This window comes from Bifidobacterium sp. ESL0745, assembly GCF_029433335.1.
Classification (GTDB): Bacteria; Actinomycetota; Actinomycetes; order Actinomycetales; family Bifidobacteriaceae; genus Bifidobacterium.
On sequence record NZ_JAQTHX010000001.1, the window covers coordinates 1,153,426 to 1,268,768 of the forward strand.

The window sequence follows — 115,343 nt, forward strand, 5'->3', positions numbered from 1 at the left end:
AAGGTGCGCTCGGGCTGGTCGCCGGTTTTGGCATACGCAGCTGCGCTTTCGGCCGCTTCTTCGGCCTTTTTGGATTCATTTGAGTTATAAGGATTATTCATTTGTGAGCCTGCATAGTCTCCGCCCCTAAAATCGGCAGAGTTTTCTAAATTATTTTTATGAGTACGACGCTTCGGCACAATAGCCTTTCAAAAGATTGAAGCCGACCTGTCTCTCATACGTGCGGACCCCGGCTTCTCAATGGACAATTCACTATATCAGATCCGCCCCACAACCTTGCTAAATGGAATTCATCAAACCCTCATCCGACACCATACGAGGTGACGGCACGCCGGATACTATCGTTGGAACGCAAAGTACGGGAATTTCCAAAGGACATCATCATGCAGCAACCCATCACGACCTCACCGGCGTTCCTGCGCCAACCCAGCGGACCAGCCACGCGGGACGATCTGGCATGCGCGCAGGATCTCAGGGATACGCTCGAAGCCTATGCCGACCGTTGCGTAGGCATGGCCGCAAACATGATCGGCGAACACAAACGAATCATCGTGTTCAACGACGAACTCACCGACCGCATAATGACGATGTTCAATCCGGAAATCATCGAAAAAGACAGCCCCTATCAAACCGAGGAAGGTTGCCTTTCCTTGAAATCCAGAAGGGAAACGACACGCTTTGAAACGATTCGGGTCCGTTATCAGGACAGAAGATTCAAGGAGCACACTGCCAATTTCAGCGGTTGGACGGCGCAGATCATCCAGCACGAAATCGACCATTGCAACGGCGTGCTCATCTAGGATTCAGCCGCCGGACGAAACCTCAACGCCGGTATCGGCAATATCGGTACCGCCGTTCAGTTCGATTCGACGATGGCATCGCTCGGCGGCGCCTGCTTCTTATGGCGCGGGCTGGGCTGCTTGACCGGCGGGACGTCCGTATAGGGGTGGCCCATGGTGGCCGTGGAAGTATAGAAGCTTTTGGCGGTGCCATTGGGATTGACATTGGGCAACGGTGAGCTCGGTGCGTTTTGAGCACCGTCGGCATGGCCGGTTTCGCCGCGACGATAACGATCCATCATTTGCTTTTGTAGGTCGGCGGCGCTTGGTGGCGTCCACGAAAGCGCATTGGCACCGGCCTCAATGGTTTCACGGATTGATTCGGCCGAACCGCCGGAACTGGCGACCACGGGAATCTCCGGGTAACGATCTTTGACACGGGCGACCACCTCGGCGGTGTTCTTGCCCGCGGCGACGTTGATGATCTTGGCTCCCGCCTCGATCTTGCGCTGCACCTTATCGTCCCATTGCACCACCGTCGCCATCACGGGGACATGCACGGTCATGGCGACTTCGCGAACGATCTCGACCTCGCTGGGAGCATTCAACACAACGCCGGCGACGCCCTGCATTTCGGCAAAAACGGCCAATTCAAGTACGCGGGTGCCGGTGGTGGTGCCTCCCCCGACACCGACGAACACCGGAGCCTGTGCCACGGAAAGCACGGCCTGATTGATGACCGGCTGTCCGGTGAACGGATAGACAGCGAGAATGGCGTCGGCGTTGGTGTTGTGGATCACGGCGGCGTCGGTGGTATAGGCGAACGAGCGCAGGCGCCTGCCTTGCAGCAGCAGTCCCGAAGATTGCTCAATCTCCGCCGGAACCCGGGCGTCAGCCGAGCTCAGCGGATTTTCAATAGGCAAAGCCTCGGGCAGATTCGCCTGAAAGTTGGTCATTTCCTGTCCCATCGTGCCGCTCCCTTCACGGGTTTACCAGTACTTCTCAATCCGCCAATCACGTCCGTCAAGTCTAAAACACCATAATCGTATGACGCAACAATACACAGGTTGAAACGAGCACATTACCAGACCCAACATATCACCGCCACCATTTGTTCCCAAGTGAGCGTCATTTCTTTTTGAACATCCCGAAACCGGCATTAAACCGAGCGCAAAGATTCCTTTCAAACGTCTACTCGATATGCCAAAATTGGCTTGACTCCGCGGGTCACGCAAATCCCGCCGGACCTTTGAAACGCAATGAGACAAAGCACACACAAGAACGAAGGAACGAATACTTGGCTGAATTCATTTTCCAGATGATCAATGCTCGCAAGGCCTATGGCGACCGTGTGATCCTTGACGACGTGACCCTGAGCTTTTTGCCGGGCGCGAAAATCGGCGTCGTCGGTCCCAACGGCATGGGCAAGTCCACTCTTTTGAAGATCATGGCCGGACAGGAAACCGTCTCCAATGGCGAGGCGAAGCTGACCCCGGGCTATTCCGTAGGCATTCTGCAGCAGGAACCGCCGCTGGACGAGGACAAAACCGTCGGTGAGAACATCAAGGCGGCTTTCGGCGACATCACCGAAAAGGTCGACCGATTCAACAAGATCGGCGAAGAGATGGCCGACCCCAATGCCGACTACGACGCGCTGATGGCCGAGATGGGCAAGCTGCAGGAAGAAATTGACGCAGCCAACGGCTGGGACATCGACTCGCAGCTCGAACAGGCGATGGATGCCCTGCAGTGCCCCGACCCCGACACGCCTGTCAAGGTCTGCTCGGGCGGCGAGCGCCGTCGCGTGGCCCTGTGCAAGCTGCTGCTTGAAGCCCCAGACCTGCTGCTGCTGGATGAGCCGACCAACCACCTCGATGCCGAATCGATTCTGTGGCTCGAGCAGTTCCTGCATTCCTACAAGGGTGCCGTCATCGCCGTCACCCACGACCGCTACTTCATGGACAACGTGGCCGAATGGATCTGCGAGGTCGACCGCGGCCACCTTTACCCCTACAAGGGCAACTACTCCACGTATCTGGAGACCAAAGAAAAGCGTATGGAAATCCAAGGCGCCAAGGACGCCAAGCTCGCCAAGAGACTCAAGAACGAAATCGCGTGGGTCAAGAGCTCGCCCAAGGCACGTCAGGCCAAGAACAAGGCACGTCTGGCCCGCTACGACGAAATGGAGAACGAGGCGCGCAACTCCAAGAAGCTGGACTTCTCCGAAATCGTCATCCCGCCAGGGCCGCGTCTGGGTTCGCAGGTGCTGGAGGCCGAGCATATCCGCAAGGCGTTCGGCGAGCGCGTACTGATCGACGACCTCTCCTTCACCTTGCCTCGTAACGGCATCGTCGGCATCATCGGCCCCAACGGCGTCGGCAAATCCACCCTGTTCAAGACCATCGTCGGCAAGGAGCCGTTGACCAGCGGCAAGCTCGACATTGGTGAGACCGTCAAGATCTCGTACGTCGACCAGAACCGCGAGGGCCTCGACCCGAACAAGAACCTCTGGGAAGCGGTTTCCGACGGCAACGACTTCATTGAGGTCGCCGGCGTCGAAGTGCCGACCCGCGCCTACGTGGCCAGCTTCGGCTTCAAGGGCAGCGACCAGCAGAAGCTCACCGGCATGCTTTCCGGCGGCGAACGCAACCGCCTGAACCTTGCGTTGACCCTGAAGCAGGGCGGCAATCTGTTGCTGCTCGATGAGCCCACAAACGACCTTGACGTCGAAACGTTGGAATCGCTGGAGAACGCGCTGATCGAATTCCCCGGCTGCGCCGTGGTCATCTCCCACGACCGCTGGTTCCTCGACCGCATCGCCACGCATATCCTCGCGTGGGAGGGCGACGATGACAACCCGGCCAAGTGGCACTGGTTCGAAGGCAACTTCCAGGCGTATCAGGAAGACAAGGTCAAGCGCCTTGGCGAGGAGGCCTCCCGCCCCCATCGCATCCACCGCAAGCTCACGCGCTAGACAACTTCAACTGCCTCGCATTTACTGACGTGGTGGGGGTGGGGTATGCGATGTCCGACACGCTCCGGGCCGCTCAGGCCAAGTCTTTACGGTCTGACATCGCATACCCCACCCCCACCACTCAACTTTGCCAATGTTAAAGACAATATAAATTAATGAGTTGATTCCGTTGAGTATAGATGGCGGGGATATGCGATGCTGTGGCATAAAGCTTGGCCTACCGGCCTGGAGGGTGCCTCAGCATTGTATATCCCCGCCATCTATACGTCATGAAAACATCAATCCGAGAGGCCGGAGAGAAATAATAAATAAATAGGCAGGTTCAGATGGTGGCGAAATTCGGGCGGAAAGTTGGGCGGCGCGGATAGACTCGCATAAGCGTTAATCCGACAGAAACGAGGAATGACATGGCGGAAGTCAAGGTGAACGACCCGGCGCAGCAGGCGGTTGAGGCACTTGAACTCAAACCCGGAGAAAAGCAAGACGGACGCACCGTCTTCCACGACGCCACGAACCTCTACTACCCCACCGAACGCATCTACGGTGGGCAGATGACCGCACAGGCCATCGTTGCCGCTGCCGACACCGCAGACGACGATAAGGTCGCCAATTCCATCCACGCCACGTTCATCAAGGTCGGCAAGCTCGACGAAGAGACCCGCTACGAGGTCGAATCGCTGCGTGACGGCCGCTCATTCTCCACCCGCCGCGTCGACGCCAAACAGGGTGCCGAGCTCCTGTTCACCGCTACGGTAAGCCTACAGAAGGCCGGCCAGTCCGGGGTGGAATTCAACGACGATATGCCCAAAAACCTGCCGGACCCCGAAACACTTACGAGCGCCCAGGATCTGATGAAACCTTACGCTGATCAGTCGAGTTTCGCCAAATACTATGCCTCACAATCGCCGTTCGACATCCGCCACATCGGCTCGACCGTCATGCTCGCTCCTGACAAGGAGAGCGCCGACAAGGATTCGGGCAAGCAGCTGGTGTGGATGCGCATGGCCAGCCCGGTCAAGGCCTCGCAGAACGCCTACCGTGCGTTGCTGGCTCTCGAATGCGACCAGGTGATGATGGAGCCGGATCTGCGCCGTGCGGGCCTGAGCATTTCGACGCCCGGCATCTTCTACGCTTCGATCGACCACTCGATGTGGTGGTATGACGATATCGACATGAACGAATGGCATCTCTACGTTCAGGACGCCCCCGTCGCCGGCCACGGCCGCGCTCTGGGCATCGCCAAGGTCTATTCGGCAGACGGTAGGCTCCTGGCCGCGATGACGCAGGAAGCCACCATCCGCGTGCCGGAAAAGAAAGATGACAAGAAGAAGTAAAAGTCCGAGTTATCGATTAAAAGATCAGATAAAACCTGCTGCACTGTAAAAGCAAATCGCACCCCGATTGTCGAACAGCTTTCACTGTTTATCAATCGGGGTGCGATTTATTTAGGGAACAAGGCCTTTTGGATTTCTTTTACCGATCTTTAAAACCTTTACACCCTCGAAAATCAAATCCCAAAGATGGGGCGCAATAGCTCAATCCTTCTTCTGCTTTGGAATTTTGACGAAAAGCACCGTGACCGCGACGCAGGCCGCCATAGCGGCAAGGAAGAAGAACGCCGGAGTGAAGGAGCCACCGGCCAGCTTCACCAAGTAGCCAATGGTCATTGGGGCCACAAAACCTCCAAGCGTGCCGCCCGTGTTGACAATGCCGATGGCGGAGCCGATGACGCGGGCATCCATGATCTTATGGGGCCAGGTGAAAATACTGGTGAACACCAGCGTGCTGAACATGCTAAGGAAAATCATCAGAATGATGGAAACCACAAGATTCTTGGAAAGCACGAATGCGACAATCAGCGCTGCCACAATCAGAACCGATCCGATGGTGGCCGGACGCTCCTTATGCAGGAAGAACTTGGAAAGGAGTTTCCCTGAGAAAATCGTTGCTACAGTGCCAAATATCGAGTTGAATGCCAAGATGTATCCAGCCTGTCCGACCGTGAGGTGGAAGGTCTTGGTGATGTAGGAAGGCATCCAGGACATATTGCCATACAAAACGATGTTGATCAGGAACATCGCGATGAACAGGACGATGACGTTGCGGTTCGTAATCACCGTGCTGAATTTCGGCTTGTCGTCGGCCTCGGCCTGAGTCTGGACAGCGGCCTGCGCGGGCTTGTCGTCTTTTTTACCATCCGAAACGAAAATCCAAATCAGCAGGAATGCCACGAGATAGAGGCTACCCAGCACGGCGTAGGCGATGCGCCAATTGTGATTGATGAGCTGGGCTCCCAGCGTATAGGCGAGGATGCCTCCGATGCCGCTGGTGGAAAGAATCAGCGATTGGACGAACGTACGCCTTTCCTGAGGGAAGTTTTCGGCGATCGCCTTGGAACAGCTCGGCGGGTAGCCGCCATGTCCGAGACCGGCGCCAAAACGGATGACGATAAAGAGCGCAAGACCACTGACAATGCCAAAGAGATACGAGAAGATCGCGATGATGATCATGGAGGCCATCAGGACCCGTTTGGCGCCGAACCTGTCGGCCAACCAACCACAGGGAATCTGCATAATCGAATAGGCAAGGAAGAACATGGACATAATAAGGCCAGTCTGACCGGTGTCCAGATGGAACTGGGAAGAAATCGGGATAATCGCCGCCGAAATCATGCTCTTATCCATATAGACCACGGAATAGCCAGTCATCAATGCCGCAATCAGCATGACTCCCGCGCCCTTTGAACCGGTTTTCACCTTTTGAGTGCTAGAAGATCCTGTACCTTTAGATTCTGTCATACACCCTCCTTCGAAATCAACATAGCAATTTGTTATCTACCGCAATGCCATAAAACAAAAAACGTCGAAAACAACAGGATTGGCAGAAGATAATTCTTCTTTAACTACTGATTATTTTCGGTTCTCTCTTCTCGTGCCCAACGGTATGAAGATAACGTTACAACGTCGATTCAAAGATTCTGGGATTTTGACCACATTCGTAATCAAATTTTAATATTGCGGAAGCATAAGATCAGAGTCAACGGGATAAGTGAAGCCACCGACACTTTCGAGAAGCTTTCGTGCAAAGCCCAAAGCGAGCAAAATCGATTGGATACCGTCAACACCTGCAATTTCGTTGTTATCCACAGCGTACATCCGAAATATCACAATCGAAAATCGACTACGACAAATCCTCGAAGTTCGCGTTGTTCTTGCCCATCGATCCGGCAGCGAGCTTGCGTTGGCGTTCACGACGTTTGGCGGCTTTGATCTTCGGATTTTCCGCACCTTCGTCAGGCGGCAACTGGCAGAGCCATTCGCCGACAATGCCAACGACCATATCGGCGATGCAGATGAGCGTAGTCACCACGCATTGGATAATCACACTTTGATAATAGGGAACGCCCCAATGGGTCAGGCACAGCAGCAATTGCGCCAGATACCAGCCGGCAAGTCCTGCTCCGGCGATGCCCAATGCTTTGCAAAGCACCAACGTATACACGGCTTTGGTCGGGTCGATCCAGCTTTTGCGTTTGGCGGGGTCGGTGGTGGCGTATTGATGCACCTGCAGCGCCAAGGCCAGAACAACGACACCGAGGAGCACCAGCACGAACGAAACGAACCACGGGGCGCCGATCAGGGAGAGACCGCTCATCTCATCGGATTTGAACAGCATCGCCCCGAAAAGCAGGCCGATCAGCGCCGCTATTACGTAATACCACCAGGGGGTCCGTCGTGCACTCATCGCGTCTCCCCCAGTATCCAGCGGTCATCGACCTTGCCGACGCGGGCGGCATCCGGCGCCATCGCCAAGAGGAATGAGACCGGATCCCCATCAAGCCGCGCATCGGGATCCATGTCAAGCCACGGGGCGAGGATTTCGGCCTGCGTCTTGGCTTCCGCCAACGGCAATTCCATCGCACGGGCGATGTTTCCCACGATATTTTCAGCGCCTTGATTCGTGCCATTGTCTGCAGCATTTCCAACAGCATCATCAACAGTATTGTCAGCCACACCTTGAGTTACGTTCTGCAGGCCCATCGTCTCGCCTTCGACATCGACCAATCGCAACGTGATGGCACCTTCATGTGAGGCAGTTAGGGAATCAAGCAAAGCAACGATGGCCTGCGGCTTCAGTTTGGTAGTCAGCTGGATGACAGCAGCGCTTGCATCGGAGCTGTCGACGCCCATGACGTGATACAACGGCGAAATGCCCTCGACCTGGTTGCCCGGCACCGCATCCAACGAGACGATCACAGAACGGAAACGCTTCTCGGCGTCGTCCATCTTGCTGCGCATGGCGATGATGGCACGACGAGGGACGGCATAGACGTCGTCGGTGGCGTCCTGCTCTTCGACCCGCTTCCTATCGGCTTCATTCCTGCGTTGCCGATCGGCAATCGCCGCACCGGCCAACGAAGCCTTCGTGGGAGCGGCGCTGCCGCCCGCTTCCCCGTTTGCATTATCTTTTCCACCGTCATCGGCTGTCGGGCCAAGGCCGACCGGGACATCAGCAAACCTGAGAGCGCCTACGATAACGCTTTCGGCGACTTCGGTTCCGTAGCCGTTACCGGTTTCAGCATTTTTCCGGTTGCCGGCCTCAACATTAAGCCCGTCATCGAGATAAAGCGTGACCTCGGCATGCACCCTGCCGCCTTTGATGGCTTGGAGCACCCGCTGCCAGACCTCGGCCCCGGACGCGACATCCTCGCTCAAAGTCTCATCGTAGGAGAGCGAAAGCCGTGCTTGGACGCCGAGGGGCGTGCCATCAGCTGTCACGCCCCTCGACTCTTGCGAATCGTCGATCAATGGATTCGACATGTCACTCACTGGATTCTTCCGGCTTCATGCCGACCGAGCGCTTGAGCGATTCGGGAATCGGCACCGGCGGGATGTCGGAATCCGGCCGAGCCGCATCGGAAAGCCAAAGCTTGCGTTCCGGGGCCTTCTTCAGATTGGCGAAGATGACCTTCAGCTCCTTTTCGTTCAGGGTTTCCTTGACCAAGAGCTGACGCACCAGCTCATCGAGCACATCGCGGTTGTCGGTGATGATCTGCCAGGCCTCGGTGTGTGCGGTCTCGATCATGCCGTGAACCTCTTCGTCGATGATGTCCTGCGTACGCTCGGAGTAATCATGGATGAAGTTGTTGGCGGAATCCTCACCATGCTCGGAATCACCCCACTTGACGGCTCCGAGCTTGGAGGACAGGCCGAATTCGATGACCATCTTACGGGCGATCTGCGTGGCCTTCTCGATGTCGTTGGAAGCGCCGGTGGTCGGGTCATGGAAAACGACCTCTTCGGCGGTGCGGCCGCCCATGGCATAGGCCATCTGATCCAAGAGCTCGTTACGGGACTGGGAGTAGCGGTCCTGCGTGGGCATCACAGCGGTATAGCCCAAGGCACGGCCTCGCGGCAGAATCGTCACCTTGGTCACCGGGTCGGTATTGTGCAGTGCGGCGGCGACCAGCGCGTGGCCGCCCTCGTGGTAGGCGGTGTTGCGCATCTCGTCGAGGGCCATGCCGCGCGACTGGCGCTTCGGACCGGACTGGACACGGTCGATGGCCTCGTCGATGGCGCGGTTGTCGATCAGTTGGGCTCCCACACGGGCGCAGAGCAATGCAGCCTCGTTCAGCACATTGGCCAGGTCGGCACCAGTGAAGCCAGGCGTCCGCACGGCCACGGTGTGCAAATCGACATCGGGGACGAACGGCTTGCCTTTGGCGTGCACCTTGAGGATTTCCTCGCGGCCTTCCAGGTCCGGGGCCTCGACGGCCACCTGACGGTCGAAACGACCGGGACGCAACAGCGCCTCGTCCAAAACGTCAGGGCGGTTGGTGGCGGCAATGATGATGAGGTTGGTGTCGTTGTCGAAACCATCCATCTCGACCAGCAGCTGGTTCAGGGTCTGCTCGCGCTCGTCGTGTCCGCCGCTCATGCCGGAGCCACGCTTGCGGCCGACGGCGTCGATCTCATCGATGAAGATGATGGCCGGCGCGTTCTTCTTGGCCTCGTCGAAGAGGTCACGTACACGGGAGGCACCAAGACCGACGAACATCTCGACGAAGTCGGAACCTGCCATGGAGTAGAACGGTACGCCCGCCTCGCCTGCGACGGCTCGCGCGAGCAGCGTCTTACCGGTTCCAGGAGGGCCATAAAGCAGCACGCCGCGCGGAATCCGGGCACCGAGCGCCTTGTATTTGGAAGGATCCTTCAAAAAGTCCTTGATCTCCTCGACTTCGGCCACGGCGGCTTCCTCGCCGGCCACGTCGGAGAACTTGGTGGTCGGGGTCTGCCCGTCCAGAAGCTTGCCGTTGTCCTTCTTGCCACCCATGCCGAGCATGCCGTTCATGCCACCGCTCATCCGACTGAACAGCCACCAGCAGAGCACCAGAAGGATGATAAAGGGCAACAGCGTGGAAATCAGATAGCCCCACACCGAATCGGACTGCATGTCTGAGGTCCAGCCATTCTTCGGATCGGCCTTCTTGACGGCCTTGAGTACTTCCGGCCCTTCGGCAAGCGTGTAGTAAAACTGCACGTCGCGGCCGTAATTGTGGTTGGACTTTGTGTTGGGATCGACCTTGTTGAAGTCCTGGTCAAGCTTCAGCTTCACCATCTGCTTGTTGTCGATGATCTGGATACGGTTGGCCTCGCCCTGTTGGATGAGCTCCATACCGTTCTTCGTATCAATGGTCTGCGTCCCCGTCGAACTGAACAGCTGGAATCCGGCAAATACCAGCAAAACCAACACCACAATCCAGAGAACCGGCGATTGCCAGAACGGCCGCTTCTCATTGGGGTTGCTATCACCCTTGTTGTTGTTATGGCGGTTGTTACCATTGTTGCCGTTGTTGGAATTGTTGCCCCGATTGAACGGGTTGAAAGGATTGTTGTTATTGTTGTTGGATCCGTTCGGGTTGCCCATCGGCCCCATGGGATTACGAGGATTCTGAGGATAGCTCATGCTGCTTCTCCTTGATAGACGGACGGCTTCAGAACTGCGATGGAATCAAGATTGCGGAAATGTTCCTTATAGTCAAGGCCGAAGCCGACAACGAATTCATCGGGAACTTCGTAGCCTTTATATTTCAAGGGCACATCGACCTCACGGCGGGATGGTTTCTCGAGCAGCGCAAACACCTCGACGCTTGCCGCCCCCCGGCCCTTGAGCTCACGGACAAGCCAGTCAAGCGTATAGCCGGAATCGATGATGTCCTCGACAATCAGGACATTACGCCCTTTGACATCGCAGGAAAGATCTTGACGGACGGTGATTTTCCCGCTGCTTTCGAGCCCTTCGCCATAACTGGACAGGCTCATGAAATCCATCTGCACATTGATGCTCAAAGCCTGTGAAAATGCCGCAAGTGTGTTGACAGCCCCCTTGAGTACGGCGACCAGCAAGAGATCCTTGCCTGCATAATCCTTGCTCACTTGCGCCGCCACTTCTTTGATCTTGCGTTCGATTTGTGCTTTTGACACCAATTCATGGTCGATCTGATCTTGTACATCCGCAATTTGCATATCATCCATTTTTACACACGCGAATGACGTGTTTCTGCCTATTGACTGAATATCCGCTGGGAAGTGAGAGCGCACCCTGACCGTGCCAACACGTGACTAGTGCATCGATGGACAGAACGTGCCCGGAATTGAACGCTATTCCTAGCTGTGCGAGCACCCGAGCGATGACTCTGCGGCGAATCGCCGGATGGGCAACAGCCAGCGGTTTTACTTGCAAAACCGCCACTTCCCCGCTTTCTATAGCAGTCGTATTATCGAGATCACCGCTCGTATCAGCTACAACCGGATTGCTTGATTTGGATATTTGTAAATCGTTTATGTTTGATGAAGCGTTTGTCTGCACGGGTGCAGTACTATCACCGATTCGATCAGCTAAAAGTGAAGAGGCAACATCGCCGTTCCAGGAAACGACTGCACGATACAGGTTTTCGCTTGTCTCTTCCAGAAAATCCTTGTCGGTGCGGGCAGTGGCCGAAGCCTTAGCGAGATGCGCCGAAAAATCGCCGCCAAAAAACGACGATAGATATGGCATCAGCGTGTGCCGCACCCGCGAACGGAGCGGGTAGCCTTGAGGCAACAGTTCGTTTGCCGGTACCGAATCCCCGTTCGTCGGATCATCCCACCATTCGATCGAAAGCTCCTGGCAGATACGGGTGGTCTGCCCGCGCGTAATATCAAGGAATGGACGAGTGAACCGGACACCTTCCCTTTCAAAATCGGAAGGCATGCCCGCGAGCGCATCGATACCGCCCGAACGCATCAGGTCCATGATCACGGTTTCGGCCTGATCATCGCGGGTATGCGCCAGCAACACCACACAGTCAGCGATGCCGCGGGCGGTTTGGGCCAACGCCGCATAACGCGCTTCTCGTGCCACTTCCTCTTCGCTTCGTCCGTTTTCGCGGCCTTCAACGCTAATCGTGCGTACCAGAACGGGGTCCAATCCCAAATTCTTGCAACGGTTTGCTGCTTCCTGCACGACTTGGTCGGAACCAGGCTGAAGCCGGTGGTCGACAATAACCGCACCGCAATGAAGCCCCAACATCCCACAGACGATGTGACTCACCGCTGCGAGCGCCATCGAATCTCGTCCGCCCGAACACGCCACCAGAACCGTGGGCGCATCATCGTCGGGGCGATGCCGACCGTGTTCGGCAAAACGTGAACTTTGCCGTTCAAGTCCGGAACGGGCAAGTGCGTTGCGCACGTCGCCAATCGCCTGCTTGATGGTCGCCGAATATGCCATCGTCTCAGAGCCCCGCCAGTGCCGAGATCAGCGTATCAATGGCTTTTCTCGCTGCCCAGTAGTCCTGCGGCTTGTTGACTACCACAGCGAAGGCAAGCACGCCACCGTTCTTGCGTGAGACATTGCCGGCCATCGAGGTGACTTCGTCCAAGGAACCGGTTTTGACGCGCAACAGACCGGCCGCGCTTGGGTCTTTCAGACGGCTTTTTGCCGTACCCACAAAGCCGGGAACCGACAAGCCTTCTCCAGCCGCAGCTCCCGGACCGGAATGCAGATTATGGGTCTGGATCTCCACAAGCGTCTTTACCTCAAGCGCCGACCCTTCGGAAAGCCCGGAGCAATCAGCCATGTGCAGATTCGTCGTCTCGACACCAAGCTTGTCAAGCTCGTTTTTGACGGCTTTGGTGGCCCCTTCCGGACTGTTGCCAGCACCCGTTTTCAACGCCAGGAGCCTTCCGAACTCTTCGATCAGGGTGTTGTCGGAATGGCGCAGGGTGAAGGCCATGACTTCGTTCAACGTGGCGGACTCGACCGTTGCGATGCGCTTGACACCACCTGAGGCTTCTTTGGCGGAGACGTCAGCGTTGACGGCGATGCCCCGTTGCCCCAGCAGCGAGGCAAAAACGACCGCTGCATCATGCGCCGGCGTCACCGACATCTCGGGATAGGCGGTGTACTGATCGGGGTCGTGCGCCGTACCTTTCCATTGCCGCCCGCCGTCTATGGCCATGGAGGCGACACCGGTGAAATTGGTGTTGCCTTCGTTGTGGGAAGCGACATTCGCCGGAGACCGAACCGCCCCGAAAAGCGTGTCGTCATATTGCAGATGAACCTGGCCGATGTTCTGCTTTTTAAGTGTGGCGACGGTTTGGTCGGCAAGTGTGGCAAGACCGGCACGGCCGTTGATGTGGTTGGGGTCGTTTGCCCCGGTACCTAGCAACATGTCGCCATCGGATTTGAGCGTCAACGTGGCCTCGGTGCTCTGACCGGTTTTTGTGGCGGCGGGCAAAGGCTCCAGCAACGCGTCGGTGTGGAAGGTCGATCCCATATCCAGCGTCGACGAAGAGGCAAGAGCGGTGAGAGTCTTCATGGTCGAGGCCGGCTCGCGGGGTGTGTCCGGATTGCGGGAATCGACGATCTTGCCGTCCGCGTCCGCGATGGCCAATGAGAAGTCGCCGCCTACTCCGGGGGTCGCGGCGAAGGCGTCGATGATCGCGTTCACTGCGTTTTTGTCGATTGGCTTACTGAGTTCGGCCGGCCCGGCGATGGCTTTCGCATCACGGACGGAACCGGAAAGCACCGACCCTGTTTTTGCGACGGGGGCAACTGTCAACGGCCCCGGCACCAGGCCGTTGACATCGGCAACAATGTAGCCGGCAGCCAACAGCAATGTCACCAGCGCCGAAATAGCGATGCGCCAAGCTCTATCGCGCTCGATATGCTTGAGCCGGCGCGCGTGCGCCCCATGACCGGAATGGATTTTCGCTGTACTCACAACCGCTCCTCACAACCTGTACAAACCCGGACCTGACCCAAACCTAGCCCTTATGCTCAATGGGTTTCCACTGGGCCTTCGAGAAGATGGCCTGGAAGGAAATCGGAATATAGCTGGCCATATAGATCGGGAAGCTCAACACATAGGCCAGCAGTTCCTTGTTGGTGGCACCGACCTGGTCACGTTCGGCAAAAATCGTGAGCGCGGCAAGCACCATCATACCAAGCAAGCCGAGCACACCACCGACCAGCCAACTCAACAGTGAGTTGAGCTGGCTCGCCCACGAAACGAAGCCGAAGGCCGCGAACAAGATACCAAACACCACACGCAAGGCACCCAGCACCGTGAAGGGACAAATCAGCATCGTGAAATCGACTGCGGAAAAATCGCGTTCCTTGATGGCTCGCTTGATCAGCTGAGGGCCATAATACCGGAAGACCTGCAAAAAGCCTTTGCTCCAACGAAGTCGTTGTCGCCAACTCTGGCCGAACGTATCAGGCTGCTCGTCATAGAGGATGGCGGTGCCACAATAGCCGATGCGGTCGCCGTGCAGGACGGAATCCATCGTGAATTCGAGGTCTTCGGTCAAAAGATGGAATTTCCAGCCCTTGTTGCGTTGCATCACCTCGCGGGAGAACATGAAGCCGGTGCCGCCGACATGGCAGCTGGAGCCGAAAAGCATACGCGAGTTGTTGAGGAAGCGGGATTCGCGGATGAACCACAGGGCCGAACCCGAAGAGACCCAGTTGTCGGAAAGGTTGGTGGAGTTGCGGTAGCTCGTGAGAATCTTGAAACCGGATTGGAAAGCCTTGTTCATTTCCTCGATATAGTGCTTGTCAAGCCGGTTGTCGGCGTCGAAGACGAAGAAGGCGTCGTAGTCGTCGGCGACTTCCCTTTCCCTCATCGCGTCAAGCAGATAGGTCAATGCGTACCCCTTGCCGATCTGCTGCGTATTGTGCCGCTCGACGACGTTGCAACCCATGTTCCGCACCACTTCGGCGGTTTTGTCGGTGCAGTTGTCGGCCACCAGCCAGATGTCGACAAGTTTTGAGGGGTAGGTCTGCGCGCGAATCGAATTGATGAGATTCGGCACGACGGTTTCCTCGTTGCGCGCCGAGATGAGAACCGCATACCGCTTGTCCATCGGCGCCGCCGGAAACGTGATGTGGTGGTGAAAAAGCGAAGCGACGATGCAGACCGCCTGATATCCAAGGCTCACCGCACCCAGAATGAACATCAGGATGTCAAGGATGTTGAGCAATACCATTTCAGTGCCACCTGCTCCTTGGGTTATCACTTGCCCCGTCGGCCGTTCTATCACGGTCCACTTTACCTTGGGTTCCGCCCTTGAGTCCGGTTCCGGATTCCCGGCCGTTGGCAGCATGACCTTTCCCGACATTCTCCTGCTTCGGTTGCAGCGCGTCGGAATCGTTCTCCTCGCTGCCTTTCAGCCCACTTCGTTGCGGCGCGGTGCCATCCAGCACCCCTTTGGGAATGGCGATGGTCGCTGATTCATCGAGGTCATGGCCCGTGGAGACTACATTCGAATCGGAGGACATCCGGTAGAACTCATCGCGCAGGTTGCGCAGCTCGTCATCTGTGGGGACCCTTGCGCTTGAGCCTTTGGCGGCGCGGGGCATGTGCTGCGCCACAGGCTGCACCACATGCTCGTTGAACGCCTCGGCCCCGGCGACGACCTTGGATTTCTTGACCGGCACCGGATCACTCATCAGCGGCGAGTCGACCAGCTCGTACCTCTTGGTGTACACCTTGAAGAGCGCCTGCAGGCTTGCAGTGATCGGCAGGGCGAGGAAAGCTCCGAGAGCCCCGAAGACGGCACCAAGCACCAATACAGAAAGGAAGGCGATGGCCGGATTCAGGTCCATCGTGCGCTGGGAAACCTTCGGCGAGATGATGAGGTTTTCGATCTGCTGATAGATGACGATGAAGACAACCACGGCCACCCCATAGAGGAAACCGCGCGAGCTCCAAGCGAAGATGACCGGAAGCGCACCGCCGATATACGTGCCGATCGTCGGGACGAACTGCGAGACGATGCCGCAGAACAACGCCAACGGCAACCAGTTGGGCACCTTGATGATCATGAGGAATATCGAAGTGAAGAAAGCATTGAACGCGGCAAGAATCGTACGCGAGAACAGGAAGCCGGAGATCTGGTCCTGCACGATGGTCCAAGCCAGCAGAAAACGGCGTTGCGCGCTCGGACCAAGCCATTGGCACAGGCTCCTGCGCATTTTGGGGCCGGCGGCAGAAACGTAATACGTAACCATGACGATGGTCAGGATGTTGATGATGGCGCTTACGAGCCCCATAGTGGTGCTCAGCGCCTGACCGGCGAAATCGGTGACCCAGGAGGTCTGTAGGTTCTTGGCGATTTCGCTGCCCAAGTTGGATATTTCGGGAAGCTTGAAGTCGGTGTATTGCGCGACAAGATGCTGCGCCTGCGCGTAGAGGTCGGGAATGCCCTTGATCATCGAAATCAACTGTTGGACAAACATGTTGCCGAACAACCCAAGCAAGGCAAGCACGACGACGACCAATCCGACCAGGGTGGCGGCGGATGCGGCCCCGCGCTTCCATCCATGTCGCACCAGGCGCACGACCAGCGGCTCCATCGCCAACGCGACGAAAATGGAAATGATGACGTCAAGGACGATGAAGGAGACCTTGCTCCACGACCTGAAGATGAAAATGCAGACAAAAACGGCTATGGCGGTGTACAGCAGCGCCCGCCCCCACCAATCCGGCGGTCTTCTCGAATCGCCCTTCTGGGGAAACACCGATGCGAAATCTATCTTCTGGCTCTCGTTGTTGCCGTCTTCCTGCCCACGTTCCTTCATGATTTCCAATCCTACCTCGCCCCATGTGTAGGCAACTAGGCATATCCTCGTATATCATGGTCAATGTTTCTATTGTGATACCTGCGTACAACGAACAGGATCGTATCGTCAGCTGCCTGGCGAATGCCGTCTGTCAATCCGTTGCACCCTACGAGGTCATCATCGTCGACAACAGGTCGAACGATCGAACCTGCGAACTGGTCGAACGATTCATTGCCAATCATCCTGATTCCATGGTGAAATTGGTCCATCAGGACAAAGAGCAGGGGCTTATCCCCACCCGCAATTTCGGCTTTTCAGTGGCCAAAGGCGACGTGTTCGGCCGTATCGACGCGGACTGCATGCTCAAACCGGACTGGGTCGAAGTCGTCACCGACATCTTCGATAATGATCCCAATGCCATGGGCGCCACCGGACCGGCCGTCTATTACGATATGCCCGCCAAACGATTGGGACTTGAAGGCGACAACAAGGTACGCAAGGTCACCTATCGCGCCGACAACGACAAGGTGCTGCTCTTCGGCTCCAACATGGCGGTGCGCGCCAGCGCTTGGGAGAAGATCAAAGACAAGGTGTGCCGCGACAAGCAGGACATCATGCACGAGGACATCGACATCTCCCTGCATCTGCTCGACCAGGGACTCAAAACCGTCTATTGCGAGCATATGATCACCGGGGTTTCCGCCCGTCGTATGGATACGTCGTTCTCTTCGTTTCGCAAGTACATGCAGCGTTTCCAGAACACCTTTGATGCCCACCCAAACCATTCCAGGGTTCACGATACCGAGCGCACGCTTTATGCGCTCTATCCCGCGCTGCGGGCCTTCTACCCCGTCTACCAGAAATATTTGAGCCACCGTGATGTCAATCCGGCCGAACGCATCTGGAGCAGGGAACAGCACAGCATGAACACCGCGAGCCGCAACCGCGGCGGCAGAAGAACTAAAAACAGATCAATCGGCGAGCACTGATTCGTTGCAGGCTTTCAGAATGACGGCCGTTTATGGACTTGCTTCATGGCTCTTTCCCTTTATGCAAAACATTGTGTTCTAAAAGTTTGCGAACCGCAATTCCGTGAACGCTAACGACCTTTGATGCGAGTTTATCGCGAAATCATAATATAATGACTTTTGTCACAATATTAATCGCTCAAAGAAAAGAGCTCATCATGACAAAAGTCGCAATGGTAACTGGTGCGGCCCAAGGCATCGGCGAGGCAATCGCCAAACGACTGGCCAATGACGGCTTCGCCGTGGCTGTGGCTGATCTCAACGAGACCAAAGCCCAGGAAGTGGCCGATGACATCGAGAAAGCGGGCGGCAAAGCTGTCGCCATTGGACTCGACGTTTCCGACCAGAAGGCGTTCTCCGATGCCGTCAACACCGTGGCCGACAAACTCGGCGGCTTCGATGTAATCGTCAACAACGCAGGTCTCGGACCCACCACCCCAATCGAATCCATCACCCCGGAGCTGTTCGATAAGGTCGTCCATGTCAACGTGGCTGGCACCATCTGGGGTATTCAGGCCGCGGTGCGCAAGTTCCGCGAGAACAAGACCAAGGGCAAGATTATCAACGCCACCAGCCAGGCCGGTGTGGTCGGCAACCCGAACCTGATGCTGTATTCCTCCACCAAGTTCGCCATCCGCGGCATCACCCAGGTCGCAGCTCGCGATCTGGCCGCCGAAGGAATCACCGCCAACGCCTATGCGCCTGGCATCGTCAAGACCCCGATGATGATGGATATCGCCCACAATGTCGGCAAGAACGCCGGCAAGAGCGATGAGTGGGGCATGTCCACCTTCTCCAAGGACATCGCTCTCGGCCGCCTTTCCGAGCCTGAAGACGTCGCTGCGGCGGTCTCCTTCCTCGCCGGACCCGATTCCGACTATGTCACCGGCCAGACGCTGCTGGTCGACGGCGGCATGCAGTTCCAGTGATTCGGGTTTTCCCAACTGAAAATCAATCGTAACGATGTGGATGTCGACTTGATTGCACGGCATCCACATCGTTTTTTACTGTTGGTGTTCATCGTTGAACACTGCCGGCAGTGGCCGTGATTTATCAGATGGCATTCAGCGATTTTCTTGGCCGCTGACCTTCTTGATAGAGTAAAGAACCTTTTATTTGCAAGGCAATGCCGAACATCCGCAATTCCGGCCCGTCGTGCTACAATGTATAACCTATTTGGCGGAATAATCTGCCAGGAATTTGACGGATGTCGCAAGACCGGCAACGCTATTACGCTGAGACGTAAGGGTGTTCGAACAGGCACGAAGATGTCTCTTGAATAATGCCGTTTGTTCGCTGCCGTTGACCAGAATAAAACAGTCTTCGGCAACGGCAATATGTAATAAAGAAGGAACGCAGAAACTCATGGGAACGCAACTGACGATGTGGGGCTGGCAGGCCCTTTATCTTTTCGAGGCGCTGGTTCTGTCAACCGCCATCGGCCTTGAACGTCAGGCCAAGCACAAGGATGCAGGCACACGCACCCATGCCTTGGTGGGTGTCGGATCGGCCCTGTTCGTCATCATCAGCAAATACGGTTTTATCGACATGCTCACGGCTTCGCCCAATGTCAGAGTGGATGTGGCACGTGTGGCCGCACAGATTGTCTCTGGCATCGGCTTTATCGGCGCCGGTGTCGTCTTCACGCAACGCTCGCACGTGCGAGGACTCACCACAGCCGCCTCCATCTGGATGACTGCGGCTATCGGTTCAGCTTGCGGTGCCGGGCTTTTTGTGCCGGCACTGGTATGCACGATTCTCTATTTTATGGCCGTCATGCTCCTGCCATTCCTCACCAGAATCATCGCCCCGGACTACAGCGACGACGACATCCTGCGACTGCGCTACAGCGATGGCCACGGCATCCTGCGTTCAATCCTTTCCGTCTGCGCACAGCATGGGGTTTCCGTAGAAGGCTTTTCTACCAGAAAATCAAAAAATCAGGATAACGATGACCCCGGAAGCCAAAGCCATGTGGTTGCCGCAGACCTTGAAGTGCGTGGACGCGATAGCAAGGAACTGATCAACGACTTGAGCGACATTGACGGCGTGATCTCTGTCACAAGAATCAATAATAACGATTGACGTGAGGTGAATTACCACGAACCTTGCCCCAAAAGCGGAAGACTACGGAATCTCGCCATGATTTAATATCGGCCATCATGCTATATTAGGTACGTTCGTCTCATTACTGAACATTTTCGAGAGGTCGGGTGGGTATGCCAAATCGACAGGAACTCCTGTTGCGCGATGATTTGAAGCGCGTGGTGCAAACGATGCACTCGGAAGAGGATCATGTCACTCCGTATCGCGAAGATTATCGCCACCTGCTCGACAACCATGGCAAGATGATTCGTGCCTCACTGGTATTGCTTTTCTCCTACGTCGTGCAGAACGACAAACCCGCACATGCAAGCGATAAGGTCGTCACCGGCGCCGCCGCCATCGAAATGCTGCACCTGGCTACTCTGGTCCATGACGACGTGCTCGACAACGCTTCCGTACGCCGCAACAAGCCGACGATCCAGACAGTACGTGGCAACAAGGCCGCCATCTACCTGGGCGACCTCATTCTCTCCCGTTATATGGAGATCACCGCAACCATCGCCCCTGACACGGCATTCATCGCCGAACAGGCACATACCGTCAACGAAATCGTCTCCGGCGACCTGCTGCAGGAGTCCGCACGGCACAATATCGGCACCAGCAAGGAATACTACGAGCGTGCGATCACCGGCAAGACAGCGGCGCTGTTCCGTCTGGCGGCCACCACCGGCATCAAGCTGACCACTGATTCCTACTCGACCCAGACACTTGAGCAGGCGGCAGAATTCGGCGAACATCTAGGCATCGCCTTCCAGATCTTGGATGATGTGGAGGATTTTGACGTCGCCCATGACACCGGCAAGCCGAAACTGGAAGACATTCGCGACGGCATCTATACCCTGCCCGTCATTCTGGCGATCGAGGCCGACCCAACGTTTGCACATATCGTCAAACTCGATGACCCGCTCAAGGTGCTCGACTATTTCAAAGCACATCCGCAATTCATCGACAACGCCAAAGACGAGGCACGCGAACACCTTCAAGCCGCCAAAGCCGTAATCACCGATAAGGTCTATCCGCCGATCAACGCCGGCACCGTCACAGCACTGGTCGATGTCATCGATAAGTTCATCGCAACGTTGTAAGCCCCATTTTCGTTTCGTTCCGTTTCATTATCGTTCGCGTTATTTATCGTTCACGTTATCAGGTGGCTTTCGGACGGACATACGATATCCAACATTCAAACCATTTTAAAACAGTGGCGGGTGAACGTGCCTAAAACGCATTCATCCCTCACTTCGTATTTCCCACTGCTTCCGCTTCCGTCATTGATTATGAGACCGGGAGTTTCAGCGCGCCGCTTCCAACTCACCTATATCGAGGCGATAGAGTTCACGGAAACGCTCATTGGTACGGTAAAGCTCTGTCGGTGCGCCCTGCATGGCGATCTTGCCGTTGTCGAGGAAGATGACTTTGTCGGATTCTTCCAGACCCTGCAGATGGTGGGTTACCCAAAGCATCGTGCGGTTTCCGGCGGCCGAGAAAATCATCGACATCAGCTCGCGCTCGGTGATCGGGTCGAGGCCGATGGTCGGCTCATCCAAAAGGATCACCGGGGTGTCCTTCAAAACGATACGCGCGAGGGCGATACGTTGGCGTTGCCCGCCGGAGAAGCGCTGTCCCGCCTCGTCGACGGAAGTGTCGATGCCATAGGGAAGCGCATTAACCGTTTCGTCAAGCTGCACGGCCTTAAGTGCCGCCCACACATCCTCGTCGGTGGCATCCGGTGCGCCCAGACGCACGTTTTCGGCGATGGTGGAGTTGAAAAGAAATGCCTGCTGGTTGAGGTAACCGAAGATACGCGCTCGTTCGTCCTGCAACGCGGCGACCGGAATGCCGTTGATGGCGATGCTTCCTTTTTGCGGAGTCAGATCGCCGAGCAGAAGTTGGAGAATGGTGGTCTTGCCCTCTCCGCTGGGACCCAGCAACGCGACTTTTTGCCCAGCTTTGATATGCAGGGTGAAATCGTCGAGTAGCGTGGGCTGGCCAGGACCATAGGCGAAGGTAACGTGGTCAAAATCGATGGTATCGACAGGACCGTTGAGCTTTTGCTGGGTAACCGGCTCTTGCTGGCGTGCCTCGACGCGATTGGTCAGGTCGTTCAGGTGTTCCAGAGAATCGCTGTACAGCGGTATCTCGGCAGTGGCCTGCGCCACGTTGATGAAGCAATCGACCAGCGGGAAGACCGCGAGCACGATGGACGCCGACCAATCGGCGATGGACTTGGAGCCGGTCATCGTGATTCCCGCACCCACCATCAGTCCGATGGCGATGACACCGAAAATGAGCTGGATGGCGAAATTGCGCCAGCGTTCAAAGGTCTTCTGCTGGTCCTTGCTCTCCTGAATGCTCCGGTATTCGTCGGCGCCGATGGAGACAAATTCCTTGTCTTTATGGGTGATGACCCAGTCGCTCAGGCCAAGGTAGCTTTCGGTGACCTTGGTGTATTCCTGCGCCTGCTGTTGCTTTTCCAGCGCGAAATGGCCGGTTGAGAAGCTCAGCGAGACCAGCGGAATAAGAATCAGGACCAACGCCAGCATCAGGAAAAGCAACAGCGAGGAAACCCAGGAGAAGACGCCCATGACGATGGTGACGACGATCCAAAGGATATAGGCCACCACGGTGGGGAAAATGGTGCGCAGGTAGAAGTTCTCGAGGTGGTCAAGATCGTCGGCCAAAAGGCTCAGCACACTACCGGTGCGCTCGTGCTCGTTAAGGAAGGCCGCGTCTTTGGAAAGGGTGCGATAGAGCTGCACACGCAGCTTGGAGATGACGTGAAGCACCCAGTCGTGGCTTTTAAGCTGCTCGACATATTTGAATACCGGTCGGCCTATGCCGAACGCACGGGTCAGCACGATCGGCACGTAGACCATGAGGATGTTGTATGGCATGCGCGCCGAACGGTTGATGAGATAGCCAGCGGTGAACATCAGGGCCGCGGCGCAGATGAAGGTCATCGAGCCCAGGAAGAAGATCAGAGTGAGGGTGCGCTTGTTCTCCTTCAGATACGGCCAGAACCAGTGGTCGTTGTCCCAGATCCTGAGGTAGTCGCGCAGTTTTGGCTTGCTCTTCGGCAAAGGCGATGACACAGTGGCCACAGCGGTCTCGTTCTCGTCGCTGCCCGCTTTGTCATTCTGGCTGTCCGCAACTTTCGCGTCGTGCAAGACTTCCGTGTCGTTCACAGCTTTCATACCAGCCATGGTTTTCGTACCGGTTGAAGCTTTTGCGTTGCCGTTATCGTTGGTATCAGTCGGGTTCATGGTGGCCTTTGCTGCTGGATTCGAGTTCAGATTGTTTTGCGATTCAGCTAAGGTACTGGTCAATCTGGTTGCCTCCCATCTCGCTGATGAGGTGATCAAGCGGGCCACTTGCTCCGATAAGGTCGTTCGGCGTTCCCGATTCGACCACTTTGCCTTGGTCGAGCACCAGCACCTGATCGACATTGGCCAGCCAGTGCAGACGGTGCGTGGCGAGGATAACCAGATGGTTCTCCATGATTGGCAGCAGCGTCTTTTTCAGGTCGTATTCGGTTTCGATATCGAGGTGTGCGGTGGGCTCATCGAACAGCAGCACCTCGCGCGATTTGTCGAGAAGTACCCGGGCAAGAGCGATGCGCTGTGCCTGACCGCCGCTGATGCCTCGGTTGCCCTCCCCTATCTGGGTGTCGAGCCCGTCGACAAGCTCGGCCAGCCATTCGTCAAGACCGGCTTCATGGACGGCTGCTTTGACATCCTCATCACTGGCGTCGCCCATATAGAAACGGATGTTGTCGGCGATGGAACCGCTGAAGATATACGGGGTCTGCGGAATATAGCTGATATGGCGCTGCCACGCCTCGACATTGAAACTGTCGAGTTTGTGGCCGTCGAGTTCGATGGAACCGGCATGCGGAGCATTGAATCCGGCAAGCAGATTGACCAATGTCGATTTGCCGGCACCCGATCTGCCGATGATGGCGATTTTGCTGTAGCCTTTGAAGTCCATCGAAACGTGATGCAAAGCGTCGGATTGGATTGGCGACGGGACGATGGCGGCTTCTATATCGGTATCGGTGCTGCCATTGGCACGGTTGCCATCGTTGACATCGGAATCAACAGGCATATTCGAAGCAATAGAAACGGTCGATTCTGAGCCTTCCTTTTGCCCGTTGGCCGCCACTTTTCTTGCGCGGCCGTGGCGGTTCTTGGACTTGGAACTGTGCGAGCCTTCGGACTTGGTATCGTCCTCCCCCTCACGCTGCTGCTCGACCGCATTCATAGCTACGTTATGACTCGCTACGGTTCCGGCATCATTGCCGTCCTGTGGCTTGCTGCCGGCAGGATATGCGAAGTCGACGTCCTCAATCCTGAGTTCACTGTCGGCGTTCCAACCGTCCCATTTAGTTTCGGTGTCCTGCGGCGTCTCCGGGCTGTCGATGAAACTCATGATGTCATGCAGAGCGTTTTTGCCATCGAGCGTGGCATGGTAGTTGTCGCCGAACTGGCGCACCGGCAGGAAGTAATCAGGAGCCATGATCAGCGCGAACATGGCCGGGAACAGTGGCATGGTGCCGTTGACCAGTCTCAGGCCAAGGAAGACGGCCATGATGGCGATACCGAGTGTGGTGAACCAATCCAGCGCGAAAGTCGAAGTCATGGCCACCTTGAGCACGTCGACGGTGCGTTTGCGGAATCGCTCGCTGACGCTGTAGATCTCGCCTTCGTATCCCTTGTCGACGCCGAGCATCTTCAGGGTCGGCAGCCCCAGGATGCTGTCAACGAATTTGGTATTGAGAATATTGAATTGTGCATACTGCTTGTTGGAACGGTCGCGGGCGGCAAGCCCCAGGATGACCATGAAGAAGATGATCAGCGGGTACATCAAGAGAAGAATCAGACCGCTGACCCAGTCCTGCCACCAGACGGCAATCAGGATGACCAGCGAAATCAGCATCATGTCGGTCATCTTTGGCAAAAGAATCTCGATGTAGCTTTTGACCTGGTCAAGGCCATCGATCAGCATCGTCACCGTCGAACCGGTGCCGCGCGAAGCCAACGCCTGCGGGCCGAGATGGAAGATCTTTTCCTGTAATTGGGGGCGGATCTGACCGGCTACGTATTTGCCGTATTTGCTGGAAATACGTTGCTTGGCCACATCGCACAAATGACGCAACGCATAAAAAGCAAGAAATTCAATCGCCGGACCGACCAATGTGGAAACTGCATGCAGCTTCCAGATTTCCACCAGTCCGCGAGCCAAGCCGTGAGCCTGCCCGACAATGCACAGCGCCTGCACCAAGGAAAGCAACGCAAGAAGCCCCATGCGCTGTCGCACCCCGTCGAATCTGAATAGACTTTTATCGATCACGACCAGTCCCAACTACTAACGAATAATTCTAAAACATAAAGAAAACCCGATACCCCCGCTACACCAATGAATATTGTTGCACATTCACTGCCGCAGAACAGGAGCATCGGGCATTGATCTAACTTTCAATCGAAAGAACGAACATCAGTCCGTCAGTTATTGGCCAAAGCCGCCTTGATGGCCTCCGGCGAATTGTCCGTAATCAAACGCTTGCGCTGGATGTAATAGGACCAGCTGAAGTAAATCAGGACAATCGGCAGCAGGCAGCACAGCACGATGGTCATGATCTCCAGCGTGTACTGCGAAGACGAGGCCGCCGCCACGGTCATACTCTTGGACGGATCGGTGGCGATCATCACATGCGGGAAAAGCCCGTTGAAGATGAAGGCGATGATACCGGCAAGGGTAATGCCGGAAGCAAGGAAGGCGAAACCTCCGCGCTTCTTGTAAGCCGCGATATGGCCACAGATCGTCGCAGCCAGAATGACCACGGTGATCAGCAGGGTGGACTTGGTACGACGCTGATAGAAATCAGTAAAGACGAACGCCAAAATCACGAACACCACAAGCGCCGGATAGGCGATCCAGTAGGCCTTCTTGGTGGTGTTGAGCATTCTTTCGGATGTCGTCTTGTCGAGCTTCAGGCTCAGGAAGTGAACGCCATGGATAAAGCTGAAGAACACGACAGCCACGCCACCGACTACGGAGAGCCAGTTGACCACGTCGAAGAATCCGGCGTGGACGTTACCCTGCGCATCCATCGGGACGCCCTGGATGACGCTGGTAAGCATCATGCCCAGGCCGAACGGCGCGATGACGCTGCCGGCGAAGTTGGCCCACTGCCATACGCTGCGCTCGCGGTCGGTTTGCGCATGTACCGAGAACTCGAAGGAAACACCACGAAGGATGAGGCCGACAAGGACGATGAACAGCAGCAGATAGTAGCCGGAGAACAGGCTTGCATACCACATCGGGAATGACGCGAACATCGCGCCGCCACCAGTGATGAGCCAGACCTCGTTGCCGTCCCAGTGCGGACCGACCGCACGCATATACAGCGCACGCTCGTCTCCGTTGTGGGCCAGGACACGGGTGGCCATGCCGACACCGAAATCGATGCCTTCAAGGAAGAGGAAGATGGCGAAGACCAATGCAATGACAAAGAACCACAGCAATTGCAGGAAATTGTCACCATCAATCAATGGTTTAGCAAGAAACGTGGTCATGCCAACGCCACCTTTCTATTGGCTGCGTGGGCACCGACGTGTGCAGCCTTTGGTTCCGGCTCAGTTTCGGTACCTGCAGGGTCCGGCTCCGGACCTTGACGAAGCGTACGACGCGAGTAGAAGATCATCACGCCGCCCATGAGGCAGAAGAGCAGGAAGTACACGATGTTGGTGAATAGCAGGCTCGGCACCGTAGCTGTCGGGGAGACGGCATCGGCGATGGTCTGCAGGCCGTAGACGATCCACGGATAGCGGCCAAGCTCGGTGATGAGCCAGCCACCTGTGGTGCCGATGAACGGCAGATAGGTGCAGACACCCAGCACCCAGAGCTTCCAGCGACTGTCCGCCAAAGTGTTCTTGGACTTGCGGGTGAACCACAGCGTGCAAATGGCAAGAATCAACACGGCGAAACCGACGGCGGCCATGAAGCGGAAACTCCAGAACAGCACGTTGGTGGGGACATAGTAATCCGAGATCTCAGGATGGGCGATGCCGTTCTTGATGATCTTGCCGCCTTCACCCTTGAACTGCTCGTTCAAGGTGTTCATACCCAAAATGGTTCCGCCATAAAGCTTGTGGAACGCAAGCAGGGAAAGCATACCAGGAATCTCAATGCCGGCGGACTTGTGGGCGCCTTCATTGATAAGGCCGACGACCATCCATGGTGCCGGGCTCTTCAAATCCTCGTAGATGCCTTCAGTGGCAGCGAACTTCATCGGCTGATCCTTGATGATCTCAAGGGTCTGCAAGTCGCCGGTGATGATGACGAGAATGGAGCCGATCAGCGCGATGATGGCGCCGACGCGGATCGAGCGGGTGAAGAATACCCGATCGGCATTCTTGTGCATGAAGCCGAAAGCGCTCATACCGACCACGACCATGCCGCCGAGCATCAATGCACCGGTGGCCACGTGCGGGAACTCACGCCAAAGCTGAGGATTGCCGATGACCGCGGCGAAATTCGTCATCTCAGCATGTCCTGTTTTCTTGTTGATGCCGTATCCGACAGGATTCTGCATGAAGCTGTTGGCCGCAAGAATCCAGATGGCGGAAACGGTGGAGCCCAACCAGGTCAGCCAGATGAAGACCACATGCAGACCCGGCTTGAACCGGTTCCATGTGAACATCCACACACCGACGAACGTGGATTCCATGAAGAACGCCAGAAGGGCCTCAATGGCCAACGGCGCACCGAAAATGTCGCCCATGAAACGCGAGTAGTTCGACCAGTTCATACCGAACTGGAATTCCTGGATGATGCCGGTCACAATACCGACGGCGAAGCTTAGAAGGAAAATCTTCCCCCAGAACTGGGCCATGCGTTTATAAATGTATTTCCTCTTCGCTACATATAACGTTTCCATTACGGCCACTGTAAACGATAGACCGATAGTCAACGGGACGAAGAAGAAATGGAAGACCGTCGTCATCGCGAACTGGAATCGCGACAACCCTAATATGGTCATTTTTATCCTTTCTTCCCAACTATTCCCCACTCAAAAAAGCACGGAATCAATCGCTTTCCAGCATAGTACGAATATTGGTCAACTCAAAGACTGCACGGTCTGCAACAAACTTTTTGGCGATGGCCGCAAGCCAGCCCTTCAAATTCCAATGTCCAAAGAAGTCAATCGATGCAACCCCTGCAGTCGGTCCTAACGAGCAGACGGTTCCAAGAGCCTTGAAAACGAATTTTTCGGTAGGCTGACCTTTCAACAGTGCAACGATGTTGTTTGCGGCGCAATCGGCCTGGGCAATCGATATCTGCGCGGTGGTTGGGAAGAGACGGCCATTGCCGGGGTTGTTGACGCCGGAGACATCACCGATAAGGAATTGGTCGGGCCGACCATTGACACGCAAATCATCGGCGACAACCACACGGTTACGCTTCTGGTCATAGCCGGAATCCGCGATGACGTGGCTGCCATGCACACCGGTAGTCCAAATAATCGTATTCGCGGGGAATTGCGTACCATTGCTGACAACGGCATTCGGCATCACTTCGGTGATCGGCGTTGAAACGTGGAAAATCACGCCCTTCTTCTCAAGGTATTTGACGGCCCAACCCGCCAGATCCTGATTGAACATACCCAGGATCTTCGGACCCGCTTCAACACATTCGACCTTGACCAGATTCTCCGGGAACCCGTATTCCTTGGCCATTTTTGGCATACGGTGGACGAGCTCGCCCAAGTATTCGATGGACGTGAAGCCAGCGCCGCAGACCACGATATGCAAATCGTTTTCGTCATGGCTGGTCTTGTAGCGCTTGAGCGTATCTTCAAGATGCTTGCGCGCGGCGAGGGCCGTGTTGATATCAACGATCGGCCATCCATTTTCCTCGACTCCGGGGATGCCGAAGGTCTCGGATTCGAAACCCAAGGAGTTGACCAGATAATCGTACCCAATCGGATCGGAGTTCTTGAGCTCGACCTGCTTGGCATCCTGATCGACTTTGGTCACCTCGTCGATGATTACGTGAACGTTTTTCTTATTCGCGAATGCCTGGGTAATGTCAAAGGTAATATCTGACGGTTCCTTCGTCCCCGCAGCCACTTCGTGTAGCTGGGTTGTCTGATAGTGGTATGGATTCTTATTGACCAGGACAATCTCTGCGTCGAGATCTGCACCAGCCAGTTTCTTGACAGCGCGCATACCGCCATAGCCCGCCCCAATAACGAGAATTCTCTTCATTCCGACCACTTTTCCTTATACCATAAACACGAACAATGGCCTTTTCACAATTCGAGCCATCATTACCAACACCTTCAACAATAGATGACAAGCTGAACAAAAAACGATTAAAATCAAGAAAAAAATTATTAAAGGAAGAAAATTAGATGATTTTATGGTTCATTTCACATCAAGGAAGAAACCCAAGCCGAATGGACCCATTTTGTACCATTGCATGATGAGACCGTCGTATTAGCAGACAATTGGTGAATCGACGAAAATTCAAACCAAAAAATACAAAAATGAGACGTATCGAAAGATTGCACCTTCGATACGCCTCAAGATTTTCATCTGGTCCAAAGCAAATGTTCAATCACATCCGTGCCCCATAAAACATACGGTTACGTAACGCAAAAACCTGCACGCACCGGCATCCCTGCCACAAAGACCGATGCCGGCACTGCGGCCGTTATACCCCCAAGGATGTTATCAGCCGCAGCTACGAAAGTATCTTATCTTGTCTTGTTCAGCTATCAATACTTTAGAAAGACAATTGGTGTTCCGGGTGTCCAATACACTACAGTTTTTGGATAATTATCAGTTGGCCAAATCGGTTCAGCAATAAATACACCAGTTCCAGCAGCAGTAGCTTGACGAAGTTGCTCCTGGATATCGACTATCTGTTCGTAACTGAACCCGTTAAGATCCTTACCGCCACAATGGATATACCAATTGTCCATACTTCCGTCCCCTTGCTATACGTATTGCCATCATTATCCCACGAAACTGGTACCACCGCCGCCCGAAGCATGAAATATCAAAATAAAGCAAATCTTAAGACTGAAGTTTGAAACCCTAGAAAAAGTACTTCCCAAGAGAGCCGAACTCTTGTGTTTATGAAAAGACCAGACCTGAAAACCGCTGGAAACATTGGTGTTTCAGATTTTCAGGCAACTTCGAAGACGTCATGTGACCGCATTTTGACCACATACCTGAGCAAAATATCATTCATGGTACTGCGTACCGAGTCCAGATCCTCATCGAACAGATCGCTGTATACGTCCAAGGTCATGCTGGCGCTCGCGTACCCCAACTGCCTTTGGACGGTCGACGTTCGCGCACGACCTGACCGTCAGGCTCATGACTGTGACGCTACCAATGAATTCGCCGTAATTTCTACTTGATTCCTCTTCCTCTACTCGCTTTCAAACGTTAAGCTCGCCCATAATTCACTTTTGCTCGTCCATTGCCACCCCTGTTCTGTTGAAATGAAGCATAACTATCTGGGGCAGTTGGCGGTCTGGTATGAGGCGAGGTTGACATGATATGCGCTCGATTCCGCAGCTCTGCTTTAGAATAGTGTGAGGAACAATTTTATTGAATCTTTAAAATCCATTTTCATCAGCCTTGCCGCGTTGTACCCTAACGGGCATATTTTTCGTCATTTAATATAGCTGCTGTTGACTTATGTGGGCACAAATCACGCCGGAAGAATCCGCCGGGCTTTGGACGGTATCTCCGTGAAGCCAAGCACTTTGACCCCATATCTCGCGAACCCAGTCAACGCCTTTTGGTTCGCTTTACCGCTTCTATCATCAGCAAACACACACAAGACCGCATTCTTGCGTTCTTTCGTATCATGCACATCATTCCACGCAAACATGATTGTGGCAACGGCGGTCTCATCTAGCCGGTTCGGTGCTTGGGCGAAAGTGGTGGGCAACTCCCTGCTCTTTTGGAACAGGAAGCTGAAGTTGTGTAGATAAAGAGACTTACCCTGAATGTTGATATCCTTCATATAAAAGATGCCTTGCTCGGTAAGAGTTTCCGCTACATCTTCCACAAAATACGAAGCAGTACGCTTGGTTATGACTTCCATGAGCGAATCCACATGGATGAGCGCCTGTATATAACGGTTCATGGCATCGCCTGAACGCTCGGGACTCGCCACCATAACTATGGATCCATCGTGATACATTGCCCCGAACTGTCTGGCTATGTCACCCAAACGTTCTTCCCGTTTACCTCGCAGACTGGAACCCATCGTCTCCATGCTGTTGAGCGTATACCCATCATCGTCAAACAGCAGATCGCTATCCTTGACACGCGCATAGAACTGGAAATGACCGCCGCTGTGGTCAAGGAATGGCACGGTTATCTCACGCCACGCATTGACTTTCCGCAACGCTGAATTTTCATGAATCCAGTCGGCATATTCGTCGACAAGCAGGTCGCTCATAGTAGCATTGCATCCTGCATAGAAGCGTCTTGACAACATTAAACCGCTTGAGCAGTAACATGGTATCGTCTATAAAACTGGGTGATTCGATATCAATTGGCTCGGCGAAACGATCATCAAACCCACTGCGGTAGATATGAAGATGTGTGCTCTTGATGACTCTGCTATCAGGGTTGGTATGCGGCTGACTGGGATTAACGCAAAGTCTCATGAGCACGATATCTCCTCCTGATACCCTAGCGTTGATTGAATGTCTTTCAATATCTATTCTGCCACGATACAGGTCTATGCGGAACTGGTCATCGTCGTTTTCCTGCGCCTTGACATCAAACCCCTTGTGCCGTTCATTTCCGGCCGGCATAGTGAACTCGTCGACAAGGGCCTCTTTCTCAGCTCGAGAAGAAGCCGACGGGCTTCAGCTTCATCTAAATCAATCGTCATGTTGCCTCCCTCGATCATTTTCCTAATCACTTGGCCATTTACTCAGAAGCAGGATTAGTAGTTAACGGCGGTTTACTGCTTGCTCATGCGGATGGTCGACGTGGTACCGAGAGCGGACTGTTCATAGGTGAGCTGCTTGCCATCGTAGGTGAACTTCTTCGTCGCATCCTGCGAAGCCATGATTGACGTCTTCATGGTCTCGGTATCACCGTTGCTAGTCCACGAATAGGTGCCGGCCTTGGTCGGTGCAGTAAACGTGCCCTTCCAATACAAGCTCTGCCGGTCGGGCTTTACCCAATTAATCTCGATGGAATCGGCAGTAATTGTGGCCTCCATCAGTTCATCTTTGGAACTCGAGTTCGTTTGCTTCCAAGTGCCCGTGAGATCTGCGGGTTTCGGTGTCGGCTTCGTCTGCGAGGACGATGCGCTATCGCCTGCGTTGTTTTGTGGCGACTGTCCACAGGCAGCGAATCCTATAAGCATCACCAGAGAGGCCGCAACCGCTGCTGTCTTCTTCAGTTTCATAATCCGACCCTTTCCAAACTACATATATCTGAAACTAATAGGTGATCCAGGCGTCCAGTAATCAGTAATAGAACAGCCCGCCCCACCTAGTTCTTTACCACTGATAAATACCCCTGTACCTTCAGAAGTCGCCCTTGTAAGTTGCTTCTTAATCTCGGCAATCTCAACACTGTTAAAAGGGCCGATGATCAATCCATTAAATTTAATGTAACATCTCATGTTTTTGCCTCTCTACTCCGAACGGCGAGCACAACACCATTATCGCACTTTCTACAAAGGAATTATCCGATATCGTATTTACAAGTAAAAAAGAAAAACACGATCAAAAACTCGAAAAACTGCATATTTTTGACAGGAGCTGCCATAATCCCAGTGGTGGATTAAGACAGTCAGTAGGGATGAGCTATTCCACGAGAAAGATAGCGCTCCGCAGCTACTTATCTATTTACTTTTACACAAACAACAGAAAATAATCGAAACACAAAAATATCAATCAGAAATAAATGGAGAAACAGCATTATCGGAAACCCCAGAAAAAGTACCCCCCAAGAGAGTCGAACTCTTGTTGTCAGATTGAAAGTCTGGTGTCCTAACCGTTAGACGAGGGGGGCTAACAACCTACTTAGTTTAAAATACGAACTCGATTCAAGCAAGTACCGGCGTGTTGACCGCACAATAGCGAGCCATTGACCATCTGACGGCATCAACCGACAATCAAACTGACAGTGACATTATGGGGCAATTACTCCAGTAAATCCCCGCAGCCAGTTCGGCAAAGTCACATTCACTCAGCCGATGATGCTCCAGCAGGCGACAATTCCGATACGTTCGATCGACAATTACCTTCGCTCAGCAATCACGATACGTTCGGTTGGCGGTTAACCTTTCATCAAACAATCATCGAGCCTCATAGGTGAAGTCGTGAATCACGCGCCCTGCAGCGAGTCCCTTCTTCTCAAAGTTGGTGAGCACCCTGCCCTCATATCGCTGAGATTCCTTGAAGTCGGCGTGCGGCAGCGACGAAGCCCTATCCGCAGTCCCCTTGCCCACATGCTGCGTCGGCAACGAAACGCTGAACGTACCGATATTGGCGAAATCCTCGCGCCCATCCATCACCTCGTGGACATGCAGGGCATAATCCTCAATATCGGTGGCAATCCGCCACACCTTCCCCATACCCAGCGCCTTATGCACGTCATCGGCGAGCGCCGGTTGGACGATACGCCGTTTGTGGTGCCGCATTTTGGGCCAGGGATCAGGGAAGAACGTCCACACCTCTTCGACCACACCCGGCTCACACACCTTGAACAGTTCCGGCGCATTGACCTGGGCAATACGCAGGTTGGCAAGACCAAGCTTGCCCGCGCGCAGCATCGTATGCGCCACGCCGGGATCGTAGACCTCTACGGCAAGGAAATTGGTTTCGGGATGTTCCTGGGCTGCGGCAACGACGTTCTCGCCCTGCCCGGTGCCGATTTCGATGACCAAAGGATGGTCGTTATCCCAGGTCTCAGCCACAAAATCGTGATCGAACACAAATCCGGGCTTGATATCAAGCGAGCCCCCGCCCGCATTGACATCAAGCAGGAAATCCGGCGAATATTGCTGCCATGCCCGCTTGAGCCGATCGTCAAGACGTCCCGTCCGCCGGACATACGAGAGCACATGATGGATTTTTTTCTTGTCTTCCTGCATGGATTTCAAGTCTAGCCGATGGCGAACCCGTAAATTCAGCTTCCCCGCGTAGACTGTGCGCTATGCACGACAACGATTTCAATGCAAACGCTCAGCAAGACCAGCGCAATCAGCAGAGCCAACAAACGCCGTCTAATCCACAAGAGACCAGTAATACGGCTTTCCCCTACCAGACACCGCAATATACGCAGGCAAACCAGAACCCTTCCTACACCCAGAACACCGTTTGGCAACAATCCGGAAACCCACGGAGCAACGGCTGCCAGAGCCCGCAAGCAGGCCAGCCTCCGTACCAATACGGATACGGATACGGAAACGGGCCGGCATCCGATTATCAGGCATACGGTCCCATTCCTCCGACGGGCCCTCAGGGCTATTACTATGTTCCGGCTCCCAACCAGAAATGGAACACGCTTTGCATCGTCGGATTTATACTCTCATTCCTGATGCCGCTGATCGGCCTGGTAATCTCCGCAGTCGCGCTTGTACAGATCAATCGCAGTAGAGAGAAAAGCAAAGGGATGGCCATCGCCGGAATCGCCATTGGCGCTGTGATGACATTGCTGGAGATCGTCGTGGTCATCGCCCTCGTTTCGATCTTCCATTCTGCGTTGAACAACACGGGCTACGATTACCATGGTTGCGTTGGCTCCGATTGCAATTCAAATCCGTTCGATGACGACGGGGATGACCCGGACGAGGACAATCAGGACACCGGCTATACCTATTATCATTACGACTTTGAGCAAGTGCGACACGCTGAAACCGTTCCAGAGTTGCGTCTCGCCGAATTCTGAGTAATATTAACACTCGGCTGCTTGATGAAAGCAAGCCACGGCTCCGTAGCTCAGTTGGTTAGAGCGCCGCCCTGTCACGGCGGAGGTCACCAGTTCAAGTCTGGCCGGAGTCGCTCGAATGGTCTTAAGCCCGGTTCGCCGGGTTTTTGATTTATTCATGGCTCTGTAGCTCAGTTGGTAGAGCGAACGACTGAAAATCGTTAGGTCAGCGGATCGATGCCGCTCGGAGCCACCACTCAGGTCTCGAAACCAAGTAATCGCAACGGTTTCGAGGCTTTTCCATTTCTTCACCGATAAGCGGATTACGGGGATACCGGCCAAACCCAGCATTTACCCAGCAGATTCAGGTTATAGAAGCGGAAGCGTTAAGATCCCGACACGAATCGCTTCATGCCAGGATCTTAACGCTAGTATCGAAGGCTCGGAACTCAGAGCTGCTTGGCCACCCAATCGACGATGTAGGGGGCGACGCCGTCAATCTGGTCGATGGCAATGTCGAAATCGCGTGGACCGCCGTACCAAGGGTCGACCAGGTCGATATCGCTTTCGTGGCCGGGCGCGGGCTTGGGCAGATTCGGATCGAAGCTGCGGTAAAGGTGCACTTCCGGCTTCTTGTCGGCCGGCAGAAGACGCAGGAGTCCCCTTTCGTGCGACCATGTCATCGGCAGGAACAGGTCGCTCTGCTCGATCTCCTCGGATGTGATGCGGTGCGCGAAATGATGTTTGGGAATCTCATAGCCGCGTTGGCGCAACACACGCACGGCACGTGGGTCGATCGGATGGCTGTATTCCTCGTCGCTGACGCCACTGGACATCACCCGCACCTTGTCCCCCAGCCCGCGTTCCTCGAAATTGGCGCGCAGAATGATCTCGGCCATCGGGGAACGGCAGATATTGCCGGTGCAGACGGTCATGACGGTGTAAGGATGATTGGACATAACTAAAGCAACTTTCCTCTGCAAAAACGGATGATGTTCGATACAGCCATCATAACGAACAGGCTGTAACGGGCTCAATCCGACAGACCACACATCATTTGTTGTCTACGAATATCTACAAACGTAGATGCAACATCGTAAGGACCATTCGTATGTGGATCTATCGTCAGACCCGATATCGATATTATCGGTCAATATTGCCGGTCAAAGGCAAAAGAAACAGGCACTATCATCATAACGTAGCCGTTTGCCGTAACCTATCGGAATCGGACATATCAGTATCAATGCAAATGTGAAAGGTACAGGAACAATCGTCGTAGCATAGTCGTTTACACGTGATTCTCAGAGACAATTGCCAATTCCGGCACAAATACAAAGAACGCAGACACAGCCACAACGGTGGCCATATCTGCGTCAATTATTCAACGCGAATAACGAATCAGGAATTCTTCTTATACGTGACGAAACGATAGGCTTCGACGGCACCTTCGGGTTTGCGCGGCGATGCCCATTGCCCTTCGCTCTCGACGCTCCAGGCCCTGTCGCGCACCAACTCGCCCATATCAGGCGCATAGGTATCAGCGTCGAAACGGCCACGAATATAGGTGACGTAGGCCTTGTTGGCGAACGGCATAATAGCGCGGAACAGCTGCGCTCCCCCGATCACCCAGATTTCGCTGCGATCCAGCCCATCGTCGGGAATGGCCTCCTGACGCGCGAAATCAAGCGCCGCTTCAATGTCGTTGGCGGTGGTCGCACCTGCTGCATGCCAGTTCGGATCGTGCGAAACGACGATATTGTCACGGTTGGGCAACGGACGGTATTTCGGATCAAGCGAATCCCAAGTCTTGCGACCCATGATGACCGGATGGGAAACGGTCAATTCCTTGAAATGCTTCATATCTTCGGCGAGATGCCACGGTATCCCGCCATTGAACCCCAGCGCATCGGGACGCCCCTGCATATCCTCTGCACACGCCCAGATGAGATTCACCGAGAACGTCTTGACGACATCGTCCCCCCAGTCCTCAGTGGTTTTTTGCCCGGCAAGTCCGGGCTCGGGTTCGTGATAGCCGGTACGGCTACTGTCATGCTCCATTTCATATACTCCTTGAATCAGGCAATGTATCCAGTCTAACCAACGGTTGAGACGCGATTTCGCGCCGGTTGAAACCGCATCTCAAGCCAGGAAGCCATTCCGGACCGCAACCAGCACAGACCCTGTTGGCACAAGTCCGCAATACCATTTCAGACCGCAACCGGTGCCTTGATGGCCGGATGATGCTGATAATTGACGATTTTGAAGTCCTCGTACTGGTAGTCGAAAATCGAATCGGCCTTGCGGATCTCAATTTGCGGGTACGGATACGGGTCGCGTGAAAGCTGGGTCAAAACCTGGTCGATGTGGTTGTCGTAAACATGGCAATCGCCACCGGTCCAGACGAACTCCCCCGGCTCAAGGCCGGTCTGCTGAGCCATCATCAAGGTCAAAAGCGAATAGGACGCTATGTTGAAGGGCACCCCGAGGAACATGTCGCAGGAGCGCTGATAAAGCTGGCAGGAAAGCTTGCCATCGGCCACATAGAACTGGAAAAGCGCGTGGCAGGGCGGCAGCGCCATCTGCTCGACTTCGGCCGGGTTCCATGCAGTGACGATCATACGACGGGAATCGGGATGGGTCTTGATGAGATTCAACACGTTGGAGATCTGGTCGATGGTGCGGTTCGGGTCATCCTTGGTCGGTGCCGGCCAGCTGCGCCACTGCACGCCGTAGACCGGGCCCAAATCGCCGTTCTCGTCGGCCCACTCGTCCCAAATGTGCACGTTGTGCCCCTGCAGCCAGCGCACATTGCTCGACCCCTTGAGGAACCACAGCAGTTCGTAGGCGATGCCCTTGAAATAAACCGTCTTGGTGGTCAGCAAGGGAAAACTTTTGGAAAGATCGAAACGCATTTGCCTGCCGAACAGGGAAATCGTGCCCGTGCCGGTACGATCGGTCTTGAGCGTTCCTTGCGTCAGGATATCACGTACCAGATCCTCATAAGGCATGGGAATATCGGTCTTTGGACGCGCGGGAATCTTATGACGAATTTCTTCAAGTTGTTCTTGGTTCAGCATAGTTATTCATTCTAGCAACCTGGGGCGGCCTTACGCTTGCAACAAAGTGATCTGTCTCCATCAAAAATGCCGGGAAGCCATCAATGGCATCCTATTCCCAACGCCAGGCCACATTATGCCAGAAAACGGCCACTAACGAATAATTCGCCCTATTCACGCTCTCATCAAAGTCCTATATTTCTTCATCTTGGCGCACCAAGTTATATAAAATCACTAAGAATTACAACAATTCTCATAAAAATGGGGCTCTTGGCGCACCAAGCAACCCTAAATCGATAAAAATGCCAGCAATTCTTGCAAAAATGAGGCTCTTGGCGCACCAAGAACCCCTAAAAAGATGAAAATGGGGTCAATTCTTCGATAAAATGGGGCTCTTGGCGCACCAAGAGGGTTGAAAAACAGCAATTTAGGAGTTTATTCCTCGAAACCGGGAAAGCGACGCTCCTTATTTGATGTTTTGCACGCTCGACCGGACTTAGCTATACATTGGTAGGGACACGCCTTGAAACAAACAAGGCACAACCGCGAGGAGATAATTATGGCAAAGAAACTGTGGGTGGAGCGTAACAAGGACGGTTCCTGGGACGCGTTCAGCGACGACGGCGCTCACATCAAGTTCGGGCACGGCAAGGGTCTGTTCAACCCCGGCGACCTGATGAAGGTGGCGTTGGCGGGTTGCGGCGCACTTTCCAGCCAGATGACCATCGAGAATTCGCTGGGCGAAGGCAAAGGTGCGAAAATCACCGTCGACGGCGATTACGACCGTGAGGCCGATGGCTACACCTCCTTCCGCGAACAGGTGGTCATTGACGCGCAGAGCGCCGGCATTCATGGCGAGGACGTCGAAAAGCTGAAGGACCGCGTGGAAAAGCACATCGAGAAGTCCTGCACGGTGATGCACACCTATGAGGTCGCCACCCCGGTGACGATGGATGTCAAGGTGCTCACCAAGTAGGCCATCGCTTTATCAATAGTAAAAGGGCGGTGTCGATCATCCATAAGGAGATCGGCACCGCCCTTTTATACGTATTCGGGCAATCAGTCCTTGTGCTGCGGATCGATGGAGGATTCGATTGCCTCGGCGGCCGAGCTGTCGGCGGTTTTGACCGATACCTGCTGTACGCCTTCGATGCCTTCGATGGCACCATCGGAACGGGATTTTTCGGCTTCGACATATTTGCGCGGCACCACGTAGACCGGTCCCGCAGCATGCTGGATAAGGCCCTGGCTAGTGGAACCGACCAGCAGACCGGTGAACCCGCCCTTACCACGCGAACCGACCACGACGATGTCATGGTCATAACTCGCCTTGGTCAAGGCGCTTACCGCGGATTCAGGAACGATGGTCTTGGTGATCTTCAAATCAGGATGCGCCTTACGGATCGGGGCAAGCATTGATTCAAGGTCTTCCATATAGGAATCATAGACACCGTCCTCGTCGCTGACGCCTTGCAAGCCGGGCACCGCGTCAATGACGTCAAGCTCGGCACCGCGGTCGGCCGAAAGATCGGCGGCGATCTGCAACGCCTTCAAGCCCCACTGGCTGGCATCGATGCCGACAGCCACACGCTTGATGGTGTTGTTCAGATGCATGGTCTTGCCGTCATCGTCGGTGTACGGCACCACGATGATCGGGCAATAGGCATAGGCAGGCAGCGAGGAGCTGGTGGTTCCCAACAGACGTTCGGCCAATCCGCCCTTGCCGCGGTTGCCGATGACGATCAGATTGTAATTACGCGAAAGCTCGACGAAAACGGACGAAGGATCGCCGGTGACAATCAATGTCTGCGCTTCGACGCCCTGCTCATCGGCAATGGCCTTGGCCTTGGAAAGAATCTCCTGCGCGTCAATGTGGGCCGCGTTGTCGTCACCCATTGAAGTATAGGTGGAATCGAACGAAACTGCCGCATAGCTCGGCAGCGAATAGGCACAGACAATCTGCAGCATCAATCCCGCGTGCTTGGCGTAATTCGCCGCCCACCAAGTTGCCTTGTAGCTGGCTTGCGATCCATCGACACCTACCAGAATAGCCTTATCGTTTACCATGACTACCTCCTTGACATACGTGACACCGTTAAAGCGGTTCTGTTAAAAGAATACCAGTCTTGGGTTAAAACACCATCATTCTTCGCCGAATATCGAAAATGCGCCTCAAATGAGGCGCATTCCTACCAGAAAATTCGACAAATAAACCATACTTGTCAAACTTACCTATTCTAAAAACATGCCGGTCAGAGAACTCGGCGAATGGCATAGCCACTCTTGAACACATCGACAACACGTGAGCATGAGGTGAGCTTCCCAGGATTGAGAGCGTTGATCACTTGACCGTTGCCGATATAAATCGCAGCGTGACCGGAGCTGGCGAGGATGTCGCCCGGCATCGCCTGTGACAAATCCGGAACGGCGCGACCTGCCGTGGCCTGATCGCCAGAAGTACGAGGCAACGCGATTCCCATTTGACCGAATACATACTGCACGAAGCCGGAGCAATCCCATCCCGCCGGCGTATTGCCACCACGCAGGTAAGGGACTTTTCCATCGAACTGCATTGCAAAGCTGACCAGAGCTGAGGCGGATTCGCCATTCGGAGGCGTTACGGAAACTGCCTGTGGCTGACTTGAAGACTGGTTATTGGAATTCGTCGCCGGGGCTTGAGCCAGCGGAGCGCGAGCCTGAGACCTCGACGCCGCGGCTGCATTGGCAGCCGCCGTAGCGGCGGCTTCGGCGGCACGCTGTTGGGCGACCACTGCGTCCTTTTCGGCCTGTGACTGCGTTTGCGGCACATCCAGCGATTCGATACCACCCCAATCCGACTTGGCATCAACATCGGTGGAGGTCGACTCTTTGAGCAAATCCTTACGTACGACGTTCACCTTGCGGAACGAACGGGAGGAAGTAACCGGCTCGTTGTCTTCATTGGCGGCGAACGCGGAGGGAGACAATGCGCAGAACGCTGAGGCACTAAGAGCGAGAGCTGCTAGAGACGCACAAATCTTCGAAGCTTTTAACATGCCTTCATGTTATCAGATAGCTGTAACATCTACGAGGCGACAAAACCGCAATCTTTGATGGAATAACGCTTGTTCGCACTCATATTCAGCCGGTTGATAGAAGCTTGAAACAAAGGCAAATACGGCATCTTTTACAAGGAACATTCACCACACAACGGCGGGCAAGGCCCACCTGAAATCCAGCGACATATTTGCGCTGACATCGTAATCTGAGAAATAACCTCAGTAATGAATGATCTGATGCTGCGAAACCTGATCGGCCGTGAACGTCCTGGAGAATGTCTTCCCCTGCAAAGTCACCCCGCACTCGGAGGTGACAACGGAACCGTCAGGATTGACCTTTTCAATGATGGCGACATGGCCACAAGTCGGGTTGGAACCGTCCTGGCCAGGAGCGAAAACCATGATATCGCCGGTATGGCGCGCCGTGCGGTCAACCCAATAGCCCATGGAACGCGCAGAAGCCGCCCACTGAGCACCGTTGCCCATCTGCGAACCAGCAGGAAGGCCAAGCTGATGCCGGCGCACATACACCCACCAGGTGCACTGGCTGAAATCATAATTATTGCCCGCATCCCCTGTGGCGTGATTCGGATTGAAACCAGAGGGAAGCGACGAGTAATCCTGATCCATAAGACTTGCGATCTGTGGATTGCCGGCAGTCGACTTCGACATTGCAGAGATATCCAACGAAGTATTGGACGCTCCAAGACTCCACGTGCCATCGTCACTGTTCTGGGGAAGCGGGGTACGGTCTTCTGAACGGGACGCCGCACTGACTGGCCTCAGTGTAGAGGTCGTAGTGGTTTCGGCAGAAGCGGTAAAACTGGGACGACTGGGGTTTCCGGCCATTGCTGCCGTGGCGGTGGCGCCCACCAAAGCGGCCAGAGAAGCCGAGACCACCGCCGCGTGGTGGTGATTCTCACTTTCCCTTGCCAGACGAATGGAACGACGGGTTTCAGGCACAATCTCGTTGAGCTTGTCCATGACTTCAGGGCTCAGGCCGACCATGGCCCCATTGGTGTCCACTGCCTGGGCCTGTCGCACTGCCTTGAGCGAATGCGTTCCCTCGGAAGGAGAAAAAAGCGACGAAACGCTGACAGCACGTCTCGTTCCTCTTTGTGCCCTGTGCGCACCGTGAACCATAAACCAACTCCTTGCGGACAATTTTCAGTGATGCCAGATGCCCGACGAACGTTATCGGTACAACACCGTATCAATAGCGCAGCGCAACGTGCATCTGCCACCCCATGAATTCTGCTACCAGAATACTTCATTCCATGATTTTTTTACAGCCGTTCTGACCACTGTCGTCTCAAAACGGCAATATGTACTCGATTTATCGGCGTGTCACATTTTCTTCACATAAAAGACAAAAACATAGAGGCTGAAAACTTCCTATTTTGAGAACTGAGGCAATACTCCTCAAACCACTTACGAAACCGATAAAACGCTTGAGAAAAACAAGACTCATATCTGCGAGGAAGCCATGATAAACGTACCGATCTCACTGTAGGAATCCATGTGAACCGATCCGTCGGAAGCAGGAACAAAAACCGCCTCACCCTGCTGTAGAACCCTTGATTCCCGTGAACTGGTGACTCTGACCGTGCCCTCGATGCACACCACGATTCTCGGACCGAAATGCCGGGCGGTGAAGGCGACCTTGGTCATCAACCTGCCGTAACGAAGCGACAGGCGTTCGACGATTGGCCACGGGCGCTGAGCCGTGCCGACCCGGCCATAACTGAGCATGAATTCGTCAATCTTCGGCCGATAGACAAGCCTATTGCCCAGCATCGTGCCCAAGTCCCCCATCCAATTGACACTCGGGTCGATAGGCGAGGATGAAGTGCAGTCAAGGCTGCGCAGGAAGTCGGGAATATCCTTGTGCTTGACCGTCATCCCGGCACGCAGCACGTTGTCGGAATTGTTCATGATCTCGACCCCGGTGCCATGGATATAGGCGTGGGGCGTGCCGGCAGGAATGAAAACCGACTCCCCTTGCTGCAGCGAAACCGGATTCATCATCAGCAACGCAAGGACGCTGGGGTCGCCGGGAAACGCCTGTTCGGCCGCCAACGCAAACCGGAAGGCAAGAAGCGAGCGTTCATCACGAATCTGCGTCGCGGCGTTTTCAAGGGCTTTACGCAGGCCGGAGGCACTTTTGGCACTCACGGCAGTGTGGAATGCGCGGAAAATCCGTTTCTGGGATGGCTGCCACACCGCCGAAGCCACTGGCATCATCGCGTCCACATCGGCAAAATCACGGGTTTCCTCCGACGACGCTGCACCGAACACCCCGCGCATGCCATGCAGACCATATAGTCCGTGATGCGATTGCGGGGTAAGCACTTCGACCATACGCTGTGCGATCGGGTGATCGACCAGTGTGAGATTGGAAAGCATGAACGCCGGTGTCGCAAACCCCACGGAAGCCTCAAATGGCTGCAATGCCACAACCATCTCGTTCTTTGCAACCCCATCCTTAAAACAACGTTCAGGGGCATCAATCGGAACATGGTCGATATTCTCCGCGTTGAAACCGGCACGCGCCTGAAAATCGACGGGATGGACCTGAAGAGAAAGCGGGATCCTTGCGGAAATGACTTTTAAGAGGTAAGGCAGAACGGGACCGAATTTATTCGAGCAACGTACGCCAAGCATGCCTTCCGGGTCGTTACGAATGAGGTCGGTCAGCGGCATGGCAACGGTTTGCTGACAGTTTTGCGCGGTTTCGGGCTCTGGCAGACCGTCCGAAAGCGGACTGTGCGATTGCGACGACGTGGCATGTCTTGGTGACCGGACTGGCAATCTTTGCGGATTCACGTCAATGGATGAAGGCCATTGGGTATGGCCGCTGAACCACATCTCGGCGATAGGACCATCGCCGGGGTACGGACGGGCAGCGGTCGCGCCTAGCAGCGATACAGGATCAGTACGCAATTGCGAAGCGAACATGTTCTGCAAATGGGTATAGGACCCCCAGGCATACCGTTTGACGACCGGGTGAATCGAATACACTTGAAAGCTCCTTGTAATTTTACGCTTCCCCTATGTTCTCATAGCTCTTCTACCAGTCCAGAAATCGGAATCAGCGTAAAGCCGCCCCAAGGTTAGCCCCAGAGACTAAAATAAAATATATGAAGTTTACCCCGATCATCAACCCTGATGTCTGTAAGCCTGCGCCCAAGCCTGTCCAGGTTGATCTGCGCAAAACCTTCCTGATCGTCACCAGTTGGTGGCTCATCGCCCTTCTTGTCAGCGTTATATTGTTCGCCTGTGGATTCCACGTGCTCGAAGCCATAATCCTGTGCTCCGCGGGAGTCATCATCGGCGCGTTGATGCTGATCTGGGAACATTTCGACCGCTGGGATTATCGCCGTCTCGGCGCCAACTGATTCCAACCGGCTGCCATCGCATCTATCCGTCAAGCTTTTCCCGACGTCATTTACCAACAAAACCAGAACACAACGCATAACCTGCACATCCAACAACTACGAAAGAGGTTCATATGCGCGTTATCTACAACGAAGAGCTGAAGGCGGTGGCCGACGATCTCGAGCGTATGGCCAACGGGGTCTGTGCGGCTATCCACGGGGCAGGGAAAGCGCTGATGAACGAGGATATGGCCACCGCGAAATCGGTGATTGACGGCGATGCCGACATCGACGCATTGGAAAAGCAGATCCTTGACCAATGCGTGAAGCTGCTGGCCCAGCAGAACCCGGTCGCCACGGACCTGCGCGTGGTCGTGGCCACGCTGCGACTTGCTTCCACCATCGAGCGAATGGGCGATCTTGCACAACATATCGCACAGACGGCCTATCGGGCACGCCCAGGCTCTGCGCTGCCGAATGACGAGAAAACGCGGCAGATCTTCGGTAAGATGCGGCAACTGCTTGACATCACCGCCGACAGGCTGCCGGAAATGCTTGCCGACCGCGACACGACACTTGCCCAGCAGGTCATCGCTGATGACAACAAGCTCGACGAGTTGCATCAGGAATCCTTCGAGCTGGTGCTTGACGACTCGTGGAAAGGCACCAAACAACAGCTCATCGACGTGGTGCTGACCGCGCGCTTCATGGAGCGGCTTGGCGATCACGCCGTCTCCACAGCCCGTCAGGTAGTCTATATCGTCTCCGGCTTCGATCCGAGCAAGGAACCCCGCAATCTCGACGAAGATTGATTTTCGTCTAATGGGAATTTCCTACGCATAGTTCCGGCGACAGGCGTCTGCCTGTACCTCTAACTGGTCAATCGTGCCCCATGACGTGTTTTACCGCGGCGCGTTTTAACAGCAAAAACAAACGGAAAGAGACAGGGATGGCCGTTTAGAGGCAGTAACAGCCGACATTGGAAGTTTCCTTCAGCCGCTTCTGACAACATAAAAGGGCGGTTCATGCGACTTAATATCGCATGAACCGCCCTTTTTAAAAAATCAGTGGCTTACTTCTTGGCTTGGCCCTGTGCAGCCACGGCGGCAGCGCCGGCAGCGGCAGCTTCGGGGTCGAGGTACTCGCCACGAGGCTTGATCGGCTTCATGTTCTCGTCAAGCTCGTAAACCAGCGGTATGGCCGTCGGAATATTGACCTTGGAGATCTCTTCGTCGCTCAGCCCGTCAAGCATCTTGACGATGGCTCGCAGGGAGTTGCCATGCGCGGCGATCAGGACGGTCTTGCCGCTCTTGAGCTCAGGAACAATGTCGGATTCCCAATAGGGGGTGACGCGCGCGACGACGTTGGCCAGAGCCTCGGTCTCGGGCACCGGATCGCCGGCGTAACGCGGATCGTGGTTCTGCGAGAACTTGTCGTCGGGATCGATTTCCGGCGGCGGGGTACCGTAGGAACGACGCCAAATCATGAACTTCTCGTCGCCGTACTTCTCACGGATTTCGGACTTGTTCTTGCCTTGGAGGGCGCCATAATGACGCTCGTTGAGCCTCCAGCTACGCTTGACCGGAATCCAGAGGCGATCGGCCTCATCCAGCGCGTAGTTGGCGGTGTTGATGGCGCGACGCAGCAGCGAAGTGAAGACGATGTCGGGAAGGACATTCTTCTCCTTGAGGAGCTGACCGCCATGCTTGGCTTCTTCGACGCCCTGCTCGGTGAGCGGAACATCGACCCAGCCGGTGAACTGGTTTGTTTTATTCCATGCGCTCTGGCCGTGCCGGAGCAATACTAATCTATAAGACATAGTTCAATTTTAGTTGATGAATGCGACTATGGTGCAATAAAGCTGTGAGCGTTCACAATACCTCGCGCTCAAATAAAAACCACGAAACCGGACCAGTGAACGCTCACAGGGTCAGGGCAATTTCCACAACAATGAAGACTATCGAGAATAACAAAACTGTCATGCTGCACATCGGCAGCGCCTTGACGAAATTGCCAGCGTTCACGCTTTTGACCAAGCCCGTTGCCGCTTTGATGCACACCAACGCAACGAGAATCGCGACAATCGCCCACACAAGGCCGGCAACACTGAAGTTGCGGAAGAGCAACACAACAGGAACGCACGCGCCGATGACCGTGAGCACCAACGGGACCAGGTAGGTCACGAACAACACCGTCTGTGCGTTCTTGCGGCCAAGGCGCACGCCGAGCGTCATCTTGCCGCTGACCTTGTCCTCATCGACGTCGCGGAGATTGTTGACCATCAAAATGGCGCAGGAGAAGAGGCCGCAGAGCACCGCGCCCAAAACACCTTCGGCGTTGACACGGCCGGTCAGCACATATTGCGTGCCGAGCACCGCAACCAGGCCGAAGAAGATGAAGACGCCGACTTCACCGAAACCGGCATATCCGTAAGGATGTTTGCCGCCGACATAGAACCATCCGGCCAGCAGGCACAGCACACCAAGGGCGATGAGCCACCAATGCCCGGTGATGATGGTGATAATCAGACCGGCGACACAGGCGACGAAGGCGTTGACCCCGGCCGCCGCCAGCACCTGGCCGGGCTTGACACGACCGGAAACAGTGAGACGCTGCGGTTTGGCCGTCTTGACTTCCGCGTCACCTCGGCCCTCGTCCGTGCCACGGATGCCGTCGGAATAGTCGTTGGCGAAATTCGCGGCAATCTGGATGAACAGCGCAACCACTACACACAGCAGCGCAAGCAAAGCGAACTTCCCCCATGGCATGTTGGCCGCCGGAGCACTCAAGCCACTCGGTTCCGCCACACAGGCCTGGAGTTCTTTTGGAGCAGCGGCGCATCCTGCCGGCTGCGATTTCAACAGACGATACCCCGCAGCGACACCGACTAATACAGGCGCGATGGATGCCGGCAACGTTTTCGGACGTAACCCGTTGACCCACAAATCCAAGTTCTTCAAAATGAATCCAACTCCCTTACAGGCAAACTCAGAGACAAACCGGCGTTTTGCGACGGTACAATTGCTTAAACCATGTAAAACTATAGCAGGATTGACGACCGTGTTTTTTATACAAAAGTTGCCGACCTGAAAAAGGCCAGCAACTTGCTGACATCAATCGATGTATTAAATAGACAGCATCAAACGGCTATCACTTGACGAATTATCCAATCCGGAACCAACTGGACCATAACCGTGAGTAAGCAGACAATCGACAAACCATGACGATACGAGCCTGCTTTTCTGCGCTGTCCGGTTCTAGTTGAGCGGTTTGACCAGCGGGAAGGTGATGGTCTCGCGGATGGTGGCACCGGTGAGCGCGATCAGCAGGCGGTCGATGCCCATGCCCATACCTCCGGCAGGCGGCATGCCGACGCCCAGCGCCTCGAGGAAGTCCTCGTCGATATCCATCGCCTCAACGTCGCCCGCGAGCGCGTCTTTGGCTTGGTCAACCAGGCGCTGACGCTGCACCACCGGGTCGTTGAGCTCGGAGTAGCCGGTGGCCAGCTCAAAGCCGCGCACGTAAAGGTCCCACTTCTCCACCACGCCCTTCTTGCTGCGGTGCGCCTTGACCAGCGGACTGGTCTCGACCGGGAAATCGCGCACAAACGTCGGGACTTCGGCACCCAGACCGGCCTCATAGAAGTGCTCCCAAAGATGCTCGACAAGCTTGCCGTGGTTCTCGACCTCGTCGCGCTCAACGCCAAGCTTGTCGGCGATGGCACCCAAGTGCTCCACAGACGTTTCCGGCGTGATTTCCTCGCCGAGCGATTCGGAAAGCGACTCGTACATCGAAATCTGCTTCCACTCGCCGCCGAAGTCGTATTCGCTGCCGTTGAGCAGCGTGACCTTGGTGGAGCCGAACGCGTCGATGGCGGACTGCTGGATGAGCTTCTTGGTCAGGGCCGCGATGGTGTCGTAGTTGCCGTAGGCCTGATAGGCCTCAAGCATCGTGAATTCGGGAGCGTGCGTGCCGTCGACGCCCTCGTTGCGGAAGTCGCGGTTGATCTCGAAAACGCGCTCGATGCCACCGACCAGGCAGCGCTTGAGGAAGAGTTCCGGCGCGATGCGCAGGTAGAGGTCGATGTCGAAGGCGTTCATGTGGGTGACGAACGGACGGGCGGCCGCTCCCCCGTGCACCGTCTGGAGCATAGGGGTTTCGACTTCGAGGAAGTCGTCTTTGGCAAATGTATTACGTAGCGAGGTGACGACCTTGGAGCGGCGACGGACCATATCACGGATCTTTTCATCGGCGATCATGCCGATATAGGGCTTGCGGGTGCGGGTGTCTTCCGTAAGCTCCTTGTGCAGCGCAGGCAACGGTTGCAAGGCCTTGGCAGCAATCTTCCATTCGCTGGCGAAAACGGAAAGCTCACCGGTCTTGGAGGCGATGACGCGTCCCTTTAGGTAAAGATGGTCGCCCAAATCGACGAACTGCTTAAACGCCTTCAGCGAGTCCGCACCGATCTCCTTCTTGGAAATCATGCCTTGAATCTTGGTGCCGTCACCCGCGGCAAGCTGCACGAAGCACAAGCCACCGCCGTTGCGCAGGAAGAGCACGCGTCCGGCAATCGAAACGACATCCTGTGTTTCGTCGCCCGCCTTGAGTTTGCCTTCATACTTGGCGCGAACCTGCGGAATCGTGTCGCTGACCTCGACCACGACCGGGTATGGTGCCACGCCGTCCTTCAGCATTTGGGCACGCTTGGCAACGCGCATCTGCACCTGTTCTGGCTGGCCTTCCGGACCGAATTCCTTGTTGGTCGGGTCAATGGCCTCGTCGAAGGACTTACCCTCATTGATGTTTTCCGCAATGGCTTCGTCCTGTTTGAGGCGCAGTTCCGCGCGCTCGACGGTGGACATTACCGGGGTCTGGGCCTCTTCTTCATTCCGGTTTTCGCCGGTTTCATTCGTTTCGCTCATAATTCCTGAGTGTACCGAGCAGCCGATACACACGATCATGCGCCTTATGTGTCCATATGAACTCATTTTGCGTCTTTTCCAGCGCTTCACACACATTTATGCTGGAAACAACGCATTCTGCAACGCTAAATGCGTCTTTCCCAGCACATGTACCCTAATTAGTGCTGGAAACAACGCAAAATCAAACCAATAGGCCAATATCGTAGCGACCTACAGCTTCCTTCATGGAAATACAGCAGCAGCAACAGGAGAACCTGCATCCGACACGCATGGTGGACTCGTCCGCGGGGTCGTTGTATCATGATTGCTGTTGTTCATCGGGCTGTAGCGCAGCTTGGTAGCGCGCTTCGTTCGGGACGAAGAGGCCGCGAGTTCAAATCTCGCCAGCCCGACCAACTAGAAACCCCTTGCTTTGCACAAGGGGTTTCACCATATTCAAGGCCTGACGGAAACGGGTCGGGGTTATTACCGTGTTATTAGCGGGAATCTTCTTCGCCGCCGCTGCATAGGAAACCAACCACCATCGGGGTCAGGAGCACCAGCTGGAAAACGAACCGTGTGGGCGAGGGACGGCCAGGACGCGACAGGCTTTCGGCACAGACGTAAAGGCTTGCGGCCGTCAGAAGCCACGGCAGGCATTTGAGCAGCAGGCTTCGGCCGGCAGCGGTGGCACGAGCCATGAGATTGCCGCCAACTTGATCGATAAGGATATCGGCATCAATACGCAGCGGACGACTTGCTTCGTTATCGGCCTTGACTAACTGGCTAGTTTGATCGGCCGTATCGAATCGATCAGTTTGATCGGTTGCATTGGATTGGCTAGTCTGACCGGTTGCATTGGATTGGCTAGTCTGACCGGCCGTATCGAATCGGTTAGTTTGACCGGCCAGATAACCAGTTCCAGTATCATTGCTCCGATTCATCGCAAGAAGATCACGGCGACGCTCCTTCCTGCGTCGCCATAAGTAATACAGAACGAACCCCGGCAACACCGACGTCCACAGCGCCATGAAGAACGGGATGTTGATGCCCGGCGTATCGACGACCATGCGGTAAAGTTGTTTGACCGTCTCGCTGGCCTCCGTAGGCGGAGTGTGCGGCTGAAGCACGCCGTACGTGTATGCGGCGGTATCGGAAGTGGTCATCGGCAGCATCACGACCGCAACCGGTTTGGGAATTTCTTGGCCACTGACGCTGAAGGCGTCAAACGTCATCCACCCGGTTTCCAAGCAGAAGAAGCCCTGCACATACGAATCGGGATGGCGCAAACCGACATCCAGCCAGGCCTTGGCAAACCGCGAAATCGGGACTTTGCCCTTCACCGTCCAACCGATGGCCGGTACCGCAAGCCATGGATCGTAGTCCCGGCCGATTTTATCCCACGAGTATTCGAGATAGTTGTCGACGGCGGCGCGGTCGGCATCGCTGATATCGTCGGGATGGTCGTGCGCGGCACGGGCCATCATCTGAATCGGCAGGGCGAACGCGGCTTCCGGGGTTCCCGGCACCACGTTGATGTGCTGGAAGGCGAATTTCGGTATCGCCATGTCCACAATGACAAACAGCACCACCGCGAGCGCCACCAGCGCCGCCTTGAATTTCGCCGCAAACTTGCCGACGACCAGCGCAAGCAGGCAAAGGACCACGATATAAAGCCCGAGTTTCTTGGTCAGCGCGACCAGCAATCCGTCAATCGCAAACGCCGCAACGAACCAAGGATTACGCGTCAGTTCAAGTTTGCTGTCAACCAGTTTACAATACATCACCGCCCAAGGAACGAACAACATCGCGCTGGTCGTGTCTTTCGCGATCGACATGACGCACATCGACACCACCGGGAAGAAACAGAAGAACGCGGCAAAACCGTGCAGCATCCTGCGATTGAGGTTGGTTTTGCCCAAATAGGCCAGCAGCCATGCGATGCCGAACGCGAAGCCCACGGCCTGCAGCAGCGCATAGATATACATGCCGATGTTGTAATTGTCGAACAGCGCCTTGCCAAGCGACGCAAACCAGCCGTATAAATAAGTATCGAGGAAGGGGTGATGGTCCCAAATCTTGCCGGCGTTCATACCGTAGAGCGGCATGCCGTAGTATTCCGCGATCTGGTCGCCGGTATCGAAATGGATCACGCCCGGATACAGCAGGATGATATACGGCAGCCAGCAGCACAACAATATCGAAGCGTCGGCGGCGATGGCGGAAAAGCGCTCGACATAGCGGAAATGGAAATAATGGCGAACGGCAGCGAAGCCCTTGTGAGATGAAACGACAGAAGAATGACTTACGGCGACCTTGCGGTTCGAGACGCTGGAACCCTTCTGCACTTTGCCGGTATTGGAGAGATTTTCACCGGAAAGCGCAGGTTCTTGCGTCATCGCAATAGCAGAATCACTATCAACAGCATTGTCACTTGGGACATTTTCAAGCAACGTTTTATCATTATCCGCATTTACATCGGGCAATGCCCCATCCACACTGCCATTTACCGTTGAATTATCGAGCGCACGCATCCTGACGAATTCCACACCACGGAACGCGATCATATAAAGCAGCGCAAACAGCAGCGCGTAGCAGATTGCCTGCAGATAAAGATAAACGTGGTCGAAAGGAACCCAACCGAACTGTGCAGCCTGGCTCGAGCAGGCGACCATAAAACCGAGTACGGCAGGAATCAGCCAACCAATCTTCGAAGGATGCAGGAACCCGACGAACTTGGACCACGGGCCGTCGCTGGCCGGTACGGCTACGGTTTGAGTACGACGGTGCGAACCGTCCCGACTCGAATCGCGACCATACGTTTCGGTTCTGCCGCTCACCGGCTGCTGTCGGATCGCCAATGCGTCAGACCGGACGTTTCCCCCACTTTTCACCGCAGCTCCCCCATCGTCTTGCCAACCGCAAGCCCGTCAAGACCTGTTTCTGTTCCGCCGCCAGTCTAGCCTGTCGGTTCGTCGAAATAACGCCGCTATACATAACGCCGGTATATTGTGCCCTCGCTTCATTGCAAGAACCCATGTGAACTTTCAATATAGGCATCAAAAACAGAATAATGATGCATAGCCGGACGTGTTTCAATTGGGGCAGCGCAAAACCGCAATAATCTGTGACATAGCTCACAGCGACGCAAGACCGCAAAATATCGTATCGGCAATAGACTTGAAGCAATACGACAAAGGAGCAGTCATGGACGACAATGCACAGGGCAAGACGCCGGAAGAACTGTTGCGCGCTTTCAGCGAGGAACATTCTGCAATTCACGGGGAAGTGGAAAACGACGCAAGCGACCCAAACAACGCTGCCGCCCCGACACCCAGCACGACATTCGACACCGATGAATTTTTGAAGGGGCTTGACGCCTTGTTCGACGCGCACGAAGCCAGGGACAAGGCCGAACCCTACCTCAAACAGGCCATGGTCGACGCCGAAAACGCCGGAGACGACGCGGGACTGCTGACCGTATTGAACGAGACCATGGGCTTCTATCGTTCGCACGGGCGGCATGAGGACAACCAGTGGGTCATCCAGCGGGCGCTGGAATTGGGCTTGAAAATGGGGATCGAAGGCACCGAGGCCTGGACCACCACGCTGATCAACGCGGCGACCGGCATGCGCGCAGCCAAGCAATACGATCAGGCCGAAGACTTGTATAAGCAGGCGTTGGCATCGGCGCGCAAGACGCTCAAGCCCACCGACCGGCGGATGGCAGCGCTGCACAACAACATTTCCATGCTCTACAGCGAGACGGGAAAGCTCAAGGACGCGCAGAACGAACTGGAAACGGCGCTTTCCATTCTTGAAGCTTCCAGCACCGACCCCGAAGCCGACATCGATGTGGCCTCCACACATACCAATCTTGCGCTGGTACTGTTGCAGCGGGCCACCGAGGCAGCGCAAAACGGACAGAATGACACGACGGAGACGCAGAAATTACAAGGCGACACAACTGTTACCGGACAATCGCAAGATGGGTCGGAATCGAGCGATGCCACTTCACCCGAAACCGTCGATTCGCTGCTCGATCAGGCAATGAAACACTCCTTGAAAACGTTGGAAATCTACAAGAACGGACATCTCGAACACAGCGCCCACTTCGCCTCGGCATTGGCCGGATATGCACAGGTCTGCTATGCCGCCGGACTATTCGACAAGGCCATCGACGCCTATCGCAAAGCACTCAAAGTCATCGAAGAATGCTACGGCACCGATACCGATTACTATCGCATCACCGCAGGCAATCTCGCCCAGGTCGAGGAAACCGCACGCGCAGCGCGGGAAGCGGCCGGGAATATGAACAAATCCGAAACGGCTTCGGACGGGATTCACAACGAAAGCACGACTGTATCCGAATCGTCAACTGCTTCCACTCCCATCAGACATGAGAATGAGTCGGCCAATGAAACCTTCTCGTCACAGCCCAACGAACATCATCAGCCAGACAGAAATCAGGCCGACACAAACGCGGCCTCAGCACCTGTCCCAGAGACCAAACCGGCAATCTCCGGCCTTAAACTTGCACGCGCCTACTGGGAACAGTGCGGCAAGCCGATGATCGCCGAGAAATACCCGGAATATCAGGGTCGCGTCGCCGCCGGGCTGGTCGGACATGGATCTGAATGCTATGGATTTGACGATCAATATTCGCAAGACCACGACTTTGGCCCTGGTTTCTGCCTGTGGCTCACCGACGAGGATTACGCGGCGATCGGCGAGAAGCTGCAGGCCGATTACGAGGCGCTGCCACAGGAATTCATGGGCTTCGGCCCCCGCGAATCGACGGCACGGGCACAGGGCGGCTCACGGCGTACCGGCGTCTTCCGTATCGGCGATTTTTTCGCCGGCATCACCGGCTACCCAGCCGCACCGAGCGACGACAAACCGCACGAATGGCTGCTGCTCGACGAACCGACGCTCGCCGCTGCCACCAACGGCGAAATCTTCGCCGACCCGCTCGGGGCCGTTTCCAAGACGCGACAGGGCTTCAAGATGATGCCTGACAATGTGCGGCTTTCTTTGATTTCCCGCCGACTTGGCATGATCGCACAGGCAGGCCAATACAATCTGCCACGAATGCTCAAGCGCGGCGACGGAGCGGCGGCGTGGCTCTCCATCCGCGAGTTCATCACCAACGTCTGCTCGTTTGTCTTCCTGATCAACGAGCCGATTCGCGCCGGATACATGCCCTATTACAAGTGGCAGTTCGCGGCGCTGCGTCGGCTTTCCGGGCGAATGTCAACGGTCTTGCCAGACGTCTGCGAGCAACTTGAAAGAATTCTGCGACTCTCCTCGGCGGCTTGCTTCGGTGGAGCCGGATTCGGCGAAGGCGGCAAAGGTTCCGCCCCGGCACAGGAACAGGTGCAATCGACCGTCGAACATATCTGCGGCGAAATCGTAGCGGAGCTCAAGAACGAGGGCCTGACCAGCAGCGATGAGGAATTCCTGGAATGGCAACGGCCTTACGTCGAGGCACACATCGGCAGCGATAATCCGGTGTTGCACAGCCTGTGAATCCGGTTCGACGATGGGCACCCTCGCTTAATTTCTTATTTGCACCTACGAAATTAAGCGATGAACGGTTGTTCCGGAACCGCAGATGGACAATCCACGATGCTTTCAATGCCGGCTCCGAAAACCAACGCTTTCTCAAGTGATACCGAAACCTATACTGGTCTTAGAACCAGCCCTGCATCAAGGCAGCGGCAAAGAAAAGAGCAATGATGACCGAAAACGCAACGAAGCAAGAAACACAGCCAGACACTTCCGCAGAAGATCAGGCACGGCTCGACCTGCTGGAACGCGTAGTGAAGCACGAATGGGACCAGTTCCAGAAAACCGACAACGAAGGCGGACGTGCGGCCTGCCAAGGCAACTGGCCGACCTTCCATCAGATGCGCTTGAGCCAATTCATGACCTGGCCCGTACCGCTTCTGAAAAGCTACGCCGACGACCTTGACGAGGCGGATCGCATCGGGCGCAACCTCATCACGGAGAAGTACGGCCGCATGATGATCTCGACCTGGCCGGAGGAATATCACGCGAATATCGAGCCGTATATTCCGCCGCGATCAGCCAAACGCGTTGCCGCGCAGGAGAAGGTCATCGCACAGCAAGTGGCATGGGCCGACGATTTCCGCGGCCGCTATCCCAAACTCGGCCAAGAAATGCGCGTGCTGCACACGTCAGAAGACACCCACGAAAAAACGTCGTTCGAGACCTATCTGCGCGGCGAGCTCGGCACATACTCCGACAAGACGTTCGGGCTGTACAGCGACTTCATCAAGAGCCTCACCGCAGCCAAGCGCAACCTCACCGAAGAGACCATCCGCAACACCGTACTGCTCGGCGGCTTCCAGTCGCTCGACGATGCCGAGGCGTTGCAACAGTAGGTATAAAGATATGAACGATGCGTTAAAGTGGCACGCATGCGATTGTTGAAACGATTCCTCCCCTCCGTGGCCGTCTTTGTGGTACTTGTCGCCGTTTTGGCGACGCTGGGTACTGCAATGACGCCGAGTTGGAGCATTGAACCGCTGACGCAACATATCAAGGTGACTTCCGCCGATTCAACCATCAAAGCCCGCAGCGCAAAAACCGATCAGGAAGGCACCTATAAGGTCAACACCCGAAACCTGCGGATCCAGCTCGCCCCGAACGTCACCATCAACGCCATCCTGCGCTCACCTGTCGGCGCGCCCGGCAAACGTCCGGCGACGCTGTTCATCCATGGGGCAGGCACCGGTAAGGCCAGCGAGGTCTATGGCGACATCGCTTCAGCCATGAGTTCGGCAGGCATCGTCACGCTCGTGCCGGACAAGCGGCTTGACACCTACACCACGTTCCATCGCGACTATTACGCGATGGCTGAAGACTATATGACCTCGCTCAACGTCCTGCGGTCGCAGCCCGATGTCGACCCTGCACAGGCCGGCATCTACGCGGAATCGGAAGGCACTTGGATCGCCGAGGCGATGGCGCACCGGCACCCGAACGCCATCCCCTTCATGATGCTGACCTCGCCGCCGGCAGTTTCCGGGCGTCGGCAAATGGCGATGGCCGCCAATACCTACGTCGACTATATCGGCGCACCCAAAGGGCTCAATCGCGACGTGGACAAATTCATCGGTCTTGACTTTGCGCCACTTGGGCTGCAATATGCCGATTTTCCTGCCGAACAGTACCTGAAGGACCTCACGATGCCGATTCTGGTCAGCTTCGGCACCGACGACCTTTCCATGCCCATCGAGCAGGGCGCGACCGACATTATCAACGGCGCCAGTGCAGCTGGCAACAAGAACGTGCTCGTGCGCTATTACCACGCAAACCATCAGATGCGCGTCGGCGCACACACCTCCGTCCCCGGCCTGCCGCTCGATAAGCATTACACTCACGACATTGAGGATTGGACGAACGCCGTCGCCGCCGGCACCAAGGCCGACGAATGGATCACACCGCAGATCGCCGGCGACCAGCCGAAGCAACGTCTCGCGGTTCCTACCAGCGTCAAACCCGGGCTGATCGGATCGTTGAGCGCAATATTGGTGTTGCTGTCCGCAATCGTCCTGTGCGCCGCGATGGCGGGAATCGTCGGCCTCAGCATTGCCATCGGGCACTGGGTAAAACGCAGTGGGCAAACCGAACGAGGTTCCTCGCTTTCACCCGATAAGGACGGGATAAAGAAGGCCTCGGCAGCCAACTCAACAATCGGGAAAATCGATCCTGACACAAGCGATTTGGAATATTCGTGGGCAACCGGTTCGGCGGTTCGCGAATCCGGTTCCAGCACCGCTTATGGCCGCTTCCCGCACCGACTTTCAGCAGCCTTGGCCTTGAACGGCTGTTGTGCAGTACTCGGCATTGCGGCGTTCTTTGCTTACGTCGTCATCGCCGCGAAATCGGCCCTGACATTGACTTCACGGGGTACGCTGCTCGGTTGGGGCTGGGTGCTGATGCATGTTATCGCGTTGCTCAACGTCGCCCTGCTGACCTGGCTGGTCATGGAACTATGGCGTTCGCGAGGCAACAGGCTTTCGCAAGACAATCAATCTCAAGGTTTCTGGACCCCCGCGCACTTCATCGTCGCCGCGCTGTGCGTTATTTCAGCTGTGGCTTCACTGGTAATGATGGCATTCTTCGGGCTCTATACTCTATAAGACATTTTGATACCACAACCAAACGCAAGTGCCGGTGACGTTCCGCTCCCTCGATCTTGGATGCGAAATATGTTATCAAGCCGTAAAATGCCGGCGCAACGTCATCTTCGTTGCGCCGGCACCATTGATATATCGTGATATATAGCCGTTATTATTTTAGAAACTTATTGCCTGTTCCTCATCTTCCGCTTCGCTGCGAACCGATGAATCAGCGACGCCAAGGCAAGCAACACGGCCAGCACAATCAGCAACGCGCCCAACAGGACGATGGCCATCGCAATCAGCGAGCGCACATCGACGCCTCCAGGAACGGACGCGAAAACCATCGGAAACGTTGAGGCAATGAACAAGGTCAAGGCTCCAAGGAACAGCGGCAGCAAACTCAGCACGATCGTCGCCTTGCTCGGTCCGGTCGGCGGTTGCGGTTTCGGCATCTGCTGCGGCAGGTCACGCGGCACGCGCACATAGGCGCCGGAAGGCACCGGTCCACTCGCGAAATTCGACGACGGCACATATCCGGTTTGCTGCGGCGCGTCCGATGAAGTGCTGTGTGTTTCAGTCTCAGCCTCGGCCTCGGTTTCTGCTGCCTCTGGCGATTCACTTCCGGCATCATCGTTTTGCGCTTGATTATTGCCTTCGCTGTCAGCCATATCTGCTCCGGTGTTCTGGGGCGACAAGGTCTCGGTAATGTCGTCGTGATCACTTTCAGTCGGCATTGTCTCAGTGACGTCGTCGTTACCGCTTTCGACCAGCACGGTCTCAGTGACATCATCATTATCGTTCTGATCCGAAATGGTCTCAGTATCGACGGTATCGTCTCCGATGTTGCGAACCGGTTGAGCCGTGGCATCGGGCGATTCGGCAGCATCGTTCTCAGACGGCAAGGTCTTGGCCATCTCGTCGTCATCTTTCTGGAATGGTGTAGACTCAGCAGTCTCGTCATCAACGCCCTGAGCCACAATGGCCTCGTTTTCAGCCATCCCGTTATCGGAAGTCGGGTTCGTCATTTCGTTCTCCTCATTCGATTCGTCAGCCATTTTCATCGCCTCCATGTTCCCGTCGTCTTGCCTTTGACAAATTGCGCATAACTGGGCACCGTACTTTCCGCGGGATACTGCACACTCACGCGGCCTTCAACGATATACGGGGCATCGATAACGAGTTCGGGTCCGTTCTTCGGCATCTTCTTCGTTTCGGTGAACCACTGGTAGTCCTGGTCGTAGCCGTAGCCACTGCCGTAGCCGATACGTTGGTAGCTCATTCCGCCTATGCCGACCTGCATGTCGCGGCCGATGGCGACATAACCGCTGCCCAGCGATCTCGTGCCGATTTCACTGCCTGCATAGACCCCGTCCACAATGATCGCCCCGTCTGCGTTATCGATCTCGACCCTACTGCCATCGACTCTGGCATTGGATTCATGGCTCAGACCATACGAGCATCCTGCGGGCAAAGTGACAAATACCGTCGCTTGACTGTCCGTAAGCCTGATTGTTCCTGTGGGGCAGCTGGACTGAACCGTGCTGCCGTCTTTCAACGTGACATCGTGGGTGCCGCGTGTTTTGGCGTAATCGCTGAAGTCGATGTTGACAGCGTCGTCATCGAGTCTGTGACCTTTGATCGCGGTTCCCTGCTTGAGCCTTTTGAGCTGCTGATCGTCGCTGCCATCGATGGCCTTGAAGCCACTGACATTGACGTTGTGATAGGACACACTTTCCTGCTCAAGACCGGTCAGTACAGAGGAATAACCGATATCACCAACGATGAAGACCACCGCTACGAACGCGGCGATCCAGACCAAAGGGTGCAATCCACCGGCACGATGCCCGGTCAGGCCGAGCACTGCAATGATTACACCGAGGAATATCAAAATCCCGCCAATCCAATACGTTCCGTACTGGAAAATCGTGCCCATGAAGCCGCCGTTGTTGAAGCACTGTATCGCAACCAGCGCTCCGGACAAGAGGACGGCACCCAACGTAAGCAGGACGACCACAAATCCGGCAGGCTTGCGTCGCGTGCGCCTCTGCCCCCACGTTTTCGCTGCGACCTGAGCCGCACCTTGCCGGTAAGGCTGCGCCGGCTCGGCCATATAGGTGGGAGGAGCGGCGTAAGCCGGCGACGGTCCGGCGGCAAACGGCGAAGAAGGCTGCCCGTTAAAGCCGGGCACGTTCGGGCGTTCGTTACGTTGGTTGCATTGGCTACCCCCCGCACTTGGAGAGCCGGCAGAATATACATGATTGCTATCACCGAAAGGGTGTGGCTCGGCATCATCACCAGAGCGATTCTGAGCCGTCGCGCCATCGCCGAAACTATCGTGCCCTTCGGCGTCGCGTAATGCATTCGGTTTTACGCCTGACTCATTCTGATCCGCATCGGCATCAGCACCATCAAAACCGCTGTTCTGCTTCACATTCTCCGGTTCGCGAAACGTCGCCTCATTGTTTCCTCGGGTTTGCTGGGTTCCAGCTTGCGGACCTCCTTGCGTTTGCTGCCAGGATTGCGGAACGTACGGCGCAGAATTCGCATTCCAATAAAACGTCGGGTTCACGTTGCCGGAAGGACTATAGGGCATCGATCCGGTCTGATATCGGCCTTGCGGCCGCTGAGCTTGACCTTGATACTGACCTTGCTGCGGGTTATTCGTGTATGCGGCTCCGCGTTGCTGCTGCGCCTTGTTCGCGAGGCTGTTGACCATGACCAACAGCACCACCACCGCGATAACAGCGAGCAACACGCCGATGCCGGGGAAACAAAACGCGATAACCATGAAAATAATCGGGCCGAGCAATGACCACTGCCAATGCCCGTAAACCAGTTCCTCGCCGGAAATCCTGCCGTCACGGCAGTCCGGCAGCAGCACCCAGGCCGCCGCGTAAAACGCCGCGCCGAAACCGCAGACCAGCGTGGAGGCGGCGACGATGGCACGCACGAAAACAGGACTCAGCCCGTAACGTACTGCGATGCCGTCGCACACGCCAGCGATCCAACGGTTGTTGCCGCGCATCAGTCCGCTGCCACGAATCCACGCGAAAAAGCGGTCGACCTTGTCGTGCCGGGGCGGAACGGAATTGCTCATATCGTTCGGCTGTTGATAGCCGCTACCAAATGTGTTGTTGCTCATAGTTCCATTACAGCACCTGGAAACGCTCAGAAAGGTCAGGGAACACCCTGATTTAACCCTGATTTTTGCTTCGAACCCACCCTGAAATCCCCAAAATCATGCACAATGGAAGTATGAAGTCATCGAAGAACGCGCCAGACAACCGGCAATCGCCCCGAGCCCCGCGCAACCAGCCGACGTATGCTTGGCGACAATATGCGCTGGCAAGCGGATTTCCGGTGACGCCGAAACAGCGCCTACCGTTGCTGCGTCCGAAGAAGAAGCGTGTCTTCTGTGGGGTGTGCCGCGGTTTGAGTCTGCATCTGGGAATACCCGTGGGTTGGATTCGGCTCGCTTTTGTGGCTGCATCATTCCTTTTCGGCGCCGGCATCGTGGCTTATATCTTTTTGTGGGCATTCGTTCCGGCCGGGGATCCGGTTACCGCGGAACAGGACAGGCGTGAAGCCGAGCAGAGGGCCGCGAACGCACCTTTGTCATACGGAAATACCGACAATATCGCAAATGGACAATACGGGAACGTCGATAATCCTCCATATGACGATACCGCCAATAGCATCGGCACCGCCGATTCCTCCAATGTTCGACAACAAAAATCCCGGCCTCCTTCGTCGTCTTCCGCCGCAAACGGCACAGCAGGCACGAACGCAACAGACAACGGCGAAACAGGCAGCGGCCCCGAAAACCTCGCACAGGCTTTCAAGAGCGCTTCGAAACCTTCGATCATCGCTCTCGTCGGCATCACGCTCATTGCCCTGGCCGTGGTTCTGGAAACCAGCCCGCTGCCTGGCGATCTCACGTTCGGCATCTTCATGGCGATTTGCGGGCTCGGGGTGTCTTGGATCCGCTTCAACGCGCCTGATGGCCAGATACGGTACCTGCTTATCGGCGTGGTGCTGATGGCGGTGGGCTACTTCATTTGCGCCGATTCACATACATTCAGCGACCACCTGCCCTTTTCGGCCGCAATCGCCGGCCTAGCGCTACTCGCCGGAGTGGCATTGGCCATCATTCCGCTCGCCAACCGGTTCATCCATGAACTGAGCCACGAGCACGCACTGAAGGAACGCGAAGAGGAACGCGCCGACATGACCGCCCACCTGCACGACGGTGTGCTGCAGACGCTTGCGCTTATCCAGCTGCACAGCAACGAACCCAAAACCGTATTCACGCTGGCACGCAAGCAGGAACGCGAGTTGCGCCGGTGGCTGTATCAGGAACGGATACCATCCGATAGGTCGGTAAGCAGCGGGCTCAAAGACATCGCGGCACGCATTGAAGACCAGTTCGGCGAGGCCATCGACGTGGTGACCGTCGGCGACACGCAACCCAGCGCCCAGACCGATGCGCTGCTCAATGCCAGCGAACAGGCCATGTTGAACGCCGCGCAGCATGGCGCGGAGCCGATTTCGGTCTATTGCGAGGTCGGGGACGCACAGGCCGAGGTCTTCGTACGCGACCACGGCGACGGCTTCGACCAGGACGCGATTCCGCCGGACAGACTCGGCATCCGCCAATCCATCATCGGCCGTATCGAGCGTCGCGGCGGCAGCGTCAACATCGTCTCGCGCCCGAATTGGGGCACGGAAGTCCACATGACCATGCCGATCCCGAAGGAAAACGGCAGCACTGAGGACACCATGGGAGAGACACAAACGGAAACAATAAAATGATGAACGACAAAATCCGAAAACGAATCATCGTAAATACTTGAGTATTGAACAAAAGTAATAACCAAGATTGGCAACAACGCCGATAGAATAATGACGATGAGGAAAACATGAACGGTGACAATTCGAACGAGATTACGACTGGCAAAAGTGAAATGGCCGGCAACGACGCTCAACGCAACAACGAATCAGACACCAATCACCACGCCATTCGTGTGGCTGTGGTCGACGACCACGAGATGTTCCGTGCCGGCGTCATCGCAACATTGAGCCCTCATTTCACCATCGTCGGACAGGCGCCAGATGTCGAAGGCTCGGTGGCGATGATTGCCAGCACCTTGCCGGACGTGGTGCTGCTCGACGTTCACGTGCCAGGCGGCGAAGGCGGAGGCGGCGCGGAAATACTGCTCAAATCGCATCCGCTTTCCCCAAATTCCGCATTTCTGGCACTGTCCGTTTCCGATTCGCCGAAGGACGTCGGCGCGGTGATTCGCGCGGGTGCACGCGGCTACGTCACCAAAACCATCAGCGGTGACGATCTGATTTCCTCGATCATTCAGGTCTATGAAGGCTATGCCGTTTTCTCACCGAAACTGGCCGGATTCGTGCTCTCCACCTTCCAAGGCGCGGGAGCGGCGGAACATGACGACGAACTCGACAAGCTTTCCCATCGCGAGCAGGAGGTCATGCGCCTCATCGCCCGCGGCTACACCTACAAGGAGATTGCCGCGGAACTGTTCATCTCCGTCAAGACGGTGGAGACCCACGTCAGCGCGGTCTTGAAAAAGCTCCAGCTTTCCAACCGCACCGAGCTGACGCGTTGGGCCGCCGACCGACAGATTGTGTGAAGACGAACCTATTGCGGCTTAATTCGCCACATTAAACCTCTCGCACTCCACACAATTTGTCGACGTATCCGTCTTATCCCAAAAGATAACGGTTTTGCCGGATTCCAATTCACCTAATCCTGAATCAGGATTACCTGCTTGTTTTTACTTCTTGCTTCTGGCTTTTTTGGCATCCACGAAGCGCAAGATGAACTTGTAGACTTCCGAAACCACCAAGACGGCCAGCGAAAGACCGATGCATTCCAGCCATTCCAACGGCGTCAGCGGCACGGTACCGAAGGGGACATTGAGGAACGGCACATAGACCACCACCAATTGCAATACAATCGAAAGGCCGATCGCGCCCCACAGCCACTTGTTGGAGAACAGGCCCTTGAAGACGCTTTGCGTGTGCGAGCGCGAGCACAATGCGTTGATCATCTGGGCAAAGACGAGGATGGTGAAGCCCATGGTCCGCGCCTGCGTCATCTGCGAGGTGTGGCCGCCGCCGAGCGAGCGGTCGGTGAAGAGGCCTCCCGCAAGGTGCATGTCCATACCAATCAGGGTGACCAGCGCCATCGTGATGCCGATGACGATAATGTCCATCCACATCGCGCCGTCGATCACGCGATCGGTGGGTTTGCGCGGACATCTGCCCATCACGTCCTCCTCGCTCGGGTCCACACCCATTGCCAAGGCGGGTGCCGCATCGGTCAGGAGGTTGATCCACAGAAGCTGGGTGGCCAGAAGCGGGACGGTAACGCCCGTGGATCCGGGCTGCGTGATGCCCAGGAATCCGGCCAGCACCACGCCGCCGAACACGGTGAACACCTCGCCCATGTTGGAGCTCAGGAGGTAGCGCAGGAACTTACGGATGTTGTCGAAAATGCCGCGCCCCTCGCGCACCGCGTCGACGATGGTGGAGAAGTTGTCGTCGGCAAGGATCATCTTGGCCGATTCCTTGGTGACCTCGGTGCCGGTGATGCCCATCGCCACGCCGATATCGGCCGCTTTGACGGCCGGAGCATCGTTGACGCCGTCGCCGGTCATGGCCACGATGTTGTCGTGACGCTGCAAGGACTTGACAATTTTCAGCTTGTGCTCCGGAGCCACGCGCGCGAAGACGCTGGTCGTGGCCACAGCCTCGTCAAAAGCCTTGCCATCGTCGTCGCGGGCGAGCAATTCGTCAAGTTGCGGGCCGCTCAGGGTCTTGGGCATATTCGATGCGACATTGGAAATACCGACTTCTGACTTATGCTCGGCTACACCGTGTTGAAGTATGCCAGTATTTGTCGTTTCTGCCGCTTTGGTTTCAATAGCAGCATTCATACCGGCCTTTTGCGCAGATTTGGATACGGCCATATCCGAAGATTGCGACGAACCGACGGAATCGGCCACACCCAAGTCCTCGGCGATGCGAGCCGCGGTCAGCGGATGGTCTCCCGTAATCATAATGGTGCGAATGCCGGCACGGTGCGCCTGCGCGACACTGTCACGAACCTCGGTACGGGGCGGGTCGATGATGCCGACCGTTCCAGCCCAGATCAGGTCGGATTCGACCGCATCCTGCTGGGCCTCCAGATCGCCGTCGTCAAGGCCATCGTCGAAGCCGTCGATATTGCTCAGGCTGTCGGTTCCCAATGGCCGGTAAGCCTGACCCAGCGTGCGGAAGGCCTGCGAAGACAGACGTTCCACGTCATTCAAAATGCGTTCGCGATCCTGCTTGATCAACGGACGTACGTCGGCACCGTCAACAATCCGCGTGCAATGGCCGAGCAACACGTCAGGAGCACCTTTGGCAAACACGGAAAGGTTGCCGTCCCGCGCATCGGTGGCCACCACCGACATCATCTTGCGTTCGGAGGTGAAGGGGAACTCCATCTCACGATGGAAGTCGGCGGCACGGCGTTGCAGACCGGCCTTGCGTCCGGCGACGATCAGTGAGACCTCCGTCGGGTCACCGACGGCCTCCCAACGGTTCTGATCGTTCTGATCGCTTTGTCCGCTATTTTCGGCTGCGGACTTCGTATCGTTGAGTTCACCATCATTGGCGAGCACGCCAGCCAATAGAAGGATCTCGATCTCGGCATGTTGGGTATCACTAATGCGTTCGGAAGATGCGACATCATTCATCGACTTAGTTGCTGCGGCATCGCCAGCATCAATATCTTCAACATCCTCTTCATCATTGGTTGTAATACCAACAATCTCACCATACGGAGCGTAACCTGTCCCGGTAATCTTGGCCTCACCGCTGGGCGTGACCACAAGTTCCACGGTCATCTCGTTACGGGTCAGCGTGCCCGTCTTGTCCGAACAGATGACCGAAGCAGAACCCAACGTCTCGACCGACGAAAGTTTCTTGACGATGGCATGGTGCTTGGCCATGCGCTGCACACCAAGCGCCAGCACCACCGTCATGATGGCGGCAAGCCCTTCCGGTACGGCAGCGACGGCAAGCGAGACCGCAAGCAGCAGCGAGTCGATGACGTCCTGCGCGCTATGGAAGCCCTCCATCACGGCGAGCGCGATGATGACCACGACGGCGATGGCGCAAACTGCAAGGCCGAGAATCTTCGAGACGTTGTCCATCTCGTTTTCCAGCGGTGTCTTGCCTTCGTCCGAAGCGGAAAGCATGTCGGCGATCTTGCCGACCTGCGTGTCCATGCCTGTGGCGGTCACTACGGCCCGACCGGCACCCTGCGTAATGGCGGTGCCGTTGAACACCATGTTGGTCCGGTCGCCGAGCGCCTTGGCCTCGTCAAGTTTTCCGGCCTGTTTGGCGACGGGAACCGATTCGCCGGTCAAGCTCGCTTCAGCCGCACGCAAGGAGGCCGAGAAGACCAGTCTGGCATCGGCACCAACCGCGTCACCTTCGCTAAGTACAAGAACATCACCGGGCACCAATTGTGCGGTATCGATACGCTGCACCTGACCATCACGCAGCACCGTGGATTGCGGCGCAGTCATCTTGGCGAGCGCCTCAACGGCCTGTTGGGCACGCGCGTCCTGAACGTAACCGATGACGGCGTTGACGATGAGAATGAGCACAATGACGATGGCATCGAACGGCAGCGCTTCCCCGCCTTCGGCTCCGGGGTGCGGCATCGCCTTTTCCACTCCCCACGCGATCACCGAAATGACCGTCGCCGCCAACAGCAGGTAGACCAGCGGATCCTGGAATTGTTCAAGGAATTTCTTCCATTTCGGCACCGGCGGTGCGGCCTTGAGTTTGTTCGCACCGAAATGTTCCAGACGGCGTTCGGCTTCCTGCGAGCTCAGGCCCGTTTCGAGATCGACGTCAAGCGCTTTGGCGACGTCATCAGCGGTTTTGAGCGACGGATCGCCGTCGAAAATCTGCTGTGTCTTGTTTAATTTATTTGATATACCCTGGCCGTCAAGCTCCGTGCTTGAGGCTGTTTTTGGGATGCGATCAGTCGAAGGACCAACCATGGTGTTCCCCTCGTTAGCCGCGGAGTAGTCAACCGGACGATGGTTTCAGATACCTGGTCGCACCGGCTGCGCGGTTATGTGCATGAACGTGTTTATTCTTTCACAGGGGTCTCTACATTCAGCTGAGAACCGCAATCACAGGCTTTATCGAAATTAATCACAAACTTTTGCGCAGGTTATCGGTATCCTTGAACGCCACAGCATTCAGACCCATGCCGGACAAGGCTTTGACGATTCGCGCATCTTTATATACGAATAATGCACTTTCCGGATCGATACCGAAATCACGAATGGCACCACGGACGAATAACGGATCAGGCAGACGAAGACGGCCGACGGAAGAAGCACGGAAATCCCGAAACTTCGAGAGCTCAGAGAATCGGCCTTGTGCCAAACGAACGTGTTTCGCAGTGGTGTTGTCCAGTCCCCAAAGTCGCACACCGGCTTTGTCCAATTCGCCCAGCAACTCCGCCATTCCCGGCATCATACCGATGAACCCGTCCTCTTCGTGTTCAAGATACATTTTGAGTACCCAAGCGATGGCTGGCCCATGGTGCTTTTCATACGAGTTCAACACTCGTTCCTCGCTCCACCCGCTTCCGAGCATCGCCAGGTAAAACTCCATCCCCCACTCGTCACTAGGGTCGAACATCATGCCGGCGATGCCCTCCGGATACTGCCCGGTAATCGGCCGCCGCCCGTCCCATTCAACGAGCACCCCATCGAGCCCAAAAACCACGTCGGTTACTGCCGTTTCCAAGGTCAACGCACCTTTCCCGTAACATCCGTCGAATTTCTCACTTCAACAATCTTATAGACGATTCAACAACAGGAGACGATAAATCTTTAAATGAAGATAGACTCCGCTAATTCAAAATTCATATTTATCAAAGCAATTAAACCGAAATCAAAGTACATGTTCTCATCATGGGAGCATCGCCCGAAACTGGGACAACGCTGAGAAAGGAGGCCTGCTCAGCGCAACCGAACAGGCCCTTTACCTAGCAGAGACTATGCCTACTGCGGTAGTCCATCACGAGCAAGTAGCCGATAATGGCGACAAGCATGACGTCGATGATGACGCTGTCCGCCTTAGCTATCAAGGCAGCGACGATCGCCACGATGGACTCCTTCAAATAGTTGTCACCACTAGATCCTTTCTTCCTATTGGGCATAACACCCATCCTTGTTTGGCCGCGCCACGGGTGACGCAGCGACGGCACACGAACCGGGCAGCCCGCGCGATCGCCGCAAACTTCCATCACGAAGATTTTGGCGATAGATTCATTGTATCGCAAAGATGAATCTCTGAGGATGCGTTATACTAGTTCATGTCGGGTGACTCCATCACCCGTTCGCATCATAAAGTCGGGCAAATAAGCTTTAGCGGACGGCGTCACACGACAGGGCGTATCTTTTGCGTCCTCCTTGTTTGAGCCGCGGGCTGGGGTCGAATCAATCGGCTACCAGCCCAACGGCTGATTTCCTTGAGAACTTGTTTTCAATTTACTTTCCGGCAAAACAAAAGGGTTCCGAGCACATGCCCGAAACCCCCCATTTGCGGACAGGGCGAGATTCGAACTCGCGGAGGATTGCTCCTCAACGGTTTTCAAGACCGTCTCTTTCGACCGCTCAGACACCTGTCCATGTTACGGTTAGCGGCTTGCACCGCAAACGCAACGAATGAAATTATAGCAACCGCCCGCAGACAGCAGGCGCGTCACCCTGCTAACGGCCACCCAATGTTGACAGCATAAACAGACAGCTGGCAAAATTCAAGTGGCTAAAATGGCGGAACTACAGAAAACGCCATAACCAAGCTGTTCAGTGACTGTTGGCAGCTTACTTATGGCGCTTTTCAATAATAAAGGCTAAAAAACCTCACGCCTCCCACTTGGTGGGTTCGATAACCTCGCGGCCGCCCATGTAAGGACGCATGGCCTTCGGAATCTCGATAGAACCATCCTTCTGCTGATGGTTTTCAAGGATGGCAACAAGCCAACGCGTGGTGGCCAGCGTGCCGTTCAGCGTGGAAACCGGACGGGTGGAGCCGTCCTCGCAACGCTCGCGAATGTTCAGGCGGCGGGCCTGATACTCGGTGCAGTTCGAAGTAGACGTGAGCTCGCGGTAACGGCCCTGCGTCGGCACCCAAGCCTCATTGTCGAACTTGCGGGCGGCGGAAGAACCGAGGTCACCAGCGGCGGTGTCGATAGTGCGGTAAGGCACCTCGACCTTGGCCAGCATCTGCTCCTCCATGCCAAGCAGCTGCTTGTGCATCTGCCGGGATTCCTCCTGCTTGCAGTACACGAACATCTCCACCTTGTCGAACTGGTGGACGCGGATGATGCCGGAAGTATCCTTGCCCGCGGCACCGGCCTCGCGGCGGTAGCAGCTCGACCAGCCGCAATACTTCAAAGGCCCATTGCCCAAATCAAGGATCTCATTCTCATGCATGCCGGCGAGCGCCACCTCGGAGGTACCGACCAAATATTGATCATCGGGCTCGCGCAAGCGATAGATCTCATCGGCGTGCGAGTTCAAAAAACCGGTTCCGGCCATGACCTCGGGACGCACCAGCGTCGGTGTGATGGCCAGCGTAAAGCCGTTCTCTTCGGCCTGGTCGACGGCCATGGTGAGCATGGCGATCTGCATGCGGGCGACGGCACCGCGCAGGAAGTAGAAGCGGGACCCGGAGACCTTGACGCCGCGGCGCATGTCGATGCCGGCGACGCCCTCACCCAGTGTCAGGTGATCCTTGGGCTCGAAGCCCTCGGCCTTGAAATCGCGCGGCGTGCCGACCTTCTGCACCACCACGTAATCGTCCTCGCCGCCTTCGGGAGCCTCGGGCTCGACGATGTTGGAGAACTGCCACATGGCCTTGGTATAGGCTTCCGAGGCATCGTCCGAAGTCTTCTTGTATTCGGCGACCTTGTTGGCCAAATCCTTGGTCTGCGCGATCAGCGCGGCCTTCTCTTCAGGAGCCGCGGAAGCAACCTTCTTGCCCATGGCCTTTTGGCTGGCACGTGCCTCCTCATACGATTTGAGCGCGGCACGGCGGGTTTCGTCCTGCTTCAAAACCTCGTCTACAAGCTCGGCGGATTCCCCGCGCTTGCGCTGGGACTCACGCACGACATCGGGATGTTCACGAATAAATTGGATATCTAGCATGTCCTCAAGCCTACTTGTCTAAAAGGACACTTACGGGCGGATTGCGGCCCGTCCGTAAGCATCAGTATTTATACCTCTATTTATCAATTTTCAATATCGCCAATCACTGTTTTGCCGATATATTTCAATCGAACAGTTCACATGAACAATTCGACGATGTTGTAGAAAATCGCGCTGACCGCGACAACGCCGACGACGACGATGAACACATTGCTCAACTTGCCGGAATACTTCTTGAGGGCCGGCACTTTGCGTACACCATACATCGGCAGCAGCAAAAGCACGAACGCGATCAACGGACCTGCCATGGTCTCGATCATGCCGATGGCAGAAGGATTGGCCCAGGCAACGAACCAGCAAGCGAGGAACATCAGCGCGCTGACGATGACGTTGAGTTTCTTGCGTTCTACCACTACGCCTTTGACATGTGCCACCTTGCGGATGATGCCGCCAAGGCCCTCTTCAACGCCGAGATAATGGCCAAGGAACGCCTTGAAAATGCAGACGAACGCCGTAATGGAGGCAATCCAGGAGATGGCCGGAGTGCCCAGCATGTTGGCAAGATAGCTCAGAATGGAAACGTTCTGCGCTTTGGCCTTTACCAAATCCCCGGGCGTCAGCGCGAGGTCGCTGCTTAAGACGAAGAAGAGCACGACGGTGACCATCATCGGTTCCCCGACCTTCAGAATCTTGCCGATTTTCGCGTCGGAATACTTGCCGTAACGTCTGCGCACATTGACGGAGAAGGAGGAGATGATGGCGGAATGGTCGAACGTCAGGACGATGACAGGGACCAAAAGCCAGAGGTCAAGCGCAAGGGTGCCGAAATCGAACGCACCGGAAGCGTTCTTGGGGAAGCTGGTGAGCATGGACGGATTCCAGCGCGGAACAAGGTAGAGCGCGAAGATCACCAGCACGGCGATGACCGGCCAAGTCAGCCAGCTCATCACGCGCGTGACGATGCGGGTGCCACAGGTCATGATGAGAATCAGCACCGCAATCAGGATGAAGGAAAGCAGTACGCGTGGCGGGGCGGCCAAGTGCAGCTGGTTGACGATGAAGCTTTCGGCGGTATTGGTGATGGAGACGGAATACATCAGCAGAATCACCAGAACCTCAACGAAATAGATGATCGTAAAAGCCATGCCAAAACCGAAACCGAAATGCTGCTCGACCACGTCGGTGATGTCATCGTCGGGATTCTTGGTCGAAAGCACGAATCGGCACATCGCCCGATGCGCGAAATACGCCAGCGGATAGGCCACAATCAGCATCAGCACAATACCGATGATGCCAGCTCCGCCCGCGTCGATTGGAAGGAAAAGCACGCCCGCGCCAATGGCCGTTCCGAACAGGCTCAGCATCCAGCGCATGTCCCGGCCATGCCATTTCAGCACGTATGCCTTGCCGTCCTCACCGCCTCGCGCTGCATCCGCCTCGCCTGTTTTGCCGGTTTTGCCGACTTGTGCGCCGTCTGCCTGCGGCCCTGACGGGTGTTCCTGTTCTCTCGTCATGGAATCCACTTTCCCTCATGTTGTGTTGGATTTTCAAAATCCGCTTCGAACGGGCCACTGCCCAATACGAAGCAAAACATCACACGTTACCGGGCAGATTGTGCCGTTACGATAATGCGATACTGCGGTGGCTACGAAATAAAGACCAATCAATCCGAAATATCGTTGTATACGACGGCCGACGACGAATACGATCGCCGGGTCGAAGCAAAAATGCTCAAATCTTGGGCAAGGCAAGAGCAACGCACGACGTTTGCCGTGGTGCTTGCTTCGATTCCCAAGTTAAACATGATTTACAGTATATTTAGCCCAAATCGTTTTCAATAATTCGGTGACACATAGTGAGACGGCCTTGTTCCGCCGTAAATAGGCCAGTCATGTTTTCATTCCCATGTTCTCTGGCCGTCTCTGCCCATATTTCCTGCTGCCGTCAGTTCCGCAACGATCTTATTATCATTAAAAATGAATGACGGAAAAGGAAAACGAACCCCGTCAAGTCGACGTGGAGGATTCGTTCATCTTTTTTTCAACTTCCGGCGCAACGTCACCATATCGCGCCACAATAGAGCCATGACTCGAACCGTGCTTTTCGTCATCCTCGCCGTGGTAGCGGTATGCGTTCTCGCCGTTGCCACCGCGTTGCTTTGGCGCGCCTGGAAGCGCTGGCGCCGAGTGCAGAAATTGAACGAGCGTGACGACGACCAGGTGCGTTACGCTTTCATCATCAATCCTTCCAAACCGCAAGCGGCCCGCGCCCGCCTGCATATCGAGGAATTCTGCAAAGACCACGAAATTTCGGACATCGAATTCATCGAAACGACGCTGGAACGCAATGGGCGGGTTTGCGCACTTGAAGCCCTGCAGCACGGCGCCGACGTCGTGGTGGCGGTGGGCGGCGACGGCACCGTGCGCACCGTGGCGAGCGCGGTAAGCGGCACCGGCCACACTTTGGGCATTATTCCCATCGGCACTGGCAACCTCTTCGCACGTAACATGGGCATTCCCGTCGACGACATCAACGCCGCCTTGGCCATCGCGACCTCACATGGAGAGCGGATGGTCGATATGGGACGTATGGCGCTGCTTGACAGGCCAGACGAAGACCATGCCCATGCGTTCCTCATTATCGCCGGCATCGGTTTCGACGCCGATATGATCAGCGACACCAGCCCGGAGCTCAAGAAAAGCATCAGTTGGCTCGCCTATTTCTCCGGTGGCATGAAGCATCTGTTCGCGCCGAAATACCGCGGGGCCGTCACCATCACGGCAGCAGACGGCAGCTCCCACACCGTCGGCGAACTGCATTTCCGCACTTTCATGGCCGGAAATTGCGGCCAGATTCCGGTGTTCTCGCTGATGCCGGATGCCTCGTTCGATGACGGCCTGCTTGATTTTGAAATCATCGACACTTCCGGCGGCCTGCTGGGGTGGATGAACCTGTTCGGCGATGTGATGCATCAGACCATCACCGGAAAGGCACAGCAAAGCCCGCTTTCCACCAATTCCACCATGGACCAGATCCAAGGCGTCAGCGCCGAAATCAAGCTCGAAAAGCCTGCGCTGGCGCAGGTCGACGGCGACATGATCGGCTCCACCAGTCACATTCGCTTCAGCCTGGAACCCAAGTCGCTGCGCGTGCGCGTTCCAGCCAAAGAGGAAATGGCACAGTATCAGTAGCAGGACTTTTTCATGGCTTCAGCCGATTCCACGAAACAACATGGCTCCAGCCAACTCCCAGCCAGATGGCACGACTAAGTTCCGCTTCATCGCAGAAGGTCATCCGGCACCCGCAAACGTCAATTTTTATGCAATAGTCATAGGATACTGACACTTGCCGGTCCTCATCGTCAAAATCCTTGCTCTATGCTGCAAATTTTGACAGCATGCACCCACACATACGCCGACATCTGCGCAATGGTCTGTGGATTCCGGCAACTGAGGTTTCATCTTCCCTCACTCATCTTCGTCGCCCTATCAGCGCACCACCCAAATCATCGCAACGAAACCGCCTACTTCGCGTAACCGGTCAGTTCCAGCTTCTTGGCGATATACTCACCGATATACACGGCGTTGGTGCCGTCGTAACCCTGCTTCTCGACCTCGGTTTCAAGCCATTCCTTGTCATGGCCGATGGCATCAAGCACATCGGTATCGATCTGGCCGTCGACGATCAGCGGCAGACGCAGCGACTCGTCACCGTAGCAGATGACGGTCAGCTGGCCATTCTGCTCGAAGTAGGCCTTCAGAACCTTGGAAATCTCGTAGACGCCCTGCGCGCGCAGCTTGAGCATCAGGTCACTTGCGGAGACGCCCTTGCGCATGCAGGTGGCGACGTCGACCTTGCCGTGCGAAATGAGCATGACCGGGCTGCCGTCGATGAGTTTCTTGAAGAACCGGCTGTTTTCCTTGGCGAACTTGATGATCATGCACAGCAGCGTCCAGGTCACGAGAACGAAGACGAACTGGAGCACGGTGATCTGCTCGTTGTAGATTACGCCGCCGATGATGGCGCCGAGCACGTAGTTCTGGATCTGGTCCATGGCGCTGGTGGGCGCGAGGTTGGATTTGCCGAAAAGATTGATGTGGACGATGAGGAAGACGACGCCCACGACGAGTTTGACGATGAGTGTGGTGCTGATAAGCATGGCGGTTCCTTACTTTTCTACTTTGACGTCGGCGAGCATGTGGGTTTCGGTGAGCCTATACGCGGTGTAGTCCGTGTTGAGATTCACCGTGTAATATTTTTTACCGATTTTGACAATCACGTCCTGGTTCAGATACTTCGAATTGACAAGCACATCATCTTCGGATACGTGCCGTTCCTTAGCAACTCGCTGCACGAAACTGACCATCTGCTCGCTTTTCGCGCTGGCCGTCTCGCTTTGCTGGAACTGCGTATAGCCGCTGCCGAGCACCAGCACCACGAGCAACAATGCGATGATGCCCAGGTCCCGGTATTTCGTCTTGAGCCGGTGTCGCAGATACAACACAAAGAACGCGACCAGCGCCACACACAGCGCGACGATGATAACGAACCGGATGACCTGGTTGATGCCATGCTGGCTTTGCAGGTAATTGATACCGTAAAATGTCATGAAACGCCCCAAACATAGGTCGGCAGGTGATTTCTCCCGTTTCATGGTAGAGACGGCGCAATACGTAACTTGTTTTTGGCGCTTATAGAAGAATTTATATGACATTTTCCGGCCACCTGACCGCAATAAGCACCAAATCACCTGAATACGACACGCTCGTTTTGCTTCGCATTTCCAACAATCTCTATTGACAACCCCTTCCCGGCACGCAATGATAAAGAAACTCAAAAATCAATATACGAATTAGTGTTGGAAAACTGTATCCCCAACAATTGCCGGAGTCCGTCTACCAGCACCACCACACTTTCGTGCCGGAAACCGCATATAAAACATCCAAAGTCCGTTCAACCGCACCAAGACAAATCGATGCTGGAGACCCGCACCCTAATAGCTCCGAATCCGTTTACCAGCAACAACCTGTCAGCCAACCTCACAACTGCTGTGTGCGATTGGTTGTGATAGCGCACAAACCTCGCACTTCCACCCGGCGACTGTGGCACAATAGAGACATGGTTGCAAACAATGCGGGCAAACCCGCCACACAAGCCGACCTCATCGACGTCAACGAGGTCATCGGAAAATACTATGACGCCATCCCCGACCCCGACGATCCGGCGCAACGCGTCTCCTTCGGCACTTCCGGCCATCGCGGTTCGTCACTCAAGACCTCATTCAACGAGGCGCATATCGTCGCCATCAGCCAAGCCATCGCCGAATACCGCAAGAAGTCCGGCGTCACCGGCCCGCTCTATCTAGGCCGTGACACCCATGCGCTTTCCGGCCCCGCGATGAAGACGGCCATCGAAGTGCTCGTCGCCAACGGTGTGACCGTGCGTATCGACTCGCGCGACGACTTCGTGCCGACTCCGGTCATCTCGCACGCCATCCTGACCCACAACCGCGCCGCCGACGGTTCACAACGATTCGAAGGCGACGGCCTTGCCGATGGCATCGTCGTGACCCCCTCGCACAACCCGCCCACCGACGGCGGTTTCAAGTACGATCCGGTTACCGGCGGCCCGGCTCCGGCCGAAGCGACGGAAGCCATCGCCAACCGTGCCAACGAACTGCTCGGCTCGTTCCGCGACGTCAGGCGCGTGCCGTACGACGAGGCCATCAAATCCCCTCTGGTCGAACGCTTCGATTATCGCGACCACTACGTCTCAGACCTCGGCGATGTGATTGATTTCGACATAATCCGTTCCTCCGGCGTGCGTCTCGGCATCGATCCGCTTGGCGGCGCTTCGGTCAACTATTGGCCGCTCATCAACGAAAAATACGGCCTGAACATCGGAGTGGTCCGTCCTGAGGTCGACCCGACCTGGCGGTTCATGACCATCGACCATGACGGCAAAATCCGTATGGACCCAAGTTCGCAATATGCGATGAAGGGTCTTGTCGACGAACTCAACGGTGGGGCGTGGGAAAAGTACGACCTCGTGGGCGGCACCGATCCCGACGCCGACCGCCATGGCATCGTCTGCCCCAACTGGGGCGTGATGAATCCGAACCACTACCTCGCCGTATGTATCGCCTACCTCTTCGGCGGCGCACGGCCAGGCTGGCCCAAGAACGCCGGCGTGGGCAAGACCGTTGTCTCGTCTTCGCTGATCGACCGCGTGGCCGTTTCCATCGGCGCACGTCTGGTTGAAGTGCCAGTCGGCTTCAAGTGGTTCGTCGACCCGCTTTTCACCGGCGAAGTCGCGTTCGGCGGCGAGGAGAGCAGCGGCATGAGCTTCCTGCGTCGTAACGGCCGCGTTTGGACCACCGACAAAGACGGCATCATCCCCGACCTGCTCGCTGCGGAAATCACCGCGAAAACCGGCAAGAATCCGGCCCAACTGCATCAGGAGCAGACGGCAGAGTTCGGCGAAAGCTGGTACAAGCGCATCGATACCCCGACCACCCTCGAACAGAAGCAGAAGTTCGCCGGCCTGAACCCCGAATCTGTTTCTGCCACGACGTTGGCCGGCGAGGACATCACCGCCAAACTCACCCGCGCACCAGGCAACGACGCGCCCATCGGCGGTATCAAGGTGACGACGAAGAACAACTGGTTCGCATCCCGTCCCTCCGGCACCGAGAACATCTACAAGATCTACGCCGAGTCGTTCGTCTCCCCTGAGGCGCTCAACCAAGTGCTCAGTGAGGCCACGGATGTGGTCGACAAAGCGCTCGGCGAGTAATTTCATCACACAAGTCGGTAGATAGGAAAATAGGAATGGCGGAATTCCGCGGTTCCCAAAAACCTATCTACCGACTTGTGCGTTTATTTCATTTCAAATGTCACCAAAATTAAAACGTTTTTTAACTTTCCAGCCCTTCGCCTAAATATAAAATCAATTTTACATTTATCTCGATTTTAATAAAAGTATAAAATACATTTTATTTTGAAAGAGCCGACATGCTTATTGACAGACCACAGTATTGGCACCATTTGGAACAATGGAAAGACAAGAGCGTCATCAAAGTCGTAATAGGCGTACGCCGCTGTGGGAAATCAACCCTGCTTGAACTTTTCGCACGGCATCTCATCGACACTGGCACACCAAAAGACCACATCATCTCCATCAACTTGGAATCTCTCGGCAACGAATCACTACTCGAATACCACAAACTGTACGACACCATCCTCAGCAGGTGTGAAGACGACGGCAAAGGTGACAGCGGCGGAAAATATTACGTCATGCTCGACGAAATCCAGAATGTGCCCGAATTCCAGAAAGTGCTTGACAGCCTCCAGACCCATCACAACATCGATCTTTATGTCACCGGCTCCAACGCCACCATGCTCAGCGGCACACTTGCAACGCTCATCTCAGGCCGTTACGTCGAGATCAGCGTGACCCCACTTTCCTTTGCGGAGTATCGAAGCGCCGCACCAAAAGACGAGACGGTGCAACGCACCTGGTCACGTTACCTGTATGAAGGATCGTTCCCGGCTATCCACGAACTTAACGGGAACAATTCACTAATCGACGACTATCTCGAAGGCATCCTCAACACGATTCTGGTGAAAGATGTGGTTCAACGCTCCGGCACATCACGCACCGCAACCCTCGACGCTCTCACCCGCTATATGTTCGACAATATCGGCAATCTCACCACGCCAAGATCCATCGCCAACGCCATGACCTCGCTGAACGCAAAAGTCTCGGCTCCCACCGTTTCCAGCTATCTCGAAGCGTTGAACTCGGCATTCATTCTCTATCCGGTTTCCCGTTACGACATCAAAGGCAAACGTATTTTCCGGCAGGAACGCAAATATTATGGTGTCGACATGGGCATGCGTCGGATCCTTTGTTCTGGCAGGGTCCGCGACACGGAACGAATCCTGGAAAACATCGTGTTTCTGGAACTCAAAAGACGTAACAGAGAGGTTTACATCGGTCAAGGATCCAACGGCGCAATCGACTTCGTAACCAACGGAACGAACGGACCAGCCTATTACCAAGTATGCGAGTCCGTCCACAATCCCGAAACACTGGAACGCGAGTTGTCATCGTTCCGCGGTGTCGATGACAACTATCCCAAGAGCCTTATCACCTTGGATGACGAACTACCCACTGAGCACAACGGCATCCGGCAGGTCTATGCGCTTGACTGGCTGCTAGAGTAGCGACCGACTCCACGCCGTTGGCCGACATCAGTCTAAAGCCCGGTATCAATGGGTACCGGGCTTTAGACTTCATTTCAAATCAAACCGTACATCACTGTGCCGGGGTCTTGCTGGTCATGGTGTGCAATGGGTCGTCTGTGCAATGGTTGTAATCCTGCCAGCGCGGGTCCTTGTAACTGGTCGGCATCGTGAATCTGACGTTGGTGTCCTCGAACTGCCGGTAGGTCACCTTCGGGTCGAGTACGTTCAAATCCTTGTAGCACTGCACCCGATACGGCTCCAGATCGATGTCGTCAGGGTTGGCGATGGCCTGAGTATACGCCTTCATCAGGGTCTCATAACCATTGTTGCTCCCACAGGTCACCATAATATCCATGGCCCGATAGCTGCTGATATCACGCCCATAGATGTTCCACTCCCCACCGTTTTTCAGCCAGTAATCCACACCGAGCGTCAGCCCCTGTTGCGACGCACAATCGAGCGCTCGACGCTCGGCCTGATTCATTTCCGCGCCGGTGATCTTTTTGTCTGCAATCACCTGATTGACAAAGTCGGAGTGGAGCTTCTTTTCGGCTATATCGTCTTGAACCTGCTTGAAATAATCACCTTTGGATAGATCCGCCGTCTCCGTATAAGCCATGTACTTTGTCTTTTCCCGGCCATCGCCATCAGTACCGATCGTACTTTTATCAAGCGTAATAACTCCATTGACATCGGGTACCGGAGCGGCCGGACTTTCATTCGCCTTCGGACTTCCGCAAGCCACCAGCATGCCAAGCAAAAGCGGCAGAGTGGCCACCGCCACCGCCAGCTTCATTGTTTTCTTTTGCATTTCATCCACCCCATTTCATCGAACGATGATATGAAGATTGAAAATACCTATTCAAACACCACTTCACGGCACCAAACCGGAATGATTGCGCGACTCAACAAATCTGATCGACTCCGGCGAAAACCAGACGTTGTTCGCTACATCATAACATTTAAAAAATATAATGCAACTCTTGTTCAGTTCTTTCAGATTTTCGCCGGGCTTACGTAGGCTGGTGGCTATGACTATTACGGTTTCTACGGACGGCAGCGCACTGGGCAATCCCAACGGCCCCATGGGTTGGGCGTGGGCCGATCACGCGGTAAATGCGGCCCGCACACACGGGCATCAGCACGACGGGGACAGCGACGCGGGTGGGGCTACCAATGGCACCAACCAGATCGGCGAGTTGTGCGCGGTGCTCGAGGCGCTGCGGGCCCATCGCGGGACGGAACCACTGACCATCGAAACCGACTCGCAGTACGCCATCAACTGCTCGACCACATGGGTCAAGGGTTGGAAGAAGAACGGCTGGAAGAACTCACAGAAGAAGCCGGTGAAGAACGCACCGCTGATCAAGGCCATCGACGCCGAGATCGGCCGTCGCAAGGGGCCGGTGAAGTTCGTCTGGGTCAAGGGGCACAACGGCAATCCCGGCAACGAAAAGGTCGATGACCTCGCCCACACCTACTCCGGCGACGCACGCAGCGGGCTCAAAGACGGCTATCTGCCGCTGGAAGGTTGGCAGTCGTTGCTGGCCTCTCCATACGCCAAGGGCGTGGATATTCCCGCCGATGCGAAAATGCTCATCGACGGCAAAATCACCGAGGAACAATACCATCTTGGACGCGGCGTGGAATCGGGCGACGACGGCGACGGATGGGACGATTCCGAGGACAATGATAATCCGGCTTCAAACAGGAATGTCGACGATCACGACAGGCTTGGCGAAAAGCGGACCGCAGATGACGGGGCAAACGGCAACCCCGGCAGCCAAACCTCGCACAGGCCAACGTTGGCCGAACGTCTTGCGGAGCCCGAAGGCGTGCCGGAGTACGATTTCAGCCCACGCAAGCCGATCGTCGCCCATCATCGCGCGGTCGAGAACGATGAATCTGCCGATACGGGCAATCATATCGACGGCAGCACCGGCGGCGATAGCGACGAATCTCATTCCGCTGGCCGCACGGTACGTTCCCATCCTGATTTCATCTCATCAAACGTCGACGACGCCACCATTCCCGCCGATAACGACGATTCCGCCGCCACCGAGACACAATTGCCGGTCACTCAAAAGGCAGGAAAAACCGCCGCTTCAGCGCCTTCGCAGAACTCGACGGATGCCGAAGCGAACGGAACAAACGCCGGTCTTAATCAAACGAATGACAAAAAAACGTCTGAAACGGCGACGGTCTCGGATTCTGATGACCTTTATGACAATGTTCCAGATACGGATGACGATTCGCTTACAAATGACAATCAAAACGCCGAATCCGATTCAGACTCAACTGAGAACGCTAACAACACAAATTCGATTGAGAACGCTAACAATCACGATGGAGCCAATAACGAAGACTTCGGCAATCACCAAACCGACAATGAAACTGGCCGTGTTGGAAGTGAAAACGCCCAGGACGATTCAGTACAATCCGATGAACCGACTGAAGCGGATGACCCCGCGCAATCCGATGGCAACGGCGAACCAGGCGACGGAAACACCAACGAAAACAACACGGAAAGCACCGATACCACACCAGATAAAAGGCCGGAACCCCAAGCAAAACAGGCACCAGCATATCTGCACAGCGGCCTGAGCGTGAGCGGAACCCTGCGCTTCGTGCCCGCGCCGCAGACCAGTCCGACCTACAACGGACAACCCCGGCACATTCGCGGGGTCATCGCCATCGACGGATACGTGGCCGGAGACGGAACCATCGTATTGAGCAACGCCCCGTTCCTCATCGCCAACAACAATCACAAAAAGTGAGTGAAACAAACAGAATCTGAACAACAAGAAAAGTATCGGAACACCGATATTATGGATAGTATTGGAAGTGACGTTCGTCACTACATGACGAAGCTAAGACTGTTAAAGGAGCATCAATGGATAAGGCACAACAAGACGCACTGAAGAAGGCGGCCGGCATCGAAGGCGCCAAGCTCGTCAAGGACGGCATGATCGCGGGCCTCGGCACCGGTTCGACCGTGCGCTTCCTGGTCGACGAGCTCGGCCGCCGCACGAAGGAAGAGGGCCTTGAGTTTACGGGTGTGACGACTTCCCGCCGCACCGCCAAGCAGGCCGAAGGATATGGCATCAAGATCGTCGACATCGACGACGTGGACCACATCGACCTCACCATCGATGGCGCGGACGAAGTGGACAAGAACTTCAACGGCATCAAGGGCGGCGGCGCGGCCCTGCTCTGGGAGAAGATCGTCAACGAGAACTCCAACTACAACGTCTGGATCGTCGACGAATCCAAGGTGGTCGACACCATCGGCAAGTTCCCGCTGCCTGTCGAGGTCATTCCCTTCGGCGCCGGACATGTCATCAAGAAGTTTGAAGCCAAAGGCTACAAGCCGACCCTGCGCAAGAACGCCGACGGCACCGACGTACGCACCGACGAGAACAACTACATTGTCGATCTGCACCTCGAGCGCATCGACCACCCGCAGGATCTCGCCGAAGACCTCATCAATACGGTGGGCGTTGTCGAGCACGGCCTCTTCCTGAACCGCGTGGACAAGGTCATCGTCGGTAACCCGAACGGCCCGCGTATTCTGACCGTCTCAGAGAACTGAGTTCGGCAAAGCCGATTCGGCAATGAATTCGATTCGGCTGCTTGACGGTATCGGATTTTTGATGAACCGGCAAGACGTAAAAATGATGATTCGATGATTCAATACCAAATAGCAAAAGCCGGTGTGCAACTTTCAAGTAGTTGCACACCGGCTTTTGTTATGGATACAAGTCATAAACCGGAATTACAGACAAAATGTATGCCCACAATGGGCTTCAAGGTGTTCTGCCATAGAGAGTAAAACCGTTTAAAATCTGGGCAAAGAGATTCTAACCTCTCATTCCATTACTCCTGTAATGTCTCAGAGCAGATTTAGAACTCATATTTTGACCTATAATCCCATAAATTCATAGTAATACTTGGATCCATCCGGTTATTAAAGCGCTTCGACCGCCTTGCGGGCCGCATCGTAGTCAGGTTCGTCGTGAATCTCAGGAACCTGCTGTGTATACGCGACGTTGCCATCGGCATCAACCACGACAACCGCGCGCGAAAGCAGGCCGCGCATGCCGCCGTCGGCGATAGTCACGCCGTAATCCTCGCCGAACGAGGAGCGGAATGCGGAACCGGTGACGACGTTCTCGATGCCTTCGGCACCGCAGAAACGGGCTTGGGCAAACGGCAGATCCTTGGAAATGCAGATGACGGTGACATCATCCAGGTCTTCAGCCATCTTGTTGAATTTACGCACCGACATCGAGCAGGTTGCCGTATCAAGCGACGGGAAGATGTTCAGGATGACCTTGCGGCCAGCGAACTTGTCAAGGCCGAAATCGTTGAGATCGCCATCGGCGATCGAGAAAGCCGGGGCCTTGGAGCCAACGGCGGGAAGAGTTCCTACGGTGCGAGTGGGCGCACCACCCAAAGTTATTTGTGCCATAATCCCATGGTGACACGTCTTAAGACTATTCGCTAGTTTTTTGCGCTGTATGCCAATCCGGTGACGGTTTTCGGCACTATAGACGCCGCTGGCATAAGTCTCGCCTGACTCCGTTACAAGGCCATCACATCCCCAATCCAGTATCCACTCCCATCCGTCTGTTTCTTCGTGCAGTACCGAAAACCTGACCAAACCACTTTTTACGGCAGAAAATGAACGAAAATACCCATAACCTTGTTCATTTGCTGCCGTCAACCCGATCTTTTTGACAATAACGGCAACAAATGAACAGAACACGAGTCAATATTGTTCATTCCCTGCCGTTATCCAACGGTTCACAGCCTGCACGGTCGGGCAAACCGACTCTTTCCGGAGCACAACCCAGTAAAACAAAAAGCCCGGAGCCAAATGACCCCGGACCTCTGTAAAAAGCTTTATACTACTTGCGCTGATGACGAGTCTTACGCAGCAGTTTGCGGTGCTTCTTCTTGCTCATCCGCTTGCGGCGCTTCTTGATGACAGAACCCATCTGAAGCCTCCAATCCTTGACTGTAAGTTTGCAACTTGACCTATATTACTCGCTCTTGCCGACTTAAAACGCCATAGGTCTTTATTTTTCTTTTATTCGACCGTTCCCGAACCAACGGAACCGTTTACTTGGTCACAATTCTGCGTTTGGGCTCAGCAACTTTGAACGTATGTCAGAGCGGGAACTTCGAATAGAACCGCTGAATGGAATCCTTGGGACCGGTGGCCTGGAACACGACGGTGTCATTCTGCCAGATGGCAGTTGCCGTTTTGCCTTTCTCGTCAGTGGTTTTCACAACGTATTTGCCGGTGGCATTGTTGGATACCTTCACATCGCCACTCGCCACATCCGTGCCCTTGAGCGCACCGGAAAGCGTGTCATATTGAGTCTTTGCGCTGTCGCTACTCGACCATTGGGCAACGACAAGCGTGACATCCTTGGCCAAGTCTCCGGTCGAATACGTAAGCGTGTATTCTTCAATCGGAGTTGCAGAAGTCCAATTGGCGCTCGGAGCGGCCTCAGTACGGGCGAAATTAAGAACACTGTCAGGCATCGCTTTCAACAGAGGTGTGGCATCCTGCGGAAGTTCCTTTGCCTTGATGCTCGGCGTGGTAGGCACCGGTTTGGTGGATGATGTCGTCTGCTGCTGCTTTTGCCCTTCACTGGCACTTTTATCCATCGCCCAGCCCGGCCACACAAACGCACTAAGCAGTGTGACCGCAATGACCACCGCGGCCGCGACCACGACCGCAATCAATTTGCCATGGGATGAAGAAGAATACCTTTGTTGAGTCGCCATAGTCGCAATTATTTCACAGTGTGCTGACGCTCAGCAATTGGGAATCGCATTGTCATTTCAAGAGCAAATCATAGATTCGGGCTACCAAAGAACGTATTACGATTACAATTCTTTTATTCTTGAACCACTTGGCGCGCCAAGAAGGCCAAAATTGAAAGAATCAACCCTAATTCTCAATTTTTGAGGGGTTTTGGCGCGCCAAGTGAACCAAAAATGCAAGAATCAACCCTAATTTCATGTTTTCGATGACTCTTGGCGCGCCAAGTACCCCCAAAAAATGCAAGAATTGAGCTCAATCACGCTATTATCGCGACCTTGGCGCGCCAAGAGGTCTCTTATTTTGGGATTTGACAGTTCCTGATGAGGATTTTGCACTGATCGGGAATATTCATGTGTTAAATGAGTTGGATTTTCAAGATTTCTTGATTTATCTTTGGCGAACTTGCCCTTGTCGGCGAAATTGGCTAGCGTCGGCATCATGGCAAAGAATGCGACACAGTACGTCTGCTCGGAGTGCGGCTGGAACGGCGTGAAATGGTACGGGCGCTGTCCCGAATGCGGCGCTTGGGGCACCATCGAGGAATTTCACGAGGCCCGGCCTGCCGCGGCGTCGCGCACCGCCGCGCCTGGACGCACCTCGCGTACGCAGGCCAGTTCCGCCGTCATCGCCGGAAGTGCTGCAGCCAAGCCAATCACGGAAATCTCCACCGACAGTGTCAAGAGGATTCCCACCGGCTTCGACGAGTTCGACCGCGTTTTGGGCGGTGGCATCGTTCCGGGTTCGGTGGTCTTGGTTGCGGGTGAACCGGGCATCGGCAAGTCGACGTTGCTGCTTGAGACCGCCGGCAACGTAGCACGAAACAACCCGAAGAAATCAGTCCTTTATATCTCCGGCGAGGAATCGCAGGCGCAGGTGCGTATGCGCGCCTCCCGCATCAACGCGCTGGAAAGCAACCTGTTGCTGGCCGCAACCACCGACCTCGCCACCGTGCTCGGCCTGATCGAGCAGGAGAAACCGAGCCTCGCCATCGTCGATTCGGCGCAGACCATTGTTTCGCAGGATGTCGATGGAATCTCCGGCGGTTCCACACAGGTGCGCGAAGTGGCCAGTGCGCTGATCGATACCGCCAAAACCCTTGATATTCCGGTGATGCTGGTCGGCCATGTCACCAAGGACGGCTCCATTGCCGGCCCGCGTACACTCGAACACTTGGTGGATGTGGTCTGCCAGTTCGAGGGTGATTCGCAGACCGCACTGCGCCTGCTGCACGCGGCCAAGAACCGTTTCGGCCCGACCGACGAGGTGGGTTGTTTCGACATGAGCGGCGAAGGCATCGAAGAGGTCAGCGATCCGTCCGGCCTGTTCCTTTCCACCGAGGACGCGCCGGTCGAAGGCACCTGCGTCACCTTCACGCTCGACGGCCACCGCAGCCTGCCGATCGAAGTGCAGGCCCTCGTCACGAAATCCGTTTTGCCGACACCACGACGTAACACCAATGGCATCGATTCCAACAGGCTGGCCATGCTTTCAGCGGTGCTTTACCGCCACGGCCGCGTGAACCTATTGGCCAATGACCTTTACGTTTCGACCATCGCCGGCGGACTGGCCAAGGAGCCGGCCTGCGATCTCGCCATCGTCGCCGCACTGGCGAGCGCCGCCACATCGAAACCGATCACACGCACCACCTGCGCCATGGGTGAGATTAGCCTCACCGGCCAAGTGCGTCCTGTCCCCCAGCTTTCCCACCGCCTGAACGAGGCCGCACGACTGGGCTTCACCCGCGCCGTGGTTCCCACCCACCGTGGCCGTCGCGGCATCAAGGCCGTCAAAGGCTTGGAAATCGTAGAGGTCTCGTCCCTGCGCGACGCCCTCGATGCGTTGGGTGTCTCCAAAGGAAGATAACGAATCGAATTCAATTCAACCATATATAGTGAGGCCGCTAGAGGTCTTTCACTTGAACCAAACAAAGGACAAAACAATGAGTGTTGCATTTGAGGATATGAGCAAGTACGCGCAGCATGTGGTCAAGGCGCTGGACCTTGAGGCGCATCCGGAAGGCGGCTGGTATCGGCAGACCTGGCTGAGCTTGCAGGCTGCATCGGGGACGGCGACGAAACAGGCTGCGGAACGCGGGGATACGCAACGCGGCGTCAGCGCTGACTTAACGTCGGCAGATTCGGACAATATTGGAACCGAACCGCCGAAATCCGCTTCAAATGGCACTGGCACTCGGACAAAGGACACTTCAGGTGCGTCAGTGACATCAACCACGTCGGCGGATCCCGGCGACAGAGGCATATCACATTCCGATAACGCATACGCGGCAACGGTCGCCGACCTGAAGTCGATGAAGGCGACGGAAGGCCGGCCGCTCGCCTCGCTGATCTATTTCCTGCTTGCCGAAGGCGACGCGAGCGCCTGGCACAAGGTGGACGCCACCGAAATCTGGCTTTGGCACGGGCCGGCCACCGTCGGCCTTGAGCTGGGCGGCTACGGCAACGCCCCAGCGGACGAGTCGGGCCGTATGCTCTATAAGCTTGGGCAAGGAATCACCTCTGCCAGTTCGACAAGCGACGGCACGACATCCGCAGCTGTACCCATCGGTCAAGTGGTCATCCCCGAAGGCTGCTGGCAACGCACCGTTCCCGGCAAAGGCGATGCTTTGGTCTCCTGTGTGGTGAGCCCAGGCTTCACCTTCGATGGTTTTACACTTGAGTAAGACGGAAAATATGAACTATTCCAATAATCCTTATCGTGATTTCGCTTCGTGGACACGGACGTTTTCGCAGCGCACCAACCAATCGTTGGCCGGAGCCAGTTTGCTTGTTGACGAGGCCGACAGCAACAACGCTGAAAGCAACACCCTGCTCCGCAATCAGGCCGAAGCTTGGGGGATGAATGTCATCGAATCGGATTTGTCGGCTGCTTCTAAAGATGCAGAGGGCGATTCAGCAGCACCTGCACAGCGTTCAAATGTGGATTCCGATTTACCAATTGCCGACAATTCCATAAACAGCAAGCCATTCGTTTACCGCTACGTTCCTGGATCCGACAACACTAACACGCAAAACAGCAACCCCCTGAATGCCGGAACTCCAACGATTCCTGATCTGCGTAAGGCCAGCGGACTCGAGGCGATGGACTACGCGCAGGCGCACATGCCCGTCACCCGTGAGCTGATGAAACGGCTCACAGAATCCGTTGATTTCCACGGCGTCCGCATCGCGACCTGCCTCATCCTCGAGCCCAAAACCGCCGTGCTGCTGCGCGAACTCAAGGCGGCGGGGGCGCTGGTCGGCGTGTGCTGCGAGCCCGGCGGGGTGGACGAGCGCGTGGCTGAGCAATTGCGCGCCGAGGGCATCGAAGTGGAGGCCAAAAACGACTGGACTTCCAAGCAATACCACGACGGCGCGCTGCGGCTTCTGGACACGCTCAACCCGAACATCATCATCGACGACGGCGCCAGCTTCGCCCGTCTCGCCACCCGCGAGCGCCCCGAAATCGTCAAGAACCTCATCGGCGTGGCCGAGGAGACGACCAGCGGAGTCCGCGCCTTCCAAGCCATGCAGGATGACGACGCACTGCCCTACCCCGTTGTCGCCGTCAACGACAGCAAACTCAAAACCGACTTCGACAACGCCCACGGCACCGGCGAGACCTGCGTGACCACCATCCAGGAACTCCTCGGCGCCCAATGGTTCGCGGGCAGGAACATCACTGTCATCGGCTACGGACCCGTGGGACGCGGCTTCGCGCTGCGCGTGCGGGCGCTCGGCGCACACGTCACCATCTGCGACACCGATCCGGTCGCCTGTCTCAAGGCGGTATTCGAGGGCTTTCCTACCACCGATATTGACGAGGCGCTGCCCGAAGCAGACATGGCCGTTTCCGCCACCGGCGTGCGGCACACGCTTGCGTTGGAACATTTGCGCTTGATGAAACCGGACGCCGTGCTAGCGGTCATCGGCGGCATCGCCGACGAGATCGCACTGGACGATATCCCTTCGTTCCGCCACCAGCCCGGACATGATATCACTACTATCCAAATCCCAAACGGCCCCGAACTGACGCTGCTCGCGCAAGGCGACGGGGTCAATTACACGGCCGGCGGCGGCAATCCCATCGAAATCATGGATCTGAGCTTCGCCGTCCAGATGAGTGCGGTCACCCATCTTATCAGAGACCAAGGAAAATTGCCGAATCAGGTCATCCGCCTCGACGCCGCCACCGACCGCGAAATCGCCAGCATCGCCTTGCAGGTCCGTGGCTACCAAGCCAGCCACGCGGTCGCCGACAACGGCTACAGCTGGAAAACCACTCGTTTCGACGCAATGCGAGACTGATATGGCGTGATCATCTTTAAGATAACTAGTAATCGATTTCGATACAACATGATGAAGATAATGAAAGCGACTTTATGAACCAGTCCCCCACTTCCCTTGACATCACCGCGAACGATGGCTCCGACGAGAAGACCGTCTACCTCTACTCGGCAAAACTCGTGATCCCTGTCACCGCACCCGTCATCCCAGGCGGCGCGGTGGCCATACGCGGCGAACGCGTGCTACACGTCGGCACGCGGCGCTGGGTACTCGGTGAGCTCAAAGAAGAGGGCATCGATCCGACCGACGTTGTGGAACGGCACTTTGACGGGGTGCTGATGCCGGGGCTGGTCAACGCACATACCCATTTGCAATACACCGGTATGGCAAACGTCGGGCAGGGTCACTATAAGGATTTCCACGGTTGGGAACTGGCGTTCGACAAGGTCTACGCGACGGCCGAAGAGACCAAGCCTTGGCGGCAATGGGCGTTCGACGGGGCACGCCAACTGGTTCAAAGCGGCACCACGGCGGCCGCTGACATTGTTACGGATATCGAGGCGGCAGGAGCACTGGCCTCGCAGGGCCTGCACGGCATCGCCTACTGGGAGGTGATGAACTGGCACAACAAGGACTGGGAGGACCACGGCAAAAAAGCACTCAGGGAAAGCCTCACCCGGCTCGAAGCGCTCAACCTGCCGAATATCGGCATCAGCCCGCACGCGCCTTACACCCTTGATTCCGAGCCGTTCATCGACCTGCCCGACATCGCCCGCCGCTTGAACATGCGCCTGCACATCCACCTGGCCGAAACGCCGCTGGAAGCCGGCTCACACCCGGCGATCCTCACCACCTACACCGCCAAGGACTGGAGCGACGAGCGCTGGGCCAACTATCTTGAACTCAAACGGCACGGCAAGGGCGCCTCGGCCATCCAGTTCGTCGACAGCCTCGGCTCGCTCGGCCCCGATGTGCATATCGCCCATGGCGTCTGGGCCAACCGCGAGGATCGGCGTATCCTGCGCCAGCGCGGGGTGGCGGTGGCCCTGTGCCCGCGTTCCAACGAAATCACGCACACCGGCAAGGCCGCGCCCGTGCGCCGCTATATGGACGAAGGCAATATCCTTTCGATCGGCACCGATTCGCTTTCCAGCTCCCCCAGCCTGGACCTTTTCGACGAGGCCGCCATGGTTTACGCCATCGCGCGGGAACAAGGCTATGCCAAGGACGACCTGAGCCACCGCATCATCCGCATGATGACGCTGGGCGGGGCCGAATCGATGGGTATGCACGTCGGCACCCAACGCATCGGACAGATCAACGCCGGGGCACTGGCCGACTTCGCCTTCCTCGACATGCCGGCCGAAACCCACACGCCCCGCGAAATCGAACACACGCTGGACGAGTTGGTCCGCCACGGCTCCGGACACAACCGCGCCACGGTGATTTCCGGCAAGCTCACCTATAACGACAACGTCTTCTGAGCCGGCGATAACGCCTATTTTTGTGGGACTGATCAGCTCCAAGAGTTCTATGCCCAAATGCCCAAATGGCCAAAAACATTCAAATTTGCCATATCAAATGTCAAAACCTTCCGGTTTCAAACCCGCCGGTCTTCCGATAAACGAAACGTCTATCTGACAGGCAACGGAAAGAATCAAGAAAGTATTAAAAGCAGGTCCTTTGAATACCCGAGGGTGGCCGATGCTATGATGCATACGTCACGTCGTATGCGGGAACCCGATGCGATTGTCAACAATGAACAATCAGCGATCCGCAATCCCCGATACGATACGTTTTCAATATCCAAGAGCAAGAGGTCAGCAATTATGCCATCACCACTTTCCAAACGCCTTATCCGCGTTCTCGCCGCCACGCTGAGCATCGCCGCGCTGGCCGTGGGCGCCGCCGGCTGCGGCTCGAGCAAGTCGAGCAGCAACACCGGCAGCTCCGCCAATTCCAACGACATCACCCAGCAGACCATGACGCCGGGCACGCTCACGATTGGCACCGGCCAGCCCACCTACGAACCGTGGGTCATCGGCGACAAGCCTGAAACCGGCAAGGGCTACGAGGCCGCGGTCTCCTACGCGGTGGCCGAGAAGATGGGCTTCAAGAAGTCACAGGTCAAGTGGACGCGCACCACCTTCGACCAGGCCGTCGCGCCGGGCGCGCAGAAGGACTGGGATATGAACATCCAGCAGTTCTCCATCACCCCGGAACGCAAGAACGCCGTGGACTTCTCTCCCAGCTACTACAACGAGACGCAGGCCGTCGTCGTCCTCAAAAACGGCAAGTACGCCGACACCAAGTCGCTTTCCGAACTCAAAAAAGGCATGATCGGCTCCATGGTAGGTACCACAAGCTACGACTTCACCGTCTCCAAGATCAAGAAGGACGTCAAGACCTTCAACGACAACGCGTCTTTGGCCCAGGCCCTCGACAGCAACCAGATCGACGCACTCGTGGTCGACACCCCAGACGCCGTCTATATGGTGCAGAGCGGCCAGGTCAAGAACGCCAAGGTCATCGGCCAGATCCCCGGTTCCGAGGACAAGGACGGCATGGGCATCGTCCTGCCGAAGGGCTCCAAGCTCACCCCGTCGGTCACCAAGGCCGTCAACGCTCTGCAGAAGGACGGCACCATCACCAAGCTGCAGCATGAATGGCTCAAGGAATACACCACCGATATCCCGATGCTTAAGAACTGATCGAAGTTATCGTTTCGGCTTATACCTTGGCTTCGATAACAAGGTATAGATAACGTCTATGGATGATCTCAAGAATCCTCCCACCGTTCGGCGCGTCACGCACGGAACGGTGGGAGGATTCCGTTATATTTGGCTGTGTCAGGCCGTTTATCCGCCCGCTTTCCTTTTTCTTTGGTGTCACTATCGAATCCGGCGGTTCGGCGTCGCTTCATCCTCATAAGGGGTAGCCAATCCATGACATATTCAGCCAAGAAAAACATCACAAGAATCATCGCGGCTGCGGCCGGGGTCGCCATGCTCGTTTTGGGTGCGGGTTGCGGAGGATCTTCCAATTCCAGCGCCAAATCGGGCGATATCACCCAGCAGACCATTACGCCGGGAACGCTCACCATCGCCACCGGCCAGCCTGCCTACACGCCGTGGGTCATGGACAACAAGCCGGAAAGCGGCAAAGGTATGGAAGCTGCCGTCGGTTACGCGGTTGCCGAGAAGATGGGCTTCAAGAAATCACAGGTCAAGTGGGTTCGCACCACCTTCGATTCGGCCATCGCACCCGGTTCTCAGAAGGACTGGGATATGAACATCCAGCAGTTCGGCATCTCCAAGGAACGCGCGAAAGCCGTCGATTTCACCCCAAGCTACTTCAACGCCGATCAGGCGGTCATTGTGCTGAAGGATGGTAAATTTGCCGATAGCAACAGCGTCAGTGGCCTGAAGGACGCGGCGATCGGCGCGATGGTGGGCACGACCAGCTACGATTTCGCCACTTCCAAGATCAAGAAAGACGTCAAGACCTACAACGACAACGCCACCCTCGCTCAAGCCCTTGATTCCAACCAGATCGACGCCATCGTGGTCGATACTCCTACCGCCGTCAACATCGTGAAGTCCGGACAGGTCAAGCGTGGCAAGGTCATCGGCCGTATTCCCGGTTCCGAAGATCCGGAAGGCGACGGCATCGTTTTGCCGAAGAATTCCAAGCTCACAGCCGCGGCCACCAAGGCGATCAACACCCTCCAAAAGGACGGCACGCTCGACAAACTGAAGAACGAATGGCTTCAGGAGTATCTGGTCAACGTTCCCGAGCTGTCGAAGTAACGCCTGTTCCCCTCTTATTTCCATGTTGTTCCTACCGACTGATTCCAAATCGGTAGGAACAACATAACTTGCCAAAAACGAATGGCGATTCTTTGACCATTTACAGTCTGAAACGGCCAAATGGTTGAAGGGTCACACTACAATCACTTCTTGTCAGACCGTCGATTCCCTTCACCAGATTGGTCATCAATGCCTCAGACTGCAACACAAAACATCAGTGCCATCGAGCTCGAGCGCCAAGGCTACTTACGTAAACAGAACCTGCGCTCCGTCGCTATCAGCGTCGTCAGCACCCTGGTACTCGCCGCACTTATCGTCATAGGACTCAAGGTTTCCCCTGGCTGGCCGAACGTACGCGAATCGTTCTTCTCAGGCAAATACTTCGCGCAATCCTTCCCGGTCGTTCTCAAAGGCCTGTGGCTCAACCTTGAGGTGCTGCTCTTCGCCACCGTGGGTGTAGCGATTCTGGGCACGGCGCTGGCCATGATCCGTATCAGCACCTCCCCGCTGCTTTTCCCGCTTCGTGCGCTGGCAACGCTGTACACCACGCTGATGCGCGGCATCCCCATGATCGTGCTGCTGTATCTGATCGGCTTCGGCATTCCCGGCCTCAACATTTTCGGACGTATCCCCGCCGCCGTTCTCGGCACCATCGCCATCATCCTCGATTACTCGGCGTTCGTCGGCGAAGTCCTGCGTGCCGGCTTCCAGGATGTCCATCCCTCACAACGCGCCTCGGCACGTTCTCTGGGGCTTACCAGCGGCCAGACCATCCGTATCGTCATCATTCCGCAGGCGCTGCGCAACGTCGCCCCGGCGCTGATGAACGACTTCATCTCCATGCAGAAGGACGCGGGCCTGATCTCCACACTCGGCGCGGTCGACGCGGTTCGCGCGGCGCAGATCACCGTGGCACAGACCTACAACTTCACCCCCTACGTGGTGGCCAGCGTGCTTTTCATCTGCACCAGCGTGCCCTTCATCCTCCTGAACGACTGGTATTCCAAGCGGCTGCGCGGCCGCGAACAGGGCATGGGCGTGGTATGAGCGAGAACGCCACCAACCCGATCAGTCCGATCAATCCGTTTCGGCGTCGAATTCTGAAAGCCAGGTACCAATGAGCGAGACCAATTCACAGACTCAAGATCAAGGCACGCTGTCGCCAACGCAGACGCGGGGCACGCAATCATCGCAGCCCCAGACCGCTGCAGCCGTTTCGACCGCCGACGCCACCTCCTCCGATGTCGTCAAACCCGTTCTGCACCTCGACAACGTGAAGAAGACCTACCGCAACGGCAAGGTCGAGAACCATGTGCTCAGAGGCATCTCCTTCGATATCAACCCGCACGAGGTGGTAGCGCTTCTGGGCCCTTCCGGTTCCGGCAAATCGACGCTGATGAAGTGCATCAACCTTTTGGAACGCGTCGACGACGGGCAGATCTGGCTCAACGGCACCGACATCACCGACCCTCGCGTCAACGCGGACAAGTCCCGCGCGCGTATCGGCGTGGTGTTCCAGCAGTTCAACCTGTTCCCGCACATGAGCGTGATCAAAAACGTGACGCTGGGTGCCATCAAAGTCCACCACTGGCCCAAGGATAAGGCCGAAGCCAAAGCACACGAACTGCTGCAGCGCATTGGGATGGACACCAAGGCCAAGGCCTACCCCGACCAGCTTTCCGGCGGCCAGCAGCAGCGCGTCGCCATCTGCCGCGCGTTGATGACCGACCCCGAACTCCTGCTGCTCGATGAGATCACCTCCGCGCTCGACCCGATGCTCGTAGGTGAGGTGCTGGAAATGGTCACCGAGCTCAAAGACCGCGGCACCACTATCCTGATGGCCACCCACGAGATGGAATTCGCCCATCATGCCGCCGACCGCGTGGTGCTGCTCCAGCAGGGCGTCATCGCCGAAAACGGCACACCAAAAGAAGTCATGGAGGAATCGCAGAACCCTGCCACCCGCGAGTTCTTCAGTCACTTCCGCGAGGTGTGAGTACTCGCCTCTCCACCTGTGCGGACGCATACACAAAAACAAACCGGTAATAATAAAACGTCGCAATCACGTCACGGATCAAAACCGCGATGTGATTGCGACGTTTCTTATTCTGCTAGAAAATATGTTACCTGTCAGAAATCGTCAGACTTTGCGCTTATATTGTATTACTTCGCGTCGGTAATCTCCAGCGTCTGGTCCGCGTAATCCTGCAACGCGGCCTTGAGCTCGTCGGTACCGTCGAACTTGACCTGGCCACGCAGGAACTGTGTGAACTCGACACGCACCTTGTGGTCGTAAAGTTCCAGCCAATCCTTGGTGACGCAATATGGCTCGATGACGCGTTCATTGATGCCGGTCTCATCGCTATACGTCGGCTTGGTACCAATGGAAATGGCGGCAGGCCAACGCCACGGCGAACCTTCAGCCATGCGCATCTCATCCGAAGGCGAGGCAAGATTGGCGGCATCCCCGCCACCGACAGCACGGCTTTCCTCAGCAGGTCCGCCGCCATTGCCATTACCAGCGTTAGCGCCGTTCACCGTACTGTTCGTACCATTGCCGGCATTACCGCCATTTGCGGCGTTGTCACTGTTTTCGTTGCCATTCACACCATTGCCGGTTTTATCATAACCAGCGTTGCCGGTGTTGTTGCCGCCACTCTTAGCGCCATCAATCGGCCCCAAATCGACCAGCCAACCGGCGTAGACGCCGTCAACCGGCACATAGCCTTCGACCACCTGCGCCAAGTTCGCGGTGGGGAAGCCGATCTCGCGCCCACGCTGCTCGCCATGCACCACCGCGCCTTCGACGGCATGGTCGTGTCCCAAAATCTCGGCAGCGGCCTTCACACACCCCTGCGAAAGCAGGTAGCGCACGTTGGTCGAGCTCCAGACCCGCACCTTGCGGCAGTTGTTCTTCTTGGTCCACGCGCGCAGCTCGGCCTTGTTCATGCCCTCCCGCGGGTCCTGCGGCTCGCCGATGCCTTCCGGCATCTTCGGCTCAAAATGCGCGGGAACCCACGTATAGCCGGGCCCCAAATCATCGACCACGTCAAGCTCGAAGACGCGCGTGGCCTCGCAAAGCTCCTGAATGGCCTTGATATCGCCCTTGCGATTCGCACCCAACGCCGCGTCCTGCCCGAGCACGAGGGTGCGCATACCGAGCTTGCCGACCATCTGGCCCAGGAAGAAGCGGAACGATTTGGCCGCGAACGCCATCGTATAACGCAATACAATTACGCGATCCACGCCGAGCTCCCGCATGACTCGCGCGCGCTGCTCTACGGAACTCAACGCCTGGACGTCCACGAAACCTTTCGGCAGATCCATGTCGTCGTGCTCGTTGGCATAGGTGTGCGCGAGCGCCGGCCGCGGGTCGAGAACCATCACCACAGCCAGCGAATCGGTCTGTTTCGCCAGCTCCACGACGCGCTTGATGACGGCCTGATGCCCCTTGTGCATGCCGTCGAACACGCCGATCGTCATCACCGCGCGCTTGTGCGAGCTCAGGGTGGGCCAATCTACCAATCCGTTATGGTCGGGTGTCAACCTGGTGATTTTCATCAAAATCCTTTGTCTCGTTTGCCGCAAGCTATTTTATCAGCCGAACCGCCCACGCGAAAGCCCCTTTTCTTGAGGCTTTATATACGATTGGCAAGTATATTTGTCATACGCGAAGATAATTTTCAGCACTACTCGGCACATGGAGAACAGGGCGAATCGGCTTGTGGGACCAATCGACAATTCCATCATCACCAAGCGTTACAGCCCTTTATCTACCGATATGTGAGACCACTCCGAGCGTGACCATTCCCGCATTATCCGCAGCCCCCTGCATGTTGCGCTCGTGCGCGTTGAGGTCGTCGTACGCTTCGCCGCAAGGATTGCTGATGCCACGAATGCACAGGAACGGCACGCCACACTTGCCTGCGATCTGGGCGGCAGGAGCCTCCTCCATCGCCTCGCCTTCGGCGCCGAAGCGCTCAACCAGCTCCTTGAGCACATCCGGGTCAGTGTTGAAGCGGTCGCTGGTGGAAATGTTGCCCACCACATAATGTTGGTCTTGCATCCCGGGACCAACGGCTATTCCTGAAACCGAACTTTCGGCATCTAAGCGTTCCGGCCGCACGTCTCGCACCAGCGAACTGGGCATGCCGACCAATTCCCGCTGCGAAGGGATGCGTCTGAATCCGGTCTGTTCCACCGACTCGATCGCGGCCTCTACCAGCTTCTTGTCCGAGGGAAAATACTCGAGATACGGCGGGCATTCGGCGATGATCGGCGTATTCGTTTCCGCATAATGCTGTTCGGCGCAAATGAGAATGTCGCCGACGGCAAGTCCGGGGTTGATGGAACCAGCGATGCCGCTGAAAATCAAGGCTTTTGGTGTATAGCGGTCGATGATGAACTGAGAGGCCGAAGCCGCGTTAGCCGCCCCCATACCGCCCACGCACACCACAAGCGGCACGCCTTTATAGGAGCCAGTGGTCACGCGGTTGTTCAGAATGGTTTCGGTCTGCGCATCATCCATTTTCGAGACGATAAGCTCGGCTTCGCGCTCGAGCGCACACTGCACGGCGATAACACAATTTTCGGTATTCATACCCCAATTCTCCCCGCCGTAAGCGACATCAGTACGATACGGGAAAATCGGTTTAGCGGGATAACGCCTTGCGCCTTGCACGCTGCGTAATGATGGCCAGAACGGCCACAGATGCCAACGATATAAACAGGTATGACCACGAGCCCCAGCCGCTGCCGGTCATCGGCAAGGAGCTCAGCGTCTCCTCCATCGACAGGGTGATGGGTTCGCTCGTATTGCCGCTGCTATCGGAGACCGTAATACGAACTTTACGGGCTCCAGTTACGCCCGCTGGCTGGTCGACGAAGAACTTTCCGCCGTCAGCAGTAGACATCGTTGACGATTGATGGGGCACACTACTTTCGGTCCAACTAATGACCGCACCCGTCGAGTCAAGCCATTCGACGGTCACTGTGTCGCCATCTTCCGCGACGCCAGCCGACTTGTCGGAGCTGTTCACCCCGCCCGTGACCTTGCCGTCCAGCGCTCTTGCCCCATCGGCCACATGCGGAGCCACGACGTCCACGGTCGTGCTCTTCTCGCCCGTCCAGATGCTGGTGTCGCCTCCGCTGCTGACAATTTGGGCCTTGACAGATATGGGTATCCCTCTGCCTACGAGGTCAGCGGCTTTGATAGACGCGAAGTCAGTGAAGTCCGACGACCAGTTATTACCATCACGCACCGCGTCGGCATCGACCTCGTGAGACGCACTATCCGTACCGACCCACTTCCAGTGGGCCACAAACTTGTCGTCAGTCAGCAGAGGTCCACCGTCAACGGCGTCAATCGAACCTGCGGCATTTACACTTCTGCCACCACCTACCAACGTATGTGGCCATGTTATCGTATTGATAATCGGAATAGGCACCTTCTGCCAGACCGCATACAGCAATGTTTCCACGAGGTCATCAAACGAAACCTGCTGGCCCGGCATATATTGAGGCGATTTTGCTGTTGGGCTTCTGCTCCAACCAGCCAGACGATAACCATCACGCTTGAGACCAGCGGACTGGGGCATCGTGACCGTAGTCGACTTGAACCCATCTGGGAATGTCGCTGAAACCGGAGCCGGCGCGGTTCCTCCATCGGCGACACCGCCACCATTTAAGTCATAAGAGACACTTGCTGTGGTTCCCGATACCCCATACCACTGGCTAGTAGATCTCGGTCCCAAATTATAGCGATTCGACCCCTCTCCATTAACATGGCACTGAGAATTAATCGATTTCCACGTTTTATCTTCCGAGATCCAATTACTTCCTACAGGTATATCACCTCCCATATCGGAATAGCATCCTCTCATCCACTGCCCCGCACCTAATCGCATGAATCTCACTGGGGAACCACCCGCGAAAAAACCATGGCCATTACCTTCATACGACCAGCCTACGCTGAGTATTCTGCTGAAATTCCAACCAGACAAATCAAGGGCGGTCAATGAAGTTGAATGGAACGTTCGCCACATACTAGAAACATTACTTACATTAAGATGTTCAAGACCGTTAATGGAGACCATAGAAGTCATACCCTCGAACAATCCATAAAGACTTGTCAATCCAGTAGTGTTAGTCCAATTTTCAATAGTGAAGCGAACGATTTGCGAACGATACGGATACCATGGCATATATATGATTGAACGATTCTGTGAAATACGCGCCGATTCCACAACAAAATGGCAACTGGCAGTCAAATCCCACTTGATGTTGTCTCCACCGCTACCTGTCCAAGTTTGATCGGATTTCGGCGTGCACGTCGCTTGCGTAGAGGGAGACGAATCTCTTTCAAGTCCTTCTGCCTCAGGCGTGCCACTGGCATCGGAGTTGTCTTGTTCTGCGTTTGAAGATGAATCGTCATCGCTACGCTCTGCCTTTTTGGCGCCATCCGAAGCATCAGACGCATCACTGGCATTGGGATCCATCTGTTTTGAATGAGGAGATGAATCATCATTGCTATGTTCTGGCTGTTGAACATCATCTGAGCTATAAGCCGGTGCTGTAGGAGATTTTTCGACATCTGACTTATTGACGGACTGACCACTATGGTCGCTATTTGAAGCTGCAGAACCATCATGCACGCTATCAGAAGTCATCTGACTGCCATGATTATCACTAGAAGTCGCAGCATCGCCATGCTCACTATCAGAAATGGTCTGGCTTCCGCGCTTATCGCTAGAAGTTACCTGATTGTCTTGATCGTTTTTCACACCATCTGAAACAGATGCGTTATCAGACCCACTTGATGCATTACTTTGCGAACTTTGAAGCGATTGGGGGGGGAGTGGGATTCCCGTTCTGACTGATTGGCGATATACCGGAATCAACAGAAGCATCTTTTACAATGGAAATTGGCGTCTCATTGGCTGCGGGCGCCGCATTGGCGACCGACGGACACAGAACGGAAAGCGCAATAACCGCGCATGCGAGCACCGTTCCTTTGCCGAAACGCATAATATCTCTCCTATTGATATTTTTAAACCGATAAAACCAGACAGCACTTTGTATTATACGGCATCTTGAATACATCGCCACTCACAACACCCAACCAACTCAGCTATACTAGGTTTTTTGTTGAGCAAATCAATACACTGACCGGCGCTAGTGCCTCTGCCAGGTCATTAGCGCCTTTCTTCGTTGATTTTCCAAGCTAAAAACTTACGTGAAGAGGCACTACTGACCTGTTAGAGGCAACTTTGCGGGAACACCAATGCCGACTTGACCTCGTGAGCATTGGCCGACTCAAGGATCGCCACAACTTCGCCGGTTTCAAGAACATAGGCGGCGGCAAATTGAACGGGAGATGTTGACCTCGCAGTAAACGCAACTACATCGCCGGACACTTCGGCAATATCGCCGTCTTCTGCCACGATTCCAGAGACCTTACCAACAGTTTGCCGACTGTTTGACCGCACCGACTCTGCACTCACTGCCTCAACGGTTCCAAAGTCCTCACGAACGACTTGCCGACCGCCTAGCTGGGCAGATTTCACACTGCTCTTCTCAACAGTTTCAAAGCCCTCACCATCGGATTGAGCCAAGCTCATCTTCAAACGACGACCGTAACGCAGTTCATCCGCATCATGTTGCGTAATCGGGATAAGCGGCATCGTGCGTTGCGCGGCTTCCAACATCGTCAGGGAGCGATGTTTCAGCTCGTCGGCATCAACGTCCAACACGGCCTTGTTCAGGGTCAGTGTCACACCCTCGCGATTGGTAAAGGTGTGCGGCTTGGCATGTGCTGTGACCACACGTTCGGCCAATTGTGGATCGGCCAGATCGAACTTCCCGACCCGCGTGCGACGCAGCCTCGTCAGATAACCGCCGCCTCCCAAAAGCTGCCCCAAATCGCGTCCGAGTGAACGGATATACGTACCTGTCGAGCAGCTGATGCGCACGTCGACGTCAACGACAGAAGTGGTTGCATCTGCAGACCCGTTCACATTATTTTCAACATCAAGTTCATCGATTTTTGCCTCGGCATTGCGAGCGCCCAGCACGGTGAATTCGCTGATGGTGACCGGACGGGCGTCGAGCTCGACTTCTTTGCCTTGACGTGCCAGCTCGTAGGCGTGACGGCCATTGACGCGAACTGCGGAATAGGAACTCGGCACCTGTTCGATATCGCCGGTCAGATGCTCCTTGATAGTTTGCTCAATCTGCTGGAGCGTCAGCGTATGGACTTCGCCAGTCTCATTATGTTGATCGCTACGTAAAGATTGGGACGAATCATCCGCCAACCTCACCGGTGCAACAGTGGTGATATCGCCTTCGGAATCGTCGGTGGTGCTGGTCTGTCCGAGGCGAATGGTGGCTTCGTAAGTCTTCGTATGATCGACGATGTAGTTGAGCAAGCGCGTGCCGTGTCCGAAACCGATGACCAATACGCCCGAGGCTTGCGGATCAAGTGTGCCTGCGTGGCCGACACGACGCATGTGCAGCTCCCCGCGCACGGCCGCCACCACGTCGTGGCTGGTCACGCCGAGCGGCTTGTCGACCACCAGAAGCCCCGAAAGTTCCGGCTGCTTATTCTTCTTCGACACCGTCATCCTCAAAATCGGCGGCGGTCTTCTTCTTGCGAGGCTCGACATACGGGTCCGCATCGCCGGCGTACTTCGCGTTTTCGCGCGCTTTGTCCAGCTCTTCGTCGCGCTTGTGAGCGGTGACCAGAATGTCTTCGATCTCGTGCGCCTCGCTCGGCACCTCGTCGTAAATGAACTGCAGCTGCGGGGTAAGCCGCAGCCCGGCCTTCGCGCCTACCAGCGAACGGAGCCTGCCGGTGGCCTGCTTCAACGCTTGTTCGGCACGCTTGCGCTCCCCCTCGGCCTTGCCTTCCTGCCCCAGCTGCGTCCAGTAGACGCGGGCGATCTGCAGATCGCCGGTGACGCGCACGTCGGTGATGGTGACGCCGTTGAGGCGCTTGTCATGCAAGGTGCGTTCCATCGACGAGGCGATGACGCGCTGGATCAACGCCGCGATACGCGCGGCCCGTGGATTGGTTCCTGCCATAACGTTTCCTTCTTATTCTTACTGTTACGTTTCATGATACAGACTGTTGAGAATACGAGTTTACCAGTCGAAAATATCGTCACACTGCCGGAATTGACACATCCTGAACTTTCCAATGCCTGTGTCCTGCGCCGACCACATTTATAGCACTGAGAACAATACCGTCAACGGTGTCAAACAGGTCTTCCCCAGCAGTAACCACCTCTGTCCCATGTCGAAGCGGCTGCAGTTGGATACCAAATAGGTCTTTCCCAGCAGTAACCATCCCTATGGTGCTGGAAAAGACGCATATATTCACGCCAAATACGACATTTCCAGCACAACAATACGGTTTACTGCTGGAAACAACGCATACAGAACCGCTAAACAAGTCTTTTCCAGCACAATAGTGTGGCTTACCGCTTTGAAAAACGCATTTTAATCCCTGCGCACATAATGCTGTCGCCCGCCGCACACAACCAACCTCGCGACGGGCGACTAGCACTCAATAATCAGATCGGTCTGATGACGAATCAGACCGTCCCATTCACTTCTTCTTAGAATCGGCCTTGGGAGCCGGCGCCTTGAGTTCATCCTTGGTGTCGTCGGACTTGTTGGAATCGTCCTTCTTCGAAGGCTGGCTATCCTTGCGTTCGATCTCGCGCATCTCGAAGGTCTCGATGATGTCGCCTTCCTGGATGTCGTTGAAGGACCCCAGGTTGATACCGGCCTCGTAGCCTTCCTTGACGGACTGCACGTCATCCTTGAAACGACGCAGCGAAGAGATCTCCAGGTCGTTGACCGTGGTGACGCCGTTGCGTAGGATGCGCGCCTTGGTGCCACGCTTGACCTCGCCGTCCAAGACCATGACGCCAGCGATGTTGCCGAACTTGGAGGAACGGAAGATCTGGCGGATCTCGGAATGGGAGGTGGTGACCTCTTCGTATTCCGGCTTGAGCATACCCTTGAGGGACGCCTCGATGTCTTCGATCGCCTTGTAGATGATGGAGTAGTACTTGATCTCCACGCCCTCGCGTTCGGCGAGGTCCGCGACCTGACGGTTCGGGCGGACGTTGAAGCCGATGATGACGGCCTTGTCCACGCTTGCCAGGTTGACATCGTTCTGGGTAATCGCGCCGACGCCACGGTGGATGACCTGGATGCCGACCTCGTCGGAAACGTCGATCTTCATCAGGGAATCTTCCAGCGCCTCGACGGAACCGGAGGAATCGCCCTTGATGACGATGTTGAGCATGTCGACTTCGGACTTGGCGAACTGTTCCTTGAGGCTTTCCAGCGAAACAACCTTGCGGCGCTTGGCCAGCTGGGCTGCACGTTCGGAGGCCTGACGCTTTTCGGCGATCTGGCGGGCGGTACGGTCATCGGGAGCGACCAGGAAGAGGTCGCCGGCGCTTGGCACGCTGGTCAGGCCAAGAACCTGCACAGGCGTGGAAGGCTCTGCCGCCTTCATCGGTTTACCGTCCTCGTTGAGCATCGCACGTACACGGCCGTATGAAGTGCCGGCCACAATGGCGTCGCCCACATGGAGCGTGCCCTGCTGCACCAGCACGGTCGCCACGGCACCGCGGCCTTTGTCGAGCCTTGCCTCAACGGTCGCGCCACGTGCGTCCATATCAGGGTTGGCCTTGAGGTCGAGTTCCGCATCGGCGGTCAGAAGAATCGCTTCGAGCAGCTTGTCGACGTTGGTACCAAGTTTCGCGGAGATGTCGACGAACATGGTGTCGCCGCCATACTCTTCGGGAACCAGGCCGAATTCGGTCAGCTGGCCGCGCACTTTTTCGGGGTTCGCACCAGGGACATCGATCTTGTTGACCGCCACGACGATTGGCACCTTGGCCGCCTGCGCGTGGTTGATGGCCTCGACCGTCTGCGGCATCACGCCGTCATCGGCCGCGACGACCAAGACCGCGATATCGGTGAGCTCTGCACCGCGGGCACGCATGGCAGTGAATGCCTCGTGGCCAGGGGTATCGAGGAAGGTGATCTTGCGTGGCTTGTCTTCGAGATTGACGGTGACCTGATAGGCACCGATGCGCTGGGTGATGCCGCCGGCCTCTCGTGCGGACACATTGGTCTTGCGGATGGTGTCGAGCAGGCGCGTCTTGCCGTGGTCGACGTGGCCCATGACGGTGACCACCGGCGGGCGCGGCTTGAGATTCTCGTCATCCTGCAGCTCTTCTTCATCAAGATTGATGTCGAACTGTTGGAGGATTTCCTTGTCTTCCTCTTCGGCGGAAACGATCTTGATATTCCAGCCGATTTCCTCGCCCAAAATCTGGAAGGTCGCTTCATCAAGGGACTGAGTGGCCGTAACCATCTCGCCCAAGTGGAACATGACCGTCACCAAAGCGGCAGGATTGACGTTGATCTTCTCGGCGAGGTCGGCCAACGTCGCACCTTGACGCAACTTGATGGTCTTGCCGTTGCCAGTAGGGATGCGAACACCGCCGATGGTGGGAGCTTTGATCTCCTCGTAATCACGACGTTTCGCGAGCCTGTTCTTACGAGCCCTGGAGGACTTGCCCCCTTGTCGGCCGAATGCACCTGCAGCGCCGCCACGTCCGCGACCACCACCACGGGACGGGCCACCGCCCTGATAGCCACCGGAGCTGGGACCGCCGCCGAAGCGGTTGCCGCCGCGGCCTTGGGATTCACCCTGCCCTTGGCCTTGGCCAGGACGATTGTGTCCCCACTGCCCTGGCCTTGCGCCTTGCTCCGAACGCCCGTTACGGAATCCGCCGCGGCCGCCGCCATTACGTCCACCGCCATTACGTCCACCGCCGCGGCCATTGCTGACAGTAGGGCGAGCCATGGGATGCGGGCGCGGGATGCCGCTGGGCATGGGCACATGCATACCCTGCTTGCGGCTGAATGGATTGTTGCCCGGACGCGGCCCGGAAGCCGTGTGCTGCCCGTGTGAGGCGGTAGGCTGTGCCCCACCATTGCCACCATTGTTCGGACGAGGAGAACCATTGCGCGAAGAGTTGTTCGCACCCGACCTCATGCCGCCGTTGCCGCCGCCGAAACGCTGGTTGTTACGAGGGCCGGGCATGCCGCTCTGGCGACGCCCGTGATCACGGCTACCATGTTCGCTGCGGCCCCGATTGTCCTCGTATTCTCGGTTTCCACCCTCATGGCGCGAGCCATGTGCCTGTTCGCCACGCGAAGATCCGTGATGCTGTCCCATTCCCGGCTTAGCCGAGAAATGAGGACGTGATTCCTGGCTGGTTTTTGCGGCGGTTGTGCCCTGATGCTGATGGCTGCCGCTCGGTTTGGCACTGTGTGCCTGGGACTTGGATTTTCCGGAATCCCCATTTGCTCCGGAATTGTTATTTTGAGGGAACGCGGCCCGCAATTTGCGAACAACCGGCGCTTCCACTGTGGAGGATGCGGATTTGACGAACTCTCCCATGTCCTTCAACTTCTGAAGGACGGCTTTGCTATCTACGCCAAACTCTTTAGCGAGTTCATATACGCGCTGTTTTGCCACTCAGTTTTCTCCTACTATTGTGACCGCGCGTACATGCACGGTCAATGTATTGTTACGGCGAGCTTACCCAGACTCATCGTGCGACCATGATTGTGTTACCTCGTCTCTTGCCGACATGCAGGCACATTACGTGCTACATTCGGATTACTATATTCCAGCATACTCGTGATGCTGGATTGCGGACTATTGCTCGTTTCCTGCCGTTTTGCCCTCTTCGGCGGCCTTGGCGGCGGCTTGCGCCTGCGCTGCGGCGTGTGCCTCGCTGGATTCGATGCCGATCTTCCAACCGGTGAGTTTGGCGGCAAGACGGGCGTTCTGGCCTTCCTTGCCAATAGCGAGCGAAAGCTGATCGTCATGGATATAGGCGATGGCCGTCTTGTTCTTTTCGCTGACGATATCGACGCCAGTGGCGACGGCCGGCGAAAGCGCCGAACCGACGAATTTGGCTGGATCCTTCGACCAATCGACGATGTCAATCTTTTCGGGACCAAGATTTTCCATCACTGCACGCACACGGGCACCGCCGGGACCAATCAGAGCACCCTTGGGGTTGACGCCTTCGGTGTTGGCGCGAACGGCAATCTTCGTACGGGCACCGGCTTCGCGAGCAATCGCCATAATGGCGACCGCGCCAGATACCAGCTCCGGCACCTCGCGTTCGAAGAGCTTGCGCACCAATTCGGGATGCGAGCGCGACACGACGATCTCCGGACCCTTCAGGCCGCGGCCGACAGTGACGACGTAAACGCGCAGACGATCGCCGTGGCGATAATGCTCGCCAGGCACCTGCTCACGTTTGGGTAGGATCGCCTCAACGTCGCCCACGGCGACATGCACGTTGGCCGGATCCTTCGTGTCCTGCTGAATGACGCCGGTGATGAGCTTGCCCTTCTGGCCGGCGAAAGCGCCAAGCACACGCTCGTCCTCCGCGTCACGGAAGAGCTGACGAATCACTTGGCGGGCCGTCGAAGCGGCCAAACGCCCGAAATCATGCGGCGTATCGTCGTATTCCTCACCCAGTTCAGGACGCGGATGCGGATCCTCTTCGGTAGGCTCCACAGGCTTTTCGTCCCTTGCCCAGATGGTGAAAGTGCCGGCGCGATCGTCAAGTTCGACGCGGGCATGCTTCGCCGGGTGTGATGTTTTGCTGTAAGCCAATAGCAACGCCTCAGAAAGTGCGTTATCAAGTGTTTCAGAATCGATTCCCTGCCCCGCCGCGAGCTGATGAATACCTGTCAGGTCCAGTTCCATGGTCGCAAGACCTCCCTATATGAAATTATCTGTCGAGCTTTTCTAAGCCCCATTAAGTCATAATCATTCGGTATTCTAGTGGTTTATGCAGACACGTCGTAATTTTTCCTCTTCGCGCAATTTCCTAGGTCGACGCGTCTTTCCGGTGGCCATTATCGCCGCTCTCGCCTTGCCTTTAGCGGCCTGCAACGCACCGCGAATCGAATCGCCGGTCGAGCAGGCCGGCCCTTGCAGGACCGCCTATAGCGATGCGGTGTCGGCCACAAGCCATACCACCGCCGGTCACCCGTTCATCGACCGTTATCTTTCCGCAGGCAACGCCGCCCAAGCATGGCGATATGCATCCACCGTGTGCTCCTCGCAATTTAGTGTATACGCCATGAAAAGCACTCAGATGCAATGGCTGCAAAAAAGCCTTTCGCCGCTTGTCGGAGCCAATCCTGTTTTTTCTAACGCGGCCTTGGCCAACCTCAACAATGTCATTGCCTTGCGTGCCAACAACACGACGCTCGGTGCTTTGGCATTGGCCGAGGACCGCGCCGGCTTCGAAATCGAAGTCCTTGCGGCTAAAGGCGTACCCCATGCAACCCTGCAGTTAAGCGACAACCACAAGGCCATAGCCGCCAGGCTCATTTCATTGGAGGCTGCCAACACGACCGACCCCAGCCAGACCAGCGACCCACGTCAAAAGGTCTATGATGTCGCCAATCTCATCGCCCATCCCAATACCATCATCGACCCCTCCACAGGCCTGCAGGCATCAACGGTGTCGGTTGTCGAGATGGATTGCGCGCGAGAATCGCTGACCGCGCTACAGCAGGCACTGCCGGTATCCAACAAAACCGACGAGGCCTCTTCCGGTGCCACCGATGACACTTCAAACAGCCAAAGAAGCGAAAGCAGCAGCAAATCCTTGGCCGTACTTTCCGACCTGATTGGTTCACGAGCCTATCTGGCCCTGTCACTGGGCTACCCGGCTTTCGACAACGCCTTATTCGGGTGACGTAGACATCGATACGACAAATCGCAAGACACTATTGATCAGGATTGTCAGGCTCTACGGACCCAAGCTCAATGGCTGGACACAAGTTTTCATGGGATAGTGTGTTTTGTGGGAACAGGCGTTTTCAGGTCTCTTTAATCTTTATCCTCCTTGAATAAAAGCAACGAGACATTTTGTCTGATACTGGCCGTATGGCTGGCGTCATGCCCTTGGCAATCCCAAACAAGCCGGGCATCAGTCTACGAATCCGGCTTCCGTGTCGGAAAGGACAGGCCGGTCAATCACACTCGACACACCCGAAAAGCCCATAACCCGACAATTAACCTCGAATCCAGCAAACATAAACAAAAGCCTCTAAAGTTTTTGACTTTAGAGGCTTAAGGCGGATAAGGCGAGATTCGAGCGAAAACGTCGTTTAAAACGTTGGGATCATTAGATTTCCCACGTTCATCCAAAGTACCTGCGCCCCGTATCTCGCACCGTTAGAAATGTTTCCTTACGGTTACATACGGGTCTATACGACACGCCTATATCCTCAGATCAATCCCTTTCCTTGGCGTAAAAAGTTCAACCCGGCGAACACGTCATCGACCCCGCCTGTATTTCCAACAGGCCGGGTGACGGATGGGTGTGGTGCGAGATCGACGTGCATAGCCAAGGTACCGATGACGACGAGCAGGTCACATCCTGCAATCAACTACTTCGAATACAGGAGACCAGGCCGTCCAGACACTACCGGCATGTTGCATGAGGTATCAAAGAATGAATCCTACTTTTGTGATTATCGTAAAACCTGTTAGAGTGCCCCAAGCAGCCGATAACTTCAAGTTGCATGAGTTTGAAAGGATGGGAGCAAAGGTGGGCAGAAGATTCCATGCGTTCCGTGTCGCCTTGCCGTATACGTTCCCGACCTGGGCCGGGCTCTTCTTCCCTGCGCTTTCCTATGGTCTCCTGATGTTTTCCAAAGGGTTCCCGATTATTTATCCAATATGCATGAGTGCTCTTATCTTTGCTGGATCGATGGAATTCGTCACGATTGACCTGTTGCTCAGTGCTTTTAACCCGCTAGTGGCATTCATCATGACGCTTATGGTTAATGGCCGTCACATCTTCTATGGGCTTTCGATGCTCGACACCTACCGTGGTACAGGCTGGAAGAAGCCGTTTCTCATTTTCGGCATGTGCGACGAGACCTTTGCTGTCAATTCATCCGTCAAAGTGCCGGAAGATACAGACCGCGGATGGTTCATGCTATGGATCACGTTGATCAATTGGAGTTCCTGGGTGGCAGGCGCCACACTTGGCTGGCTTGTAGGAGGTGTGCTGCCGTTCAGCACCAAAGGCGTCGAATTTGCAATGACGGCGATGTTCTTTGCCATTGTTCTCGACGAATGGGACGAATCGCATAGCCTCAAAGGCCACACCCCGGCCATGGTCGGCGTGCTGGTGTCGTTGATCTGCCTCATTGTCTTCGGTCCGAAGAACTTCATGCTGCCCACTTTGCTGGTGATGCTGCTGGCGTTCGTGCTTTTGCGCCCATATCTTACGGAGCTCAAAGACAAGGGCGATGGCCTTTCCGACGATATCGAAGCCGCGCAGGAAAGCAGCACGGAAGGCACAGACCTTCGCTCGAAAACGAATAACAGCGGTGACGATGACCAAGACATCGACGGAAAGCCGGTGAAACGATGATGACCATGAGCGTGCTACAAAGCGTCATCACCGTCGCGGTGGTGGTGCTGGGAACGGTCCTGACCCGCTTCGGGGCGTTCATCCTCTTCCCCGAATCGAAGACACCCCCCAAGTTCGTGCGCTATCTGGGTCGGGTATTGCCACCGGCCATCATGGGCATGCTGGTGATCTATTCACTGAAGAACGTGTCGGTGACCTCCGGCAGCCACGGCATCCCCGAGGCCCTGGCCCTGCTTGCCGTCATCATCCTGCACCGCTGGAAACACAACATGCTCCTCTCGATTTTCGGAGGGACCGCGCTGTATATGATATTGGTGCAACTGGTCTTCGTATGAGCAGAACCAGATTGGAATCTATTACGCATCGGCAATAGAAACCCCGACACCAAACTGAACTGCACCCCATAAGAGGAAGTTATAGGAGTGTAAGTGTATTGATGTGTATATACAGTTCCAAAAGATGAACAGTCATAACACGGGAATCGTTGACATCACTGGCTTTTCGATAAAAAAATAGGGTTCTGAGTAGCCTAGATATCCAGAACCCACTTGTAAGGGCGAGATTCGAGCGAAAATATGTCTTGTTTCGTTGGAAACATTGACTTTTCTGCTTTCGTCCGCATCCATTACACCCCGCATCTCACCCCGTTGCATATGTTTCTTAAAGGTTACATACGTGCCTAAACGACATGCCAACAGTTTTTATAACATATCCTTCCCTTGGCGAATTCCTCGAATGGAACCCTAAAACAGGCAGACAAAACTGCTGAGACTCCGATGGCATATATGCGACAAACCAAAATCTCCGCTCCCGTCTGTTTCGTTCACCCGAGACGCAGCTTCGCTGAATATCGGCATATCCGCCGAAACCATATAGACCGGCAGCCATCGCATATATAACTGATTCGCATATTTCGCAGAAAAAGGGAATCGTATATCCCAGTCAAGTCGGTACGCCATTGCATCCGGCCAAAAACCCGAACCCCGCACTCCTTCCTCCTTTGCGGGCAGCCCTGCATCAAAAGGCTATTCAACAATCGATGATAAAATGCCTATCGTTTCCAATGGCGGCAGGGTCCAATCCTTGCCCGAAATCAGGGAAGAGGATTTTAGATGACAGGTGTTCTTTCGGCGATTGTGGCCGGCGTACGTTTTCTTCTGGAAGCCGCCACTGTCATCGGTCTCATGGCGGGAGGCGGGTTCCTTTCCAAGAACGTCCCAGCCAAAATCCTATGGGTAGCCATCGGGGTCATCATCACCATCGTTTGGGCAAGGTACGGCGCGCCTGGCTCCGCGCACGTACTGCCGAAATACGGAAAGCTCTGTCTGGAACTCGTCGTCTACACCATCGGGTCAATCGGGTTCCTCCGCATCTTCGGCACCGCCATCGGCCTCGCCTACATCGCCGTCGCAGTCATCGACCTTATCCTGATGTACGCCCTCAACCTCGAATAACAAGACAGCCACCGTAACTCATCCCGGCGACCGTAACAGCCAGAAATGCACTAATACTGGCACAAGATAGATAAAGGCCGGACATCGGCGTCGCGGCACGTGTGCCGACTTGGGAAATAGAACAGGACGGCAGGAATCAACGAGAAGGAAAGGGACCCGCCCGGACAGGCCGGACGGGCTTTTACCTAGCGGTGACTATGCCTACTGCAGTAGTCCATGACCAGCAGGTAGCCGATAATGGCCACGAGCATGATGTTGGTGACGATGTTGTCCGCCTTGGCTATCAAGGCGGCGACGATCGCCACGATGGACTCCCTCAGATAGCTGTCACCATTAGGCCCTTTCTGTGTTTTGGGCATTGTATACCCTATCTACAAAGCCGCGCCACGTAATGACGCGGCAGCGGCGTACGAGTCGGATGGCCCGCACGGACACCGGAAGCGTTACCTGTCCGGCGACCATATCATCGTATCCGACGGGCGGAATCTCGATGGGTACGATATACTGGTGGCATGTCGGGTACGGCAGCGTTACCCATCCGGATCATAAAGGCGGGCAAAAAGCTTTTCACCGGATGGCGTCGAAACCGACGGGGCGTTTTTGAATCGTCCTTCTACAAGGCCGCGGGCCAACATCCGATTCGATTCGGATGTTGGCCCAACGGATTTCCAACCGTTTTCTTAGGGTTATAGGCCAAAAAGAGTTGGTTATAACCAGGGTTTGGCCTATAACCCCGGAGGTTTCCCACCCCGCATCTCACCCCGTTAGAGGAGTGTATTGAAGGGTCTATACGGTTCCATACGGAAAAGTCAGAAAAGGGCCAAAACCACTGTCACCATTGACTTTCCGGCAAAACAAAAGGGTTCCGAGCTTTAACTCGGAACCCTGATTGCGGATAAGGCGAGATTCGAACTCGCGGAGGATTTCTCCTCACACGCTTTCGAGGCGTGCTCCTTAGACCGCTCGGACACTTATCCATGCGCTACACAAAACGCAACTTTTCTAGTATAAGGCAACAGGCTTACCATCGCAACCGGGCGTGGCGCACATCATACTCATCGTTGTTTCGACATTCCTTTTTAGAGGAATGCCGCCCTACAGAAACAGAAGAGATAATCATTCTGTACGCTGACAAACAGTAGCGGTTTACTTCTTTACTGCTATTCGTCAGCGCAGGTGCTACTAATCCAACGTACGCCGGGCACGAATCGCTTGGGCTCGTCCAGCAAGTTCGTCATCCGGCGGGTACGCGACATGTTCAAGGGTCAGTCCACAAGCGGCGATGGGACCTGTCGAACCTTCGCGAACGGGATCTGCCATCTTGTGCGCGAACCAATCCAACGACTTGCGGTGCCGACCGATCTGCACGCACGCATTGACCAGCGAACGAACCATATTGTGCGCAAAGGCATCCGCCACGATGGTAAAGCACACCAATCCGGATTCAAGCGACGGGACGGCATAGCCGATGTTTTGCCAGGTTTCAACCTGGCTGCCACTGCCATCTACTGCACCTGCCCCGCCATTGCCACTTGCCGCGACGATGACGTCGGTTTCTGAATTATGGTCGATTCCAACCAGATTCCCATTGGTTTCGTAATCATCGTTCCCAACGCATTTATCGGCTTCTTTCGTTACTACAGGAACCGTCGAACGGGGAAAAAGCTCATCAGATTCAGGATTGTTTCCGTACATTCCGGTTATAGGCACACGTCGCCACACTGCCTTCTTGACCTCGCGAATCGTGGTGCCACCGGGATTGGGCGTGGCAAACGAGCCGAAATCATGCAGGCCAAGGGTCATCGCCGCCGCTTCATTCATCGCCGGAATATCAAGCGAATCCTCAAGTTCCCATACAAACCCACGCAGCCTTGGGTCAGCCGGCCTTGCACCATCGGCAATCCGATACACATAGGTACGTTCCAAAGCCGAAAATCGCGCATCGAAACCGTTCGGTGCCACACATATACCGTGCAAAGCAATGTCCTCTGGCAAATCATGATTCAACCGACGACGCAACGCTTCAATGGCTGGCACGTCCATGTGACCAACACATCGCTGAAGCGTCTGCCCCTGTACATCCAAGTGACAGACCTGATGAGCCGCGTGAACGCCGGTATCGGTACGTCCGGCCACCACCAGTCGCAACGGCTCGTCCATGTTGTCGACAGGCACTCGCAGAACGGTGTGTAAGGCATTTTCCACAACCCCTTGCACAGTACGCAAATCCGGCTGCCTTGCCCAACCGTGGAAGCCGCCACCATCATATGCCAAGTCAATTCGTAGTCTCATCGTTGTCAGTATACGTGCCACACCGGCTTGCAAACCCTTTGGATCGAAGATGCGAGAAAAATCAAGATAATACCGTTAAAATCATGATTTCACTCGCATGTTCGATTGAACATGCGACGATAATCAAGAAAAAACGAGCAAAAACCTGATTTTCCTCGCATCTAAAGTATGGCCCAGCAAGCCACACATACAAAGAAGGCCGGAGACTTTCATCTCCGACCTTCTTATGAAGAACATTCAGTGGATCTGGCGACTCACTTCTCTTCCTTATCAGCCTTCTTTGCAGGAGCCTTCTCGACTTCCTCGTCGACATCCTTGGCTTCGGTCTTCTTGACCTCAGCCTTGTCCTCGGCGACGTCGGCGTTTACTTCGGTCTCCTTGGCTTCAGCTTCGTCGACGGCCTTGTCCGTCTTGGTCTTGGCGGTCTCTGCGGTGTCCTTCTGAACCTTGGCTTCGGCCTCTTCGACCTCAGCCTTGTCCTCGGCGACCGCGGCGGAAGCTTCAGCTTCCTTCACGACGGACTCCTTGGCGCTCACCGGTTCGGTGACGAGCTCGATGATGGCGCGTGGCGCGTTGTTGCCCTTGGACGGGGCAATCTTGACGATGCGGGTGTAACCACCCTCACGCTGCTGCATCTGCTCGGCGATTTCGGTGAAAAGCTTATGCACGATGGACTTATTACGGATGACGCGCATCACGCGACGACGGCTGGCAAGATCCCCGCGCTTGGCGAAGGTGATCAGGCGCTCGGCCACAGGGCGGAGGCGCTTGGCCTTCGGCAGCGTGGTGACGATGCGGCCATGCTCGAACAGGCTGGTCGCCATGTTCGCGAGCATCAGACGCTCATGAGCCGGGCTTGAAGCCAGGTGTGGCCCTTTTCTAGGTGTAGGCATTATTACTCCTTAACGCTTCGGCCTTGCATCGTTCAGGTGGGCATACGCCCGAACATCCGAACGGTGCCGAAGCTTAAAATGAAGTTGGGTTTCACTCGTCCTCAGGCGAGAAGAAAGTACCACCTTCAAGGTTGTTGGTATCGAAGCCCAGCGGCGAGGCCTTCAGCGAGAGGCCCATGCTTTCGAGCTTCTCTTTGACCTCATCGATTGACTTCATACCGAAATTACGGATGTCGAGCAGATCCTGCTCGGTGTGGGACACCAATTCACCGACGGTGTGGATACCCTCGCGCTTCAGGCAGTTATAACTGCGCTGAGTGAGATTGAGCTCCTCGATCGGGATGGACATCTCCGGGTTGACTTCTTCTTCAACCGGAGCAGGGCCGACCTCGACGCCTTCCGCTTGCGTATTGAGTTCACGGCACAGGCCGAAGAGCTCAACCAACGTGGAACCGGCGGATGCGACGGCATCGCGCGGCGAAATCGCCGGCTTCGTCTCCACATCGAGAATGAGCTTGTCAAAGTCCGTGCGCTGTTCGACACGAGTTGCCTCGACTTTGTAGCTCACCTTAAGAACCGGAGAATAGATGGAATCGACCGGGATACGTCCGATTTCATCGTTGTCCTGCTTGTTCATCTGGGCCGGGACATAACCGCGGCCGCGCTCGACAGTGAACTCGATCTCGAGTTCGCCGTCTTCGGCGAGGGTGGCGATATGCATCTCGGGATTGGCGATGGTAACGCCGGCGGGAGGAGTGATGTCCCCCGCGGTGGCCTCGCCCTTGCCGCTCTTACGCAGATACATGACAACCGGTTCGTCATATTCGCTGGTAAGTACGATTCCCTTGATATTGAGCAGGATCTCGGTGACATCCTCCTCGACGCCGGGCAGAGTGGTGAACTCATGCAAGGCACCGGAGATACGCACCGAAGTGACTGCCGCTCCAGGAATGGAACTCAACAGGGTACGACGCAACGAATTACCGAGCGTGTAGCCGAATCCAGGTTCAAGCGGCTCGATAACGAAGCGGGAGCGCTGCGGATTCAGTGATTCCTCAGTAAGTTGCGGACGCTGTGCAATAAGCACTGTGTTATCCTTTCAGCTTCTGATCGGTGGGTCACTCACTGGTCATAAGCGGGTTGGACGGATGATTAAATGAAGTGCTTCAGACGCGACGGCGCTTCGGAGGGCGCACACCGTTATGGGCCTGCGGGGTGACGTCGGTGATGGAACCGACCTCAAGACCTGCGGACTGCAGGGAGCGGATTGCGGTTTCACGACCGCTGCCCGGGCCCTTTACGTAGACGTCGACCTTCTTGACGCCGTGCTCCTGCGCCTTGCGGGCGGCGGACTCAGCGGCCATACCTGCGGCGTAGGGGGTGGACTTACGTGAGCCCTTGAAACCGACATCACCACCGGAAGCCCAGGCCACAACCGCGCCCGAGGGATCCGTGATGGAGATGATGGTGTTATTGAAAGTGGACTTGATGTGCGCCTGACCGACCGGGACCGACTTGCGGTCACGGCGACGCGGCTTGCGCACGGCTTGCTTTGCAGCTGCCATTGATCCTCGTTTCCTAAATACGAATGATTCCTACGTCACGAAGAGCCTGGAACGTACGCAACACAACAAAGCGGCGCCCCGTCCCTCTTCATAACTGCTTAGGCCTTACTTGACGGCCTTTTTCTTTCCAGCGACGGTACGCTTCGGACCCTTGCGGGTGCGGGCGTTGGTCTTGGTGCGCTGACCACGCACGGGCAGACCATGACGATGGCGCTGACCCTGGTAGCAGTTGATCTGAATCTTGCGACGAATATCCGCATCGACTTCACGACGCAGATCGCCTTCAATCTTGTAATTGGCCTCAAGATAGTCGCGCAGCGTAATAAGCTGCTCATCGCTCAGATCCTTGACGCGGGTATCCGGATTCACACCGGTTGCGGCAAGCGTTTCCTTTGCGCGAGTACGGCCGACACCAAAGATGTAGGTGAGGGCGATCTCGATGCGCTTCTCATTGGGGATGTCGACTCCGGCAAGACGTGCCATTGCGATTCCTTCTATGTTTCCGTAGGTTTGTACCAAGTCATCCGGTTTCCCGGCTCGGGCCTACGTACCCGGGGTTCAGCGGTTGGGCTGCGACTCAGTACCTTTTTCTGGTCGGAGGTTTTCCGCTCAGCCTTGACGCTGCTTGTGGCGTGGGTTGGAGCAGATCACCATGACGCGACCGTGACGACGGATCACGCGGCAATTCTCGCAGATCCTTTTCACACTAGGGCTGACCTTCATGGTTTTCCTTTTCTGTACC

89 protein-coding genes, 6 tRNA genes and 4 pseudogenes (1 of these 99 running past the window's edge) are annotated in these 115,343 nt (G+C 55.7%); 38 read left to right on the top strand and 61 right to left on the bottom strand.

Annotated elements, in window-relative coordinates; translation table 11 throughout:
• A protein-coding gene (locus tag PT275_RS04485; protein ID WP_277152738.1) for a DEAD/DEAH box helicase crosses the window boundary here: on the bottom strand, positions 1 to 101 show its start. 1,966 nt of this gene lie to the left of the window's left edge; 101 of the gene's 2,067 nt are visible here — the first part of the coding sequence; its start codon is at positions 99 to 101; its stop codon lies off the left edge, out of view.
• A gap of 282 nt (positions 102 to 383) precedes the next feature.
• On the opposite strand from PT275_RS04485, the gene PT275_RS04490 reads away from it, so the two are divergent.
• A complete protein-coding gene (locus tag PT275_RS04490) occupies positions 384 to 800 on the top strand; it encodes a peptide deformylase (protein WP_277152740.1) in 417 nt (138 codons plus the stop codon).
• A gap of 56 nt (positions 801 to 856) precedes the next feature.
• Here the strand turns inward: PT275_RS04490 and PT275_RS04495 are convergent, their stop codons facing one another.
• A complete protein-coding gene (locus PT275_RS04495) occupies positions 857 to 1,747 on the bottom strand; it encodes a dioxygenase (RefSeq protein WP_277152742.1) in 891 nt (296 codons plus the stop codon).
• A 329-nt stretch (positions 1,748 to 2,076) separates the two neighbouring features.
• Here PT275_RS04495 and ettA point away from each other — a divergent pair, with 329 nt between their 5' ends.
• Both ettA and PT275_RS04505 read left to right on the top strand, forming a co-directional pair.
• A complete protein-coding gene (gene ettA, locus PT275_RS04500) occupies positions 2,077 to 3,753 on the top strand; it encodes an energy-dependent translational throttle protein EttA (protein WP_277152745.1) in 1,677 nt (558 codons plus the stop codon).
• Between the two features lie 407 nt (positions 3,754 to 4,160).
• Positions 4,161 to 5,087: an acyl-CoA thioesterase domain-containing protein gene (locus PT275_RS04505; RefSeq protein WP_277152747.1), complete on the top strand. Its 927-nt coding sequence runs from the start codon at positions 4,161 to 4,163 to the stop codon at positions 5,085 to 5,087.
• Positions 5,088 to 5,288: 201 nt separating this feature from the next.
• Here the strand turns inward: PT275_RS04505 and PT275_RS04510 are convergent, their stop codons facing one another.
• The 9 genes from PT275_RS04510 to PT275_RS04550 all read right to left on the bottom strand — a co-directional run bounded on the left by PT275_RS04510 (position 5,289) and on the right by PT275_RS04550 (position 16,881).
• On the bottom strand, positions 5,289 to 6,551 hold the full coding sequence (locus tag PT275_RS04510) for an MFS transporter (protein WP_277152749.1): 1,263 nt from the start codon (positions 6,549 to 6,551) through the stop codon (positions 5,289 to 5,291).
• A 382-nt stretch (positions 6,552 to 6,933) separates the two neighbouring features.
• A complete protein-coding gene (locus PT275_RS04515; RefSeq protein ID WP_277152751.1) occupies positions 6,934 to 7,497 on the bottom strand; it encodes a DUF3180 domain-containing protein in 564 nt (187 codons plus the stop codon).
• Positions 7,494 to 8,582 carry a hypothetical protein gene (locus PT275_RS04520; RefSeq protein ID WP_277152753.1) on the bottom strand — a complete coding sequence of 363 codons (1,089 nt, stop codon included), beginning with the start codon at positions 8,580 to 8,582 and terminating at the stop codon, positions 7,494 to 7,496. Before PT275_RS04520 ends, PT275_RS04515 begins: the two co-directional genes overlap by 4 nt.
• Positions 8,575 to 10,719 (bottom strand): ATP-dependent zinc metalloprotease FtsH, encoded by a 2,145-nt coding sequence (gene ftsH, locus PT275_RS04525; RefSeq protein ID WP_277152755.1) that lies wholly within the window; start codon positions 10,717 to 10,719, stop codon positions 8,575 to 8,577. Before ftsH ends, PT275_RS04520 begins: the two co-directional genes overlap by 8 nt.
• Entirely contained in the window at positions 10,716 to 11,279 is a 564-nt protein-coding gene (hpt, locus tag PT275_RS04530) for a hypoxanthine phosphoribosyltransferase (protein WP_277152757.1), read from the bottom strand. Before hpt ends, ftsH begins: the two co-directional genes overlap by 4 nt.
• Before the next feature lies 1 nt (position 11,280).
• On the bottom strand, positions 11,281 to 12,525 hold the full coding sequence (gene tilS, locus PT275_RS04535) for a tRNA lysidine(34) synthetase TilS (RefSeq protein WP_277152759.1): 1,245 nt from the start codon (positions 12,523 to 12,525) through the stop codon (positions 11,281 to 11,283).
• A 4-nt stretch (positions 12,526 to 12,529) separates the two neighbouring features.
• Complete coding sequence (locus PT275_RS04540; protein ID WP_277152761.1) at positions 12,530 to 14,020, bottom strand: D-alanyl-D-alanine carboxypeptidase; 1,491 nt, start codon at positions 14,018 to 14,020, stop codon at positions 12,530 to 12,532.
• 43 nt (positions 14,021 to 14,063) lie between these two features.
• On the bottom strand, positions 14,064 to 15,287 hold the full coding sequence (locus PT275_RS04545; RefSeq protein WP_277152764.1) for a glycosyltransferase family 2 protein: 1,224 nt from the start codon (positions 15,285 to 15,287) through the stop codon (positions 14,064 to 14,066).
• Position 15,288: 1 nt separating this feature from the next.
• Complete coding sequence (locus tag PT275_RS04550; RefSeq protein WP_277152766.1) at positions 15,289 to 16,881, bottom strand: AI-2E family transporter; 1,593 nt, start codon at positions 16,879 to 16,881, stop codon at positions 15,289 to 15,291.
• A 56-nt stretch (positions 16,882 to 16,937) separates the two neighbouring features.
• Between PT275_RS04550 and PT275_RS04555 the strand changes: the two genes are divergently transcribed.
• The 4 genes from PT275_RS04555 to PT275_RS04570 all read left to right on the top strand — a co-directional run bounded on the left by PT275_RS04555 (position 16,938) and on the right by PT275_RS04570 (position 21,082).
• Positions 16,938 to 17,852: a glycosyltransferase family A protein gene (locus PT275_RS04555; protein ID WP_277152768.1), complete on the top strand. Its 915-nt coding sequence runs from the start codon at positions 16,938 to 16,940 to the stop codon at positions 17,850 to 17,852.
• A gap of 197 nt (positions 17,853 to 18,049) precedes the next feature.
• On the top strand, positions 18,050 to 18,820 hold the full coding sequence (locus PT275_RS04560) for a (S)-acetoin forming diacetyl reductase (protein ID WP_277152770.1): 771 nt from the start codon (positions 18,050 to 18,052) through the stop codon (positions 18,818 to 18,820).
• A gap of 436 nt (positions 18,821 to 19,256) precedes the next feature.
• Positions 19,257 to 19,976 (top strand): MgtC/SapB family protein, encoded by a 720-nt coding sequence (locus PT275_RS04565; protein ID WP_277152772.1) that lies wholly within the window; start codon positions 19,257 to 19,259, stop codon positions 19,974 to 19,976.
• Between the two features lie 134 nt (positions 19,977 to 20,110).
• A complete protein-coding gene (locus PT275_RS04570; RefSeq protein ID WP_277152774.1) occupies positions 20,111 to 21,082 on the top strand; it encodes a polyprenyl synthetase family protein in 972 nt (323 codons plus the stop codon).
• A 204-nt stretch (positions 21,083 to 21,286) separates the two neighbouring features.
• On the opposite strand, the gene cydC is transcribed toward PT275_RS04570, so the two are convergent.
• From cydC to PT275_RS04605, 7 genes are all read right to left on the bottom strand, one after another.
• Positions 21,287 to 23,320, bottom strand: coding sequence for a thiol reductant ABC exporter subunit CydC (gene cydC, locus PT275_RS04575; protein ID WP_277152776.1), 2,034 nt, complete (start codon positions 23,318 to 23,320; stop codon positions 21,287 to 21,289).
• Positions 23,301 to 25,343, bottom strand: a complete 2,043-nt coding sequence (locus PT275_RS04580; RefSeq protein WP_277152778.1) for an ABC transporter ATP-binding protein/permease — start codon at positions 25,341 to 25,343, stop codon at positions 23,301 to 23,303. The genes cydC and PT275_RS04580 overlap by 20 nt, the downstream gene beginning before the upstream one ends.
• A 152-nt stretch (positions 25,344 to 25,495) precedes the next feature.
• Positions 25,496 to 26,569, bottom strand: coding sequence for a cytochrome d ubiquinol oxidase subunit II (gene cydB, locus PT275_RS04585; RefSeq protein WP_277152780.1), 1,074 nt, complete (start codon positions 26,567 to 26,569; stop codon positions 25,496 to 25,498).
• Positions 26,566 to 28,035 (bottom strand): cytochrome ubiquinol oxidase subunit I, encoded by a 1,470-nt coding sequence (locus PT275_RS04590; protein ID WP_277152783.1) that lies wholly within the window; start codon positions 28,033 to 28,035, stop codon positions 26,566 to 26,568. Before PT275_RS04590 ends, cydB begins: the two co-directional genes overlap by 4 nt.
• A gap of 46 nt (positions 28,036 to 28,081) precedes the next feature.
• Positions 28,082 to 29,263, bottom strand: a complete 1,182-nt coding sequence (locus PT275_RS04595; protein ID WP_277152785.1) for an NAD(P)/FAD-dependent oxidoreductase — start codon at positions 29,261 to 29,263, stop codon at positions 28,082 to 28,084.
• A gap of 512 nt (positions 29,264 to 29,775) precedes the next feature.
• Entirely contained in the window at positions 29,776 to 29,982 is a 207-nt protein-coding gene (locus PT275_RS04600) for a hypothetical protein (protein WP_277152788.1), read from the bottom strand.
• A gap of 740 nt (positions 29,983 to 30,722) precedes the next feature.
• On the bottom strand, positions 30,723 to 31,481 hold the full coding sequence (locus PT275_RS04605; RefSeq protein ID WP_277152790.1) for a DUF1828 domain-containing protein: 759 nt from the start codon (positions 31,479 to 31,481) through the stop codon (positions 30,723 to 30,725).
• A 250-nt stretch (positions 31,482 to 31,731) separates the two neighbouring features.
• Here PT275_RS04605 and PT275_RS04610 point away from each other — a divergent pair, with 250 nt between their 5' ends.
• The gene (locus PT275_RS04610) at positions 31,732 to 31,980 is read left to right on the top strand and encodes a hypothetical protein (RefSeq protein ID WP_277152792.1); all 249 of its coding nucleotides are present in this window, start codon (positions 31,732 to 31,734) and stop codon (positions 31,978 to 31,980) included.
• A gap of 14 nt (positions 31,981 to 31,994) precedes the next feature.
• Here PT275_RS04610 and PT275_RS04615 read toward each other — a convergent pair whose 3' ends face one another.
• The 3 genes from PT275_RS04615 to trmB all read right to left on the bottom strand — a co-directional run bounded on the left by PT275_RS04615 (position 31,995) and on the right by trmB (position 34,142).
• The gene (locus PT275_RS04615) at positions 31,995 to 32,447 is read right to left on the bottom strand and encodes a hypothetical protein (RefSeq protein ID WP_277152794.1); all 453 of its coding nucleotides are present in this window, start codon (positions 32,445 to 32,447) and stop codon (positions 31,995 to 31,997) included.
• A gap of 539 nt (positions 32,448 to 32,986) precedes the next feature.
• Positions 32,987 to 33,058, bottom strand: a tRNA-Glu gene (locus PT275_RS04620).
• A gap of 286 nt (positions 33,059 to 33,344) precedes the next feature.
• Positions 33,345 to 34,142 (bottom strand): tRNA (guanosine(46)-N7)-methyltransferase TrmB, encoded by a 798-nt coding sequence (gene trmB, locus PT275_RS04625; RefSeq protein WP_277152796.1) that lies wholly within the window; start codon positions 34,140 to 34,142, stop codon positions 33,345 to 33,347.
• Positions 34,143 to 34,204: 62 nt separating this feature from the next.
• Between trmB and PT275_RS04630 the strand changes: the two genes are divergently transcribed.
• The 3 genes from PT275_RS04630 to PT275_RS04640 all read left to right on the top strand — a co-directional run bounded on the left by PT275_RS04630 (position 34,205) and on the right by PT275_RS04640 (position 35,174).
• Positions 34,205 to 34,939: a DUF4190 domain-containing protein gene (locus tag PT275_RS04630; RefSeq protein WP_277152798.1), complete on the top strand. Its 735-nt coding sequence runs from the start codon at positions 34,205 to 34,207 to the stop codon at positions 34,937 to 34,939.
• 39 nt (positions 34,940 to 34,978) lie between these two features.
• Positions 34,979 to 35,052: transfer RNA gene (locus PT275_RS04635), tRNA-Asp, on the top strand.
• A 46-nt stretch (positions 35,053 to 35,098) separates the two neighbouring features.
• A tRNA-Phe gene (locus tag PT275_RS04640) sits at positions 35,099 to 35,174 on the top strand.
• Between the two features lie 193 nt (positions 35,175 to 35,367).
• On the opposite strand, the gene PT275_RS04645 is transcribed toward PT275_RS04640, so the two are convergent.
• The 3 genes from PT275_RS04645 to PT275_RS04655 form a co-directional block, all read right to left on the bottom strand.
• The gene (locus PT275_RS04645) at positions 35,368 to 35,877 is read right to left on the bottom strand and encodes a low molecular weight protein-tyrosine-phosphatase (RefSeq protein ID WP_277152800.1); all 510 of its coding nucleotides are present in this window, start codon (positions 35,875 to 35,877) and stop codon (positions 35,368 to 35,370) included.
• Between the two features lie 439 nt (positions 35,878 to 36,316).
• Complete coding sequence (locus tag PT275_RS04650) at positions 36,317 to 36,976, bottom strand: dihydrofolate reductase (protein ID WP_277152802.1); 660 nt, start codon at positions 36,974 to 36,976, stop codon at positions 36,317 to 36,319.
• Positions 36,977 to 37,125: 149 nt separating this feature from the next.
• Positions 37,126 to 37,926, bottom strand: a complete 801-nt coding sequence (locus PT275_RS04655) for a thymidylate synthase (RefSeq protein WP_277153665.1) — start codon at positions 37,924 to 37,926, stop codon at positions 37,126 to 37,128.
• A gap of 607 nt (positions 37,927 to 38,533) precedes the next feature.
• Here PT275_RS04655 and PT275_RS04660 point away from each other — a divergent pair.
• The gene (locus tag PT275_RS04660) at positions 38,534 to 38,950 is read left to right on the top strand and encodes an OsmC family protein (protein ID WP_277152804.1); all 417 of its coding nucleotides are present in this window, start codon (positions 38,534 to 38,536) and stop codon (positions 38,948 to 38,950) included.
• Positions 38,951 to 39,033: 83 nt separating this feature from the next.
• Here the strand turns inward: PT275_RS04660 and PT275_RS04665 are convergent, their stop codons facing one another.
• The 4 genes from PT275_RS04665 to manA form a co-directional block, all read right to left on the bottom strand.
• Positions 39,034 to 40,041, bottom strand: coding sequence for a universal stress protein (locus tag PT275_RS04665; protein WP_277152806.1), 1,008 nt, complete (start codon positions 40,039 to 40,041; stop codon positions 39,034 to 39,036).
• A gap of 185 nt (positions 40,042 to 40,226) precedes the next feature.
• Positions 40,227 to 41,009: a C40 family peptidase gene (locus tag PT275_RS04670; protein ID WP_277152809.1), complete on the bottom strand. Its 783-nt coding sequence runs from the start codon at positions 41,007 to 41,009 to the stop codon at positions 40,227 to 40,229.
• Positions 41,010 to 41,231: 222 nt separating this feature from the next.
• Positions 41,232 to 42,155, bottom strand: coding sequence for a CHAP domain-containing protein (locus PT275_RS04675; RefSeq protein ID WP_277152811.1), 924 nt, complete (start codon positions 42,153 to 42,155; stop codon positions 41,232 to 41,234).
• Between the two features lie 324 nt (positions 42,156 to 42,479).
• Positions 42,480 to 44,033 (bottom strand): mannose-6-phosphate isomerase, class I, encoded by a 1,554-nt coding sequence (manA, locus tag PT275_RS04680; RefSeq protein ID WP_277152813.1) that lies wholly within the window; start codon positions 44,031 to 44,033, stop codon positions 42,480 to 42,482.
• 119 nt (positions 44,034 to 44,152) lie between these two features.
• Between manA and PT275_RS04685 the strand changes: the two genes are divergently transcribed.
• Both PT275_RS04685 and phoU read left to right on the top strand, forming a co-directional pair.
• Positions 44,153 to 44,410: a hypothetical protein gene (locus PT275_RS04685; RefSeq protein WP_277152815.1), complete on the top strand. Its 258-nt coding sequence runs from the start codon at positions 44,153 to 44,155 to the stop codon at positions 44,408 to 44,410.
• Between the two features lie 113 nt (positions 44,411 to 44,523).
• The gene (phoU, locus tag PT275_RS04690; protein WP_277152817.1) at positions 44,524 to 45,201 is read left to right on the top strand and encodes a phosphate signaling complex protein PhoU; all 678 of its coding nucleotides are present in this window, start codon (positions 44,524 to 44,526) and stop codon (positions 45,199 to 45,201) included.
• A gap of 260 nt (positions 45,202 to 45,461) precedes the next feature.
• Here the strand turns inward: phoU and PT275_RS04695 are convergent, their stop codons facing one another.
• The 3 genes from PT275_RS04695 to lysS form a co-directional block, all read right to left on the bottom strand.
• Positions 45,462 to 46,208 carry a phosphoglyceromutase gene (locus PT275_RS04695; RefSeq protein WP_277152819.1) on the bottom strand — a complete coding sequence of 249 codons (747 nt, stop codon included), beginning with the start codon at positions 46,206 to 46,208 and terminating at the stop codon, positions 45,462 to 45,464.
• Positions 46,209 to 46,311: 103 nt separating this feature from the next.
• Complete coding sequence (gene menA / locus PT275_RS04700) at positions 46,312 to 47,349, bottom strand: 1,4-dihydroxy-2-naphthoate octaprenyltransferase (protein WP_277152822.1); 1,038 nt, start codon at positions 47,347 to 47,349, stop codon at positions 46,312 to 46,314.
• 297 nt (positions 47,350 to 47,646) lie between these two features.
• Entirely contained in the window at positions 47,647 to 49,311 is a 1,665-nt protein-coding gene (gene lysS, locus PT275_RS04705; protein ID WP_277152824.1) for a lysine--tRNA ligase, read from the bottom strand.
• Positions 49,312 to 49,629: 318 nt separating this feature from the next.
• Here lysS and PT275_RS04710 point away from each other — a divergent pair.
• Positions 49,630 to 49,706 (top strand) — tRNA-Pro (locus tag PT275_RS04710).
• Between the two features lie 81 nt (positions 49,707 to 49,787).
• Here PT275_RS04710 and PT275_RS04715 read toward each other — a convergent pair.
• Positions 49,788 to 52,184, bottom strand: a complete 2,397-nt coding sequence (locus PT275_RS04715) for a DUF6020 family protein (RefSeq protein ID WP_277152826.1) — start codon at positions 52,182 to 52,184, stop codon at positions 49,788 to 49,790.
• A gap of 313 nt (positions 52,185 to 52,497) precedes the next feature.
• Between PT275_RS04715 and PT275_RS04720 the strand changes: the two genes are divergently transcribed.
• The 3 genes from PT275_RS04720 to PT275_RS04730 all read left to right on the top strand — a co-directional run bounded on the left by PT275_RS04720 (position 52,498) and on the right by PT275_RS04730 (position 57,461).
• Entirely contained in the window at positions 52,498 to 54,819 is a 2,322-nt protein-coding gene (locus PT275_RS04720) for a DUF4037 domain-containing protein (RefSeq protein ID WP_277152828.1), read from the top strand.
• Between the two features lie 206 nt (positions 54,820 to 55,025).
• Positions 55,026 to 55,697, top strand: a complete 672-nt coding sequence (locus tag PT275_RS04725; RefSeq protein ID WP_277152830.1) for a DUF4125 family protein — start codon at positions 55,026 to 55,028, stop codon at positions 55,695 to 55,697.
• Positions 55,698 to 55,733: 36 nt separating this feature from the next.
• Positions 55,734 to 57,461, top strand: a complete 1,728-nt coding sequence (locus tag PT275_RS04730) for an acyl-CoA thioester hydrolase/BAAT C-terminal domain-containing protein (RefSeq protein ID WP_277152832.1) — start codon at positions 55,734 to 55,736, stop codon at positions 57,459 to 57,461.
• 164 nt (positions 57,462 to 57,625) lie between these two features.
• Here the strand turns inward: PT275_RS04730 and PT275_RS04735 are convergent, their stop codons facing one another.
• Both PT275_RS04735 and PT275_RS04740 read right to left on the bottom strand, forming a co-directional pair.
• Positions 57,626 to 58,498: a hypothetical protein gene (locus PT275_RS04735; protein ID WP_277152834.1), complete on the bottom strand. Its 873-nt coding sequence runs from the start codon at positions 58,496 to 58,498 to the stop codon at positions 57,626 to 57,628.
• A gap of 2 nt (positions 58,499 to 58,500) precedes the next feature.
• The gene (locus tag PT275_RS04740; RefSeq protein WP_277152836.1) at positions 58,501 to 60,585 is read right to left on the bottom strand and encodes a PspC domain-containing protein; all 2,085 of its coding nucleotides are present in this window, start codon (positions 60,583 to 60,585) and stop codon (positions 58,501 to 58,503) included.
• Between the two features lie 113 nt (positions 60,586 to 60,698).
• On the opposite strand from PT275_RS04740, the gene PT275_RS04745 reads away from it, so the two are divergent.
• Together PT275_RS04745 and PT275_RS04750 are read left to right on the top strand one after the other, a co-directional pair.
• On the top strand, positions 60,699 to 62,255 hold the full coding sequence (locus tag PT275_RS04745) for an ATP-binding protein (protein ID WP_277152838.1): 1,557 nt from the start codon (positions 60,699 to 60,701) through the stop codon (positions 62,253 to 62,255).
• Positions 62,256 to 62,407: 152 nt separating this feature from the next.
• Positions 62,408 to 63,100 carry a response regulator transcription factor gene (locus PT275_RS04750; RefSeq protein WP_277153666.1) on the top strand — a complete coding sequence of 231 codons (693 nt, stop codon included), beginning with the start codon at positions 62,408 to 62,410 and terminating at the stop codon, positions 63,098 to 63,100.
• A 144-nt stretch (positions 63,101 to 63,244) separates the two neighbouring features.
• On the opposite strand, the gene PT275_RS04755 is transcribed toward PT275_RS04750, so the two are convergent.
• The 6 genes from PT275_RS04755 to PT275_RS04780 form a co-directional block, all read right to left on the bottom strand.
• The gene (locus PT275_RS04755; RefSeq protein ID WP_348519514.1) at positions 63,245 to 66,436 is read right to left on the bottom strand and encodes a cation-translocating P-type ATPase; all 3,192 of its coding nucleotides are present in this window, start codon (positions 66,434 to 66,436) and stop codon (positions 63,245 to 63,247) included.
• Positions 66,437 to 66,689: 253 nt separating this feature from the next.
• On the bottom strand, positions 66,690 to 67,292 hold the full coding sequence (locus PT275_RS04760) for a hypothetical protein (protein WP_277152842.1): 603 nt from the start codon (positions 67,290 to 67,292) through the stop codon (positions 66,690 to 66,692).
• A gap of 241 nt (positions 67,293 to 67,533) precedes the next feature.
• Positions 67,534 to 67,707 carry a hypothetical protein gene (locus PT275_RS04765; protein ID WP_277152844.1) on the bottom strand — a complete coding sequence of 58 codons (174 nt, stop codon included), beginning with the start codon at positions 67,705 to 67,707 and terminating at the stop codon, positions 67,534 to 67,536.
• Positions 67,708 to 68,093: 386 nt separating this feature from the next.
• Positions 68,094 to 68,178 (bottom strand) — tRNA-Ser (locus tag PT275_RS04770).
• A 235-nt stretch (positions 68,179 to 68,413) separates the two neighbouring features.
• A complete protein-coding gene (gene serS, locus PT275_RS04775) occupies positions 68,414 to 69,700 on the bottom strand; it encodes a serine--tRNA ligase (RefSeq protein WP_277152846.1) in 1,287 nt (428 codons plus the stop codon).
• Positions 69,701 to 69,837: 137 nt separating this feature from the next.
• On the bottom strand, positions 69,838 to 71,214 hold the full coding sequence (locus PT275_RS04780) for an aromatic amino acid transport family protein (protein WP_277152848.1): 1,377 nt from the start codon (positions 71,212 to 71,214) through the stop codon (positions 69,838 to 69,840).
• A gap of 570 nt (positions 71,215 to 71,784) precedes the next feature.
• Here PT275_RS04780 and PT275_RS04785 point away from each other — a divergent pair.
• Positions 71,785 to 72,891 carry a diacylglycerol kinase family protein gene (locus PT275_RS04785; RefSeq protein WP_277152850.1) on the top strand — a complete coding sequence of 369 codons (1,107 nt, stop codon included), beginning with the start codon at positions 71,785 to 71,787 and terminating at the stop codon, positions 72,889 to 72,891.
• 332 nt (positions 72,892 to 73,223) lie between these two features.
• Here the strand turns inward: PT275_RS04785 and PT275_RS04790 are convergent, their stop codons facing one another.
• Together PT275_RS04790 and PT275_RS04795 are read right to left on the bottom strand one after the other, a co-directional pair.
• Entirely contained in the window at positions 73,224 to 73,859 is a 636-nt protein-coding gene (locus PT275_RS04790) for a DUF421 domain-containing protein (protein WP_277152852.1), read from the bottom strand.
• Positions 73,860 to 73,868: 9 nt separating this feature from the next.
• Entirely contained in the window at positions 73,869 to 74,309 is a 441-nt protein-coding gene (locus tag PT275_RS04795; RefSeq protein WP_277152854.1) for a DUF3290 domain-containing protein, read from the bottom strand.
• A 509-nt stretch (positions 74,310 to 74,818) separates the two neighbouring features.
• Between PT275_RS04795 and pgm the strand changes: the two genes are divergently transcribed.
• Together pgm and PT275_RS04805 are read left to right on the top strand one after the other, a co-directional pair.
• Positions 74,819 to 76,495: a phosphoglucomutase (alpha-D-glucose-1,6-bisphosphate-dependent) gene (gene pgm / locus PT275_RS04800; RefSeq protein ID WP_277152856.1), complete on the top strand. Its 1,677-nt coding sequence runs from the start codon at positions 74,819 to 74,821 to the stop codon at positions 76,493 to 76,495.
• Between the two features lie 218 nt (positions 76,496 to 76,713).
• Complete coding sequence (locus PT275_RS04805) at positions 76,714 to 77,928, top strand: ATP-binding protein (RefSeq protein WP_277152858.1); 1,215 nt, start codon at positions 76,714 to 76,716, stop codon at positions 77,926 to 77,928.
• Between the two features lie 91 nt (positions 77,929 to 78,019).
• On the opposite strand, the gene PT275_RS04810 is transcribed toward PT275_RS04805, so the two are convergent.
• Positions 78,020 to 78,760 (bottom strand): hypothetical protein, encoded by a 741-nt coding sequence (locus tag PT275_RS04810; protein WP_277152860.1) that lies wholly within the window; start codon positions 78,758 to 78,760, stop codon positions 78,020 to 78,022.
• A 220-nt stretch (positions 78,761 to 78,980) separates the two neighbouring features.
• On the opposite strand from PT275_RS04810, the pseudogene PT275_RS04815 reads away from it, so the two are divergent.
• Both PT275_RS04815 and rpiA read left to right on the top strand, forming a co-directional pair.
• Positions 78,981 to 79,589 (top strand): annotated as a pseudogene (locus tag PT275_RS04815) (ribonuclease H); the annotation flags it as partial.
• A gap of 1,253 nt (positions 79,590 to 80,842) precedes the next feature.
• Positions 80,843 to 81,541, top strand: coding sequence for a ribose-5-phosphate isomerase RpiA (rpiA, locus tag PT275_RS04820; RefSeq protein WP_277152862.1), 699 nt, complete (start codon positions 80,843 to 80,845; stop codon positions 81,539 to 81,541).
• A 375-nt stretch (positions 81,542 to 81,916) separates the two neighbouring features.
• Here the strand turns inward: rpiA and tpx are convergent, their stop codons facing one another.
• The 3 genes from tpx to PT275_RS04835 all read right to left on the bottom strand — a co-directional run bounded on the left by tpx (position 81,917) and on the right by PT275_RS04835 (position 83,748).
• The gene (tpx, locus tag PT275_RS04825) at positions 81,917 to 82,420 is read right to left on the bottom strand and encodes a thiol peroxidase (RefSeq protein ID WP_277152864.1); all 504 of its coding nucleotides are present in this window, start codon (positions 82,418 to 82,420) and stop codon (positions 81,917 to 81,919) included.
• A gap of 439 nt (positions 82,421 to 82,859) precedes the next feature.
• Positions 82,860 to 82,949, bottom strand: a complete 90-nt coding sequence (locus PT275_RS04830) for an AURKAIP1/COX24 domain-containing protein (protein ID WP_004268639.1) — start codon at positions 82,947 to 82,949, stop codon at positions 82,860 to 82,862.
• Positions 82,950 to 83,121: 172 nt separating this feature from the next.
• Positions 83,122 to 83,748: a hypothetical protein gene (locus tag PT275_RS04835; RefSeq protein WP_277152866.1), complete on the bottom strand. Its 627-nt coding sequence runs from the start codon at positions 83,746 to 83,748 to the stop codon at positions 83,122 to 83,124.
• A 478-nt stretch (positions 83,749 to 84,226) separates the two neighbouring features.
• Here PT275_RS04835 and radA point away from each other — a divergent pair, with 478 nt between their 5' ends.
• From radA to PT275_RS04875, 9 genes and pseudogenes are all read left to right on the top strand, one after another.
• The gene (gene radA / locus PT275_RS04840) at positions 84,227 to 85,651 is read left to right on the top strand and encodes a DNA repair protein RadA (RefSeq protein ID WP_277152867.1); all 1,425 of its coding nucleotides are present in this window, start codon (positions 84,227 to 84,229) and stop codon (positions 85,649 to 85,651) included.
• Positions 85,652 to 85,748: 97 nt separating this feature from the next.
• A pseudogene (locus tag PT275_RS09210) lies at positions 85,749 to 85,862 on the top strand (cupin domain-containing protein); the annotation flags it as partial.
• A 240-nt stretch (positions 85,863 to 86,102) separates the two neighbouring features.
• Positions 86,103 to 86,468: pseudogene (locus PT275_RS09215) on the top strand (cupin domain-containing protein); the annotation flags it as partial.
• 10 nt (positions 86,469 to 86,478) lie between these two features.
• Positions 86,479 to 88,092, top strand: a complete 1,614-nt coding sequence (locus PT275_RS04850; RefSeq protein ID WP_277152871.1) for an adenosylhomocysteinase — start codon at positions 86,479 to 86,481, stop codon at positions 88,090 to 88,092.
• 74 nt (positions 88,093 to 88,166) lie between these two features.
• Positions 88,167 to 89,555 (top strand): amidohydrolase family protein, encoded by a 1,389-nt coding sequence (locus tag PT275_RS04855; protein WP_277152873.1) that lies wholly within the window; start codon positions 88,167 to 88,169, stop codon positions 89,553 to 89,555.
• A 345-nt stretch (positions 89,556 to 89,900) separates the two neighbouring features.
• Entirely contained in the window at positions 89,901 to 90,782 is an 882-nt protein-coding gene (locus PT275_RS04860; RefSeq protein ID WP_277152875.1) for an ABC transporter substrate-binding protein, read from the top strand.
• Positions 90,783 to 91,076: 294 nt separating this feature from the next.
• Entirely contained in the window at positions 91,077 to 91,880 is an 804-nt protein-coding gene (locus tag PT275_RS04865) for an ABC transporter substrate-binding protein (RefSeq protein WP_277153667.1), read from the top strand.
• A gap of 189 nt (positions 91,881 to 92,069) precedes the next feature.
• A complete protein-coding gene (locus tag PT275_RS04870; protein WP_277152877.1) occupies positions 92,070 to 92,927 on the top strand; it encodes an amino acid ABC transporter permease in 858 nt (285 codons plus the stop codon).
• Between the two features lie 70 nt (positions 92,928 to 92,997).
• Positions 92,998 to 93,876 (top strand): amino acid ABC transporter ATP-binding protein, encoded by an 879-nt coding sequence (locus PT275_RS04875; protein ID WP_277152879.1) that lies wholly within the window; start codon positions 92,998 to 93,000, stop codon positions 93,874 to 93,876.
• Positions 93,877 to 94,043: 167 nt separating this feature from the next.
• Here the strand turns inward: PT275_RS04875 and PT275_RS04880 are convergent, their stop codons facing one another.
• The 7 genes and pseudogenes from PT275_RS04880 to nusA form a co-directional block, all read right to left on the bottom strand.
• Entirely contained in the window at positions 94,044 to 95,441 is a 1,398-nt protein-coding gene (locus tag PT275_RS04880) for a riboflavin kinase (protein WP_277152881.1), read from the bottom strand.
• Positions 95,442 to 95,649: 208 nt separating this feature from the next.
• The gene (locus PT275_RS04885) at positions 95,650 to 96,480 is read right to left on the bottom strand and encodes a 5'-methylthioadenosine/S-adenosylhomocysteine nucleosidase (RefSeq protein WP_277152883.1); all 831 of its coding nucleotides are present in this window, start codon (positions 96,478 to 96,480) and stop codon (positions 95,650 to 95,652) included.
• Between the two features lie 52 nt (positions 96,481 to 96,532).
• On the bottom strand, positions 96,533 to 97,633 hold the full coding sequence (locus PT275_RS04890; protein WP_277152886.1) for a hypothetical protein: 1,101 nt from the start codon (positions 97,631 to 97,633) through the stop codon (positions 96,533 to 96,535).
• 1,503 nt (positions 97,634 to 99,136) lie between these two features.
• Positions 99,137 to 100,495 carry a tRNA pseudouridine(55) synthase TruB gene (locus PT275_RS04895; protein WP_277152888.1) on the bottom strand — a complete coding sequence of 453 codons (1,359 nt, stop codon included), beginning with the start codon at positions 100,493 to 100,495 and terminating at the stop codon, positions 99,137 to 99,139.
• Positions 100,479 to 100,961: a 30S ribosome-binding factor RbfA gene (rbfA, locus tag PT275_RS04900; RefSeq protein WP_277152890.1), complete on the bottom strand. Its 483-nt coding sequence runs from the start codon at positions 100,959 to 100,961 to the stop codon at positions 100,479 to 100,481. Before rbfA ends, PT275_RS04895 begins: the two co-directional genes overlap by 17 nt.
• Positions 100,962 to 101,586: 625 nt before the next feature.
• Positions 101,587 to 104,451, bottom strand: a pseudogene (gene infB, locus PT275_RS04905) (translation initiation factor IF-2); the annotation flags it as partial.
• A 183-nt stretch (positions 104,452 to 104,634) separates the two neighbouring features.
• Complete coding sequence (gene nusA, locus PT275_RS04910) at positions 104,635 to 105,702, bottom strand: transcription termination factor NusA (RefSeq protein WP_277152892.1); 1,068 nt, start codon at positions 105,700 to 105,702, stop codon at positions 104,635 to 104,637.
• Between the two features lie 85 nt (positions 105,703 to 105,787).
• On the opposite strand from nusA, the gene PT275_RS04915 reads away from it, so the two are divergent.
• The 4 genes from PT275_RS04915 to PT275_RS04930 all read left to right on the top strand — a co-directional run bounded on the left by PT275_RS04915 (position 105,788) and on the right by PT275_RS04930 (position 109,851).
• Positions 105,788 to 106,705 carry a hypothetical protein gene (locus PT275_RS04915; protein WP_277152894.1) on the top strand — a complete coding sequence of 306 codons (918 nt, stop codon included), beginning with the start codon at positions 105,788 to 105,790 and terminating at the stop codon, positions 106,703 to 106,705.
• An 846-nt stretch (positions 106,706 to 107,551) separates the two neighbouring features.
• Entirely contained in the window at positions 107,552 to 108,397 is an 846-nt protein-coding gene (locus tag PT275_RS04920; RefSeq protein WP_277152896.1) for an AzlC family ABC transporter permease, read from the top strand.
• On the top strand, positions 108,397 to 108,732 hold the full coding sequence (locus PT275_RS04925; RefSeq protein WP_277153668.1) for a branched-chain amino acid transporter permease: 336 nt from the start codon (positions 108,397 to 108,399) through the stop codon (positions 108,730 to 108,732). Before PT275_RS04920 ends, PT275_RS04925 begins: the two co-directional genes overlap by 1 nt.
• Positions 108,733 to 109,509: 777 nt before the next feature.
• The gene (locus PT275_RS04930) at positions 109,510 to 109,851 is read left to right on the top strand and encodes a DUF2568 domain-containing protein (RefSeq protein WP_277152898.1); all 342 of its coding nucleotides are present in this window, start codon (positions 109,510 to 109,512) and stop codon (positions 109,849 to 109,851) included.
• 185 nt (positions 109,852 to 110,036) lie between these two features.
• On the opposite strand, the gene PT275_RS04935 is transcribed toward PT275_RS04930, so the two are convergent.
• From PT275_RS04935 to rpmJ, 8 genes are all read right to left on the bottom strand, one after another.
• Complete coding sequence (locus PT275_RS04935; protein ID WP_277152900.1) at positions 110,037 to 110,210, bottom strand: hypothetical protein; 174 nt, start codon at positions 110,208 to 110,210, stop codon at positions 110,037 to 110,039.
• Between the two features lie 533 nt (positions 110,211 to 110,743).
• Positions 110,744 to 110,828 (bottom strand) — tRNA-Ser (locus PT275_RS04940).
• Positions 110,829 to 111,033: 205 nt separating this feature from the next.
• On the bottom strand, positions 111,034 to 112,143 hold the full coding sequence (locus PT275_RS04945) for a tRNA pseudouridine synthase A (protein ID WP_277152903.1): 1,110 nt from the start codon (positions 112,141 to 112,143) through the stop codon (positions 111,034 to 111,036).
• 254 nt (positions 112,144 to 112,397) lie between these two features.
• Complete coding sequence (rplQ, locus tag PT275_RS04950) at positions 112,398 to 113,036, bottom strand: 50S ribosomal protein L17 (RefSeq protein ID WP_277152905.1); 639 nt, start codon at positions 113,034 to 113,036, stop codon at positions 112,398 to 112,400.
• Positions 113,037 to 113,127: 91 nt separating this feature from the next.
• Complete coding sequence (locus tag PT275_RS04955; protein ID WP_277152907.1) at positions 113,128 to 114,123, bottom strand: DNA-directed RNA polymerase subunit alpha; 996 nt, start codon at positions 114,121 to 114,123, stop codon at positions 113,128 to 113,130.
• 79 nt (positions 114,124 to 114,202) lie between these two features.
• The gene (gene rpsK / locus PT275_RS04960) at positions 114,203 to 114,601 is read right to left on the bottom strand and encodes a 30S ribosomal protein S11 (protein WP_277143872.1); all 399 of its coding nucleotides are present in this window, start codon (positions 114,599 to 114,601) and stop codon (positions 114,203 to 114,205) included.
• 105 nt (positions 114,602 to 114,706) lie between these two features.
• Complete coding sequence (rpsM, locus tag PT275_RS04965) at positions 114,707 to 115,084, bottom strand: 30S ribosomal protein S13 (RefSeq protein WP_277143870.1); 378 nt, start codon at positions 115,082 to 115,084, stop codon at positions 114,707 to 114,709.
• Positions 115,085 to 115,210: 126 nt separating this feature from the next.
• The gene (rpmJ, locus tag PT275_RS04970; protein ID WP_043164480.1) at positions 115,211 to 115,324 is read right to left on the bottom strand and encodes a 50S ribosomal protein L36; all 114 of its coding nucleotides are present in this window, start codon (positions 115,322 to 115,324) and stop codon (positions 115,211 to 115,213) included.
• Between the last annotated feature and the right edge of the window lie 19 nt (positions 115,325 to 115,343).

What these genes read in the sequence shown, in the direction of transcription:
- PT275_RS04735 (WP_277152834.1), bottom strand. Translation starts at nt 58,498, where the DNA reads ATGGCTGACGAATCGAATGAGGAGAACGAAATGACGAACCCGACTTCC.
- ftsH (WP_277152755.1), bottom strand. Translation starts at nt 10,719, where the DNA reads ATGAGCTATCCTCAGAATCCTCGTAATCCCATGGGGCCGATGGGCAAC.
- serS (WP_277152846.1), bottom strand. Translation starts at nt 69,700, where the DNA reads ATGCTAGATATCCAATTTATTCGTGAACATCCCGATGTCGTGCGTGAG.
- PT275_RS04750 (WP_277153666.1), top strand. Translation starts at nt 62,408, where the DNA reads ATGGCCGGCAACGACGCTCAACGCAACAACGAATCAGACACCAATCAC.
- PT275_RS04695 (WP_277152819.1), bottom strand. Translation starts at nt 46,208, where the DNA reads ATGTCTTATAGATTAGTATTGCTCCGGCACGGCCAGAGCGCATGGAAT.
- PT275_RS04515 (WP_277152751.1), bottom strand. Translation starts at nt 7,497, where the DNA reads ATGAGTGCACGACGGACCCCCTGGTGGTATTACGTAATAGCGGCGCTG.
- PT275_RS04660 (WP_277152804.1), top strand. Translation starts at nt 38,534, where the DNA reads ATGGCAAAGAAACTGTGGGTGGAGCGTAACAAGGACGGTTCCTGGGAC.
- rbfA (WP_277152890.1), bottom strand. Translation starts at nt 100,961, where the DNA reads ATGGCAGGAACCAATCCACGGGCCGCGCGTATCGCGGCGTTGATCCAG.
- PT275_RS04545 (WP_277152764.1), bottom strand. Translation starts at nt 15,287, where the DNA reads ATGGTATTGCTCAACATCCTTGACATCCTGATGTTCATTCTGGGTGCG.
- PT275_RS04880 (WP_277152881.1), bottom strand. Translation starts at nt 95,441, where the DNA reads ATGAAAATCACCAGGTTGACACCCGACCATAACGGATTGGTAGATTGG.
- tpx (WP_277152864.1), bottom strand. Translation starts at nt 82,420, where the DNA reads ATGGCACAAATAACTTTGGGTGGTGCGCCCACTCGCACCGTAGGAACT.
- PT275_RS04490 (WP_277152740.1), top strand. Translation starts at nt 384, where the DNA reads ATGCAGCAACCCATCACGACCTCACCGGCGTTCCTGCGCCAACCCAGC.
- PT275_RS04920 (WP_277152896.1), top strand. Translation starts at nt 107,552, where the DNA reads ATGGGAGCAAAGGTGGGCAGAAGATTCCATGCGTTCCGTGTCGCCTTG.
- pgm (WP_277152856.1), top strand. Translation starts at nt 74,819, where the DNA reads ATGGTTGCAAACAATGCGGGCAAACCCGCCACACAAGCCGACCTCATC.
- PT275_RS04835 (WP_277152866.1), bottom strand. Translation starts at nt 83,748, where the DNA reads ATGGCGACTCAACAAAGGTATTCTTCTTCATCCCATGGCAAATTGATT.
- PT275_RS04630 (WP_277152798.1), top strand. Translation starts at nt 34,205, where the DNA reads ATGCACGACAACGATTTCAATGCAAACGCTCAGCAAGACCAGCGCAAT.
- PT275_RS04645 (WP_277152800.1), bottom strand. Translation starts at nt 35,877, where the DNA reads ATGTCCAATCATCCTTACACCGTCATGACCGTCTGCACCGGCAATATC.
- PT275_RS04615 (WP_277152794.1), bottom strand. Translation starts at nt 32,447, where the DNA reads ATGAAACTGAAGAAGACAGCAGCGGTTGCGGCCTCTCTGGTGATGCTT.
- PT275_RS04915 (WP_277152894.1), top strand. Translation starts at nt 105,788, where the DNA reads ATGCAGACACGTCGTAATTTTTCCTCTTCGCGCAATTTCCTAGGTCGA.
- PT275_RS04925 (WP_277153668.1), top strand. Translation starts at nt 108,397, where the DNA reads ATGACCATGAGCGTGCTACAAAGCGTCATCACCGTCGCGGTGGTGGTG.
- PT275_RS04945 (WP_277152903.1), bottom strand. Translation starts at nt 112,143, where the DNA reads ATGAGACTACGAATTGACTTGGCATATGATGGTGGCGGCTTCCACGGT.
- rplQ (WP_277152905.1), bottom strand. Translation starts at nt 113,036, where the DNA reads ATGCCTACACCTAGAAAAGGGCCACACCTGGCTTCAAGCCCGGCTCAT.
- PT275_RS04780 (WP_277152848.1), bottom strand. Translation starts at nt 71,214, where the DNA reads ATGACGAGAGAACAGGAACACCCGTCAGGGCCGCAGGCAGACGGCGCA.
- PT275_RS04495 (WP_277152742.1), bottom strand. Translation starts at nt 1,747, where the DNA reads ATGGGACAGGAAATGACCAACTTTCAGGCGAATCTGCCCGAGGCTTTG.
- PT275_RS04795 (WP_277152854.1), bottom strand. Translation starts at nt 74,309, where the DNA reads ATGACATTTTACGGTATCAATTACCTGCAAAGCCAGCATGGCATCAAC.
- PT275_RS04655 (WP_277153665.1), bottom strand. Translation starts at nt 37,926, where the DNA reads ATGCCTTATGAGGATCTGGTACGTGATATCCTGACGCAAGGAACGCTC.
- PT275_RS04790 (WP_277152852.1), bottom strand. Translation starts at nt 73,859, where the DNA reads ATGCTTATCAGCACCACACTCATCGTCAAACTCGTCGTGGGCGTCGTC.
- PT275_RS04810 (WP_277152860.1), bottom strand. Translation starts at nt 78,760, where the DNA reads ATGCAAAAGAAAACAATGAAGCTGGCGGTGGCGGTGGCCACTCTGCCG.
- PT275_RS04885 (WP_277152883.1), bottom strand. Translation starts at nt 96,480, where the DNA reads ATGAATACCGAAAATTGTGTTATCGCCGTGCAGTGTGCGCTCGAGCGC.
- PT275_RS04505 (WP_277152747.1), top strand. Translation starts at nt 4,161, where the DNA reads ATGGCGGAAGTCAAGGTGAACGACCCGGCGCAGCAGGCGGTTGAGGCA.
- PT275_RS04600 (WP_277152788.1), bottom strand. Translation starts at nt 29,982, where the DNA reads ATGGACAATTGGTATATCCATTGTGGCGGTAAGGATCTTAACGGGTTC.
- PT275_RS04765 (WP_277152844.1), bottom strand. Translation starts at nt 67,707, where the DNA reads ATGCCCAATAGGAAGAAAGGATCTAGTGGTGACAACTATTTGAAGGAG.
- PT275_RS04805 (WP_277152858.1), top strand. Translation starts at nt 76,714, where the DNA reads ATGCTTATTGACAGACCACAGTATTGGCACCATTTGGAACAATGGAAA.
- PT275_RS04935 (WP_277152900.1), bottom strand. Translation starts at nt 110,210, where the DNA reads ATGCCCAAAACACAGAAAGGGCCTAATGGTGACAGCTATCTGAGGGAG.
- PT275_RS04565 (WP_277152772.1), top strand. Translation starts at nt 19,257, where the DNA reads ATGGGAACGCAACTGACGATGTGGGGCTGGCAGGCCCTTTATCTTTTC.
- PT275_RS04665 (WP_277152806.1), bottom strand. Translation starts at nt 40,041, where the DNA reads ATGGTAAACGATAAGGCTATTCTGGTAGGTGTCGATGGATCGCAAGCC.
- rpmJ (WP_043164480.1), bottom strand. Translation starts at nt 115,324, where the DNA reads ATGAAGGTCAGCCCTAGTGTGAAAAGGATCTGCGAGAATTGCCGCGTG.
- PT275_RS04590 (WP_277152783.1), bottom strand. Translation starts at nt 28,035, where the DNA reads ATGACCATATTAGGGTTGTCGCGATTCCAGTTCGCGATGACGACGGTC.
- PT275_RS04560 (WP_277152770.1), top strand. Translation starts at nt 18,050, where the DNA reads ATGACAAAAGTCGCAATGGTAACTGGTGCGGCCCAAGGCATCGGCGAG.
- PT275_RS04745 (WP_277152838.1), top strand. Translation starts at nt 60,699, where the DNA reads ATGAAGTCATCGAAGAACGCGCCAGACAACCGGCAATCGCCCCGAGCC.
- cydB (WP_277152780.1), bottom strand. Translation starts at nt 26,569, where the DNA reads ATGACCACGTTTCTTGCTAAACCATTGATTGATGGTGACAATTTCCTG.
- PT275_RS04555 (WP_277152768.1), top strand. Translation starts at nt 16,938, where the DNA reads ATGGTCAATGTTTCTATTGTGATACCTGCGTACAACGAACAGGATCGT.
- PT275_RS04785 (WP_277152850.1), top strand. Translation starts at nt 71,785, where the DNA reads ATGACTCGAACCGTGCTTTTCGTCATCCTCGCCGTGGTAGCGGTATGC.
- PT275_RS04685 (WP_277152815.1), top strand. Translation starts at nt 44,153, where the DNA reads ATGAAGTTTACCCCGATCATCAACCCTGATGTCTGTAAGCCTGCGCCC.
- PT275_RS04570 (WP_277152774.1), top strand. Translation starts at nt 20,111, where the DNA reads ATGCCAAATCGACAGGAACTCCTGTTGCGCGATGATTTGAAGCGCGTG.
- PT275_RS04720 (WP_277152828.1), top strand. Translation starts at nt 52,498, where the DNA reads ATGGACGACAATGCACAGGGCAAGACGCCGGAAGAACTGTTGCGCGCT.
- PT275_RS04830 (WP_004268639.1), bottom strand. Translation starts at nt 82,949, where the DNA reads ATGGGTTCTGTCATCAAGAAGCGCCGCAAGCGGATGAGCAAGAAGAAG.
- PT275_RS04670 (WP_277152809.1), bottom strand. Translation starts at nt 41,009, where the DNA reads ATGTTAAAAGCTTCGAAGATTTGTGCGTCTCTAGCAGCTCTCGCTCTT.
- PT275_RS04870 (WP_277152877.1), top strand. Translation starts at nt 92,070, where the DNA reads ATGCCTCAGACTGCAACACAAAACATCAGTGCCATCGAGCTCGAGCGC.
- radA (WP_277152867.1), top strand. Translation starts at nt 84,227, where the DNA reads ATGGCAAAGAATGCGACACAGTACGTCTGCTCGGAGTGCGGCTGGAAC.
- PT275_RS04510 (WP_277152749.1), bottom strand. Translation starts at nt 6,551, where the DNA reads ATGACAGAATCTAAAGGTACAGGATCTTCTAGCACTCAAAAGGTGAAA.
- PT275_RS04855 (WP_277152873.1), top strand. Translation starts at nt 88,167, where the DNA reads ATGAACCAGTCCCCCACTTCCCTTGACATCACCGCGAACGATGGCTCC.
- rpsM (WP_277143870.1), bottom strand. Translation starts at nt 115,084, where the DNA reads ATGGCACGTCTTGCCGGAGTCGACATCCCCAATGAGAAGCGCATCGAG.
- phoU (WP_277152817.1), top strand. Translation starts at nt 44,524, where the DNA reads ATGCGCGTTATCTACAACGAAGAGCTGAAGGCGGTGGCCGACGATCTC.
- hpt (WP_277152757.1), bottom strand. Translation starts at nt 11,279, where the DNA reads ATGCAAATTGCGGATGTACAAGATCAGATCGACCATGAATTGGTGTCA.
- PT275_RS04865 (WP_277153667.1), top strand. Translation starts at nt 91,077, where the DNA reads ATGCTCGTTTTGGGTGCGGGTTGCGGAGGATCTTCCAATTCCAGCGCC.
- rpiA (WP_277152862.1), top strand. Translation starts at nt 80,843, where the DNA reads ATGGATAAGGCACAACAAGACGCACTGAAGAAGGCGGCCGGCATCGAA.
- PT275_RS04860 (WP_277152875.1), top strand. Translation starts at nt 89,901, where the DNA reads ATGCCATCACCACTTTCCAAACGCCTTATCCGCGTTCTCGCCGCCACG.
- lysS (WP_277152824.1), bottom strand. Translation starts at nt 49,311, where the DNA reads ATGAGCGAAACGAATGAAACCGGCGAAAACCGGAATGAAGAAGAGGCC.
- trmB (WP_277152796.1), bottom strand. Translation starts at nt 34,142, where the DNA reads ATGCAGGAAGACAAGAAAAAAATCCATCATGTGCTCTCGTATGTCCGG.
- PT275_RS04930 (WP_277152898.1), top strand. Translation starts at nt 109,510, where the DNA reads ATGACAGGTGTTCTTTCGGCGATTGTGGCCGGCGTACGTTTTCTTCTG.
- PT275_RS04550 (WP_277152766.1), bottom strand. Translation starts at nt 16,881, where the DNA reads ATGAAGGAACGTGGGCAGGAAGACGGCAACAACGAGAGCCAGAAGATA.
- PT275_RS04595 (WP_277152785.1), bottom strand. Translation starts at nt 29,263, where the DNA reads ATGAAGAGAATTCTCGTTATTGGGGCGGGCTATGGCGGTATGCGCGCT.
- rpsK (WP_277143872.1), bottom strand. Translation starts at nt 114,601, where the DNA reads ATGGCAGCTGCAAAGCAAGCCGTGCGCAAGCCGCGTCGCCGTGACCGC.
- tilS (WP_277152759.1), bottom strand. Translation starts at nt 12,525, where the DNA reads ATGGCATATTCGGCGACCATCAAGCAGGCGATTGGCGACGTGCGCAAC.
- nusA (WP_277152892.1), bottom strand. Translation starts at nt 105,702, where the DNA reads ATGGAACTGGACCTGACAGGTATTCATCAGCTCGCGGCGGGGCAGGGA.
- PT275_RS04875 (WP_277152879.1), top strand. Translation starts at nt 92,998, where the DNA reads ATGAGCGAGACCAATTCACAGACTCAAGATCAAGGCACGCTGTCGCCA.
- PT275_RS04740 (WP_277152836.1), bottom strand. Translation starts at nt 60,585, where the DNA reads ATGAGCAACAACACATTTGGTAGCGGCTATCAACAGCCGAACGATATG.
- PT275_RS04730 (WP_277152832.1), top strand. Translation starts at nt 55,734, where the DNA reads ATGCGATTGTTGAAACGATTCCTCCCCTCCGTGGCCGTCTTTGTGGTA.
- PT275_RS04610 (WP_277152792.1), top strand. Translation starts at nt 31,732, where the DNA reads ATGTCTTTCAATATCTATTCTGCCACGATACAGGTCTATGCGGAACTG.
- PT275_RS04605 (WP_277152790.1), bottom strand. Translation starts at nt 31,481, where the DNA reads ATGAGCGACCTGCTTGTCGACGAATATGCCGACTGGATTCATGAAAAT.
- PT275_RS04850 (WP_277152871.1), top strand. Translation starts at nt 86,479, where the DNA reads ATGAACTATTCCAATAATCCTTATCGTGATTTCGCTTCGTGGACACGG.
- PT275_RS04650 (WP_277152802.1), bottom strand. Translation starts at nt 36,976, where the DNA reads ATGGAGCATGACAGTAGCCGTACCGGCTATCACGAACCCGAGCCCGGA.
- PT275_RS04725 (WP_277152830.1), top strand. Translation starts at nt 55,026, where the DNA reads ATGATGACCGAAAACGCAACGAAGCAAGAAACACAGCCAGACACTTCC.
- PT275_RS04675 (WP_277152811.1), bottom strand. Translation starts at nt 42,155, where the DNA reads ATGGTTCACGGTGCGCACAGGGCACAAAGAGGAACGAGACGTGCTGTC.